Annotated in this window: 108 protein-coding genes, 1 tRNA gene, 4 pseudogenes and 1 riboswitch (1 of these 114 running past the window's edge); of the genes and pseudogenes, 30 read left to right on the top strand and 83 right to left on the bottom strand. The window is 34.8% G+C overall.

The features are described 5' to 3' along the window. The 4 genes from dltA to dltD all read left to right on the top strand — a co-directional run. Window positions 1–1,058 carry the 3' portion of a D-alanine--poly(phosphoribitol) ligase subunit DltA gene (dltA, locus tag ACIQ7L_RS04330; RefSeq protein WP_400566942.1) on the top strand. 457 nt of this gene lie to the left of the window's left edge, so the window shows 1,058 of its 1,515 coding nt (coding positions 458–1,515); the start codon falls outside the window, past its left edge; its stop codon occupies window positions 1,056–1,058. Next, window positions 1,055–2,221, top strand: coding sequence for a D-alanyl-lipoteichoic acid biosynthesis protein DltB (gene dltB / locus ACIQ7L_RS04335; RefSeq protein ID WP_400566945.1), 1,167 nt, complete (start codon window positions 1,055–1,057; stop codon window positions 2,219–2,221). The genes dltA and dltB overlap by 4 nt, the downstream gene beginning before the upstream one ends. A 66-nt stretch (window positions 2,222–2,287) precedes the next feature. Further along, window positions 2,288–2,527, top strand: coding sequence for a D-alanine--poly(phosphoribitol) ligase subunit DltC (gene dltC, locus ACIQ7L_RS04340; protein ID WP_016113973.1), 240 nt, complete (start codon window positions 2,288–2,290; stop codon window positions 2,525–2,527). Next, the gene (gene dltD / locus ACIQ7L_RS04345; RefSeq protein WP_400566948.1) at window positions 2,524–3,699 is read left to right on the top strand and encodes a D-alanyl-lipoteichoic acid biosynthesis protein DltD; all 1,176 of its coding nucleotides are present in this window, start codon (window positions 2,524–2,526) and stop codon (window positions 3,697–3,699) included. Before dltC ends, dltD begins: the two co-directional genes overlap by 4 nt. Window positions 3,700–3,720: 21 nt before the next feature. Here dltD and ACIQ7L_RS04350 read toward each other — a convergent pair whose 3' ends face one another. Next, entirely contained in the window at window positions 3,721–4,812 is a 1,092-nt protein-coding gene (locus ACIQ7L_RS04350; RefSeq protein WP_400566951.1) for an NAD(P)H-dependent flavin oxidoreductase, read from the bottom strand. Between the two features lie 116 nt (window positions 4,813–4,928). On the opposite strand from ACIQ7L_RS04350, the gene ACIQ7L_RS04355 reads away from it, so the two are divergent. Next, window positions 4,929–5,846 (top strand): S66 peptidase family protein, encoded by a 918-nt coding sequence (locus tag ACIQ7L_RS04355; RefSeq protein WP_400566954.1) that lies wholly within the window; start codon window positions 4,929–4,931, stop codon window positions 5,844–5,846. Between the two features lie 70 nt (window positions 5,847–5,916). On the opposite strand, the gene ACIQ7L_RS04360 is transcribed toward ACIQ7L_RS04355, so the two are convergent. From ACIQ7L_RS04360 to ACIQ7L_RS04370, 3 genes are all read right to left on the bottom strand, one after another. Next, window positions 5,917–6,315 carry an SseB family protein gene (locus ACIQ7L_RS04360; protein WP_097895396.1) on the bottom strand — a complete coding sequence of 133 codons (399 nt, stop codon included), beginning with the start codon at window positions 6,313–6,315 and terminating at the stop codon, window positions 5,917–5,919. A gap of 120 nt (window positions 6,316–6,435) precedes the next feature. Beyond that, window positions 6,436–7,005 (bottom strand): cysteine hydrolase family protein, encoded by a 570-nt coding sequence (locus ACIQ7L_RS04365; protein ID WP_400566956.1) that lies wholly within the window; start codon window positions 7,003–7,005, stop codon window positions 6,436–6,438. Window positions 7,006–7,018: 13 nt separating this feature from the next. Beyond that, complete coding sequence (locus ACIQ7L_RS04370; RefSeq protein WP_400566959.1) at window positions 7,019–7,492, bottom strand: carboxymuconolactone decarboxylase family protein; 474 nt, start codon at window positions 7,490–7,492, stop codon at window positions 7,019–7,021. 63 nt (window positions 7,493–7,555) lie between these two features. Here ACIQ7L_RS04370 and ACIQ7L_RS04375 point away from each other — a divergent pair, with 63 nt between their 5' ends. After that, window positions 7,556–8,008, top strand: a complete 453-nt coding sequence (locus ACIQ7L_RS04375) for an Lrp/AsnC family transcriptional regulator (RefSeq protein ID WP_097895390.1) — start codon at window positions 7,556–7,558, stop codon at window positions 8,006–8,008. Window positions 8,009–8,110: 102 nt separating this feature from the next. Continuing rightward, window positions 8,111–8,293, top strand: coding sequence for a DUF3913 family protein (locus ACIQ7L_RS04380; protein ID WP_097895389.1), 183 nt, complete (start codon window positions 8,111–8,113; stop codon window positions 8,291–8,293). A 60-nt stretch (window positions 8,294–8,353) separates the two neighbouring features. On the opposite strand, the gene ACIQ7L_RS04385 is transcribed toward ACIQ7L_RS04380, so the two are convergent. Next, entirely contained in the window at window positions 8,354–9,364 is a 1,011-nt protein-coding gene (locus tag ACIQ7L_RS04385; RefSeq protein ID WP_400567145.1) for a CPBP family glutamic-type intramembrane protease, read from the bottom strand. Window positions 9,365–9,838: 474 nt separating this feature from the next. Here ACIQ7L_RS04385 and ACIQ7L_RS04390 point away from each other — a divergent pair. Next, window positions 9,839–10,057: pseudogene (locus tag ACIQ7L_RS04390) on the top strand (alanine:cation symporter family protein); the annotation flags it as partial. A 154-nt stretch (window positions 10,058–10,211) separates the two neighbouring features. Here ACIQ7L_RS04390 and ACIQ7L_RS04395 read toward each other — a convergent pair. The 20 genes and pseudogenes from ACIQ7L_RS04395 to ACIQ7L_RS04490 form a co-directional block, all read right to left on the bottom strand. Beyond that, on the bottom strand, window positions 10,212–10,988 hold the full coding sequence (locus tag ACIQ7L_RS04395; RefSeq protein ID WP_400566964.1) for an ABC transporter permease: 777 nt from the start codon (window positions 10,986–10,988) through the stop codon (window positions 10,212–10,214). Beyond that, window positions 10,988–11,890, bottom strand: a complete 903-nt coding sequence (locus tag ACIQ7L_RS04400; RefSeq protein ID WP_400566965.1) for an ABC transporter ATP-binding protein — start codon at window positions 11,888–11,890, stop codon at window positions 10,988–10,990. Before ACIQ7L_RS04400 ends, ACIQ7L_RS04395 begins: the two co-directional genes overlap by 1 nt. A gap of 14 nt (window positions 11,891–11,904) precedes the next feature. Further along, on the bottom strand, window positions 11,905–12,696 hold the full coding sequence (locus tag ACIQ7L_RS04405; RefSeq protein ID WP_400566967.1) for an ABC transporter permease: 792 nt from the start codon (window positions 12,694–12,696) through the stop codon (window positions 11,905–11,907). After that, window positions 12,693–13,391 carry an ABC transporter ATP-binding protein gene (locus ACIQ7L_RS04410; protein WP_400566968.1) on the bottom strand — a complete coding sequence of 233 codons (699 nt, stop codon included), beginning with the start codon at window positions 13,389–13,391 and terminating at the stop codon, window positions 12,693–12,695. The genes ACIQ7L_RS04405 and ACIQ7L_RS04410 overlap by 4 nt, the downstream gene beginning before the upstream one ends. Beyond that, a complete protein-coding gene (locus tag ACIQ7L_RS04415; RefSeq protein ID WP_400566971.1) occupies window positions 13,391–13,768 on the bottom strand; it encodes a GntR family transcriptional regulator in 378 nt (125 codons plus the stop codon). The genes ACIQ7L_RS04410 and ACIQ7L_RS04415 overlap by 1 nt, the downstream gene beginning before the upstream one ends. A 178-nt stretch (window positions 13,769–13,946) precedes the next feature. Then, window positions 13,947–15,164 carry an acyl-CoA dehydrogenase family protein gene (locus ACIQ7L_RS04420; protein ID WP_400566973.1) on the bottom strand — a complete coding sequence of 406 codons (1,218 nt, stop codon included), beginning with the start codon at window positions 15,162–15,164 and terminating at the stop codon, window positions 13,947–13,949. Window positions 15,165–15,177: 13 nt separating this feature from the next. Further along, a complete protein-coding gene (locus ACIQ7L_RS04425) occupies window positions 15,178–16,365 on the bottom strand; it encodes a CaiB/BaiF CoA transferase family protein (protein WP_400566975.1) in 1,188 nt (395 codons plus the stop codon). Between the two features lie 100 nt (window positions 16,366–16,465). After that, window positions 16,466–17,848 carry a putrescine aminotransferase gene (locus tag ACIQ7L_RS04430; protein ID WP_097895375.1) on the bottom strand — a complete coding sequence of 461 codons (1,383 nt, stop codon included), beginning with the start codon at window positions 17,846–17,848 and terminating at the stop codon, window positions 16,466–16,468. Continuing rightward, window positions 17,849–19,342: an aldehyde dehydrogenase family protein gene (locus tag ACIQ7L_RS04435; RefSeq protein WP_400566976.1), complete on the bottom strand. Its 1,494-nt coding sequence runs from the start codon at window positions 19,340–19,342 to the stop codon at window positions 17,849–17,851. It abuts the gene before it with no gap. Window positions 19,343–19,555: 213 nt separating this feature from the next. Then, window positions 19,556–21,685: a sigma 54-interacting transcriptional regulator gene (locus ACIQ7L_RS04440; RefSeq protein ID WP_400566979.1), complete on the bottom strand. Its 2,130-nt coding sequence runs from the start codon at window positions 21,683–21,685 to the stop codon at window positions 19,556–19,558. Between the two features lie 143 nt (window positions 21,686–21,828). Further along, window positions 21,829–22,077 (bottom strand): biotin/lipoyl attachment domain-containing protein, encoded by a 249-nt coding sequence (locus ACIQ7L_RS04445; protein ID WP_400566981.1) that lies wholly within the window; start codon window positions 22,075–22,077, stop codon window positions 21,829–21,831. Window positions 22,078–22,360: 283 nt separating this feature from the next. Further along, a pseudogene (locus tag ACIQ7L_RS04450) lies at window positions 22,361–22,447 on the bottom strand (SAV0927 family protein); the annotation flags it as partial. 24 nt (window positions 22,448–22,471) lie between these two features. Beyond that, the gene (locus ACIQ7L_RS04455) at window positions 22,472–23,767 is read right to left on the bottom strand and encodes a Glu/Leu/Phe/Val family dehydrogenase (RefSeq protein WP_335359455.1); all 1,296 of its coding nucleotides are present in this window, start codon (window positions 23,765–23,767) and stop codon (window positions 22,472–22,474) included. 219 nt (window positions 23,768–23,986) lie between these two features. Continuing rightward, window positions 23,987–25,336, bottom strand: a complete 1,350-nt coding sequence (locus ACIQ7L_RS04460) for an APC family permease (RefSeq protein ID WP_400566984.1) — start codon at window positions 25,334–25,336, stop codon at window positions 23,987–23,989. A 592-nt stretch (window positions 25,337–25,928) separates the two neighbouring features. After that, window positions 25,929–26,897: a class 1b ribonucleoside-diphosphate reductase subunit beta gene (gene nrdF / locus ACIQ7L_RS04465; protein ID WP_400566986.1), complete on the bottom strand. Its 969-nt coding sequence runs from the start codon at window positions 26,895–26,897 to the stop codon at window positions 25,929–25,931. 179 nt (window positions 26,898–27,076) lie between these two features. Further along, window positions 27,077–28,468, bottom strand: a pseudogene (locus ACIQ7L_RS04470) (ribonucleoside-diphosphate reductase subunit alpha); the annotation flags it as partial. A gap of 317 nt (window positions 28,469–28,785) precedes the next feature. After that, window positions 28,786–29,484 (bottom strand): annotated as a pseudogene (locus ACIQ7L_RS04475) (ribonucleotide reductase N-terminal alpha domain-containing protein); the annotation flags it as partial. Then, window positions 29,471–29,830 (bottom strand): class Ib ribonucleoside-diphosphate reductase assembly flavoprotein NrdI, encoded by a 360-nt coding sequence (gene nrdI / locus ACIQ7L_RS04480; RefSeq protein WP_097895356.1) that lies wholly within the window; start codon window positions 29,828–29,830, stop codon window positions 29,471–29,473. The pseudogene ACIQ7L_RS04475 and the gene nrdI, both read right to left, overlap by 14 nt. Window positions 29,831–30,386: 556 nt before the next feature. Beyond that, window positions 30,387–30,704 (bottom strand): hypothetical protein, encoded by a 318-nt coding sequence (locus ACIQ7L_RS04485; protein ID WP_400566989.1) that lies wholly within the window; start codon window positions 30,702–30,704, stop codon window positions 30,387–30,389. Between the two features lie 24 nt (window positions 30,705–30,728). After that, entirely contained in the window at window positions 30,729–30,923 is a 195-nt protein-coding gene (locus ACIQ7L_RS04490; protein WP_400566991.1) for an abortive phage infection protein, read from the bottom strand. 217 nt (window positions 30,924–31,140) lie between these two features. On the opposite strand from ACIQ7L_RS04490, the gene ACIQ7L_RS04495 reads away from it, so the two are divergent. Beyond that, window positions 31,141–31,719: a GNAT family N-acetyltransferase gene (locus ACIQ7L_RS04495; RefSeq protein WP_097895348.1), complete on the top strand. Its 579-nt coding sequence runs from the start codon at window positions 31,141–31,143 to the stop codon at window positions 31,717–31,719. Window positions 31,720–31,755: 36 nt separating this feature from the next. Here the strand turns inward: ACIQ7L_RS04495 and ACIQ7L_RS04500 are convergent, their stop codons facing one another. Together ACIQ7L_RS04500 and ACIQ7L_RS04505 are read right to left on the bottom strand one after the other, a co-directional pair. Then, on the bottom strand, window positions 31,756–32,358 hold the full coding sequence (locus ACIQ7L_RS04500; RefSeq protein WP_400566993.1) for a histidine phosphatase family protein: 603 nt from the start codon (window positions 32,356–32,358) through the stop codon (window positions 31,756–31,758). 94 nt (window positions 32,359–32,452) lie between these two features. Continuing rightward, on the bottom strand, window positions 32,453–32,608 hold the full coding sequence (locus tag ACIQ7L_RS04505; RefSeq protein ID WP_400567150.1) for a hypothetical protein: 156 nt from the start codon (window positions 32,606–32,608) through the stop codon (window positions 32,453–32,455). Between the two features lie 386 nt (window positions 32,609–32,994). Here ACIQ7L_RS04505 and ACIQ7L_RS04510 point away from each other — a divergent pair, with 386 nt between their 5' ends. After that, entirely contained in the window at window positions 32,995–33,180 is a 186-nt protein-coding gene (locus tag ACIQ7L_RS04510) for a YkvS family protein (RefSeq protein WP_400566996.1), read from the top strand. 47 nt (window positions 33,181–33,227) lie between these two features. On the opposite strand, the gene queF is transcribed toward ACIQ7L_RS04510, so the two are convergent. From queF to queC, 4 genes are read right to left on the bottom strand one after another with little or no spacing between them, the layout of a single operon-like run. Then, complete coding sequence (gene queF / locus ACIQ7L_RS04515) at window positions 33,228–33,725, bottom strand: preQ(1) synthase (RefSeq protein ID WP_097895342.1); 498 nt, start codon at window positions 33,723–33,725, stop codon at window positions 33,228–33,230. A 38-nt stretch (window positions 33,726–33,763) separates the two neighbouring features. Further along, window positions 33,764–34,480 (bottom strand): 7-carboxy-7-deazaguanine synthase QueE, encoded by a 717-nt coding sequence (queE, locus tag ACIQ7L_RS04520; RefSeq protein WP_400566998.1) that lies wholly within the window; start codon window positions 34,478–34,480, stop codon window positions 33,764–33,766. Continuing rightward, window positions 34,473–34,967: a 6-carboxytetrahydropterin synthase QueD gene (gene queD, locus ACIQ7L_RS04525; protein WP_400567001.1), complete on the bottom strand. Its 495-nt coding sequence runs from the start codon at window positions 34,965–34,967 to the stop codon at window positions 34,473–34,475. Before queD ends, queE begins: the two co-directional genes overlap by 8 nt. Beyond that, window positions 34,967–35,629: a 7-cyano-7-deazaguanine synthase QueC gene (gene queC, locus ACIQ7L_RS04530; RefSeq protein WP_400567004.1), complete on the bottom strand. Its 663-nt coding sequence runs from the start codon at window positions 35,627–35,629 to the stop codon at window positions 34,967–34,969. The genes queD and queC overlap by 1 nt, the downstream gene beginning before the upstream one ends. 93 nt (window positions 35,630–35,722) lie before the next feature. Beyond that, window positions 35,723–35,766: riboswitch (PreQ1 riboswitch) on the bottom strand. A 420-nt stretch (window positions 35,767–36,186) separates the two neighbouring features. Here queC and ACIQ7L_RS04535 point away from each other — a divergent pair. After that, window positions 36,187–37,395 (top strand): ATP-binding protein, encoded by a 1,209-nt coding sequence (locus tag ACIQ7L_RS04535; protein WP_400567147.1) that lies wholly within the window; start codon window positions 36,187–36,189, stop codon window positions 37,393–37,395. 11 nt (window positions 37,396–37,406) lie between these two features. Here ACIQ7L_RS04535 and ACIQ7L_RS04540 read toward each other — a convergent pair whose 3' ends face one another. The 4 genes from ACIQ7L_RS04540 to ACIQ7L_RS04555 form a co-directional block, all read right to left on the bottom strand. Beyond that, window positions 37,407–37,523 carry a DUF6254 family protein gene (locus ACIQ7L_RS04540; RefSeq protein ID WP_097899437.1) on the bottom strand — a complete coding sequence of 39 codons (117 nt, stop codon included), beginning with the start codon at window positions 37,521–37,523 and terminating at the stop codon, window positions 37,407–37,409. Window positions 37,524–37,948: 425 nt separating this feature from the next. Then, window positions 37,949–38,482 (bottom strand): DinB family protein, encoded by a 534-nt coding sequence (locus ACIQ7L_RS04545; RefSeq protein ID WP_400567007.1) that lies wholly within the window; start codon window positions 38,480–38,482, stop codon window positions 37,949–37,951. A gap of 140 nt (window positions 38,483–38,622) precedes the next feature. After that, window positions 38,623–40,317, bottom strand: a complete 1,695-nt coding sequence (locus ACIQ7L_RS04550) for a M3 family oligoendopeptidase (RefSeq protein WP_400567009.1) — start codon at window positions 40,315–40,317, stop codon at window positions 38,623–38,625. Window positions 40,318–40,767: 450 nt separating this feature from the next. After that, window positions 40,768–41,214, bottom strand: coding sequence for a MarR family winged helix-turn-helix transcriptional regulator (locus ACIQ7L_RS04555; RefSeq protein ID WP_400567012.1), 447 nt, complete (start codon window positions 41,212–41,214; stop codon window positions 40,768–40,770). Between the two features lie 240 nt (window positions 41,215–41,454). Here ACIQ7L_RS04555 and ACIQ7L_RS04560 point away from each other — a divergent pair, with 240 nt between their 5' ends. Next, window positions 41,455–42,945, top strand: coding sequence for a DUF3149 domain-containing protein (locus ACIQ7L_RS04560; RefSeq protein WP_400567013.1), 1,491 nt, complete (start codon window positions 41,455–41,457; stop codon window positions 42,943–42,945). A gap of 29 nt (window positions 42,946–42,974) precedes the next feature. On the opposite strand, the gene ACIQ7L_RS04565 is transcribed toward ACIQ7L_RS04560, so the two are convergent. Further along, entirely contained in the window at window positions 42,975–43,256 is a 282-nt protein-coding gene (locus ACIQ7L_RS04565) for a Spo0E family sporulation regulatory protein-aspartic acid phosphatase (protein WP_400567016.1), read from the bottom strand. 599 nt (window positions 43,257–43,855) lie between these two features. Here ACIQ7L_RS04565 and ACIQ7L_RS04570 point away from each other — a divergent pair. Next, complete coding sequence (locus tag ACIQ7L_RS04570; RefSeq protein ID WP_400567018.1) at window positions 43,856–44,629, top strand: divergent polysaccharide deacetylase family protein; 774 nt, start codon at window positions 43,856–43,858, stop codon at window positions 44,627–44,629. Window positions 44,630–44,658: 29 nt separating this feature from the next. Here ACIQ7L_RS04570 and cbpA read toward each other — a convergent pair whose 3' ends face one another. The 3 genes from cbpA to ACIQ7L_RS04585 form a co-directional block, all read right to left on the bottom strand. Next, window positions 44,659–45,282: a cyclic di-AMP binding protein CbpA gene (cbpA, locus tag ACIQ7L_RS04575; RefSeq protein ID WP_097896118.1), complete on the bottom strand. Its 624-nt coding sequence runs from the start codon at window positions 45,280–45,282 to the stop codon at window positions 44,659–44,661. A 119-nt stretch (window positions 45,283–45,401) separates the two neighbouring features. Then, window positions 45,402–46,031 carry a class II aldolase/adducin family protein gene (locus ACIQ7L_RS04580; protein WP_400567020.1) on the bottom strand — a complete coding sequence of 210 codons (630 nt, stop codon included), beginning with the start codon at window positions 46,029–46,031 and terminating at the stop codon, window positions 45,402–45,404. 806 nt (window positions 46,032–46,837) lie between these two features. Beyond that, a complete protein-coding gene (locus ACIQ7L_RS04585; RefSeq protein WP_170958205.1) occupies window positions 46,838–46,990 on the bottom strand; it encodes a hypothetical protein in 153 nt (50 codons plus the stop codon). 173 nt (window positions 46,991–47,163) lie between these two features. Between ACIQ7L_RS04585 and ACIQ7L_RS04590 the strand changes: the two genes are divergently transcribed. Continuing rightward, window positions 47,164–47,499: a DUF3905 domain-containing protein gene (locus ACIQ7L_RS04590; protein ID WP_400567149.1), complete on the top strand. Its 336-nt coding sequence runs from the start codon at window positions 47,164–47,166 to the stop codon at window positions 47,497–47,499. A gap of 37 nt (window positions 47,500–47,536) precedes the next feature. Here the strand turns inward: ACIQ7L_RS04590 and ACIQ7L_RS04595 are convergent, their stop codons facing one another. From ACIQ7L_RS04595 to phaR, 5 genes are all read right to left on the bottom strand, one after another. Then, window positions 47,537–48,886 carry a TrkH family potassium uptake protein gene (locus tag ACIQ7L_RS04595; protein ID WP_400567023.1) on the bottom strand — a complete coding sequence of 450 codons (1,350 nt, stop codon included), beginning with the start codon at window positions 48,884–48,886 and terminating at the stop codon, window positions 47,537–47,539. Between the two features lie 24 nt (window positions 48,887–48,910). After that, window positions 48,911–50,104 carry an NAD(P)/FAD-dependent oxidoreductase gene (locus ACIQ7L_RS04600; RefSeq protein ID WP_400567025.1) on the bottom strand — a complete coding sequence of 398 codons (1,194 nt, stop codon included), beginning with the start codon at window positions 50,102–50,104 and terminating at the stop codon, window positions 48,911–48,913. A 138-nt stretch (window positions 50,105–50,242) separates the two neighbouring features. Continuing rightward, window positions 50,243–51,328, bottom strand: coding sequence for a class III poly(R)-hydroxyalkanoic acid synthase subunit PhaC (gene phaC / locus ACIQ7L_RS04605; RefSeq protein ID WP_400567028.1), 1,086 nt, complete (start codon window positions 51,326–51,328; stop codon window positions 50,243–50,245). A gap of 83 nt (window positions 51,329–51,411) precedes the next feature. After that, window positions 51,412–52,155 carry an acetoacetyl-CoA reductase gene (locus ACIQ7L_RS04610; RefSeq protein WP_400567029.1) on the bottom strand — a complete coding sequence of 248 codons (744 nt, stop codon included), beginning with the start codon at window positions 52,153–52,155 and terminating at the stop codon, window positions 51,412–51,414. Window positions 52,156–52,693: 538 nt separating this feature from the next. Next, entirely contained in the window at window positions 52,694–53,176 is a 483-nt protein-coding gene (phaR, locus tag ACIQ7L_RS04615) for a polyhydroxyalkanoic acid synthase subunit PhaR (protein ID WP_400567032.1), read from the bottom strand. A gap of 198 nt (window positions 53,177–53,374) precedes the next feature. On the opposite strand from phaR, the gene phaQ reads away from it, so the two are divergent. The 7 genes from phaQ (at window position 53,375) to ACIQ7L_RS04650 (ending at window position 58,925) form a co-directional block, all read left to right on the top strand. Beyond that, complete coding sequence (gene phaQ, locus ACIQ7L_RS04620) at window positions 53,375–53,827, top strand: poly-beta-hydroxybutyrate-responsive repressor (protein ID WP_400567034.1); 453 nt, start codon at window positions 53,375–53,377, stop codon at window positions 53,825–53,827. A 42-nt stretch (window positions 53,828–53,869) separates the two neighbouring features. Beyond that, complete coding sequence (phaP, locus tag ACIQ7L_RS04625; RefSeq protein WP_400567036.1) at window positions 53,870–54,394, top strand: polyhydroxyalkanoic acid inclusion protein PhaP; 525 nt, start codon at window positions 53,870–53,872, stop codon at window positions 54,392–54,394. Between the two features lie 101 nt (window positions 54,395–54,495). Continuing rightward, window positions 54,496–54,939 carry a MaoC family dehydratase gene (locus tag ACIQ7L_RS04630; protein ID WP_400567038.1) on the top strand — a complete coding sequence of 148 codons (444 nt, stop codon included), beginning with the start codon at window positions 54,496–54,498 and terminating at the stop codon, window positions 54,937–54,939. A gap of 158 nt (window positions 54,940–55,097) precedes the next feature. Next, window positions 55,098–55,283: an alpha/beta-type small acid-soluble spore protein gene (locus tag ACIQ7L_RS04635; protein ID WP_400567040.1), complete on the top strand. Its 186-nt coding sequence runs from the start codon at window positions 55,098–55,100 to the stop codon at window positions 55,281–55,283. 116 nt (window positions 55,284–55,399) lie between these two features. Then, the gene (locus ACIQ7L_RS04640; protein WP_400567042.1) at window positions 55,400–56,719 is read left to right on the top strand and encodes a TrkH family potassium uptake protein; all 1,320 of its coding nucleotides are present in this window, start codon (window positions 55,400–55,402) and stop codon (window positions 56,717–56,719) included. Window positions 56,720–57,010: 291 nt separating this feature from the next. After that, window positions 57,011–57,808 (top strand): TerC family protein, encoded by a 798-nt coding sequence (locus ACIQ7L_RS04645; RefSeq protein WP_400567043.1) that lies wholly within the window; start codon window positions 57,011–57,013, stop codon window positions 57,806–57,808. Between the two features lie 265 nt (window positions 57,809–58,073). Beyond that, complete coding sequence (locus ACIQ7L_RS04650; RefSeq protein WP_400567044.1) at window positions 58,074–58,925, top strand: formate/nitrite transporter family protein; 852 nt, start codon at window positions 58,074–58,076, stop codon at window positions 58,923–58,925. Window positions 58,926–58,960: 35 nt separating this feature from the next. Here the strand turns inward: ACIQ7L_RS04650 and ACIQ7L_RS04655 are convergent, their stop codons facing one another. The 9 genes from ACIQ7L_RS04655 to ACIQ7L_RS04695 all read right to left on the bottom strand — a co-directional run bounded on the left by ACIQ7L_RS04655 (window position 58,961) and on the right by ACIQ7L_RS04695 (window position 67,312). Then, window positions 58,961–59,272, bottom strand: coding sequence for a cyclic-phosphate processing receiver domain-containing protein (locus tag ACIQ7L_RS04655; protein WP_400567046.1), 312 nt, complete (start codon window positions 59,270–59,272; stop codon window positions 58,961–58,963). A 14-nt stretch (window positions 59,273–59,286) separates the two neighbouring features. Next, entirely contained in the window at window positions 59,287–60,009 is a 723-nt protein-coding gene (locus ACIQ7L_RS04660) for a prepilin peptidase (RefSeq protein WP_400567048.1), read from the bottom strand. A gap of 113 nt (window positions 60,010–60,122) precedes the next feature. Beyond that, the gene (locus ACIQ7L_RS04665; protein WP_400567049.1) at window positions 60,123–60,833 is read right to left on the bottom strand and encodes a LutC/YkgG family protein; all 711 of its coding nucleotides are present in this window, start codon (window positions 60,831–60,833) and stop codon (window positions 60,123–60,125) included. Then, a complete protein-coding gene (locus tag ACIQ7L_RS04670; RefSeq protein WP_400567051.1) occupies window positions 60,833–62,254 on the bottom strand; it encodes a LutB/LldF family L-lactate oxidation iron-sulfur protein in 1,422 nt (473 codons plus the stop codon). The genes ACIQ7L_RS04665 and ACIQ7L_RS04670 overlap by 1 nt, the downstream gene beginning before the upstream one ends. Window positions 62,255–62,270: 16 nt before the next feature. Further along, a complete protein-coding gene (locus ACIQ7L_RS04675; protein ID WP_400567053.1) occupies window positions 62,271–62,990 on the bottom strand; it encodes a (Fe-S)-binding protein in 720 nt (239 codons plus the stop codon). Between the two features lie 170 nt (window positions 62,991–63,160). Further along, window positions 63,161–63,850 (bottom strand): FadR/GntR family transcriptional regulator, encoded by a 690-nt coding sequence (locus ACIQ7L_RS04680; RefSeq protein ID WP_255257286.1) that lies wholly within the window; start codon window positions 63,848–63,850, stop codon window positions 63,161–63,163. A 438-nt stretch (window positions 63,851–64,288) separates the two neighbouring features. Then, window positions 64,289–65,671: a sensor histidine kinase gene (locus ACIQ7L_RS04685; protein WP_400567055.1), complete on the bottom strand. Its 1,383-nt coding sequence runs from the start codon at window positions 65,669–65,671 to the stop codon at window positions 64,289–64,291. Window position 65,672: 1 nt separating this feature from the next. Beyond that, window positions 65,673–66,344, bottom strand: a complete 672-nt coding sequence (locus tag ACIQ7L_RS04690; protein WP_400567058.1) for a response regulator transcription factor — start codon at window positions 66,342–66,344, stop codon at window positions 65,673–65,675. Further along, on the bottom strand, window positions 66,341–67,312 hold the full coding sequence (locus ACIQ7L_RS04695) for a YncE family protein (RefSeq protein WP_400567060.1): 972 nt from the start codon (window positions 67,310–67,312) through the stop codon (window positions 66,341–66,343). Before ACIQ7L_RS04695 ends, ACIQ7L_RS04690 begins: the two co-directional genes overlap by 4 nt. 136 nt (window positions 67,313–67,448) lie before the next feature. On the opposite strand from ACIQ7L_RS04695, the gene ACIQ7L_RS04700 reads away from it, so the two are divergent. The 4 genes from ACIQ7L_RS04700 to ACIQ7L_RS04715 all read left to right on the top strand — a co-directional run bounded on the left by ACIQ7L_RS04700 (window position 67,449) and on the right by ACIQ7L_RS04715 (window position 72,965). Further along, window positions 67,449–68,564: a CdaR family transcriptional regulator gene (locus ACIQ7L_RS04700; RefSeq protein WP_400567061.1), complete on the top strand. Its 1,116-nt coding sequence runs from the start codon at window positions 67,449–67,451 to the stop codon at window positions 68,562–68,564. A gap of 400 nt (window positions 68,565–68,964) precedes the next feature. Further along, window positions 68,965–70,377 (top strand): glycolate oxidase subunit GlcD, encoded by a 1,413-nt coding sequence (gene glcD / locus ACIQ7L_RS04705; protein ID WP_400567064.1) that lies wholly within the window; start codon window positions 68,965–68,967, stop codon window positions 70,375–70,377. After that, the gene (locus ACIQ7L_RS04710) at window positions 70,374–71,702 is read left to right on the top strand and encodes a (Fe-S)-binding protein (RefSeq protein ID WP_400567066.1); all 1,329 of its coding nucleotides are present in this window, start codon (window positions 70,374–70,376) and stop codon (window positions 71,700–71,702) included. The genes glcD and ACIQ7L_RS04710 overlap by 4 nt, the downstream gene beginning before the upstream one ends. 456 nt (window positions 71,703–72,158) lie before the next feature. Next, window positions 72,159–72,965 (top strand): CAP domain-containing protein, encoded by an 807-nt coding sequence (locus ACIQ7L_RS04715; RefSeq protein ID WP_400567067.1) that lies wholly within the window; start codon window positions 72,159–72,161, stop codon window positions 72,963–72,965. A 34-nt stretch (window positions 72,966–72,999) separates the two neighbouring features. Here the strand turns inward: ACIQ7L_RS04715 and ACIQ7L_RS04720 are convergent, their stop codons facing one another. The 11 genes from ACIQ7L_RS04720 to ACIQ7L_RS04770 form a co-directional block, all read right to left on the bottom strand. Further along, window positions 73,000–73,605 carry a DUF1648 domain-containing protein gene (locus ACIQ7L_RS04720; protein ID WP_400567069.1) on the bottom strand — a complete coding sequence of 202 codons (606 nt, stop codon included), beginning with the start codon at window positions 73,603–73,605 and terminating at the stop codon, window positions 73,000–73,002. Between the two features lie 91 nt (window positions 73,606–73,696). After that, a complete protein-coding gene (locus ACIQ7L_RS04725; protein WP_400567071.1) occupies window positions 73,697–74,620 on the bottom strand; it encodes an RluA family pseudouridine synthase in 924 nt (307 codons plus the stop codon). Between the two features lie 98 nt (window positions 74,621–74,718). Beyond that, window positions 74,719–75,141, bottom strand: a complete 423-nt coding sequence (locus tag ACIQ7L_RS04730) for a histidinol dehydrogenase (RefSeq protein ID WP_400567073.1) — start codon at window positions 75,139–75,141, stop codon at window positions 74,719–74,721. Window positions 75,142–75,244: 103 nt separating this feature from the next. Next, a complete protein-coding gene (locus ACIQ7L_RS04735; protein WP_400567075.1) occupies window positions 75,245–77,440 on the bottom strand; it encodes an MMPL family transporter in 2,196 nt (731 codons plus the stop codon). A 196-nt stretch (window positions 77,441–77,636) separates the two neighbouring features. Beyond that, a complete protein-coding gene (locus tag ACIQ7L_RS04740; protein ID WP_400567077.1) occupies window positions 77,637–78,284 on the bottom strand; it encodes a phosphatase PAP2 family protein in 648 nt (215 codons plus the stop codon). Window positions 78,285–78,344: 60 nt separating this feature from the next. Continuing rightward, window positions 78,345–79,394: a polyamine ABC transporter substrate-binding protein gene (locus ACIQ7L_RS04745; protein WP_400567079.1), complete on the bottom strand. Its 1,050-nt coding sequence runs from the start codon at window positions 79,392–79,394 to the stop codon at window positions 78,345–78,347. Between the two features lie 40 nt (window positions 79,395–79,434). Next, on the bottom strand, window positions 79,435–80,235 hold the full coding sequence (locus ACIQ7L_RS04750; RefSeq protein WP_400567081.1) for an ABC transporter permease: 801 nt from the start codon (window positions 80,233–80,235) through the stop codon (window positions 79,435–79,437). Between the two features lie 6 nt (window positions 80,236–80,241). After that, window positions 80,242–81,087 (bottom strand): spermidine/putrescine ABC transporter permease PotB, encoded by an 846-nt coding sequence (gene potB, locus ACIQ7L_RS04755; protein WP_400567083.1) that lies wholly within the window; start codon window positions 81,085–81,087, stop codon window positions 80,242–80,244. Beyond that, window positions 81,084–82,067 carry a spermidine/putrescine ABC transporter ATP-binding protein PotA gene (potA, locus tag ACIQ7L_RS04760; RefSeq protein WP_400567084.1) on the bottom strand — a complete coding sequence of 328 codons (984 nt, stop codon included), beginning with the start codon at window positions 82,065–82,067 and terminating at the stop codon, window positions 81,084–81,086. The genes potB and potA overlap by 4 nt, the downstream gene beginning before the upstream one ends. Window positions 82,068–82,304: 237 nt before the next feature. Continuing rightward, on the bottom strand, window positions 82,305–83,672 hold the full coding sequence (locus tag ACIQ7L_RS04765; protein ID WP_400567085.1) for an aldehyde dehydrogenase: 1,368 nt from the start codon (window positions 83,670–83,672) through the stop codon (window positions 82,305–82,307). 367 nt (window positions 83,673–84,039) lie between these two features. Further along, window positions 84,040–86,427 carry an immune inhibitor A domain-containing protein gene (locus ACIQ7L_RS04770; protein ID WP_400567087.1) on the bottom strand — a complete coding sequence of 796 codons (2,388 nt, stop codon included), beginning with the start codon at window positions 86,425–86,427 and terminating at the stop codon, window positions 84,040–84,042. 350 nt (window positions 86,428–86,777) lie between these two features. Here ACIQ7L_RS04770 and ACIQ7L_RS04775 point away from each other — a divergent pair, with 350 nt between their 5' ends. Beyond that, complete coding sequence (locus ACIQ7L_RS04775) at window positions 86,778–86,909, top strand: anti-repressor SinI family protein (protein WP_400567089.1); 132 nt, start codon at window positions 86,778–86,780, stop codon at window positions 86,907–86,909. An 83-nt stretch (window positions 86,910–86,992) separates the two neighbouring features. Then, entirely contained in the window at window positions 86,993–87,316 is a 324-nt protein-coding gene (locus tag ACIQ7L_RS04780; RefSeq protein WP_400567091.1) for a helix-turn-helix domain-containing protein, read from the top strand. Between the two features lie 67 nt (window positions 87,317–87,383). On the opposite strand, the gene calY is transcribed toward ACIQ7L_RS04780, so the two are convergent. The 5 genes from calY to ACIQ7L_RS04805 all read right to left on the bottom strand — a co-directional run bounded on the left by calY (window position 87,384) and on the right by ACIQ7L_RS04805 (window position 92,132). Further along, complete coding sequence (gene calY, locus ACIQ7L_RS04785) at window positions 87,384–87,977, bottom strand: biofilm matrix protein CalY (protein WP_400567093.1); 594 nt, start codon at window positions 87,975–87,977, stop codon at window positions 87,384–87,386. A gap of 552 nt (window positions 87,978–88,529) precedes the next feature. After that, the gene (locus tag ACIQ7L_RS04790) at window positions 88,530–89,219 is read right to left on the bottom strand and encodes a DUF4047 domain-containing protein (RefSeq protein ID WP_400567095.1); all 690 of its coding nucleotides are present in this window, start codon (window positions 89,217–89,219) and stop codon (window positions 88,530–88,532) included. A gap of 204 nt (window positions 89,220–89,423) precedes the next feature. Next, the gene (sipW, locus tag ACIQ7L_RS04795; protein WP_400567097.1) at window positions 89,424–89,999 is read right to left on the bottom strand and encodes a signal peptidase I SipW; all 576 of its coding nucleotides are present in this window, start codon (window positions 89,997–89,999) and stop codon (window positions 89,424–89,426) included. Window positions 90,000–90,324: 325 nt separating this feature from the next. Further along, window positions 90,325–91,599: a D-alanyl-D-alanine carboxypeptidase family protein gene (locus ACIQ7L_RS04800; protein ID WP_400567098.1), complete on the bottom strand. Its 1,275-nt coding sequence runs from the start codon at window positions 91,597–91,599 to the stop codon at window positions 90,325–90,327. A 305-nt stretch (window positions 91,600–91,904) separates the two neighbouring features. Further along, complete coding sequence (locus ACIQ7L_RS04805; RefSeq protein ID WP_097896033.1) at window positions 91,905–92,132, bottom strand: hypothetical protein; 228 nt, start codon at window positions 92,130–92,132, stop codon at window positions 91,905–91,907. Between the two features lie 194 nt (window positions 92,133–92,326). Between ACIQ7L_RS04805 and ACIQ7L_RS04810 the strand changes: the two genes are divergently transcribed. Continuing rightward, window positions 92,327–92,399, top strand: a tRNA-Val gene (locus ACIQ7L_RS04810). Between the two features lie 98 nt (window positions 92,400–92,497). Here ACIQ7L_RS04810 and ACIQ7L_RS04815 read toward each other — a convergent pair. The 12 genes from ACIQ7L_RS04815 to ACIQ7L_RS04870 form a co-directional block, all read right to left on the bottom strand. Continuing rightward, window positions 92,498–93,601, bottom strand: a complete 1,104-nt coding sequence (locus ACIQ7L_RS04815; RefSeq protein WP_400567100.1) for a tyrosine-type recombinase/integrase — start codon at window positions 93,599–93,601, stop codon at window positions 92,498–92,500. Between the two features lie 625 nt (window positions 93,602–94,226). After that, on the bottom strand, window positions 94,227–94,856 hold the full coding sequence (locus ACIQ7L_RS04820; protein WP_400567102.1) for a hypothetical protein: 630 nt from the start codon (window positions 94,854–94,856) through the stop codon (window positions 94,227–94,229). Beyond that, complete coding sequence (locus ACIQ7L_RS04825; protein WP_400567104.1) at window positions 94,856–95,560, bottom strand: hypothetical protein; 705 nt, start codon at window positions 95,558–95,560, stop codon at window positions 94,856–94,858. The genes ACIQ7L_RS04820 and ACIQ7L_RS04825 overlap by 1 nt, the downstream gene beginning before the upstream one ends. 513 nt (window positions 95,561–96,073) lie before the next feature. After that, window positions 96,074–96,283 carry a hypothetical protein gene (locus tag ACIQ7L_RS04830; protein ID WP_400567106.1) on the bottom strand — a complete coding sequence of 70 codons (210 nt, stop codon included), beginning with the start codon at window positions 96,281–96,283 and terminating at the stop codon, window positions 96,074–96,076. A gap of 524 nt (window positions 96,284–96,807) precedes the next feature. Continuing rightward, complete coding sequence (locus ACIQ7L_RS04835; protein WP_400567108.1) at window positions 96,808–97,143, bottom strand: hypothetical protein; 336 nt, start codon at window positions 97,141–97,143, stop codon at window positions 96,808–96,810. Window positions 97,144–97,156: 13 nt separating this feature from the next. After that, window positions 97,157–97,798, bottom strand: coding sequence for a hypothetical protein (locus tag ACIQ7L_RS04840; protein WP_400567110.1), 642 nt, complete (start codon window positions 97,796–97,798; stop codon window positions 97,157–97,159). 289 nt (window positions 97,799–98,087) lie between these two features. Further along, on the bottom strand, window positions 98,088–98,831 hold the full coding sequence (locus ACIQ7L_RS04845; protein ID WP_400567112.1) for a phospholipase D-like domain-containing protein: 744 nt from the start codon (window positions 98,829–98,831) through the stop codon (window positions 98,088–98,090). 113 nt (window positions 98,832–98,944) lie between these two features. Continuing rightward, window positions 98,945–100,078 carry a hypothetical protein gene (locus ACIQ7L_RS04850; RefSeq protein ID WP_400567114.1) on the bottom strand — a complete coding sequence of 378 codons (1,134 nt, stop codon included), beginning with the start codon at window positions 100,076–100,078 and terminating at the stop codon, window positions 98,945–98,947. Between the two features lie 612 nt (window positions 100,079–100,690). Next, window positions 100,691–101,820, bottom strand: a protein-coding gene (locus ACIQ7L_RS04855) for an IS3 family transposase (protein WP_400567116.1) whose coding sequence is annotated in 2 segments (ribosomal slippage) — window positions 100,691–101,565 and window positions 101,565–101,820 — 1,131 coding nt in all. Because the reading frame shifts where the segments join, the coding sequence is not laid out codon by codon here. A gap of 560 nt (window positions 101,821–102,380) precedes the next feature. Beyond that, the gene (locus ACIQ7L_RS04860; RefSeq protein WP_400567118.1) at window positions 102,381–103,454 is read right to left on the bottom strand and encodes a hypothetical protein; all 1,074 of its coding nucleotides are present in this window, start codon (window positions 103,452–103,454) and stop codon (window positions 102,381–102,383) included. Next, the gene (locus ACIQ7L_RS04865; protein ID WP_400567120.1) at window positions 103,447–104,073 is read right to left on the bottom strand and encodes a hypothetical protein; all 627 of its coding nucleotides are present in this window, start codon (window positions 104,071–104,073) and stop codon (window positions 103,447–103,449) included. The genes ACIQ7L_RS04860 and ACIQ7L_RS04865 overlap by 8 nt, the downstream gene beginning before the upstream one ends. 33 nt (window positions 104,074–104,106) lie before the next feature. Continuing rightward, window positions 104,107–105,177, bottom strand: a complete 1,071-nt coding sequence (locus tag ACIQ7L_RS04870) for a hypothetical protein (RefSeq protein ID WP_400567122.1) — start codon at window positions 105,175–105,177, stop codon at window positions 104,107–104,109. Window positions 105,178–106,892: 1,715 nt separating this feature from the next. Between ACIQ7L_RS04870 and ACIQ7L_RS04875 the strand changes: the two genes are divergently transcribed. Both ACIQ7L_RS04875 and ACIQ7L_RS04880 read left to right on the top strand, forming a co-directional pair. Beyond that, the gene (locus ACIQ7L_RS04875) at window positions 106,893–107,453 is read left to right on the top strand and encodes an HAAS signaling domain-containing protein (RefSeq protein WP_400567124.1); all 561 of its coding nucleotides are present in this window, start codon (window positions 106,893–106,895) and stop codon (window positions 107,451–107,453) included. 1 nt (window position 107,454) lies between these two features. Continuing rightward, window positions 107,455–108,051, top strand: coding sequence for an NDxxF motif lipoprotein (locus tag ACIQ7L_RS04880; protein ID WP_400567125.1), 597 nt, complete (start codon window positions 107,455–107,457; stop codon window positions 108,049–108,051). A 325-nt stretch (window positions 108,052–108,376) separates the two neighbouring features. On the opposite strand, the gene ACIQ7L_RS04885 is transcribed toward ACIQ7L_RS04880, so the two are convergent. After that, window positions 108,377–108,652 carry a DUF1292 domain-containing protein gene (locus ACIQ7L_RS04885; protein WP_400567127.1) on the bottom strand — a complete coding sequence of 92 codons (276 nt, stop codon included), beginning with the start codon at window positions 108,650–108,652 and terminating at the stop codon, window positions 108,377–108,379. 236 nt (window positions 108,653–108,888) lie between these two features. Beyond that, the gene (locus ACIQ7L_RS04890; RefSeq protein ID WP_400567129.1) at window positions 108,889–109,530 is read right to left on the bottom strand and encodes an SPASM domain-containing protein; all 642 of its coding nucleotides are present in this window, start codon (window positions 109,528–109,530) and stop codon (window positions 108,889–108,891) included. Window positions 109,531–109,724: the final 194 nt, after the last annotated feature.

Genomic DNA, 109,724 nt, shown 5'->3' on the forward strand with positions numbered 1-109,724 from the left:
CAGGGAGCACAGGGAATCCGAAAGGTGTACAAATTACGTACAATTGTCTTGCCAGCTTTACAAAATGGGCGGTTGAAGACTTCAACTTACAAACTGGACAAGTGTTCTTAAACCAAGCACCTTTTTCATTCGATTTATCTGTGATGGATGTTTACCCATCGTTAGTAACAGGTGGTACACTTTGGGCAATTGATAAAGATATGATTGCGCGTCCAAAAGACTTGTTTGCTTCTTTAGAACAATCAGACATACAAGTATGGACATCCACACCATCATTTGCAGAAATGTGTTTAATGGAGCCATCTTTCTCTGAAAGTATGCTACCAAATATGAAAACATTCTTATTCTGCGGCGAAGTATTATCAAATGACGTAGCAAGAAAATTAATTGAACGCTTCCCGAAGGCAACAATTATGAATACGTACGGTCCAACAGAAGCAACTGTAGCTGTAACAGGCATTCATGTTACACAAGAAGTCGTTGAGACATATCAATCACTTCCAGTTGGTTACTGTAAATCTGATTGCCGCCTTCTTATTATGAAAGAAGATGGTACAATCGCACTAGATGGTGAAAAAGGTGAGATTGTAATTGTTGGTCCAAGCGTAAGTGTTGGATATTTAGGAAGTCCTGAATTAACAGAAAAAGCATTCACAGTTATTGATGGCGAACGTGCCTATAAAACAGGTGATGCTGGATATGTAGAAAATGGTCTTCTTTTCTATAATGGTCGTCTTGATTTCCAAATTAAATTACATGGTTATCGAATGGAATTGGAAGAAATCGAACATCACCTTCGCGGTTGCTCTTATGTAGAAGGAGCTGTCGTAATTCCAATTAAAAAAGGTGAGAAATACGATTACTTATTAGCGGTTATTGTTCCAGGAGAGCATTCGTTTGAAAAAGAATTCAAATTAACATCTGCAATCAAAAAAGAACTCAATGAGCGATTACCAAATTACATGATTCCAAGAAAATTCATGTATCAATCTTCTATTCCAATGACACCAAATGGAAAGGTAGATCGCAAAAAATTATTGAGTGAGGTTATAGCATGACCGCATATGGATCATTTTATTTTTTCGCCATAGTGGGCATTTTATTAATACCTACTATCATAGCTGGATTAAAGGGTAAAATGTTGCGTAAATATAATGCTGTCCTAACACTAATCATGCTTGCACTTATCTTCTCTGATAAACCAAAGCAAGCAATGATGCTAGCAGCATTTATCATTTGGCAATATATCCTTATTAAAGGCTATTTATTATTACGAAAACAAAATAATAATACGGTTATGTTTTACATGGCTGTTATCTTGTCGATTTTACCGCTTATTTTGGCAAAAATCGCACCATTTGTACATGATTTGAGATTTATTGTTTTTGCCGGTATCTCTTACGTAACATTTAGGGCCGTACAAATGGTATTTGAAGTTCGTGATGGCTTAATTAAAGAACTCTCATTCTTTAATTTCTGGGAGTTCGTTCTGTTCTTCCCTGCTATCTCAACTGGACCTATCGATCGTTATCGCAGGTTCCAAAAAGATATTCAAAAGCCACCGAGTGCTGAAGAATATCAAAACCTACTATATACAGGTATGAACCGTATTTTCCAAGGTTTTCTATACAAATTTATTATTGCTTATTTACTTCAACAACACGTTACGGATGCTGCTTTTGCAAATGCAGATACCATTACATCTAACATTATTTACATGTACGGCTATAGTCTATATCTATTCTTTGACTTTGCAGGTTATAGCTCATTCGTAATCGGTGTAAGTTATATGATGGGCATTAAAACACCAGAAAACTTTAATAAACCGTTCATCAGTCGTAACATTAAAGATTTCTGGAACCGCTGGCACATGAGCTTATCATTTTGGTTCCGTGACTTTATTTACATGCGCTTTGTCTTTTTCGCAACAAAGAAAAAGTTACTTAAAAATCGCTATACGATTTCCTATATCGGCGCCTTTTTAAACTTTTTCATTATGGGAATTTGGCACATTGCAGGTAATCATATTTATCAGTATATTATTTATGGTCTATATCATGCTGCTCTGTTTATTTTGTTTGATATTTTCGAGCGAAAAAACAAAAAGCATAAGTTTTGGCCAAATAATAAATTCATGCATGTCCTTGCAATTGTAATCACGTTCCATTTCGTATGTTTCGGTTTCCTAATTTTCTCTGGTCACCTAAACAGATATTTTTAAGGAATAACTTCTTATAACTTAAGAAGTTACACATAATACATTTCGGATATAAAGGAGATTTTAAAAATGGCAGAATTCAAAGATCAAGTATTAGATATTTTAGAAGAAGTATGTGAAAACGATATTGTAAAAGAAAATCCAGATGTACAATTATTTGAAGAAGGTATCCTTGATTCTTTCGGTACAGTATCTTTATTAGTAGAATTCCAAGAACGTTTAGATATCGAAGTATCTATCTCTGATTTTGACCGCGATGAGTGGGCAACACCAAATATGATTATTAAGAAGTTGGAAGATATCCGATGAAAAAAGCAACTTTTGGTCCGATGCTCTTAGCATTGGCCCTTTTTGCTGTATTCTTACTTATCCCAACACGCTTCCTACTTCCACTTGTAAGTGATAAGAAAGTAGAAGAAGCCGCAACTTCTCTAAAGGAAGAAAAAATTCAAAGTATGATTTTACAGCAAAAAATGTTAGAAGACCCGAAATACCTTCCGATGTATGGGTCATCGGAATTTGCAAGAATGGATGCTTTCCATCCATCCAATTACTTTAAAGTAAACCCTGAAGGGTTTACACCATTTCTTCTTGGTCGTGGTGGAACACAAGATCTTATTCACGTCTTAAACTTTGCAACCACAATGGATCAATTAAAAGATAAAAAAATAGTCTTTGTCCTTTCACCACAATGGTTTGTACCACAAGGAATTGATGAAACGCACTTTGCACCTAACTTTTCTAAACAACAAGGCTATCATTTCATTTTCAATAATGATCTAAAGCCTAAAATGAAAAAGCAAATTGCAGAGCGTTTATTGAACTTTGAGATTGTAAAAAAAGAAACATTATTAAAAATATCTTTAGAAGGTATCGTTTATGATGATACAAAGCATAAAGTAAAAGCAATGGCTGCAAAACCTTTCGCTTATCTTTATCGTAATATTTTAGATCGTAAAGATTTATTTACAATACTGTTTAATATTAAACCGCATACAGAAACACTTGATCCCTCATTGAAGAAAATGAACTGGGAAGAAGCACGTAAGCACGCTGATCAAGTTGGTGAATCAGAGTCAGGATCAAATCAATATGGTATCGAGGATGGTTACTTCAATAGCAAAATTAAAAAGAAATTGAAGCAACGTGAAGGTTACTTAAAAAATGATGCTTATGATCAATCTCCAGAATATGAAGATTTACAAATTGTAATTGATTTATTAAAACAATCTGGTGCTAAACCACTCTTCATTTCTGTTCCTGTAAAAGGCCCATGGTATGATTACGCAGGATTCCCAAAAGAACGACGCGAATTATACTATAAGAAAGTTCATGAGCAAATTCAGCAAGCTGGCTATCCAATTGCTGACTTCTCAAATCATGAATATGATAAATACTTCTTAAAAGATCATATGCACTTAGGTTGGAAAGGCTGGGTTTATATCGACGAGGCCATCCAACAGTTTTATAAAGCAAACTAACAAAAAGACCGCTTGAATTATTCAAGTGGTCTTTTTGTATGCATCTTGTAACTGTTCTACCGTTACCTTTACTTCTATCATCACACGTTCAACAATTTGCTGAGCTGATTCTTTTTTTGCTAATGAAGAAGCTTGTCCAGCCCAAAGTGACATATACTCTCCTTTATTTTGTCTTGCTGCTTCTTGACGTATTTTCGAGGTTAATACATTTTGAACGGGATACATAGGTAAACCACCTTCTTTCCCCTCGTGCTGCTCTATAAATACATTCCGAATACCTCGTGCGTATTTTCCAGAAAATGCTCTCGTTACAGTTGTACTTGTATCTGTACTTTGTAATATTGCCTCTTTATGTACATCGTGTGTCATACTCTCTTCGCTTGCTAAAAAGGCTGATCCCATTTGCACGCCTTCCCCGCCTAATGCAAACGCAGCAACAACCCCTTGACCGTTCATAATCCCGCCCGCTGCTACAATAGGAACTTGCGGAACTGCCGCTACTAATTGAGGAATTAAAGCAAACGTACCAATCATAGAATCTTGTTCTTTACCAATAAATGTCCCACGGTGTCCTCCAGCTTCACTACCTTGTCCAACAATTACATCTACCTTTAATTCAGCAAGCACCTTTGCTTCTGCTACATTAGTAGCTGTTCCAATAACCTTTATCCCCTCTCTCCTCAAAGATGCAATTTCTTCTTGCTCTAACGTATGAAACGCAAAGCTGACAATTGGTACTTTTTCTTCCTGTAGCACTTGCAGTTGCTCTTTATAATTTTTCGGAAGTTGCAGTGATTGATTACACTCATCTATACCTAATTCTTTTCGTATCGGCGCTAATAAATTTCTTGCGACTTGTACTTTTTCTTTCTCAATTTGTATTTCCTTCGTGAGTAACAGATTGACTGCAAACGGCTTATCTGTTAACTCTCTTATCTCATAAATAGATTGACGAATTTGTTCAGGACTCATATAGCCAGCCCCAAGTGTTCCTAATCCCCCGCTATTACTTACAGCGGCAACAAGTTCTGGTGTTGTAATCGCACCTGCCATGCCAGCTTGAATAATTGGATATTTTATTTGTAGTGCATCAGTTACTCGGCTTGTAAACATCCTTTTCCCTCCTAGTCTCCTTAATATCTTCTTTTTTCTACAAGCTTTTCCCTTCTTTTACAAAAGGGTTGAACTTCTTATGAAACGAATATATTGGAAGAGAAGGAGGAGATTCTATGATTCAGCCAAATGCTCTAAAAGAAGGAGACACTGTGATGATTATCGCTCCAGCAGGTCCACCAATCATTGAACACGTTCTTACAGGAACAAAAATATTAGAAGAGATGGGACTATCCGTAATCATCGGAAGAAGTGTTTATGAAACATGTGGATATTTAGCTGGTACTGATGCCATTCGCCTTCATGATATACATGAATCATTTGCAAACCCTGAAGTAAAAGCTGTTTTTTGTGCACGAGGTGGATATGGCAGTGGTCGTCTTCTTCCGCATATTCAGTATGAGCTTATTCAAGCCAATCCAAAAATTTTTTGGGGATATAGTGACATTACAGCTTTACATATCGCATTTACACAGTGTGTAGGACTTATTACTTTTCATGGACCAATGATTGAAGAAATAGGAAAAGGAATTCCCTCTCTTTCTTTATCTTCCTTCAATCAACTATTTCATCCTTATTCAACTATTTTATCAGGAGCAGAATGTATTACCTCTTCAACTAACTGCATTGTTTCCGGGCCATTAATTGGCGGAAATTTAACTGTTTTGACAAGTACACTTGGATCGCCATATGAAATAGATACAGCAAATAAAATTTTATTGCTCGAGGATATTGGAGAAGAACCGTACCGCATTGATCGCATGTTCAATCAATTACGTTTATCCGGAAAATTTAATGCATGCACAGGCGTTATTTTTACAAGCTGTCACGACTGCACTGCTACAAAACCATCTCTATCATTACAAGACATATTATATGACTATCTCACCCCATACAACATTCCGGTATTATTTGGTCTTCCCATTGGACATATACAGCCCAATATCGGAATCCCATTTGGAGTTACTGTCATAATGAATACAAACAGAAATACTGTTTCTATTCCTTCTGGTGTAAGGTGCATAGCAAGATAAATACAAAAAGGAAAAGCATAAATCGCTTTTCCTTTTTACTACTTTTAGATAGCCATACATACAACCATTTTTATTGATAATAATTAAAGATTTGTCCAGATGCGATATCAGCAATTTCTTCCGGAATAAATGTCTTACTAAGTTCCGTACCAACATTCAACACAGCAGTTGCCTCTTGGTCAAGACTTTCAAATAATTCTTTTCCACGTATTGTAATAAGGGGTGTTCCTTCTGGCAACACTTCTTTTACAAATTCCAATTGTGTAAAGAACGGAACAATCCATCTACCTTCTCCTTGGAAATAACGCAAACGAAGAGTTCCTTCTGCTGCAGAATCATCAGCCTCTACAGACCCAGCAACATAAAACTGAGTTGTTAGCAACAATTCATAAAATTCCTTTTGTTTTTGTTTGTCATCCTCTGCTAAAACAAGTACTTTTTCTATTTTCTTTACTGGAATTTGTTCCATATGCTGCCACCCCTATTTTCAAAATAATTATACTTAGATTATACGAAATATTCTTTTTCTTTTCTACATAATTATTCATTTATTTTATTGGAATAGCAAATTAATATCAATTATTCCAAATTATCGATGACTCAGCTTTACCTTCTCTAATATTTCAGGTGTTGTAACAATAGTAGCAAACTCTTCATGTAAATTCACTAGCGTCATCTTATGAATTTCTTCTGCACAATGTTGTACACCGTCCGGTCCTTTTCGATTAAATGTCGCTGTGGCATCGCTCACTAAATACGTTAAAAAGCCTAAATTTCCAGCCATTCGAGTTGTTGTCTCCACACAATGATTCGTCGTTAATCCCACAATAATAACAGCGTTACAGTTCTTCTCTTTCAACTGCTGTTCTAAATCTGTTCCAATGAATGCGCTGTTAACACTTTTTTGAATAATTATCTCATCTTGTAATGGCTGTACTTCTTCTTTGAAATGTACTGTTTCTGCATTCGGATGAAACATTGATTCAATATTATCTTTGTTCACATGCTGTATATGAAAAATTGGTAGCCCTCTTCCCCTCCACTCTTCTAATAAACTCTTCATATTTTCTTCCGCAAAAGGATTATTTCGCACTCCCCAATACGGTAGATCAAATGCTTTTTGTACATCAATCATGATAAGTGCTGTTTGATTCAACATCATGTACCTCCTACTATGCTGGCTGTAATTGAAATAAAAATCCAAGTTGTTGTGAGGCAGTAATAAAACAAATATATGCACAGAGTTCCACGATCTCCGCCTCACTCCAATACCCTTTTAATACATCAAACATCCGATCATCTATTGCAGATCGGTTATGTACAAATAAGTGTGCAAATGTTACAGCAGTACTAATTTCTTCTGCCTTCTGCACATCATCTGGTTTTCCCTTTGCCATACAATACGGACATTCATTTCCAAATGCAAGTGTTCTTCGTACTTGTTCCTTTAACTCTTCAGAAAGAGTTCCCGTTTCATACAATGTATTTTCTAACGAACTCCATGATTGTAGTATATTGGGACAATGCCCTAGTAATTTTTGAAACTTTGTTTCCCCGATATTTGATAATGAAATTCTCTCCATCATTTCTCCTCCTATTCCTTTCTCATTTATTGTAAAATAAATAAAGTACTCTTTACATTTCATATGAATCTTAATTTATATGTTTTCTTTTCAAAAAATATCATTTTCCTGGAGGTATATTTACAAATGCAATTAGATCGTGTAGATCGTAAAATTTTAAATGAATTATATAATGACAGTCGCCTCTCTATGCGCGAGTTATCAAAACGAGTAAATTTATCTGCGCCTTCTACTGCAGAGCGCGTTCGTAAATTAGAAAGTGAAGGTGTTATTCAGAAGTATACAATTGATATTGATTACAAAAAGGCAGGTCTTGTTTTAGACTGCATTTTGGAGATCACCTTAAAGAACGGCGATACAACACGTATGCAGCAATTCATTCAATCCTATCCATCTGCAAGTTTTTGTTATCGTGTAACAGGAAGCTTATGTTATATCGTTAAAATTTCTGTTCCTTCATTAGTCGAACTTGAAGAATTTATTAATGATGTTTCTTCCTATGCAACAACTGTTTCCCATATTGTTTTATCGGAAGTATCCCTTACTCCTGATATTGAGCATATTTTCCCAGAAGAATAAAAATTAATTTTTATTCGAAATAACCGTAAAAACCCCTTACAAAAAGAATAAAAATGTTTTATTATGTATTAAAATACAAAAGTTCGAGAAAGGGGTATTACATTGAAAATCTGGTTTTACGAAAAAACGGCTCAAGAAGATGATTTACTTGGTATTTGGGACAATGTCCCCACCATCCCTCGAATCGGGGAAAAGGTGGAAATTTTAAAGGCTGTTCGTACTGTTACAGATATTAAATATGTAAAAAACGGAAACAACTTTCATGTAGAAATCGTTATTCATTAAAAGAACAGCTCTCCTTATTACTACCGGAGAGCTGTTCTTTTATTTCTTATGGACTTACTATCATTTTGCCTTTTTTATAATAATTTGATCAGTTTCTATCGAAACTGTTACATAATCATTTTCTTCTAATTTCAACTGATTCACAGCCTCATCTGGTAATTCTACAGCCATAAGTCGATCAGTTAAAATGACTTGACTATATGTTTCATTTTTCGGTAATGATATTGCTACCTTATCTTCATTCATAAAACGAAGGGGTGGTACTCCCACTTCTTTTACAGTGCTCCAATTTTTTCGAATAAAAGGTACCAACCATAGTAAACTAATAAGAATCACAACAAGCCCAATCCATAAACTGCTTTGCGTTTGTAATTGAGCAATTGAAATTGCATCTTCTGTTCCTTCTCCACCCATTAGTTGAATGCTAGTTGCAATACAATTATTTAAAGCATGCACAGCAATATTCGTCCATATATTTTTCGTTTTTATATAAAGGAGACACATCACAACACCGAATAGAAAAGCACCAACAACATCAAAATGCCCTAAACCAAAAATGAGAGATGACACAATTACAGCTCGTTTTATTCCCCACTTAAACGCCATGCGCTGTAAGAAAAAGCCACGAAATATGACTTCTTCCATAATCGGTGCCAAAATACATGCTGAAATGAAACTGAATATCTTTGTATTCATACTGCTCATATCAATTACACTATTATCACTCAACACACCCAATAAGAAATCAGGAAAAAGATGTGCTAATATGTAAAATTGAATATGAGATACACCGAACGAAAAAACCATTCCCATTGCCGTTGCGATTACAATCAGCTTCCAATTTAATTTTGATGGCTTATCAAAGAAACTAGTAAATATAATATTGTTTTTTCGTGTTTTTACATATAACCATAGTAGTGGAAATACAAAAAATACCGAAATTTGTAATACTACATCCATGACACTGTTTGAAGCCCCTGCAAAGACTAGGGGTATCACCGTTACAAACATACCTAAAATCATCCATGCAAAAAAACTGCGAAGTCGTATATGTGAAAATGCGTACTGAATAAAAAACACCCCCATGATGATATATTTACATAAATACAAGTTGAAAAACCGACATAAAACCCTCTTTCTTTTTAGGTGGACGAGAGCATCTGGCCATGCATAGAAGCGGTCAGGGCCTTTTCCTGCCACATGCACGGGTCAAAACAAAGGGAAAAGGTGAGTGCATGTCATGTTTTATTCTGCATAGCAGCGACTTATATATTGAAAAATTAAAATAGATTTATATACATTGTAATATGAATACCCTCAAATTTCTTCCTATTTTTCTCAGTTCACGTTTTAAATAAGATATCTATTAAAATATGTACTAACAAATCTATTTTGAGAAATTTCCTCTTTGTAAGATTTTCTATTATAATATCAAACGTCGCTTTTTATACTTAATGTTGCAAAACACATTATCACGATAAGAATAAATAGGATTATACACATGGATTTCTTTAAAAATGTCATTACTCCGATTCATAAGCTTATTACAACAACGAAGCTGGTATGGGTAGTACACCAAATGCAGCTGTGACTGCTAACGTAACACACCCTGTTAAACAAGGTTTCATTCAAACACTTGGTGTCTTTACAGATACATTATTAATATGCAGTTGTACTGCTTTTATTATCCTTTTATCAGACGTTCATACTGGAACAGATTTAAATGGTATTCAGTTAACACAAGAAGCATTAAAAGCACATATTAGTTAAAAAAGATCCCCGATTGCCGGGGATCTTTTTTATTTCATATATACATGTAAAGTCATATTACTAAAAATACAGATTAATTTGATTCAATAAAACCTTTCTTTTTATGCTCATTTAGTTCTTTACATATATCACTGAATATATAATGATTTTATAATACATCACGCTTTTGGAATAATGCACTCGATGCAACGAGCAACACTACAACATACACAATTACAAGTAATAGCGATGTTGTAAAATTAAATTCTGCAAATGGTGGTTCTGCCCCGCCGCTAATTAATTTGTTACTATCATACACATTTAAATTCAAATGAGCGAATACAGCAAATTTCGCAGCACCTTTCGCAAACATCATAAGTAACATATTAATTGTATCTTCTACGAAAAAGACAAACAGGGTAATAATTAATGGTAATACAGACTTCCTAAAGATATTTGCTAAGAACATGGACAATGTTATATAAAATAGAACTGGTACCATCTTATACACTAAAATCTTCATTAACATAACAACTGTTAATTCTTCTTTTCCTCCACCAAAACTAACTAGTCCTATTATCATGGAAATGATTAAGGCAACAATTGATATAAGTATTACAGTCAATATAACTGTTACATATTTTGAAAATAAGACAGTAACTCGTTTTCTAGGGCGAATCAGTAATTGTTTAATTGTTCCCTTTTGAAATTCTTCAGTAATTGTACGAGCTGCAAGAGTAATACCAAAAATTGTAGTAAATACCATAATCAAATTAAGCATTGTTTTTGAAAATGATACAAATCCTGAAAATTGCACCTCAGCTGGTGCCCATTTTTTAATAATGATCGCCATTGCAATTTCTAATACAACTAATATTCCTATTAAAATATACATACCTTTTTTTGCATGTAACTTTAAAAACTCATTTTGCATTAATTTTAACATTACGCTTTCACTCCCCCAGTAATCGCTAAGAACTCATCTTCTAGCGTCCTATTTTGCACTGTAACGCCATATACGAGAATATCCATATGCACAAGTTGTTTTACAATCTGCGGAATTTTTTCTTTCATTACGGAGGCAACAACAACATTTTCTTGCACTTTACCTTTAATCACTTCATTTGCACGCTGAATTTGATCTACCTCAAAAGTTACGACAACCGTTTCATCATTCTTCGCTTGTTCATGTAAGTTATATGCTTGTACAAATTGACCATTCTTAATGATAACAACACGGTCACACATCAGTTCAATCTCGCTTAATAAATGGCTGGATACAATGACAGCTATATTTTCTTCTTTCGCTAATCGTTGTAAATAATCACGAATTTGACGAATACCAGCTGGATCTAATCCGTTAGTCGGCTCATCTAAAATAAGAATTTTCGGGTTGTGAAGAAGTGCTTGCGCAATCCCAAGACGTTGCTTCATTCCAAGTGAATATGTCTTCACTTTTTTGTGAATGGCATGATCTAGTTCAACAAGTTTTACAATTTCAGCAATACGTTCTTTGCTAATGGGTGTAACTGCCATATTCGCAAAATGCTTTAAATTTTGCATACCTGTCATATAATCATATAATTCCGGATTTTCGACAATCGCCCCAATTTGTTCTAACGCCTTTTCACGTTCTGTACGAATACTATGACCACAAATCGTAATATCCCCTTCTGTTAGGGAAATAAGACCTGTCATCATTCGAATTGTTGTTGTTTTCCCACTCCCATTTGGTCCAAGAAACCCATATACCTCTCCTTCTTCAACTTCAAATGAAAGATCGCGGATAATTTCAGTGCTGCCAATCTTTTTATGGACGTTTTCTAATTTTACTACTACGTTTCCCAATGGTTATTCCTCCTTTAAACTTCTAGTTTTTTGTCGATGATATAGGATGTTATGGATACTAATACAAAAGTTAACAAACATTCATAACATAAACTAAACACATTCAGTCCGTCATACGGATAAAAAGATGTATCAAAATAGCCTCGCTCATTTGTTACCCCTGCATATTTAATAAAAATGATAGAATTCCCCATTTTTTCTACAATGTCTAGTGAAAATCCATATATTCCAGCGGAAACAAGGAAAGCGAATACAAATAATATTTTTCCTATCCCAGGTTTTACACGAAATGCTTTAATAATTACGCTTATAAAAATTAACATAACCAACAGATTAACTAAATCTACAAGCCATAGAAACATAGAAAAGAAATGATGTATCATTCCGTAACTATACAAATTTTTAATAAGTTGCTGAATAAGACCAACTTTTTGAACCTCACTAATGTAAAAAGAAAAAAAGTATAGAAATATAATACTTGTTACAAATATCAAGCTAAACATGAGTATAAAAAAGATTACATTTGCATATAAATACCTTTTAGCTGAAATAGCTGTATACCTAATTATGGAATTCACTGTAATTTTCCGGAAAGAAGACATAGTTAACAGGAATAAAGAAAACGTAGTTATCGCAATTAATAATGTGAATAAAATGAGTGTCGTTTCCTGTTTATCCAAAAGTGTCCTCTTAGAAGAGCCAGTCATGTAAAAAAAGAGAATAAGCGAAACTGTAATAAATCCTGTATAGAGTACCCATATTTTCTTTTTATTACAATTATATAAGTAATGAAGGAGTTGTCTCATTGTCCAAAAACCTCCTTGAACAACTCATGTATTGCTTTCCCTCTTTGAAAACGAATGTCTTCTACATTTTCATGTAGAACCATTTCTCCATCCTTTAAAAAGATCACTTCATCAAACAAGTTTTCAATCTCACCAATTAAATGAGTAGAAATTAAAATCGTACTGTCTTCACGATAAAATTGAAGAATCAAATCTAGTACATGCTCTCGTGAAACTGGGTCAATTCCACCAAGCGGCTCATCTAATACATAGAGTTTTACTTGTCGTGAAAAGGTTAAAATAAGCTGTAGTTTTTCTACCATTCCCTTTGATAAAGAATCAATTTTTTCTTCTAACGGAATTTTAAACTTTGTTAGGGTATCAACCGCTTTTTGTATATCAAAATCTTGATAAAAATCACGATAGAAAAACAAAGCATCTTTTACAGTCATCCATTCGTCAAACATAGGACGGTCAGACATAAACGAAACAATTTTTCTCGTTTCTAACCCCGTCTTCTTACCTGCAATAAAAATCTCTCCTTCAGAAGGGTGCTGCAACCCTGCAATCATTTTTAATAATGTCGTTTTCCCACTACCGTTATCTCCGACAAGGCCAATAATCTTTCCTTCTGTAATCTCTAAGTTCAGCTCACGAATCACTGCCTTTAATCCATACTTCTTCCATAAGTTCTCTATTTTCAATAACTCTTTCATCAACTCTCCTCCCTTTTCTCTTCCAATGAAGAGCGAAGAATCGAGAGAATTTCCTCTTCTGAAAACCCTAAATTGTCCATTCCATTTATAAAAGAATGAAGCAACTCTTTTGCCATATCTTTGCGCAGCTCCATAATTTTCTCTCCTTCGCTCGTTACATACCTTCCCATTCCTCTACGTGTCACGACAATCCCATCTCGCTCTAGCTCTTGAAATGTACGCTGAATCGTATTTGGATTTACTTGTAACTCACTTGCTAATTCACGTACAGAGGGAATTTTGTCACCAGGTAATAAATGACCTATTACAATTTCTTTTTTTATGTATTCCATCACCTGAATATAGATCGGTGTGTTAGGAGAAAACTCAATCTTCATTTCTTCCCTCCTTTTTCGTCTTAGTGTACTAGTTAAATAGTACACTAAGACGAAATGAGTGTAAATACTTTTTTCATTTAAAATATAATAAAAAGACAGTGCATATTCGCACTGCCTTTCCTCTTATTTTATCCCGCTATTCGCGGGCAGTAGGTCGTCCACTGAGGGAAGTTTCACTTTATTTCGTTACCAGTTCTGCCTCATTTTCTTCAAAAGGCCACTTCGGTAACATGTTACGAAGCTCTTTATCAGAACGATATCCAAGTGCGTATTCCGCTTGCATAATCGTATGAATTTCACGTGTTCCTTCGTAAATAACTGGAGCCTTTGCATTTCGTAAATATCGTTCTACTGGGAATTCATTCGAATATCCATAGGCACCGTGCACCTGTACTGCATCATTTGCCGCTTCAAATGCAGCATCACAAGCAATCCATTTTGCTAAAGATGTTTCCTGTGTGTTACGTTTCCCTTCATTTTTTAACCATCCTGCTTTATAGACCAATAAACGTGATATTTCAAGATTCGCAGACATCTTCGCAATCATTTGCTGCACAAGCTGATGTTTTCCAATTTCTTTTCCAAATGTTTTACGCTCTTCACAATACTTTACACTCGCTTCTAAACTTGCTTGAATGAGCCCACACGCTCCTGCCGCTACCGTAAAACGGCCATTGTCTAATGATGCCATTGCAATTTTAAATCCTTCTCCCTCTTCTCCAAGAAGATTTTCCACCGGCACTTTCACATCATCTAGAAATACTTCTCCTGTATTGCCAGCTCTAATACCAAGCTTTCCTTTTATCGCTTTTGTTGATACCCCAGGAAATGTTCGTTCTACGATAAAACAAGAAATACCGCGGTGCTTTAATTCTGGGTTTGTTTTTGCAAATATTAAGAAGTGGTCTGCAACATCACATAAAGAAATCCATGTTTTGGATCCATTTAATACGTAGTGATCGCCTTGTTTTACAGCTGTTGTTTGCATAGCAACAACATCTGATCCTGCATTTGGTTCAGTTAAACCGAATGCCCCAATTTTTTCACCTTTCGCTTGTGGAACAAGGTACTTTTGTTTTTGTTCTTCTGTTCCCCATTGAAGAAGTGTCATGCTATTTAATCCCGTATGTACAGATACAGCTGTACGGAAAGCTGTGTCACCACGTTCTAATTCTTCACAAACAATAGCAAGCGTATTATAATCCATACCAACACCGCCATATTGCTCTGGAATACAAACGCCCATAAACTGTAACTCAGCTAAACGCTTCAAGACCTTTTCTTCAAAATGCCCTTTTTCATCCCATTCTTTAATATATGGAATAATTTCATTATCTACAAACGATCTCACTACTTTTCTGACACTTTGTTGTTCTTCTGTTAAATTAAAATTCATTTTTACTTCCTCCTTATATCCATTGGTTTTTTTTCATTTCCGTAATGCTTTCCTGCGAATATCCTAGTTTTTTCAAAATCTGTTCTGTATGCTCCCCGTGGAGTGGCGGATGTTTCTGCATCCGCACTGGTGTCTTTGCAAGTTTTAATGGTGAACCTACAAGTGTAAGATTTTCAATGGTTGGATGTTCCATATGAATTGTCATATCTCTCGAAACTGCCTGCTCTGTTTCTAGCGCTTCCTTCACATTGAGAATTGGTCCATTTGGAATCCCTGCTTCATCCAAAAGTTGTTTCCAGTCCTCTTTCTTTTTCTTTTTCATTTCTTTTGCAATCATGTCTACAAGTTCTTCCCTATGCAAAAGACGATTTGCATTTGTTTTATAGCGATCTAAACGAGATAAATCTTGTCTACCAAGTAACAAACAAAACTTATGAAACTGTTCATCATTTCCAACTGCAACAACAAGATCTCCATCCTCCGCCTGAAATACTTGATACGGAACAATATTCGGATGCTGGTTTCCAAGTCTCTTTGGCAATTCTCCTGTACACAAATAATTGCTTGCTACATTTACTAATGCCGCTAATTGTGAATCAAATAAAGAAATATCAATTTCTTGCCCTTCTCCTGTTCTATTTCGGTGCTGCAAGGCGGCTAAAATCCCGATACACGTAAAAAGGCCTGTGAGCACATCTGCAATCGCAACTCCCACTTTTGAAGGCTCTTCATCCTTTCCTCCTGTTATACTCATAAGCCCACTCATCGCTTGAATCATATAATCATAACCAGGAAGATGTGAAGCAGGGCCCTTTTGACCAAAGCCACTAATAGAAGCTAAAATAATGTCTTCCTTCACCTCTTGTAACACTTCATAACCAAGTCCCATTCTCTCAAGTGTTCCAGGCTTAAAATTTTGTACAACGATATCAGCATGAGAAACAAGTTTTTTTAAAACATCCTTTCCCATTTCTGACTTTAAATTTAATGTAAGCGACTCTTTATTACGATTTGCACAAAGAAAATAAGCGCTTTCTCCCCCTACGAAAGGTGGTCCCCATCCTCTTGTATCATCGCCATTTCCCGTATTCTCAATTTTTATTACTTCGGCTCCTAAATCACCAAGAATCATCGTACAAAAAGGACCGGCAAGAACCCGAGATAAATCAATAATTTTGATTCCGTGTAATGCTCCCTCCAACCCCTTCTCCTCCTATAGTAAAAACCAGTAAAACCAATTAGAGCGAACATAAACATGGTAGTTTTACTGGCTTGTTTTTACACGTTATTGTATGGAATGATTATTGTACTTTTACTTGTGCTAACACTGATTTAAAAGTATTGATTACCGTATCTACTTCTTCATAACTAATTGTAAGAGACGGTTCAATACGAATTGTTTTTGAATTAATCAACGTTCCTGCAACAAGGATGCCTTGATCAAACATTGCTTTCGATACTTCATAACCAATTTCATCTTTATGGAATTCAATACCAATCATTAAACCTTGGCCACGAATTTCAAATACTTTGTCTTCATGTCCTTCTGCTGCTTTTTTCAATCCGTTTAAGAAATACTCCCCAACTTCTGCAGCTCGTTCTGGTAATTTGTCTTCCAATAATACTTGGATTGTTGCAATTGCAGCAGCACATGCAAGTGGATTTCCACCAAACGTTGTTGTATGCATGAATGGGTTCTCAAACCAACTTTGGAATACTTTTTCTTTGGCAACAATTGCACCTGCTGGCATTACGCCTCCGCCAAATGCCTTCGCAAGACAAATAATATCTGGTACTACATCATATAATTCTGCAGCAAACATTTTCCCTGTACGTCCCATTCCCGTTTGTACTTCATCAAAAATAAGTAGTGATCCAAATTCATCACAAAGTTCTCTTACTTGTTTTAAATAATTTTCTGGTGGTAAAATAATACCGCCTTCCCCTTGAATTGGTTCTAAAATAACAGCTGCAACATCTTCCCCTACTAATGCACATGTTTCAAATGTTTTTCTCATCATCTCAATATCGCCAAATGGAACGTGACGGAAACCTGGAATTAATGGTAAGAATGGTTTGCGGAACATTCCTTTTGCTGTTCCAGATAAAGAGCCAAGACTCTTACCGTGGAAGGCACGTGTTGTTGAAATGAAAGTTGTTCGTTCACTATACATTTTTGCTAGTTTTAATGCCGCCTCTACACTTTCTGTCCCACTATTTGTAAAGAAAGCATATTTCAAATCACCAGGTGTAATATCTGCTAAAATCTTTGCAAGAATCGCACGAAGTGGATCTAGTAAATCCTGACTATGCAATGCTTGACGCTTTAATTGATCCGTTACAGCTTTTACCACTTTCGGATTACGGTGTCCAACATTATAAATCCCGAATCCACCTAAACAATCAATATATTTTTTACCATTGATATCCATAAAGCAGGATCCTTCATCAGACCATTCTACTGCTGCAAATTGCCCATCTTTTGTTACTGTTTTTCTATATGCAAGAAAACCAGGATTGACATGCTCTCTAAATCCATCCACTGTTTCTTTTTGGATCCAGTTAGCCTCTTCTTCAGAGACCTTTTCTTTTTCAATTAATTGCAGTACTTTCGTAATATACTCAGTTACATTTGAATTATTTACATCCTGCTCATTGAATTTACTTTTTACATTTGTCCCCATCTATTTCACTCCTATAGTCTTTTTATTTGCAAACCAACCAATTGGTTCTACTTCTAGATTTATATTAATCTGCTTAATTTCTTGGAATTCTTCTAAACCAAACGTTCCTAAACTACGACCGATACCACTTTGCTTATATCCACCCCAAGGCGCCTCGTTGTACGTTGGATGATAACTATTAATCCACGTAATCCCTGCGCGAAGCTTGCGGATTACGCGCATCGCTTTTGCACCATCAACTGTAAATACTCCTCCAGCTAAACCGTAATCTGTACCGTTTGCTAGCTCAATTGCTTCCTGTTCATCCTTAAACTTTTGGATAACTACAACAGGACCAAAAATTTCTTCCTGCACAATACGCATATCAGGTTTTACATTGACAAAGACTGTTGGTTCAATAAAGAAACCATCACCTTTTCCATCCGCCAGTATACGATTTCCTCCACAAGCAACTTCTGCTCCTTCGTCTTTCCCAATCTCAATATAGCGTAATACTTTTTCCATATGCTCTTGACTTACAAGTGGTCCCATCTCTGATTCTGGGTTATCACCAGGTCCAACATTAATTTGCTTTGCACGTTCTACGAAACTAGTAACAAATTTATCATAAACGCTTTCTTCAACAAGGATTCTTGATCCTGCCGAACACACTTGACCAGTACCTGCATAAATACCGAACAGTGCATAGTCAACAGCTGTTTCAAAATCCGCATCTGCAAAAATAATATTAGGTGATTTTCCGCCTAATTCTAACGAAATCTTTTTCATGTTATCTGCTGCTGTTCTCATAATGTGTTTTCCTGTTTTTGTTCCTCCCGTAAAGGAGATCATATCTACTTTATCACTTGCTGCAATCTCATTTCCTACTGTTGGGCCAGCACCCATCACCATATTCGCAACACCTTTTGGCAGCTCTACTTTCTCAAAGATTTCAAATAACTTTGTTGCAGTGATTGGTGTAACCTCAGACGGTTTAAATACAATCGTATTTCCGGCCGCTAAAGCAGGTGCAATTTTCCATACACTCATTAATAATGGATAATTCCAAGGAACGATTAATCCACAAACACCAACTGGTTCTCTGACTACCATAGCTTGCATTGGATCAGCTACATGATATGTTTGTCCATCTGGTTTTGTAATAAGTCCAGCATAATAACGGAAGCAAGCTGCCGCATCTCCAATGTCACCTTCTGCCTCGCGATGTGTTTTTCCATTATCCATTGTTTCAAGACGTGTAAGTTCTTCCTTACTTTTATCAATTTCATCTGCTATTTTAAATAAATAAGATGCTCTTTCAGCAGCGGATGTTTCTGACCAAATTCCGCTATCAAAAGTTGCTCTTGCTACTTCTATCGCTTCTTTTGCATCCAGGGTCGTTCCTTCAGGCGCATATGCGATAACCTTGCCATTCGCAGGGTTAATAATAGGTCGTTTCTCTTGATTACTAGACTCTCTCCATTCACCATTTAGATACATTTTTAAATCTAGCATTGTATATAATCCCCCTTTGTCGATCGTTCATATATTATATAAGCAATAATTGTGCCAATATTTGAAATACGAAAGAATCATACAAAAACTGACTATTTCTTCAAATAAAACATACGAACTTATGCATTTTTGCATAGGTTATTACATTTTGCATAATTACAGCAAAAATAACAAAGAGAAAGGAGTAGTCCATGTAGACTTCCCCTTTCTCTTTTAGAAATATGAAATTGCATCAACTGGTATTTCCTTTTCATTCATGATTTTTTGATATTTACGACTAACCGAAGATTGACTAATTCCAAGGGCTTTTGCGGCCTTCGTCGTTGTTTTATACTGCTTCATCGCAAGTAAGATTAATTGCTCTTCTACAGAATGTAATGCTTCTTGTAATGGTAAGACCCTTGTAATAACTGGCTTTGATTTTTTAAAATCATAACCAGGAGTTAAAAATTTGCTAACAAATTCGGCTTCAATAACTGGCTCATCTGCTGATACTACTAAACGTTCAATCATATTTTGTAATTCTCGTACATTTCCCGGCCATGAATAAAATTCTAGTAAATTTAGTGCATCAGGAGTTAAGTGGTAGTTTTTATTATATTTTTCATTTAACTGTTGTAAGAAATGAAATGCGAGTACTGGAACATCTTCCATTCGTTCCCTTAACGGGGGAACATGCAGTGGAATTACATTTAAGCGATAAAATAAATCCTCACGGAACGTACCAGCTTCCACCATTTTCTCGAGACTTTTATTTGTGGCTGCAATAATTTGAACGTTTATTTTCGTAGGTACCGTGCTTCCGATTGGAATGACTTCTTGCTCTTGCAACACCCGAAGTAATTTCACCTGTAAATGTAAAGGCATTTCTCCAATCTCATCCAAAAATAAAATTCCTTGATCCGCTCGCTTAAAATATCCTTCTTTTCCATTTTTATCAGCGCCGGTAAAAGCGCCTTTCGTATATCCGAACAGTTCACTTTCCAATAATGTTTCTGGAATTGCACCGCAATTTAATTTTAAAAACGGCTTTGAAGATCGATTTCCCAGTTGATGAATGGCTTGGGCAATCACTTCTTTTCCAACACCCGACTCTCCAGAAATAAGAACATTAGAAGAAAAATCAGCTATTTTTTTTGCTTGATTAATAATTTGTTCCATTTTCGGACTACAATAAATCAGTTTCTTAAGAAAACGATCTTTATTTTTAAAGTTGTCCAATTCCTTCTTATATTGTTCAGATATCTTTTTCATCTCATGCAATTCCGTCTTTAATCTCGTCGCCTCTGTAATATCCCTTGATGCAATAATAATGCGATGCAGTTCTCCCATTTCATTAAACACAGGGTTTCCAACCGCTAATATTTTTCGACCACTTTTTGTTTCTTGTACAATCGATACCTTTTTCTTTTGTTCTAGTACCAAACGAGTAACAGATGGACTGAATAAACCTTTTCGCTCTAAATCTAAAAGATTTTTTCCTAACAGATCCTTTAAATCTCCTCCCCAAAAATCATTGATAATCGTTTCACTATAACGAATTAATTCCCCTTTATGATTGACTACTAATATTTCATCATAAATACTAGATAAGATTGCATGCAAATCTTTATTTAAATCCTTTATATATTCAATTTCCATGGCCATATCCTCAACCATTGGTAAATCTTGTACAATAATAACTATTCCTTCAATACTTTGATCGAAGCTAGGAATCGGACTGTAATCAACTAATACTCCCATCTCATTTGTTATTTGTAACTGATTTAAAATCGTTTTTCCCGTTGCATATACATTGTTAATATGTTCCCCATTAAAAATTTGCTCTGCCGGTACATTCAGTACTTTTTCAGAAGTAGATTTAATCATCTTTAAACCAGATTCATTACAATTTACAATTTTCTTTTCCCGGTCTACCACAAAAATTCCCATTGGAATAGACATTAAAATGATTTTTAGTATATCCACACTTTTATTTTCTTGCTTAAATAATTCTGCAAAAACATCCTCTCTTCTTATGTACCCTTTTAACTCTCCTATTTCATTTTTCACAATGGCAATAGGCGCCCCAATAATTTGAAAGAGAGCCGTTAAGGAAATATTTTTGCTAAGGTGACAGATTGTATCTAGTGAAACAGCATTTGAAAGTAACGCCCCGGCAGTTACCCCCTCATTTCTTGATAGCAGATCTTCCACATGGACATATGCAAATAATTGATCTTCCTTTTTTAAAAACAGAAAAGGTTCTTTTATATTTTTAACATCTATATTCCATTCCTTTTCAAGTTGATCAATAGGTAGAGAAACAATCGGTCTAATTTTTTTATGAGCAATGGAAAACATTCCGCTAACCCTCCTTTGAACTCCTTAACTTTTATTGTATCATTAAAAACAGATTTTTTTAATTAATCTGACAATAAAACTTTTTTCCTTTATTTAATAAAAAAAGGAAGATGAATGCTTCCATCTTCCTTTTTGTTCTCTAATTAATCACTACCACCAATTAAAAGATCTTCTTGAATATAAGCTAATACCATCCCTGGAATTACCTTATCTCCTGCTTCTACTTCTAAAGATTGTACTTCTCCACTATATCCCGTTTTGATTACTTCCAACTGACCATTCATATTTTTAATCGCAAACAGTGGTTCCCATTCGTAAATTCGGGAGTCCTTATCAATAGACACTTTTTCAACTGTTCCATAGCATGGGCTCGTAACGATCTCATAATACAAAATGAATCATTCCCTTCTTTTATTCTATTAATATTGTTCTGCCAACATTTGTGACTGAAGAATCATATGGAAAAAACTTTAAAAATTTTCTATATATACAGCAATTAAAAAAACCATATAGAACCCCTCTTTTTAGGTGGAAGAGAGGATCTGGCCATGCATAGAAACGGTCAGGGCCTTTCTCTGCCACATGCGAAGAAAAAACAGAAAGAGTAAACGAGTGTAGGTTACTTTTTATTCTGCATAGCAGGGATTTAGATGTCGAAAAATGAAAATGGATTTATATATCATATCGATGACAATTCGACACGATGCAATAATAACCGATTGGTTGTCTTTCAATTTCTTCTAATAAAATATCAAGCTCCATTTTATTCCTCCCTTTGTTAAAAGGTTAAAAATGCAACCAACCTCTTAGGCGCGATGCCTCTACAATTTTACGAACGCCCTCTATATAAGCAGCAATTTTCATATTTACTCCAAAATGTTTTGAAGTATTGAATACATCAGAAAAGCTAGATGTGATTTTCTCCTTTAAGCATTGGTCGACATATTGCTCCGTCCAATAATACCCTTGGTTATTTTGACACCATTCAAAATAAGAGACAATAACTCCTCCAGAGTTTGCTAGAATATCTGGAACAACCAAAATGTCTTTCTCTTCTAACATTGTGATCGCTTCTTTTGTTGTCGGACCATTTGCTGCCTCAATTACAATCTTACATCCAAGCCTTTTTGCATTATGTTTCGTAATCACTCCTCCAATTGCTGCTGGAATGAGTACATCACATTCTTTTTCTAACAACTCTTGATTAGAGATTGTTTTACTAAAGAGGTTCGATACTACTCCAAACGAATCTCGATTTTCTAGCAAATAAGGAACATCTAAACCATCTGGGTTGTAAATGCCGCCTAAAGCATCAGATACTCCTACCACTTTCACACCAATATCATATAAATATTTTGCTAAATGGCTTCCAACGTTTCCAAATCCTTGAATGATCACTCGCATATTTTGTAATGGAATATGTTTCAGCTCACTCACTAACTGAAGTGTATATAATACTCCTTTAGAAGTAGCTGTTTCCCGCCCTTGTGATCCTCCGAGCATCAATGGTTTTCCAGTTATAAAGCCTGGGGAATCAAATTCTCTAATATGATCATATTCATCTAGCATCCAAGCCATAATTTGAGCATTTGTATACATATCAGGAGCTGGAATATCTTTAGTAGGCCCAACAATTTGGCTCACTGCTCTTACATAACCGCGACTAAGTAACTCTAGTTCTCTAAAACTCATCTCCTGTGGATTACAAATAATCCCACCCTTTGCCCCTCCATATGGAAGTCCCGTTACTCCACATTTCAAGCTCATCCAACCAGCAAGCGCTTTTACCTCCTCAGCTGTAACATCTGGATGAAACCGAATGCCACCTTTTGTTGGCCCTGCTGCATCGTTATGCTGGGCACGGTACCCTTGAAATACTTTTGTTGTTCCATCATCCATTCGAACAGGAATACTTACTTCTAAAAAGCGCATCGGCCTTTTAAGAAATTCGAATACTTCCTCTGGATAACGTAAGACTTGGAGTGCCTCTTTTAATATAGACTGAAATTCCTCTAAAGGATTTTCAACCTCAATTTTTCCCTGTACAGATTGAGTTGTATTTTTTTCTGATTGAATTGCCACGATAACACCTCATTTATATATTTTTACTAGTTTTATAAAGCAATAATCGTGCCAAATAAAAATATAATGTTTATGCTCCTTTTTCAGCCTTCTCTCTGATACTGATTTACAAATGTTCTCCTGTTCCTTATGAATTGCTGAATGACTTATGCAATATTGCATGATTTTAAAATCTCCAAAATAAAAAACACCGGAAAAATTCCGATGTCTTTTGTTATTTTACATTTCCTGTACTTCTTCAAAATGCATTTGCGGCGGAGCTGACCGAAACATGTTCGTAATATATAACAGGTAACCAATTCCAACAGCAGCCCAGCTAAGCCCAAGAATAAGTGAATTCATATTGAGGTTAAACCATAACACAGTTACTGTACCTGCTCCTAAAATAGGTAGAACTAAGAAATTTAAAAAATCTTTTACTGTTTTATATCTTTTTTGCTTTACAACATAGTAAGCAATTACAGATAAATTAACAAATGTAAATGCAATAAGCGCTCCGAAGTTAATAAGTGATGCTGCTGTTTCTAAATCGATAAACATAGCGGAAAGTGAAATAATTCCCACAAAAATAATGTTATATACCGGAGTTCGCAAGCGAGGATGAATGTATCCGAATATTTTCTGCGGGATTACATTATCTCGCCCCATTACGTATAATAATCGCGATACACTTGTATGAGAAGCTAAACCTGATGCCATTGTTCCCATAAATGTCCCTACTAAAAAGAAAGTTTGAAATAATTTTCCGCCAACGTATAGTGCAATTTCTGGTGCCGCTGATTCTTGATCTTTAAATATGGATGCATCTGGGAAAAAAGATTGTGTGAAGTAAGTAGTAACAATAAATAAAATTCCGCCAATTAAAGCGGTGAGAAAAATAGCCCGAGGAATTGTCTTCTTCGCGTTTGGTGTTTCTTCCGAAAATGTAGTTACCGCATCAAAACCTAAAAATGAAAAACAAAGAATTGTGGCCCCTGCAACTAATGATGATATGTGTATATCTGATTGAAAAAACGGCTGAATGGAAAAGACTTCTCCAGTTCCTTCTCCTGCTATCAATCCTTTTATAACAAGGACTACAAACACAACCATTACTAATATTTGAAACGCTACTAAGAATGTATTGAAATTAGCAGTAACATTTACACTAATAATATTTATCAGTGTAATCAATAGGACAAATCCAACGACCCATAGCCAAGAAGGAACACTTGGAAAAAGTGCGGACATATAAATTCTCGTTAATAGCGCGTTCACCATTGGTAAAAACAAATAATCCAATAACGCTGACCAGCCAACAAGAAATCCAAGCCTTGCACTAATTGTCTTCTGTGTATACGTATAAGCAGATCCCGCAGTAGGAAAAACCTTTACCATTTTGCCGTAGCTTGCAGCTGTAAATAACATTCCTGCTAATGCAATAAGATAAGCTCCTGGAACATGCCCGTCCGTTTTTTCAGAAACGATTCCAAATGTATCAAACCCCACCATCGGCGTCATATACCCGACACCTAGCATGACAATTGACCAAAGTCCCAATGAACGTTTTAAACCAACTTCTTTTCCCACCTATCATTCCTCCTACTTTCTCTATCTAATTTCCATGTAAAGTTTGATAATTAAACAGAAAACGCTTTCAATGAACCGTGTATTTTATATATCTCATTCCAAAACCCCCCTTTTATTTTTTAAATATTCATGCAATTTTTGAGCCAAAATTTTCTTGTTCAAAAAATTGAGAGGATAAGCCAATTTGCACGCTTCAAAGATAGAACAGGTAAGATTATTTTCTTTACATTTTTTGTTGGTTTTTTATTCATTTTGACATAATGTATTCAATTTCTCATACCACTACATACACACGAAGTGAAACTTTAATCAGTCGAAAAACAACAAATTCATCACAAAATAATAACATTATGCAAACTATATAAATCCATTTTCATTTTTCGACATTTAAACCCCTGCTATGCAGAATAAAAAGTAACCTCCACTCGTTTGCTCTTTCTGTTTTTACTTTGCATGTGGCAGAAAAAGGTCCTGACCACTTCTATGCATGGCCAGATGCTCTCTCCCACCTAAAAGAGGGGGGTATGTCGTTTTTATATACATAACAAAAAAGCTACCTTCATATGAAGGCAGCTTTTTTCAATCCTATCTATTAAAAATCAAATACGAAATCATCATCTGATAGTTTTTCAACATTTGTTGCTTTTACATAACCATTTCCTTTTACAGAGAAGAAATCATGGTTTTTCGTATCTGTACGTAAACCGTTTAATACGATTGGGTTAATTTCTTCCTCTTCAAATTGTGGTTCTAATCCTAAGTTCATAAGCCCTTTATTCGCATTGTAACGAACAAAACGATTTACTTCTTCAACAAGTCCAATAGATGTATAAATTTCTTCTGTATATACAGTTTCAATTTCATACAGTTCCATTAATAACTCTTGTGTTTCTTTTTGCACCTCTTGTTGCTCTTCTGCAGAAAGTTCCGCGAAAGCTTGTTGTGCTAAAAGGCCGACGAATACGCCGTGAATTGACTCGTCACGAATTATTAAGTTAATAATTTCGCCACTTGCAGTCAACTTTCCCTGTCCTGCTAAATATAGTGGATAGAAGAATCCACTATAGAACAAGTAACTTTCTAAGAAAACGCTAGCTACCATAGCCATATATAATTCTTTTTTCGCTACTTGTGGCTTTAGTAGTTTGCGATAATACCCTGTAATAATTCCTGCTTTTTTCTCAAGTAACGGATGACTATCTACCCATTCAAAGATCTCATCAATTTCCTCTTCTGTTGCGAGTGTCGTAAAGATATGACTATAACTCTTTGCATGTACTTCTTCCATCGCTCCCATGAAAGCTAGTACACTTTTCGCCTGCAAATTCTCAAGATGAACAAGTACAAGTGGCATCCCTTCGCCGCCTTGTTTTGTATCTAGAAGTGTCAAACCACCTAATACACGCTTATACGCAATTTGCTCTTCTTTTGATAATTGCACCCAAGTATTTTTGTCAGAAGATACTGCGATTTCTTCTTCTGTCCAAAACTGAGCGATGTTTTGCTTCCAAAACATTAAACTAAAATCGTCTTCTTTTTTGTTCCAGTTTACCGCGCGCATTGAATCGCCCCTTCTCTATCAATAAGCTCTTCTAACATGCGGTAAAGCTTTCAATTTGTAATGAAAACTTAACCGCATGTTAGACATCTTAAATTTTATAACTAAGCATGAGCAGGGTCAGAAAACCCTGCTCATGATGTCTCACTCTTAATTTTGTATATTAGTCACTTATAGTTTCATCAAACCGTACAAGCTACACATTCTTCCACGCTTAACTTACGTGTTCTTGTATAATACAGGCTCTTCAATCCTTTTTTATGCGCATAAATGTAATAACGTGCTAGTTCACGCGTAGAAATATCACTATTTACATAAAGAATTGTACTAATTCCCTGGTCAATATGCTCTTGAATTTCTGCGATTAAATCAATTAGTTTAAACTGATTCATATCGTAAGAAGATTTATAATACCAGAACGTATCTTTTGATAAATACGGCATTGGGTAATATGTTGTCGCATTTGCGTACGTTCTTGATTCGATTTGACTTACAATTGGCATTACGCTTGAAGTTGCATTTTGCACGTAACTAATTGATTGTGTCGGAGCGATGGCCAATCTATATGAGTTGTATAAACCGTGCTTCTGCACCTCTTCTTTTAGACTTGTCCAATCTTCTTTTGTTGGAATATAGATTCCTTCAAATAGCTGTTGTACTTTCTCTGTTACAGGACTGTAATCTGTTGTTTCATACTTTTCAAAGTATGTGCCCTTTGCATAATCCGACTTATCGAAGTCTTTAAATGTTTCGCCCTTTTCTTTCGCAATTCCCATACTCTTTTCAATGGAGTAGTAGTTTAACATCATAAAGAATGTACGAACAAATTCTTTCGCTTCTGCACTTTCATAAGCGATTTTATTTTTCGCTAAATATCCGTGTAAGTTCATGGCACCAAGTCCAACTGAATGAAGCTCATCATTTGCTTTTTTCACAGTCGGCGCGTTTGGAATGATAGTCATATCAGAAACAGCTGTTAAAGCTTCCATTCCTGCATGGACTGCTTCACGAATTTCTTTATTCTCCATTACGTTTACAATGTTTAATGATCCTAAGTTACAGTTAATATCACGACGGATAATATCATCTGTACCGTAGTCGTTAATTTCGGATGTTTCCTGCAGTTGAAAAATTTCTGTACAGAGGTTCGACATCTTCACGGTTCCAATATCCTTTAATGGATGTTGCTTGTTCGCATTTGATTTAAACATTAAGTATGGATAACCAGACTCAAGCTGAATCATTGCAATTTTAATAAGCATGTCACGCGCACTAATATCAAGTGCCTTCTTCTTGACATTCGGATTGCTCATCAGTTCATCATACATTTCATCAATGTCTATATCATCTAAATGTTTTCCGTACTCTTTATATACTGTATAAGGTGCGAAAACATGGAATGGTTCATTTTTCTCAGCAAGCTCAAAGAACTTACTTGGAACGATAATTCCGATCGATAGAGACTGAATACGGCTCTTCTCGTCGGCATTTATTTTTTTTGTATCGAGGAATTCAATAATATCCCAGTGGAAAATATTTAAATATACCGCACCGGCACCTTTTCTTTGCATATTGTTACTCCATACCCTTAAAACGTATGGGGGATAGTCATTTCTGCTACCCTCTCTATATCGCTATAGAGTTCAGACCATATCTTCTTCTCAACTTATACAACCTTGGTTTGAGAAGCCAGGTTCGAGCTATATAGTCACCTACATAGCTACTTGGTCGTTGAACCTTCTCCTTATCTAATAGACTTAGGAGCTCGGCTGCTGATTTCCTGCAATCTTGGATTTTTAGGGGGCGCTACGTCATTTCTCCATAGTATCCTACCTCGATATACTCAGGCGTTCCAGCAATTGACCCGGTTTTATAGTTGAGCCATAAGTTAACCCAACTGATTCGCATATGAAAACGAATCTTCAAGCAGCTTCATAACTGGCACAACACCGCTTGCTGCATTTTCAATACCTTTAATTTGTTCACCGCGTGCGCGTAGCTTAGAAAGGTTTAAAGCAACTCCGCCACCAATTTTTGATAACTGCATCGCCGTATTAATATTAAATCCAATCGAATTTAAACTATCATCCATCTCTAACAAGAAACAAGACACCATTTCTCCTCTTCTGCTTCTTCCCGCATTCAAAAAGGTTGGTGTCGCTGGTTGGTAGTTTTGTTTTACGATCATGCTTGCAAACTGTTTTGCTTTCTTAACATCACCGCGCCCTAAGTATAATGACACAATTGATACACGATCTTCATAGCTTTCTAAGTATTGTTTTTGATCATTTGTTTTTAACGCATAATCCTTATAAAACTTAGATGCTGCCATATAAGATTGGAACTTGAAGTTTTCACCGTATGCAATGTTATATACTTCCTCCACTTCCTCCAACTTATACTCATCCAGAACGTTGTAATAGTAATCATGCTCATTCATATACTTGATTCGCTCTGCCACGCTATTAAAATGAACGGTATTCGCTCTCGCTTCTTCCATAAAGACTTCTAATGCTTCTTTATCCTTATGAAGCTGATAGAAACCGTCTTGCATTTGCGTGATTTCATTATTCAGTTCAATGTGTCGCAATCTCCCGCACCCTTTCTTTAAAATATTCTACATCTTTATTTGTTCCAGATAGCTCGAATTTTGATACAATAGGTACTTCGTATCTGGTTGAGATTTTATCTGCACTTGCTCCGAACATATCTCCCCAGTTGCGATTGCCGCTTGCAGATACGCCTTTTAAATTTGCATTATTGCGCTCTAAAAATTCTAAAACACGTTCCGGCACATTTCCAAAACCTGTTGTATACGTAATAAGAACAAAATCTTCGTCCATTACTAGATCTTCGTTAATTTGAACGGCCGGCATATTTAATTTGTGAATGAAACGCTTCACGTTTCCTGTCATAGAATCATATGCAATTAACATCTCCGACCCTCCCTTTCCTACTTTAATATCTCGATGCCGATTCATGTTTTCCCTATATATTGTATTACGTTTCAAAATAAGACACAAGATATATGTATAAAATCTTTCTTTTTTTAAATTTTACTTTTCGACATAACAAGTCGTTTTTTTTAATACAAAGACTATGAAACAACATTCTAAAACTCATGTCAATAAAGTGCTTTTCAAAAAAGTTGTCAACGAATTTAACCATTTTTATAAAAATGTTAACAATGATTTTTGTAAAAAAACGGTAAATGCTGGAGAAATATATTTCTCCAGCAACATAAAAAAAGAACAGACTGTTAGCTGTAATCTGTTCGAAACCGGTTACACATCATTTACATCACACAAGTAAGGAATTCTCTCTTGTGGATTAAAGTTTCACTTCATTCTATTAAATCAAATACATATATTTTTTGTTTTTGTTACAAAAATAAAATATCATTACAATGAAAAGGACAATTATTATGGCACACCAATTTATTTATTAGTGTGATGAGAATTTTACAAAGGCTGTACACAAAATTTGCGTCACTCATTCACAATGCTCAACACGTAAAACATCCTTTAAAAATAAATGATGAAAATTCTCTTCGTGATCTTGGACAGTAAATACTGGCGCTTCTTCATCAAAATATACAACCGTTCCCTCTACATTTTGATACGTATGTTGAACCTTTACAGTTACTCGAATTTTTTTTCCTTGTTCGTATGCTACTTTTGTTTTTTCAACCACTTCTCTTACATACTTTTGCTTCTCAGGAAACAGAACCATTCCTACAAACCTTCTTCCAGTTCCGTCTTTCCACATATAATCCCAGTGCGGCAAAATACCCTGTTTAAATTCTCCCATAAATCTCCTCTCCTTTATCTTCTATTACGAACGTGGCACTTCTGTATATGTATAAATAATCTGTCCACCGCGTTGTGCATTTCCACTAAAATGTTTAAAATCTTCTCGATTCACTATAACCTCACGAAACGTATAAAATACATCTTTTGTTACAACATACTCTTTTATCTCACCATTTTTCAATTGATCTAAAATTGTATTTGCTAATTGTGTATCCATGTATTTCACCTCTCTGCAATATTCTATCTCATCTTCTACAGGCCGACAATGGTAAATTTATTACATTTTCTGTAAGAACCATATACTAACATAGTGGTTCTTCTATACCATGTCTCATCGATAACCAAGTCCACCTTATACACCTTACCGAAATTTTGAATAACTGGTTGAAATTTTATTTTATGTTACAATAAGAATGACAACTAGGAGGGATAATATGATTCGGAAAGCAAAAAAGACAGATGCGAAGGCAATATCTCCTTTATTGTATAACGCTCTGCATGAAATTGCTGAAAAGATCACAGGTGGGAAGACAGAAACAGAAGTATTGACAGGACTTGAAACTTGGTTTTTAAAAAAAGGAAATCGACTTAGCTATGAGAACTGTTTCGTTGAAGAACAAGATGGTAAAGCAGTTGGAATTATCGTGGCCTACCACGGGAGTCATGCCGAACAACTCGATACTCCAATTGTAAAACACTTACGAAAAAGCCAACAAGATTCAACCATTACACTAGAGAAAGAAGCAGAACTCGATGAATATTACATTGACACATTATCTGTTTCGAGCTCATATGGCGGACGTGGCATTGGCTCAAAATTAATTAAAACCGCTGAAAATGATGCCTTTGAAAAAGGCTACGAGAAAATTGCCTTACTTGTAAATTTAGAAAACACGCGAGCTTTCTCTTTATATAAAAAACTTGGTTATCAAGAAGATAAAACGGTTATGCTTGTTGGAGAGCCATACGCTCATTTAGTAAAACCACTATATAAAAAAGCCTTTGTTTCTTAAAAAAAGCACACGATTCTTTATTTGAATCGTGTGCTTCTATGTTAAATTGGTGTTTAAGGCAGTTCCATTCATTGCTTCATGAAATGTGTATTCTGTACATCCCCATGGCTTTCTATGGAAAATAGGCGGTCCAGACCAACCCCTTGCACGCAGTTCAGCACCAATCATTGTATTAAAATAGCTATGACCTACAAGTGTAATACGTCCATGTACAAGAGCATAACCAATCAGTGTATCAGCTGCTTGTTTTGCTCTTTCTAGCGCTTTTCGGTAAGACTCCACATCTTTAGAATATCCAACTATCCATAATGTACGTCCGATAACTGTCCATACTTCTGGTTTACATTTCACCCACTTAGGAGCAAAAAATCCAGAGGGTACTTCTGCTTCTCGAAAAAGAGCACTCTGTATAAAAGATAAAGAGTCCGTTAATTCTGCCGCTGACTGCACAGCACGTTTTTGATCACTCGTTACAATCAACTTTGCTGATTCAATGGCCTCAACTGTCTCAAGTGGTATTTTTGTCTCTTTGATCATATGATCTAAATCATATCGATCCATCCATTCATGAAACGAAGTAACTGTCATTGGCTTTGTAACACTATTCAAGCGACCGTGACGAATAAAAGAAATTCGCATTTTCTTCACTCTCCATTCACAGCTCATCAACTATATTATTATGCACTGTTTCTTGTCGTCATCATACCATGGAGAAAAAGAAAGTCATACTCCTTTACATATCTGCACCGCTCTCATGATTTATGGAAGCATGTACACCATCTAATCCGTCAAAATACATACTTGTATCTTCGTTACGAATTAATTTTAATTGCTTATATGAGAATAGGAATAAAAGAATTGCTATAAAACTTCCAACAATTTCAAACATCATGTTACCGCCCCTAATTTCTCCCGCATCAACAGGTCATAATACCCTATCCTCAAATTTTAGCAACAAGCAAAACAAGTTGATGGGAAATAAAATGCCCGTAAATACCTGATTTAGTCCAACTTATGATTACAGATGCTGTATCCCCTGACAATCACAGTATTATTTTATTATACTCCTATATAGTAATATAAACACTGCTTTATCCACTTTTTTCCTCTATAATTAGAAAATACTTTTATACATTTCTTATAAAAAGTGAATATTTTTTCGTTTTTTTCTTTGAAAACATTTACAAATTAGGAAATATAGTTCAAAATAAAGGGAAATAAAAAAAGACCAAATTTGTTATTTTTTGGCAAAAACTATAACAAGGAGAGTTGCTTATGGAAATCGCAGAAACTGGAGATATTATCAAATTTAAAGGTGGAATGCAAGGCCGTGTTCAAAAAGTAAATAAAAACTCCGTTATTGTCGATATAACAATTATGGAAAATTACAGAGAATTAGATATGGAACCTCTTACAGTTGTAAATCACAAAAATTATACAGTTATCAATCAACATACATAATATATAGAAAAAAAGGATCCGTATACGATATACAGATCCTTTTTTCATTAACGATTATCAACTGTCTCAGGGTATAGATCATGATTCATCATGCGATATTCTGCCATCTTCTCGTATTTTGTACCAGGGCGACCATAATTACAATACGGATCAATCGAGATACCACCACGTGGTGTGAATTTCCCCCACACTTCAATATAACGTGGATCCATTAATTTAATTAAATCATTCATAATAACATTCATACAATCCTCGTGAAAATCGCCATGATTACGGAAACTAAATAAATATAATTTTAAAGATTTACTCTCTACCATTTTTTGTTCTGGAATATAGCTAATATAAATCGTCGCAAAATCTGGTTGTCCCGTTTTTGGACATAAACTTGTAAATTCAGGACAATTAAATTTTACAAAATAATCACGGTTTGGATGATTATTATCAAATGTCTCTAAAATTTCTGGACTATATTCAAATAAATATTTTGTATTTTGATTTCCAAGTAACGTTACATCCTTTAAATCTTCATCTAATCTTCCTGCCATTGTGTATACATCCCTTCAATTCGATTGATAAGAATTCCTTATACGCCTCGCTTATTTCCCCATACTAATGCATGGAGCTGAGGTAATACTTTCGCATCATTCATCTCTTTACAATGAACAGCTTTTTCAATAAGCCATTCATATTTCTGTAGTAGTTTTCCAACAAGCATTGTATCGTCCACTGTTTTTGTATCATCATTTCCAACTTGTAAGAAAAATGGTACATGCGAATAGCGTTCATGTACTTTTATTGCATATTCAAAGTCATGATCATCAAACACGACTACTTTCAAACTAAAATCTTTCCCTGCTAATCTTTCAATTACAGAATCTAACATGATAAAATCGGTTTTCATCTGTGAACTTGGTGGCTTTGGTGAGATGGTTACTTCATCGATATGGAGTAACCATTCTTGCCATTTACTTCCTTGTGTCTCAATAGCTGTACGAATCTGCTTTTCTTTTAATACATCCAGCAAACTCTCTATATTTTTCAGTAACACTGGATTTCCACCTGAAATTGTTACATGTGAAAAGCTTTCTCCACCAAGTTCAACAAGTTCACTCCAAATTTCGTCTGGAGTCATTTGTCTAATTTGCTCTTTTGCTGATCCATCCCATGTAAAAGCAGAATCACACCAAGCACAACTATAATCACATCCTGCTGTACGAATGAACATTGTCTTTTGACCCACAACCATTCCTTCTCCTTGAATTGTCGGGCCAAAAATTTCTAAAACAGGAATTTTACTCACCGAGCATCCACTCCCGTCTTACTTCCGCATAACTTGTTGGTGTTTCAAATAAGCGAACAAATTCAACACGTGCTCCCTTATATTCATCTGCACGATTCTCTTTTGTAAGTGCAGATGCCATCTTTTCATATATCCAAACGACCACATTTTCAGCAGTTGTATTCATCGCTGGTAATGTTTCATTTAAGTAACGATGATCTAAATAAATTTCAATTTCTTTTTTCCAAATTTCTTTTATATCTCCAAAGTCGATTGCAAGTCCAATCTCATTTACATATCCACTAATACCAAAAACAACTTTGTATGTGTGACCATGTAAATTTTTACATTTCCCTTCATAACAGTGCAAATGATGCGCTGCATCAAATGTAAATTCCTTGCTAACCATCACTCGTTTATTATGATATTTTAATTGCTCACGCTGAATATCCTTGTCCATTTTTTGTAAATTTTCTACAATGCGAAATCCAAAAAAGTTTTGTTCCATTATACATTCGCCCCTTCGCGTTCTTGTAGATACGTATCTAATCCTGCTTTACGAAGTTTACATGCTGGACATTCACCGCAGCCATCACCAATTATTCCGTTATAGCATGTTAATGTTTTTTCTCTAACAAACTCGAATGCACCAAGTTCATCTGACAATTTCCATGTCTCTGCTTTGTCAATCCACATAAGTGGTGTATGAATAACAAACGGGTAATCCATCGATAAGTTTAAAGTAACGTTTAACGATTTCACAAACACATCACGGCAATCAGGATAACCGCTAAAATCTGTTTCACATACGCCAGTTACAATATGACGTGCTCCAACTTGTTTAGCTAATACAGCCGCAAATGATAAGAATAGTAAATTTCGTCCATCTACAAATGTGGATGGTAATTCCCCTTCCTCATGTGTGATTTCCATATCCGTTCTAGTCAACGCGTTCGGAGCAAGCTGATTTAATAAACTCATATCTAGTACTGTATGTTTGATTCCTAGTTCTTTTGCAATATCTGCTGCGCAATCAATTTCTAACTTATGACGTTGATTATAATTAAACGTTACAGCTTCTACTTCTGCAAACTGTTGTATAGCCCAGAATAAACATGTTGTACTATCTTGACCACCACTAAAAACAACAACCGCTTTTTCTTTTTTCATTTCACTCATTCTCCTTCTCTACTACGAATAAGAAGAAAGAACGTTCTTGAACTGTCACAATAAAAAAACAAAACAATACCTAAGGATATTGTTGTTTCCATAGTTTTTTATAGAGGGAGTTCACGAACCTCTCCCATGTCATACATGGAATTTCTTCTTTCATTGCCAACACATATTGTAACATACTGTATATATCCAGAAAAACATCTGATTTTTCTGTCTTTCATTCAAGGTTAATATTCATTTTTTTGAATTTTAATAGTATGATTATATTGGCATTCAATATAAATCCATTTTCATTTTTCGACATCTAAATCCCTGCGATGCAGAATAAAAAGTAAGCTCCACTCGTTTGCTCGTTCTGTTTTTACTTCGCATGTGGCAGAAAAAGGCCCTGACCGCTTCTATGCATGGCCAGATGCTCTCTCCCACCTAAAAAGAGGGGGTTTATGTCGGTTTTTTAATTGATGTATATATACAAAAATAGAAAGGCGGGCATGCATCTGAAACACTTTATTATTTACCTCTTTTTAAACATATTATCGATCCTCGTTATGATGCTAATGTATCACTTGTTTTGGAATCAAAAAGGGAAACATTCGCCTAAACTGAATTCAACTATATTTATATTATTTTGCAGCGTTGCCACAATTCTTTGTATTTCTTTTGCTGCAAAAACAACTAACGGATTTCAATTTGATATGCGTCATATCGTATTAGTTATCAGTACTTTAACCGGAGGCCCTGTTGCTGGTGGGGCCATTTTAATTGTATTAAACATATACCGTTTCTTAATAGGAGGAATAGGAGTCTTTCCATCCGCCGTCGGTTCTATTCTTTTATATGTCGTCCTACTTTCCACATATAAATTTTTCAACAAAGGATCGAATCATATAAAAATTATACTTGCCATTTTATATAGTCTTACATATGGATTCGTTTGGGTTCCTGCTTTTCTTCTCAAAGTACCTAATTCTGAATACTATCTTCCTTATATTGTTGCGTATGAACTATGTGCAATAATTGGTACAATTCTTATTCTGTATTTATTGAACATACTTCAATTGCAAATTCGTTTACAGGAAGAACTTATTAACGCTGAGAAGTTTCATCTTATCGGGGAAATGGCTGCCTCCATTTCCCATGAAATTCGCAATCCTTTAACTTCAACAAAAGGTTTTTTACAACTTCTACAATCTGACGACTGCTCTGAAAAAGATCGAAAGTTATATACAGAAATAGCTATCCATGGGATTGAACAAGCAAATCATGTTCTTACAGATTATTTAACATTTGCAAAACCAAGTATTGAGAAAGAACAAGTGTTACAACTAGAAGATGAATTACTTCATGCACTATCTCTTATTACGCCACTAGCTAATTTAGCAAATGTTCGTATACATTACATAAAACAAAGTAGCCCGTTTCTTATTTCTGGCGAAAAACAAAAATTCAACCAATGCTTGTTAAATATTCTTAAAAATTGTATTGAAGCTATGCCTAAAGGTGGTGACCTGATTCTCACATTAGTGCCTGATCATAAACATATACGATTGTATATAAAAGACAATGGAATCGGTATGGATCCAGAACAAATGAAACGCCTTGGCTCTCCTTTCTATTCTACGAAAGAGAAAGGAACCGGACTTGGGATGATGGTCGTATTCAGCGTCGTCAAAGCAATGGATGGAAAAATTGATATTACAAGTGAAAAAGGCATTGGTACAACCTTCCTATTAACTTTTCCACTCATACAAAAAACGTGATGAAATGATCATCACGTTTTTTCAGTTTCATCCACAAGTTCAGCAAAAGTCTTTACTTTTCCATGTGGTTTTTGATTTTCTTTTCGCGCTTTCCAAGCACGTTCTTCTTCTTTTTTCTTCTTTGACATACTCTCAGCTCCTTCTTATCCTTCCTCATGTATTATTCCAAAATAAGAAGAAAAAATATGCATTACTCCAATATATAAAGTGAAACTTTAATCAGTGGGGGTTTTCTTCATCCCCCACTGATTATTAGTTGAACGAATCGGGCTTTTACGGGCAGTTGATTCCCCACCTAACTTCTTTGCTTTTGCTGAATTTTGAGGCGGGGATCTTACTGCCCGTTAATGCGGGATAAAACGTTCATTTTCTAATTACTCTTCCTCCCACTAATTATTAGTCCTCACTAGCCGAGCTTTTACAAATGCTCATCTTCATCCTTAGCTTTTTTATTTCCGCTGAAATTAGAGGTGAATGCAAATAGCAAGATAAAATAAAAGAAGTGAACCAACTAGCTATTGGCTCACTTCTTTTATTCCAAATGATACGCACTCTATCTTTGTAAAATAGCATATTTCGCTTCTTTCAATTGCGTAAGATGTCTCTGTTCGTGTAAATCAAGAAATTGAACCCATTGATATAAATTAAGTTCATGAAAAACAGGATGCTTTAATGAATTTTCAAGTAATTCTTTTTCATCTATAACACCATGGAGCGTATGCAATAATTCTTGTCGTGAATGATCAAGTAACTGAATCACTTGCTGTTTTTTCATTAGTGTTTCCGTTGGTTGCATTTGTTGAGGAGCTTCTCGTTTGTGTGTCCGATCAAGAGTAAGCTGGAGGTCTTTGAATGGAGCTTCTTTTCTTTCCTTTTTTTGCAAAGCATATACAAGAGCTGATGTAACAGATTGTTCAATGAGATGTAAATGATGCAAAATTTGAATAATACTCCATTTATCACGCCGAGGCTTCACATTCACTTCTGTATCATTTAGCATCTCAATTTCTGATAGCAGTGTACTTCTTGTAGATTGTAATGATTGCAGCAAAGTTTTTAAACTAACATCCATATTAGATTGAAGCATAATTCTCCCTCCTCTTTTTGGTGAAAAGAGGTGCTTCTTATTTAGAAACACCTCTTTTAGATAAATCTGAATTTTCTTTTATTATCTCATTATTTGATACATGTGTCGATGATAAACCTTAAAAAAACAGTATATGTTTTTTACAATTTTGTGTCATCTACCGCACGTAACCATGCTTGAATCTCCGTAATTACTCCTTGTACACAACCCTCTGTAAATGGAGATGTCAAATTCGCAATTTCTACTAATTGTAGGAAGGATTGACTTCCTCCCTGTTTACAAAGGTTCACATAATCTTCCCATGCTTCCTGTCTATTGTCCCGTGCACGTTTCCAAAATTGTAATGCACAGATTTGAGCTAATGTGTAATCAATATAATAGAAAGGCGAGTTATAAATATGACCTTGACGTTGCCAGAATCCACCACGTTCTAAATAATCATTATCCTCATAGTCTCGATGTGGTAAATACTTTCTCTCTATATTACGCCATGCTGCTTTACGCTCTGCTGGCGATGCCTCTGGATTTTCATATACATAATGCTGGAATTCATCAACAGATACGCCATATGGTAAGAATAACAATGCTGAACTTAAATGAGAGAAATAGTATTTATCTGTATCTTCTTCAAAAAATAATTTCATCCATGGCCATGTGAAAAACTCCATGCTCATAGAGTGAATTTCACACGCTTCATACGTTGGCCAATTATACTCTGGAATTTCGTACTTGCGACTTTCGTATACTTGAAAAGCATGACCAGCTTCATGTGTTAACACATCAATATCACCAGACGTTCCGTTAAAGTTTGAAAAAATGAACGGCGCTTTATAATTTTCAATATATGTACAATAACCGCCGCCAGCTTTTCCCTTTTTCGCAACTAAATCTAATAAATCATTATCTAACATAAAGTTGAAGAATTCATCTGTTTCTTTTGATAATTCTTTATACATCGTCTTTCCATGATTGATAATCCAATCAGCATCTCCCTTTGGAGTTGGATTACCTGTTGCAAATTCAAAGTTTTCATCATAGTAAGCTAGTTTTTCTACACCGATGCGCGCTTTTTGTCTATTTCTTAATTCCGTTGCAACGGGAACAATGTAATCTAATACTTGTTTACGATAATTTGCAACCATTTCCGCATTATAATCTGTGCGATACATTCTTGCATATCCAAGTTCAACAAAGTTTTTAAAACCAAGCGTTTTCGCAATCTTCGTTCTCAATTTAACAAGCTCGTCATAAATACGATCTAGCTCTTCTTCATTTTCTGCCAAGAAGCCATAGTATGCTTCGCTCGCTTCTTTACGTGTATTCCTTTCTGTCCCTTGCATGAAAGGAATAAGCTGTGATAATGTTCTTTCTTCTCCTTCAAACGGAATCTTTGCAGCTGCTAATAGCTGTGTGTATTGTGAAGATAATTTATTTTCCATTTGTAAATCTTTCACAATTTCTTCTGAATATGTTTTTAATTCACATTCTGCTAACGCGAACAATTGATTTCCATAATAAGCTTCTAATTCAGCACGAAACGGAGAGCTTAGCAATGCTTTATAATATTTTATTACGTATCCTTGTGCAACTGGATAAGCTTCATCAAAGAAATCTTGTTCTTCTTTATAAAAAGCATCTGTCGTATCAACAGAATGTCGAATAGAACAAAGCGTTCCCATCGTCCCAAAATCATTGCGAATCTTATTAATAAAACCAATCGCTTGCTTTTGTTCTTCTACTGCTTTCGCATTTTCAAATTGTTCTAAAGCTGTAGTAATTTTTTCTTGTAATTCTTCTGTATTCGGGCGTTTATATTCATAATCTTTAAATGACATAAATGTGTCTCCTCTCAAATTATATGCATCCTTAACTATAATTCCATTTTCATTTCCGATTCTCCTTTTATTCTTCAACAAAATTCGTCAGAAATTTTAATATTTTCTCTATATGTAATTTCAGAAATATAAAGTGACACTTTAATCAATGTTTTTTATCCTCCACTGATGATTACCTTCACCAATCGGACTTTTACAGATCGTTTATCTCCCACCTAACTTCTTTAGAAAAGCGGAAGCGGCTCGCTCAGAACCGCAGGACGCCCACGCCAATGGCAGAGAGACGCCTTTTGCCTCGTCCGAGGGGGGCAAAATGACCGGAGATTCTAGCTGCTAGAGCTGGACAATACTTTCGCCGCATTTTGAAGTGAGAGTATGACTGCCCGTTCATGCGGGATAAACAAAAAAAGCCTTAGATTATTTTCTGTCGAAAGCTTTTTTGAATACCTCTCATTTTTCATATTTTCCAATTTTTTTAAGCAAGGTTAACAATTCATTTTTCTCTTTTTTTGTTAGCATCTCAAAGGCGTGATGTATAACCTTTTCATGATTTGGAAAAATAGAATCGATGAGAGCTTCTCCTGCCTCAGTTAACTGTGCATATATAACACGTCGATCATTCGGACATGGAATTCGTTTCACAAGTCCCTTTTTTTCTAACTTGTCTACAACATATGTAATACTGCCGCTAGCAATTAAAATGCGCTCTCCAATTTGTTGAAGCGGTTGACTCCCTTTATGATATAACAATTCTAATACAGCAAACTCAGTTGGATTTAGTCCGTTACTTCGTATAGATTTATTTGTAGTATCCATAACGGAACGGTGTACACGTGATAATGCAATAAATACTTTTAAAGATTGAGAAATATCTTCTCGCTCATCATTCGATATCATACAATTTCAATCCTTCACTTAAATTCTTAAAAATTAAAGACATTCTACAAAACAAAATAATTCATTACTCGTCATTACAGTCTCCGAGTGATTGTTCACTCATCATTCTGTTCTCTCTACTTTCTTTCCACATTTTTTATGCATATAATAATACTTGCTGGCAATCATGCTTTGAATAAAAACATGACAATTTTAACATAGTTTATATATAATGATAACAAAAAAGAAGGAGTAGCAACTTTGAACGGAAATTTACGAAGCATAGCTTTTTATATACTGCTTGTTATATTACCAACGCTAGGGATTGGTGCGACTTTGTACTCTTATCACTCCTATCAAATGCAACAGGAAAATAAACAAGCTGCTCATACTGCTTTATTTTTATATAGGGACTACCTAGATCATCATATCGGTGAAGCCATGTCCGCCTTAGAAATGCTCGCTATGGTCGTCAGTACCGAAAACATGGATGGCATCAAGCAAATTGTTCATGATACAGATGAAAAAGACGAGCGTTTTTCTGGACTGTATTACACAAATAAAGATGGGCTCATAACAATCGCATCAGAAGGGCTAACAACACCTATTGACGTCTCAGATCGAGCTTATATACAAGAAGCATTTAAATCTAAAAAAACAACTGTATCATCTGTTATTACAGATCGTGTTCTTGGACATCAAGCTATTATGATTGCTACACCAATCTTTACAAAACAAAAGCAAATTTCCGGTTTATTATTAGCCAGTTTGCGTTTTGATTATATATCGTCTGCTTTAAATGCTATTAAACCACAATATCATTTCGAAGTAACCGACCAGTACGGTGTAGTCTTTCTAACGGATGATAACAATGAACCAAGCGGGCAGCATACTAACATGGTTTCTACTCCACTCCAAAAACTAAATTGGGAAGTTTCTGTTTCTCCATTACCTATTCATCAGCAGACTTTATATCAAATGGTCATAGTAGAATGTCTCGTTACTTTATTTTTAATGACAATTTTATTTTTGCGTGTTCAGTATATTCTACTGAAACGTCAAACTAAATTGGAAAGGCAACAAAATGAACTGCAAAAAATTGAATTGGTTGGGACTTTTGCAGCTAGTACTGCTCACGAAATCCGTAATCCCCTTACTGGAATTAAGGGCCTCGTTGCTCTATTAAAAGAAAAATACACCCATGAACAAGATCAGTTCTATTTTTCAATAATTGAGCAAGAAATAGAACGTATCAACGAAATTGTTAGCGAATTTCTTATCCTTGGTAAACCGACAGCAATTACTGAAAAAACATATGATATAAGAGATATTCTCAAAGAAGTTGCAGTAATTATTCAATCCGAAGCAAATCTATATAACATTACGTTTACTTTGAACTTACCAGATTACCCAGTTCATATCCGCTGCTCAAAAGATCATATGAAACAAGTGATTTTAAATATTACAAAAAATGCAATTGAAGCTATGTCATCTGGTGATACATTGGCAATTATAGTAACCAGTAATAAAGAGCACGCGCAATTACAAATTATTGACACTGGAAAAGGTATTCCAAAGCATATTCAAAAACACCTCTTTCATCCGTTCTTTACTAGTAAAGATACCGGGACAGGCCTCGGACTTGTCATATGCAAACGAATCATAGAAATGTATGGTGGACATATTTTGATTGATAGCAAAGAAAATAAAGGAACCACCGTTCAGATAGAACTTCCATTAGATTCAGTATAATTATCCTTCTCTCAGGAGGGTAATTATACTTATTTCATAAAACCAGTCACAAATATTTTCCAAAAAGAACTTGATTTCCCTCCATATCCTATTTGGAAAATGGGTATCTTCCAATATAATGACCATCTTGATGTTTGTTTTTCTTTATAGCGCTGATACTGTAAAATGAGCTTGTCCAATTCTTGGCTCACTTGAATGGTTTCAGTATTATCTAATCCATTCGTTAAACCTAAATGAATCATTTCTTCACGCTTCATACGAATATCACGCGAAAGCTTTTCCATTGTGTACTTCCGTTTTGCTGTAAGCATCCATATCCCCCTCATTGTTCTTCCATACTCTTCACTCCATACATTCAGACTACAAATGTATATCGCGTTTGCATTTGAATACTCAGAAATTTTAACAATTTCTCCCTGTAATTTACAAATCTTTATCTCACTTTGAGAATTATTACAAATTATTCTATCTTTGTAAATACATTCGCAATAATAGACATTTTTTTTATGTTATTTTTTTACAAACTATAGATAAACCCTGCTTTTCTATTTTTCAATTTATTTTTCTTCGACATTTTTTGTTTAATTTAACTAAAAACGCAAATCATAATGATGATTTCATTTTTAGTTAAACGATCTATATAAATCCATTTTAATTTTTCGACATCTAAATCCCTGCTATGCAGAATAAAAAGTAACCTACACTCATTTGCTCGTTCTGTTTTTACTTCGCATGTGGCAGAAAAGGGCCATGACCGCTTCTATGCATGGCCAGATGCTCTCTCCCACCTAAAAAGAGGGGGTTTATGTCGTTTTTTAAATTGATGTATATATAGTTCGTTCTCCCTTGGTTCAATTGGAAAAGATACAACTATATCATTCATCTTGTGAATCAGAAAGGAACATATTATATGCGTAAACCGATCATTACATTCCTACTATTTATTTTAGTCCCTATTCTCATTTTCCCTGTTCAAGCAAGCGCTCATACAAATAAAGTTGCCATTATAATTGATGACTTCGGAAACAATATGAAGGGAACTGAAAAAATGTTATCCCTTCCTATACCACTTACAATTGCTGTTATGCCGTTCCTGCCATCTACTAAACAAGACGCAATAGCTGCACACAAAAAAGGCCATGAAGTTATCATTCACATGCCTATGGAACCAATTAAGGGAAAAAAGGAATGGCTCGGTCCGAGGGCAATTACAACTGATTTAAGTGATGATGAAATTAAAAATCGAATTGAACAGGCCATTCAGGAAGTACCGCATGCAATTGGTATGAACAATCACATGGGATCGAAAGTAACAGCCGACGAAAGAATTATGCGAATCATACTGTCTGTATGTAAAAAGCATGGTCTATTTTATTTAGATAGTAAAACAAATCCAAAAAGCGTAGTACCAAAAATCGGAAAAGAATTAGGTGTTCCTATTGTAGAAAACCAATTATTCTTTGATGACGTCTATACATCATCCCACATTACAAAACAGGCACAGTTACTTCTACAAAAAATTAAAGAAAAGCCCGTTGTAGTAGCTATTGGTCATGTTGGTCCTCCTGGAGAAATTACTTCTCGCGTCATTGAATCGTCTATCCCGAGAGTACGTGAATATGCAGACTTTATTTTTCTATCTGATCTTGCCCTGTCACCACCTCCCGTCTCTAAACAAAAATAGAGAGCAGCCACATAGCTGCTCTCTATTTTCTAAATATAGTCTACATGACTCACCCGAAATCCTTTTCTCTCTATTTTTGCAGTTAATTGCTTTAATGCTTTTTCATTTAGGTCATCTGTTATATTTACAATAACACGACGAATATATTGATCACCATTATCTAATGTCAATAACCCACCAATATGATACGATTTTAAAAGTGTACCAAGTTCTTTAATCGTTCCCTTACAATCTTGTGTTGCAATGGTTAATATATATCCTCCTGTTCGCATGCCAAATGAATCTTCAATAACATCAAATATGTTAGAATGCGTTAAAATACCAACAAACTCATTGTATTCATTCAAAACAGCTAGAAACGGAAGACATCTAATTACATAAAAAGCTCGAAAAAAAGAATCTTTTTCAAAAATAAATGCAGATTGATCTTCCCATATATCTTTCACACGTATATCTTCCAACCCACCATTACATTTCTGTTCTAAAATATCCACTTTATAAATAATCCCTTTAAATTGCTTTTCATCTTCTGCTAATACAGGAATTGCTCGATATCCCTTTTCATTCATGAGCTTTAACGCCTGTTCCCCCGAATCATCACTTTTACAAAAAATCACCTGTTGTTTCGGCAGAAAATGATATTTAACTCGCAAAATACGTTCCTCCCCACATGACGACATGTAATCTATATATAATAAGGAGACCCATATTTTATGAGTGAAATTATTATTAAAACGCTTTCATTTAGTGATTCATAAATAGTGCATATTTTTTACATAACCGAACTCTTTGCTCCTTTAATCATCAATAATTTCACATGATAATTCATTAAATACTCTAGACCTTCTAACCATTTTTTCGTCTCTTCCGGTGTTTTCCCCCAGACAATCATTCCATGATTATAAACAAGCACTGCGCCCCCACCTTCAGTAAAATTTGGAACGTTACTCTCTAATAAATCGGCAAACTTCTGTTCATTTTCTACAATTGGGATTGTAATCCCTTCTATGCCTTCTTTTCCAAAAACACGCCCTACACTACTCTTTTCAAACGTAACTTCTCCTTCTTCTCTATATAACTCTAACAGTAAGTGACTATCTACTGTCTGAACTTGTAAAATACAGTCTGCACTACTTTTTTTGTAAATATCTGCATGCATAAACGATTCAATAGCCGGCTTTTCATCATTTGCAAATACAGGCTCGCACATGCTATTTACTACAATAAAATCTTCTTCAGCAAATAGCCCTTTGTCCCTTCCCTCTATATTTACTAAAAACGTTAATGGTTCTTTCGATGTACACATAGATAAACTAACTTTTGTACCATAAAACCAATCACGAAGTGCCAATTCCATTTTTATATCTCTTAATTCTTTCCACTTCTTTAGAAAAAATAACATTTCGTCACCCCCGTAATAATATCGATATAATAAACGAATCATTTCTATGTAAAAGAATTTATTTTTTGATTATTCTAAAAATTTAATTGAATTATCACATGAGAATGTCTTTTTGTCAATATGATTTCTCCATCTCCTAAAAACAGGATAATATGACATAAAGTGAAACTTTAATCAGTGGGTTTTATAGGCTTTTTATCTTCTACCTAACTTCTTTTCTTTTACCGAATTTTGAGGTGGGAGTATTCCAGCCCGCAAATAGCGGTATAAAGTAACGCTTTAATTAGTAAGCCCCCCCTTCACCGCCTACTAATTATGAACCCTCACCAATCGAACTTTATGTACAGTTTCTCTCCCACATAGTTTCTTTTACTTACACAAAAATATGAAATAACTGGATAAACAAAAAAGCCTTTTTTATAAGGCTTTTTTGTTCATCATTTGAAGTATCTCACTTTTTTCTTGTTCATTAATAACTCGAAGTTTTTGTAGTATGCTCGCGTACAATATGAGTTTATTATATATACGTTCCGACACTTCCTCCCCCTCTTTCCTCAGGTCAACTTTTTTTCTATTGGTAAATTATATGAACAAGTTAGGAAAATGTGTCCATTTTTTGTATAAATACAAATCTTTTTCTATTCGTTTTGTATTCCTATACATATAATAAAGGAAAACTCTAAAGTATAATTCTCATATTTAACTCATCGTCCAGCAAATGGTTTTTTTACAATCTCTTCTAATTATTTCGCTTTTTCCAATTCAATACTTGAGACTCCCAAAAATGAGACGTTTGTAAAAACGCCTCATTTTTTCTTACCTTTTTTCGAATTACGATTTGCATATTTCGCTGGGTTTTCATTTTCATACTCTAGTGCAAATTCTGCATCTGGTAGACTTTCCTTTGGAGTTTTATTATGATTGATTGCCGCGCGCTGTTTTACTTTTCGCTTTACCATCTTATTCACCTTCCCTAACTGTAATAACATCTGACTTTCTATCATAGTTTAAGAAAACATTCAAAAATTATTGCTGGGAAGTGTTAACAAGTACAGAACAAAGTACATATGGGAATACTACATATGAACCAATCATTTACATTTCTCATTATACGGAAGAAGGAACGATTACATTGAAGAAACAACAAAAGATTCATTCACCTATTTTAGATGAAACTCTGCCACATCAAATGAATTTCCCGTCCTTTAAAGGAACAGGAAAACAAATGCAGCAGCCTTTTATTAATCCATATAATGTTGTAATTGGGGACAGTAAATATAATTCCCCAAACAGTCCGCTTAACAATTGGAGTGATGATATTGATCCTGCCATTATGGCCGGAAAAGAATGGATTCATCCAACAAATGATATCGGATGGATTGCAGAAGAAAATCAAGAATTGCTAAAAAATAAAACAGAACAAGCAGAAGACACATTTATGCATCCCCAATTTGGAATTAACGATTAAAAAGCCATTCTGCCTTCACAGGTAGAATGGCTTCATGTTATCCAATAATAATTCTCTCTTTCGGATATTTATAGCGAGGAGGTTGTTCTCTTCCACCACTAGCTAAAATAAATGTTAAAATCCCGACACGCCCAATAAACATAAGAACGATTAATATTAGTTTACCAGGAGTTGTTAAATCTGGGGTGATACCGGTTGATAATCCAGTCGTTCCAAAAGCTGAGCACACTTCAACAACTAAATTCATAAGCGGTACATTTTCTGTAATAGATAAAATCAATAACGCAGAAGCACATAATAAAAACCCCATTGTCATAACAACGGATGCTTTTAAAATATCCTCTTCATGCAATTGCCGTTTAAAGACACGAACTGTTCTTCCACCTTTTGCAAATGAATATAAAGAAAGAATATTAACAGCAAATGTTGTTGTACGTATCCCTCCTCCAACTGAACTTGGCGAAGCACCGATAAACATTAAAATGCTCATAAATAGAAGCGTCGGTTGGGACAAGTCTTGTATATCCATTGTGGCCAACCCACCACTTCTCGTTGTCACAGATTGAAACAATGCATAAAATAACGTTTCATGCCATGATTTTCCATCTAAAAATTGATTTCGCTCTAATAAAAAAATTACAATTGTGCCAACAATAATAAGCGAGAAAAATGTCGTTGCTGTCAATTTTGTAAATAACGAAAATCGAAATAGTTGATGTTTTTTCTTACTTACATACTGTTTTACTTCCATTAATACCGGGAATCCAATTGCTCCTAAAATAATGAGTAGCATATGAATGATTTGTACAATATAGTCTTTTTGGTACGGAATAAGCGATTGACCTGTTAAATCAAAGCCACCGTTTGTTGTCGCACTAACAGAAGCAAAAAAACCATGAAAATAAGCTTCTTTCCACGTTGGAAAATAATGCAAAAACCTTGTTCCTAACAGCAGCGCCCCAACGATTTCTATTGAAATAATTACGATTAAAATAGACCGCATCAAATCAACAAGCCCAGATAAATTTCCTTGGTTATGGTCGGCCATAATTAATCGTCTTCCCTGCAAACCAATTTTTTTACCCGTTATCATCCAAACAAATGTACCAAGTGCCATAATTCCTAAACCACCAAATTGTAAAACAAGCGCTAAAACAATAATCCCCGCTGTACTAAACGTATCAGGAATAGACACAACCGAAAGTCCTGTAACACTTACAGCACTAACAGATGTAAATAAAGCATCTATAAATGTCCACTTTACACCCGGTTTAATAACAAATGGTAAACTTAATAAGATTACCGAAACAATTACTGCTATAAAGTAAAATAAAACGATAAGCTGCACCGGGCGTAATTTTTGTAATAACCTCTTTATCTCTCTCATCCCATCACTTCGCTACCTTTTTTTCTATCGATTAAATAAAGAAAAGTCACTGATTTCTTTATTTGTGAATAATTTCTGAAATAGCTTTGCAAATACCATTCCGTACACAGTTCCATTTCCCCCATACGGTAATGCATAATATAAATTAGGTATCTTTTCATCTTCTTTTAAAATAGGAAGTCCATCATGACTTCCACCAAACGCAGCAGCCCAATAATAGTCAGCTCTTACATTTTTCATATTGGGAAACATTTCTTGTATAATTTTAGTAAGTAAATTTCGTTTATACAATAACTTCGTATCACCAATCTTCTGAAGCTTCATCGTTTCATCCAGTCCACCTACAATAATGCGATTCTTATATGTACGAAAATACAAATAAGGCCGGGCCGTTTCCCAAATTAAAGATTGGTCGTACCATCCATCAAAATGCTCTTGCTCATTTGTCACAATTGCATAGGAAGTCCCTATTGTTGTGTTTCTTTCTTTTTTTCCAAAGAGCGCTTCGTATCCTGTAGCCATAATAACTGATTTCGCTACAATTTTCTTACCTGTTTTTGTGTAACAAATTAAATCTTTTTGCGCAGACTTAATGTGCATAGCCTCTGTATTTTCAAAAATAGTGGCCCCAAGTTGCTTCGCTTTATGTATGAGACCATGAGCTAACATATATGGATTCACTTCTGCATCCCCGTGGGTGCATAGTGCCGCTGGCTTTGTAAATGAATATCGATTTCTAATATCTGCTTCCGTCAAATACTCAACAGGAAATCCGTAATCGCGTAATGTGCAATATTCTTCCTGCAAAAATGAAATATCTTCACTTTGACTTGCATAATATAAACTTTTTCTTGGAATAAAATCAGGATCAATATCTAGCATTGGAACAATACGTTCTAGTGTCTGCAGCGCCTCATAACAAAGCTGATAAGCACGTACACCTTTTTCTTCACCAAATGTATGGATTAGTGAAGTCAATGATTTATCATGAACGAATTGTAGTAACCCTGTATTAGCAGCTGTGCTTCCATTTGCAATTTTCCCTTTACCAATTAGCGTAACACTCATCCCTATCTTCGTTAACAAATACGCAATATGAGCGCCAGCTTCTCCGCTTCCAATAATAAGCACATCACATATCATATCATTTTCTAATAGTGGATAACAAGGCATACAAGCTCCTTGATTCCAAAACAAATTCCCAAATGTTAGTTTCATAACTATACTCCTAAGATGAAATTTCCTCCTTTTATTTTTCGTTATTTCTCAAAAAAAAATCCAGCTAGCACTCGTTAGCTGGATTTTTTATTTCACTTATCACAATAACAAAATTACCTTGTCCTATCGTGTTTCATCTTAATTAGAACGTTCTTCAAGCCAATCCCCAACTGTTGGATATGTTTGTTTTACAGCAGTTCCACCGTATACAACTGACATATGTCCCGTTGGCAAGCACACATATTGTTTATCTGTACTAGAAATATGCTCAAGTAATGCTTCTACTTGACATGGCAAGGCAATATGATCACGTTTTGCTGAAATATTTAATACATTTGCCTTAATATTTTCGAGTTTAACTTTTTGCCCTCGAATTATAAGTTCACCTTTGACTAGTTTATTATTTTGATAAAAGTCGCGAATCCATTGTCGATATGATTCGCCTGGGAACGGGATACCATCTCCGACCCATTTTTGAATGAGTTTCCAGCTTTCTACAAAGCGCTCATTTTCTGAGCGATCAAGTAAAGCAACATACGGACCAACAAAATTTGTAATCGGTTTTAGCATTTTATTTCCAAAATCAATCATTTCCGGTGGTATATTCCCAAACGTATCAACTGCTTTGTCTAAGTTAAAATACTTTTCATCTAATAATGGACCATATAATCCTGTTTCAGAAAAATCAAACGGGCTTGTCATAAAAATCAAATTACGAATTGGCATATGCGGGTGAAGTGCTGCATAAATGGATGTTAGTGTTCCTCCCATGCAGTAACCAAGTAAAGAAATCTCGTCCGATTTTGCAGTTCTCATTACCTTTTTAACTGCTTTTGCAATATAATCGAACACGAAATCATCAAATTTTAAATGACTATCTTCTAAACCAAATGTTCCCCAATCAAGCATATACACATCAAAACCACGATCTACTAAGTATTCCACCAAACTATTTCCTGGTGTTAAGTCCATAATATATGGCTTATTGATTAACGCATAAATCAATAAAATTGGAACTCCGTGTGTTTTTCCTTGTTTTGGAATGTAACGATAAAGCTTCGTTTTATTTTTCGTCCAAATAACCTCTTTTGGCGTTAAACCAACTTGTGGTTCTGGTTCACGTAGTAGAACTTGACTCGCTCTTTTAAAACGACGATATGCTTTTCGATATTCTTCTGGGTATAATTCCAATTGTTTTTCCCATTCTGTTACGAATGTAGTCATTTTTCTATCTCCTTTTTGATTGATTTCCTTCTTCAAGAAAGAAGTGCACTCCTGCTATGGATATGCACTTTCTTCTTACTTCATTACATATATAATCCGCCGTTAATATTTAGTTGCTGCCCTGTGATATACGCTCCATCACGGCACAGGTATACAACACCTTTTGCAATTTCATCTGCTTGTCCGAAACGTTTCTTTGGAATCTTAGAAACGATTTTTTGACGAACATCTTCTGGTACTTCTGCTACCATTTCTGTATCAATAAATCCTGGGCAAATTGCATTTACTGTTACATTCGTTTTCGCAAGCTCTAACGCTAATGATTTTGTAAACCCTAGCATACCTGCTTTTGCTGCTGAGTAGTTTGTTTGACCGAACCCGCCAGCTTGCCCAATAATAGAGGAAATGCTAATGATTCTTCCTTCTTCAGATTCTGTTATGTAAGGAAGTGCTGCACTCGTTGTATTAAACACACTACTTAAATTCACATCGATTACGCGGTCCCAATCTTCTCGATTTAACTTTTTGAATGTACGATCTCTTGTAATACCAGCATTATTGACAAGAATATCAACCTTACCAAAATGATTCACAGCTTCATCCACAAGGCGTTTTGCATCCTCTAGCTTCGACACATCTGCTTGAACTGCATATACATCATGCCCTTTTGTTCCTAACTCGTTTACTAGATTTTCAGCTGCTTCTTTACTGCTATTGTAGTTAATAACAACTTTTGCGCCTTCTTTTGCTAACGCTTCTGTAATCGCTTTTCCAATCCCTTTTGCTCCGCCTGTTACGATCGCTACTTTACCATTTAATTGAACCATTTCTTTTCCCCCTTATTACATTTGTGAACGATAATGAATGAATCAATTTGGCACCCGTATAACGAAGTCCCATATATAATATGTTTTCGCCGTTTATGCTGTCTTAAAAAGAGGTTCTCCCTCCCCTTTTTGAAACATTTAACGTATTTTCGAAAGAAGTCCCCATCTTCAAGCGCGTGACGGGCAAGAGCCCAACGGTAAGGTGGGGATGAATTTTGGTTAGGCATAGCCTAAAATAACTCTTGGCAAATACACGCATGTTTTGCCCATCCATATCAGGATGTAGTTTCCCTTCGCCAATGTTTGTAGGTGTTGGCAACTTCTCATGTAAGAAGGCATGTGGTTGACCGTTCCTTCCCAATCAGAACTGTTACAGAGCCACCATAGAGCCAAGAACTAGGGAATCATTCTTGGGTATGCAACCTACGAACGGAGTCCACGAAAGACTAAGGCTAGACAACCAGGACTTTTTACAAGCCCCCACTTCAAAACGTGTTAGCGTTTAAGTGATGGGTAGTTGACACAAAGCGCTTCTTTATCACTTTCTATTTTCCGGTTTCACCGGTGCTTTTGCTTCTTCTTTTGCAGGCTCTTGCAATTTTGCTAATACTTCATTTTGCTTTTCAAGCAGTTCTAAAATCTTGTCCATTTTATTTTCTAATGTTCTCATATCTTGTTTCACTTTAATTACATCGCGTTTTAGCGTAGGAGGTTGTTCTAAAGAATCTGCTTTCTCTTCCAAAAATTCTTCGATGTTGTCAACTTTATTTTCTAAGTTAATAACAAGCGTAGCTACTCTTGCAATATCTTCTTGAGTTGGCATGTTCACTTTTTCTAAATAGCCCTTTGTTGCATCATTTAACATCTTCTGATAAAACAAGTTCAAATCTAGAACGCTTCCCATCCAAGCAGAATACTCTTCTGTTTTGATTGTTTCATTGAGCGCTTTTCCCCAAAATGTTTCGGTCTGTTCATACACTTCTTTCCATGTTTGTAGTGGATCAAACTTTTGATCAATCACTTCTCCTACACTCCTTTATTCGTATTTGAAACAATTCAACCTATTCACTATTTTCCAATATTCTGAAAAAAAGTTCAAGTCTGTATTTTATTTTTTTCTATATTCTAACAAATGTATTGACTTTAAAAACAGATAAGTGTAAATTGCACTTATAAGCAAAAAATTCCATCTAACTGATTCATGAGGTGATGCACAATCATGCTACATAATGAACCAGAACACCAAGAAAGTTTGGAAAAAAGCCAAGCGAAACAACCAAACTCCATGCCAAAAAACTTCTTAGTTCCCTTCTTACTTCTCTGTCTAAAAGACTGGAGTCTTCACGGTTACAAACTAATTCAAATGCTAATGGACATCGGCTTTTCTTCTGTTGACCAAGGCAATGTTTATCGTACCTTGCGCAAATTAGAAAAAGAAAACCTTATTTCTTCTACTTGGGATACAAGTGAAGGAGGGCCAGCAAAACGAATTTATTCTTTAACAGAATATGGAGAGCAGTATTTAGCAACATGCGCGACCTCTTTTGAACATTATCAAAATATGCTGCGGACATTTTTTACGTTATACACCAACGCTTTCTTTCCATTTTCTACTTCTCCAGAAAAGGATGAAAAAAACTCTTCATCTTCACCTGGTGGTACAGCAGAATAATCTGCGTTCACAATATGTAAAAAAACATTTGGAGGTCAAACCATGGAAACTAAACCATACGAACTTGTCGATGCATTTTGGAAAAATTGGTCACATTCTCTTTCCCTTTTCTCTTCAGCAGGGAAACAATTAGAGCAACTTACTTTAGAAACATTAAAACAACAACAAGATGCTTTGCATAAATTAACAGCAGGAGTTGACGAACTTGAAAAAGAACTACAACAATTCACTGCTCAATTGAACAGCCAATATACAGAATACGTAAAACAATTTACAGGTAACTCCTTAAACGATCAAATTAATGAATGGCAAGAAAAATGGGATGAACTTTCCAATCATATCCATCAGCTTACCGTGTCTCCTACAAAAACATCTTTGTCTATCATTACTCAAACAAGTGGTCAATTTGAAGAAACAACAAAACAATTTATCGAACAACAACAACTTCAACGTGACGAGGTGCAAAAACAACTAGAGGGTTTTTTGGAAGAGTTCAAATCCACACAACTGGAACTCGTAAAAAAGTTCGAGGAAAATTCAAAAAATCTATTCACTTCCATCAAGTAAGAAAAATGTGGAAGCTTACTCCCGGGCAAACGAAACTGTTTCTTCCTCCCATTACATCAAGATGGCTTACATTTTTCAACATGGAAAAAAAGGAGGAAAACATGAATCCATTTCAAGAAGCACAATCTGTTAAGGAGCTTCATTATGATGAGATTCAAGTTGGTGATCAAGCATCACTAACAAAAACGATTACGAATGAAGATATCATCAATTTTGCAAAACTAACTGGAGATGTAAATCCTATTCATATTCTAGATTCTTTTGCAAAAACAACAATATTTAAAGAACGTATTGCACATGGTATGCTTGTTTCAAGCTTTATTTCCACCATTCTTGGAACAAAATTACCTGGAAAAAACACAATTTATTTATCGCAAAATGTTTCATTTCGTGCACCTGTAAAAATCGGCGATACATTGCGTGTAGTCGTAGAGGTTATCAAAAAACGTGATGATAAAAAAATTATTACGTTGCAAACAAATATATATAATCAATTAAATAACATAGTGGTTGAAGGAACAGCAACTATACTAAAAAAAGAGTAGCAAATTAGCTACTCTTTTTTAATATCCAAGAAGTTCTAATCCCTCCGATTACTTCCGTGTATGAGCAGACCTATAACACACACAATAACAGTACCAGTTTATACAGCAAATGATTCAAAACAAAATAAACTGGATTTTAAATAAGGATGTGTCTAACAATGGCAAGAACAAATAAATTACTCGTTCCTGGTGTCGAGCAAGCACTTGAACAATTTAAATATGAAATCGCACAAGAATTTGGTGTAAATTTAGGATCTAATACAGCATCTCGTTCTAATGGATCTGTTGGTGGCGAAGTAACAAAACGTCTTGTTTCTTTAGCTCAACAACAATTACGTGGATAATCTTATAAACAATGGCTTCTGGGGGCAGATACAGTCTGTCCCCTTTCCTTTTCAACATACATTGCAATCCTTTTTCACATACTACAAAAAGCAAACCGAAAGGAGAGGTGTACGATATGAAACGGATTAACATCGGAATGAGTCCACCACGTGTACTCACTCTATCTTTTATTACGCTATCTATTATCGGAACATGCCTATTAAAACTTCCCATTGCTACTACAACTTCTATTTCTTGGCTAGATGCCCTATTTACAACCGTTTCTGCATTTACAGTTACGGGACTCGGTGTTGTTGATACTGGAAAAGTATTCACCTTGTTTGGCCAACTTGTCATTTTAACACTCATACAAGTTGGCGGTCTTGGCATTATGAGCTTTGCTATATTGATCGCGATTATGCTCGGGAGAAAAATCGGTCTCCAAAATCGGATTTTACTACAACAAGCATTAAACCAAACGAACATCGGAGGCGTTATCCGCCTTGCAAAATCATTATTTCTATTTTCTTTTACTGTTGAATGTTTCGCTACCCTTCTTCTTGCTTTTGAATGGATTCCAAAATACGGTGTTTCTCATGGACTATATTATAGTTTTTTTCATGCCATTTCGGCATTTAACAACGCAGGTTTTTCTCTTTGGACTGATAATTTAATGTCCCACTCACATAGCATTCTCGTCAATATAGTCATTTCTTCTCTCATCATTTTAGGAGGAATAGGTTTCACAGTCATAGTAGATATAAAACGAAAAAAAAATTTTAAAAACCTTACCTTACACTCTAAGCTTATGCTCTCTTCTACCCTTATTGTAAATATAGGTGCTACGATTTTAATTTTGATATTTGAATTTGATAATCCTGTTTCTATGAAAGGCTTTACGCCATTTGAAGAAGGAATGGCTGCTTATTTTCAAGCTATTTCTACACGTACAGCTGGTTTTAATACTGTTGACATAGCGCAATTATCAAAACCTTCTCTTTTATTAATGATGCTCCTCATGTTCATTGGGGCTGGCAGTGCTTCGACAGGTGGAGGTATTAAATTAACAACTTTTTTAATTATGTTATTAGGCGTAGTAAAATTTTTGCGAGAGCAAGATGATATTGTTATTTTCAAAAAATCCATTAAAGATGCCCTTATCGTCAAGGCATTGACAATTGCAGTCATTTCAATCTTATTTATCTTCTTTTCTATTTTAATTTTAAGTATTACAGAACAAGTTCCTCTATTAATGAGTGCATTTGAAGTATTTTCAGCATTTGGAACTGTTGGCCTAAGCATGGGGCTTACTCCGCATTTAACAATAATCGGAAAAATAATCATTGTATTTATGATGTTTTTTGGGAAAATGGGTCCGTTAACGTTAGCATTTTCTTTTGCTCGTAAAAAACAAAGAAAAATAAAATATCCAAATGAAGATATTTTAACGGGTTGACAACCAATTTTATTATCTATATAATGAAAATACAATAACATATCTCCAAAGGGGAGTAGCGTCCAAGAATGTATTCTTGGAAACAAAGTCGTCATTACGTAGAACATAGTTCTTCCGGCTTTGTTGGCATTTTTATTACATATGTCTAGCAAGACCTTTGCCTATCAACGGCAGAGGTCTTTTTTGCATTCTTTTCCAATTTCTTCCACCGCTGATAGGCAGGAGTATGAGAAAACGAAACAGTGCGAAAACTTATTTGCCTGTTTCAGCACAAATGAGAGGAGAATGTACATGGATGTAGCATTACTACTACAGTATGGTTGGGTATTACTTATTTTAATTGCACTAGAGGGGATTCTAGCAGCAGATAACGCGCTTGTCCTTGCAATCATGGTGAAACATTTACCAGAAGAAAAACGAAAAAAAGCATTATTTTATGGATTAGCAGGAGCTTTTGTTTTCCGATTTGGATCATTGTTTATGATTTCTTTCTTAGTCGACGTATGGCAAGTGCAAGCAATCGGTGCAGTTTACCTCATGTTTATCGCTGGTAACCATTTATTTAAAACATACGTCAAAAAGAATGCACATGAAGAAACAGAAGAAAAAGAAACAAAGAAAAAACAAGAAAATTTTTGGTGGACTGTATTCAAAGTGGAAGTTGCTGATATCGCCTTCGCAGTGGACTCTATTTTGGCGGCTGTCGCATTAGCGATGACTTTACCTAAAACAGGTTTAGGTACAATTGGTAGCCTCGATACAGGGCAATTCCTTGTTATTTTTGTTGGTGGTCTAATTGGTTTAATCATTATGCGATTTGCTGCATCTGCTTTCGTACAATTATTAAAACGCAAGCCAGGTTTAGAAACAGCCGCTTTCTTAATCGTTGGTTGGGTTGGTGTAAAACTAGCGGTTTATACATTAGCACACCCAGCCCTAGGCATAATTCCACACGGATTCCCAGAATCTGCTCCATGGAAAATCACATTCTGGCTTGTATTAATCGGAATTGCAATGGGTGGTTGGTTCTTATCTAAAGATACAGAAAGTCAAAAAGCACAAAAGAATTTGGATGAAAAAGCGCTGTAACAACAGCGCTTTTTTCTGTACCTTACAATAAACTTACTGTTCAAAAACAAAAAACTTAAAATTTCACACGCTTTTATGAAATCCTCTTCTCTGAATTTGGAAATACATGACATTATATCACTAATTGTTAGCGCTTTCATAGTTAAGGTATGTCCTTTTTGTGAAATATTGCACAAACTTATTGAAACTAAGAACAAATACGTGTACCTTATTCATATAAAAAGGATTTACAGACACTGTACTGTACTAAAGGAGCGTATGATTTATGCTAGAACAAGGAGTAGCTTACGTTGTACAACTTGCGCAAAAGAAAAAACAAATGCTGGATACAAATCCGATGCAATATTTCATTCGCGCTGCACTAGCTGGCATCTATATTGGTTTTGTTATTGTACTATGCTTTAAATTAGGTAATTTTTTTAACGTAGCGAATTCACCAGGAACATACTTAGCTGAATCCATGTTTTTTGGAATTGCCCTCATATTAATTATATATGGTGGTGCTGAGTTATTCACAGGAAATACAATGTATTTTACAGTCGCGACTCTAAGAAAAGAAACAACAATTGTCGATACACTTCGCAATTGGATTGCTTGTTATGCAGGCAACTTAGCAGGTGCACTATTTTTTGCATTGCTATTCTATGCAGCTGGTATTTTTGGAGCAATTGATCATAAACATTTGCTAAATACAGTCGTCGCAGGAAAAATGGCGACACCTACAATACAATTATTTTTCAAAGCTATTTTATGTAACTGGCTCGTGTGTCTCGCCTGTTTCCTTCCTTCTCAAGTAAAAGGCGATACAGCAAAAATACTTGTTATAATGCTTCTTGTTTTTACTTTCTTCTTATCTGGTTATGAACATAGCATTGCAAACTTATCATTATTTGCAATATCTTTATTGTCACCACATCCTGATACAGTTACTTTTGCTGGCGCTATTCATAATTTAATTCCAGTTACAATCGGTAACATTATTGGCGGTTCTGTATTTGTGGGTATGGTGTATCACTATTTAACACAAAAAAGTCCGGAGTCTAAAGCGGCGGAAGATCAATTAGAAACTGTTCCACAAGAAGAAATCATTCCTTTACAGGCGCATATAAAACAATAACAAAAAATTCCAAGGAACACCTTGGGATTTTTTTGTTAACTGCCGGTACACTTCACAACAATATTAGATTGAATCTCACCTTTCTCTTTGCCCTTCTTTATTCTATTTAGCATATGATGCATACCAATTACATCATTTGTGTGCAAATGAACTTCTTTTACATATAAACCTTCCGTACAAAAAACTTCTAGAAATTCCAAACCATTTTTCTGACGCCATCCCATATTAAAATCAAGTGATAAAATATCTACATCATTGTTTCGTACAAAATCCAAAGCCGTTTCTACAGTTGTCGCCAAGGTATATCCGAACGGACTAGTTCTTTGGTCATCCATATATACATTCATTCTCTATTTCTCCTTTATTCCCAATATACCATCATCAAATAGCATATTGTTCCGAGTGCAATAAAAGGTCCAAAGGGTAGTGGTTCCCTTGCATTCATACGCTTTAGTAACATACATATTCCAAAAAAGCAAAGACTTAAGCAAGAAGCTAAACAAAGCGTCATCAAAATCCCTTTCGTTCCTATTATAAATCCAAGTAACGAAAGCAGTTTTACATCTCCTCCTCCAAGCCCATTTGGATATATGAGCCGAACAAGATATAACACAAGCAATATAATTCCCCCGCCAACTAAACCATCCGTCCAAGAAACTAGTGGAATAAAAATACGTTCTACAATAAATAAACAAGCAAAACAGAATAAAATGACATTTGGAATTATCATATACAAAAGATCTGTCACTGTAATAATAATGAGCAACGAAACTAACGTCCATACAACTATTAGCTCTTTATCCATACCAATGACACATGCTGAAATTAAAAATAGACTTCCCGTTATCAACTCAAACAATATATAAGTACAGGGTATTTTCATTTTGCAATACGTACAACACCCCTTTTGTATGCAAAATGAAATAATGGGAATAAGTTCTCTTGGCTTTAGTGTATGCTGACAATAATGGCAAGAAGAACGAGGCGTAATAATAGATTCTCCTTTTGGAATTCTTATAGCTACAACCATATAAAAAGAACCGAGCACCGCTCCTATTAAAAATGCATATACATAAAGTAACATATCATCGTCCCCTTTCTCTAAAAATATAGCAAAAAAGAGGATACTACTTCTAATCACTGTTATCTTTATTCTACTAAAAAAGCAGACCATTTTCTGGTCTGCTTTTCCTCATTTTATACTACAAGATAAAATGCTTTTAATGGTCCATGTACACCGACAACAAGATTCATTTCAATATCAGCTGAGTTACTTGGACCTGTTATAAAGTTAATACAAGATGCAACTTCTTCCCCATTCTCTACACGTGAATTCATCTCCTGAACCGCTTGTGTAATACGAGGTACAATTGTTTCACGAGGAATAATAGCAACATACACAGTAGGTAGGAAGTGTAAAGAACGCCCTTGGCCTTTATGACTCTGTACAACAATCGTACCGGATTCTGCTAACGTATAATCACTAAATGCAATCCCAACATTCGCTTTTTCAGCTAAGCGAACATTTTCTTCTTTTTTTTCCGGATTCCAAATGTTCACTTCAACATTTTGACTTGGAAGTTCTTCCGTAAATAACGCTGTCAAACCGTACGCTTCAAAACGCTTGTCTTCCGATAACAGAATAGGTCCGCCGCCATTTTCAGCAATTACTTTTTGAATCGCTGCACTTAAATCATTCTTTGTCGTTTCAATGACAGTCGTATGAATGTTTGTACATTGCTTTTTAAACACTTCTAGCAATTCTTCTTCTGAATAATCTTTTAACGTTTCTACATTTATATTATTTTTCCATACCGGGCGCTTTACACCTTCTGTTCTCTGCTCACGTCCAAGCTCTTTCGCAATATTTTCTAGAAAGGAATCACGGTTTTGAATTGTACCTGTCATCAGTTATTCCCGCCTTTCTTATGATCTTTATACCAATCACGGAATCTTTCTTTACTTGGGGCTGGGAACTCACGAATATCCGTCCAATTTTTCAGTGGTCCTACACCTTTCGTTACACGATTACCAGATGTAAATGGACTCATTGCAGTCGGAGCCATTTTAGAACCCATTTTATATAAAGCTGCTGAAGAAGCACCCATACTAAACATCTTCATTGCTAGTTTTTCTGCCAGTGGTGCACGTCCTTCTTTCTCAACAATGACCTGACGATGTTTTAGTAACAAGTCATGCAATGGAATTTTTACTGGACATGCTTCTGTACATGCTCCGCACAGACTAGATGCATATGGAAGTTCTTTATAATCATCATAACCACCTAAAAGTGGTGTTAACACAGCTCCAATTGGTCCTGGGTAAATTGATCCGTAAGAATGTCCACCAACATGACGATATACAGGACACACATTAATACATGCTGCACAGCGAATACATTGTAAGACTTGACGGAATTCTGAACCTAAAATTTCAGAACGTCCATTATCTACAACAACTAAATGGAATTCCTCCGGTCCATCTACCTCTTCTTCTTGAATCGGGCCAGCTACTGTTACATAACTCGTTAGTTTTTGACCTACTGCACTACGGCATAGTAAACCAACTAAAACATCAAGTTCTTCCATCGTTGGAACCATACGTTCCATACCCATTACCGCAATTTGTGTTTTTGGAATAGACATAACGAGATCTGCGTTCCCCTCATTTGTTACTAAACAAAGAGAACCAGTATTTGCAACTGCAAAGTTACAGCCTGTTACCCCAATTTCAGCATCCATAAATTTTTTGCGAAGGTGCTTACGAACAAACTTCGTCATTTCATATGGATCATCAGAGTTTTCATATCCTAATTTTTCTTTAAATACATCACGAATTTGCGTTTTATTTTTATGAAGTGCTGGTGCAACAATGTGAGATGGTGGATCATTATCCACTTGTAAAATATATTCTCCTAAGTCACTCTCAACAACTTCGCAACCGATTTCTTCAAGCGCATGATTCATACTAATTTCTTCGGTTACCATCGATTTCGATTTCACAACTTTTTTCGCTTGTTTCTTTTTCGCTACTTCTTGAATATATTGTGCGGCTTCTTCTTTTGTTTTCGCAAAGAAAACATGCCCGCCTCTTTTTGATACATTTTCACTCAGTTGCATCAAATAATAATCTAGATTTTCCAGCGTATGCTGACGAATTTGTTCACCAAGTTCACGCCACTCTTCCCAGTTTCCTAATTCATCTGCTGCTTTTAATCGATTTGTATATAAACGCGTTTGTGCAGAAGATACTGCTCCGCGCATAAACGAATCTTGAATTCCATCGCCAACACGATCATTAAATTTTTTCTCACTGATTTTCATAGACATAGCTTATGTTCCCCCTTTATGAGCGGCTATTCAGTACCTCAGCAATATGCATTACTTTTACTTTTTTACCTAAACGTTCAATACGTCCGCCAATGTTTAACAAACACCCACAGTCAGCACCGATTAAATAATCTGCGCCGGTTTCCATCACACTATCAACTTTCTCATCAACCATTTGCTCAGAAATTGGTGTCATCTTAACTGAAAACGTTCCCCCAAAACCACAACAATTTTGTACATTTGGTAGTTCTTTTACAGTTAATCCTTTTACATTTGATAGTAAAATCCCTGGTGCTTCTGTTACTCCAAGCATGCGTGTCATATGACAAGATTTATGAACAGTTGCTGTTCCTTCTAAGCTAGCTCCAACATCTGTAACTTTTAACACATCTACAATAAATTGTGTTAATTCATATGTTTTATCTGCTACTTTTTGTGCACGTGCTGCCCATTTTGGATCATCTTTAAAAACGTGTGGATACTCGTGAAACATTGTCGCACAAGAACCAGATGGCGTAACGATGCATTCTGCATTTTCAAAAGTTTCAATCATGTGTTTCATCGCTTCTTTTGCTGCTTCTACATGGCCGCTATTATAAGCTGGTTGACCACAACAAACCTGCGCTTCTGGAAATTCGATTTCACAACCTAAACGCTCCAACACTTCGACTGTTGCTTTACCGACGTTTGTTTCAAACATATCGACTATACAAGTAACAAACAAAGTAACTTTCATAATTATAATTCCCCCTCATTACAACTTCGTCAATATTCATATGGTCATCAGATGACTAGGAAAAGAAGAAGCAAGGCATCCAATTCCGCCTGATTCTTCCCTTTTCTAAAGAAAACGCTTCCTCAATCTTTCTCTATTTTATCAGAAAACTGAATTTTCGAAAGACTAAATCACGAATTTATATCTCTTCTACCTGTGACAATATGTTCTACATTTGTTAAATGATTTAGCATCGCTTGCTGTGCAGACTCTATATCTTGCTTCAATACCGCATCATAAATAGCTTGATGCTCTTCTAAAAGTCGCTCTGCTGTCGTTTGTTCACCATATAAAATAATGCGTCTTGACTCACCAATTGTTTCAGCAATCATCTCTGAAACATGATTCATAAGTTCAAGTAAGATGTTATTATGTGAAGATTCTGCAATCCCCATATGAAAATGAAAATCTGCTTTTTCACCAGCTTTTTCATCTCCCATGCCTTTTGCCATTTCATCTAACCAACGCTTCATATTTTGTAAATTACCTTCCGTACGCTTCGCTGCAGCTGCTCGAACTGCCCCCACTTCAAGCACTTTTCGCACTTCCAATAAATTTAAAATATCTTCCTTCTTTATTAACAATGTATGATTTAACGATTTTGTCAATGCTGAAGAATCAAAGCTCTTCACATATGTCCCTTCCCCTTGTTTCATTTCAATTAAGCCCATTGCTCGCAAAGCACTCAGCGCTTCACGAACTGCAGATCTGCCAACTTGAAACTGCTCAGCTAATTGATGAACAGGAAGAAGTTTGTCACCAGGTTTTAATGTACCATTTTTTATCATTGTTAAAATGGCTTCAGATACCTCTTCGTAAATTTTTTTCGGTTTAATAGATTTGTATTCCAGTTAAATCACCCCAGTATCATCCAAACAACAGTTAAAACGATTTATAAAAACATAGCATCCATACCTATTTTAGAACGAATTGGTAAGAAGTACAAATGTTTTGTTCATAAAACCGTCAAATTTTTGTTATATGGTGGGGATTAATGGATATTATCTCCATTAACAATTGATTTATAGCTTCTCTCCCTACATCCTCCTTGCTTATATATGATTGCCCTTATAAGAAAAAGCATATTCTAGACTAGAACATGCTTTCTTCTTCATTTATCCCGCTATTCGCGGGCAGTAATACCCTCACCTCAAGATTCAGAGAAAAACGAGGAAGATAGGTGGGGGATAAACTGCCCGTAAAAGCCCGATTAGTGAGAGCTTTCCATCAGTGAAGGATGCCCTGCACTAACTAACGTTTCACTCTATCTGTAATTGTATGATAACTGTTGTACCCTTTCCTTTTTCACTTTCAATTCGCCATTCTCCATCATGAATATGCACAATTTGTTTTACAATCGCAAGCCCTAGACCTGTTCCTCCATGCTGACGACTTCTTGCTTTATCTACTCGGTAGAACCTTTCACCAAGCTGTTCAAAATGTTCCGGATCAATTCCAATTCCCGTATCCTGTATTCTCAATTCACAATAAGTATCTTTTGTCTCTAGTTTTATTACAATATGCCCATTTTGATTTGTATAACGTATCGCATTATCTAACAAGTTATGAAGTACTTGCTGCATTCGATCCTCATCAATCATTACAATAATATCTGGATCAAGATCCATTGAAATATGCAGTTGTTTTTCTGTACATTTCAATTCATACGTTTCCAATACGTCTTCAATAAGCTGAGCAAACACAATCGGTTGTTTTTTTAACGGAAAATGATCTCCTTCTAGCTGTGCTAAATCTAATAAATCATGTACAAGCCGCTGCATACGCCCCGCTTCTTTATGAATGAGCTGCGTAAATTTCGATTGTTGTTGTCCCTTTGCCACACCATCTAAGATTGCTTCGCTATACCCCTTAATATAACTAAGCGGTGTCCGAAGCTCATGCGAAACATTCGCTAAAAATTCCTTGCGCTTTGCATCTTCGGCCTCCAATGAAGTTGCCATTTTATTAAATGCTTTTCCTAAACGACCAATTTCATCCTCAGATGAAATTGTAATACGCTCAGAAAAATCTCCCGTTGCCATATGATTTGCCACTCGTTCCATTTGTGAGAGCGGCTTTGTAATTGCAATAATAATTTTTCGGCCAATCCATATTGTAAGTATCATCATACAAAGAGCCAATGGTGCTAAAATAAGTCCCATATCAAATATTAAATCTTTAATACTCTTTAGCGGAATATAAGAGTATACAATCCCAACTAACTTCTTTTCTTCTAAAACAGGGATGACCACGCCCATAATCTTGCGCTGAAAGTGTTCTTCATATCCTACCTTTGTAACTGTCTTCCCATCTAATAATGCCTGCCTATCATTTTCACTAATGAGAGAATGATAATGTACATCAAAAGGTAAACATGCACTTAAATCACGTGGATTACTCACAAAAAGTATATCTGCACTCGCAATACGATCAAACGCCTTCACTTTCTCCTCGAATGCTGAGACACCTTCTTGTTTGTCATATTGTGATACGAGTCTTTTTCCTTCCATTACTAATGAATCTTCAATATTTTGAACATATAACTTTTCATATGAATATAAAGACACAAAATAAAGAAAAGAAACTGTTACACATACTGCACATACTACTGTAAGCCAAAGCTTTTGTATCATCGTAAACATATTACACCTCAAATTTATAGCCTACACCCCAAACGGTTTGAATGTAGTTTCCACTTTCTCCAAGCTTTAAGCGCATCGTTTTCACATGTGTATCTACCGTTCTTGTACTTCCTGCGTAATCATATCCCCATACTTTTTCAAGCAATTGCTCCCGGCTAAACACTTGTCCATGATGCTGGCAAAGAAAATATAGTAAATCAAACTCTTTTACCGTAAGAGAAATCGTCTCACCGTTTGCCTCAATCCGTCTGCTTTTTTCATTAATTAGAATGGGACCAAACTGAAGCTCCTCTTGTTGTTCTTGCTTTGTATATCGCCTTAATACAGCTTCCATACGAGCAATGAGTTCCCCTGGACTAAACGGCTTCACAATATAATCGTCTGCTCCCATTCGTAAGCCATTCACGCGGTTCCATTCTTCACCTTTTGCAGTTAAAAAAATAATGGGGACATCTGATGTTTTCCTAATTTCTTTACAAACTGAAATCCCGTCCATCTCCGGCATCATAATATCCAAAACGACAAAATCATAATGATTTGTCTCTAACTTCTGAAGAGCTTCCTTTCCATTTTCAGCTTCTCCCCATTCATACCCAAAGTTATCTAAATACATGCCGACAAGCTGCCTCATATCACTTTCGTCATCCACAAGTAACACTTTATGTTTATTCATTTCCCTCTCCCTTCTCGCTGCACAAGTTGGAATGGTCCCTTTCCAACTGCAATCGTTTGTTTTACTTTCATATCCTGTATATCAATGACATACACTTCATTACTATCATAGCTGGCTACATAACCTTCTTTTCCGCTTTTCAAAAAAGCAAATGGGTTAGATCCGACTTCTATCGCCCCTACTTCCTGATAAGTATGAGCATCAAACTTTCTGAGCATATTTGATCCGTGACTTAAGGCGTACACAAATTTTTCATCACCTGCAATACTAACTGGCATAAATGGTGCATGTAAAGAACGTATCATCTCTCCATTACTTAAAGAATATACTAATACTTTCTCATTCACTTGTTTTCCATCACCATGTCCACCAATCCATATTTCCTTACCATCAGCGCTGACCATTGCTCCTGTTGATGCTGGTGGCACCATAAAAGATTGTATAACTTGCTTTTTCTCTAAATCAATTGTAGATAGCTGTGTATCATAAAAATTTAATACATATAATCGTTTCTCATGCTGCACCATTGTTAACGGACCTTTTCCTACCGAAACACTTCCTATCTCTTTCCCGTTTATCGTAAAGAATCGTACTTTTTGTTCATTCTGATCGGCGACAAATAATTGTTTTCCATCATTTGATACGACGACATTTGCAATTCCTTTTCCTGTCTTCCATTTTTTCATTTGTTTTCCTTCTGTTAACGAGTATATATATACATATTCTAACTGCTTACCATATACAAGCATGTCTTCCCCATTCGGAAGCATCGCAATTCCTGTAATTGGTTCTTTTAATTCCCATGTTGTTAATGTCTTTTTCGACTTTTTATCAATAAAACTAACGCTACCTTCTTTAATATTTGTCGTTATGAGTATACTTTTATTTTTAGCAATCGGTGTATATGAATCCCCCTGACACCCTGCTAACAGAAACAAAAAACATAGAAGAAAAACGTACTTCTTCAAAAGATTCCCTCCATCTTTAGATGATTTCGTTATAATTGTAAAATAGCAAATATTTGTGAGGAAAGTGTGAAATCTTCCTATCTTAATGAAACTACATATATAATGTACAACAAACAGAAATAGAGGTGTGCAAATTATGCTTTTTCCTGATTTAGCAAATAAAATTGTACGTGAAGTTCGAAGGCTAATTACAGAGAACATCATTATTATTGATATACAAGGGACAATTATTGCAAGTACAGACACTGAACGAATTGGACAATTTCATGAAGGTGCTCTTCGTTGTGCAAAGCAAAAGAAAACAGTCATTATTACAAAGGAAGATGAACAGCATTTACAAGGGGTAAAAGCTGGAATGAATCTTCCGCTTCTGTTCCATGATGAAGTAATCGGTGTGATCGGTATAACGGGAGAACCCGAAAATATTTCACAGTATGGAGAAATATTAAGAAAAATGACCGAATTATTAATTCATGAAAATTATTTTCTAGAACAACTAGAACTTGAGCAACGTTCATATGAAGCATTTGTTTTTGATTGGCTTCAAAGTAATGATTGGTCCCCTAGTTTTCTAGATCGTGCAAAAACACTGGGCATCGATTTATATAAGAAGAAACAACTTATTTTATTTTCCTTTGATCAAGATGATACGATGCTGCAGCGTAAAATTTGGCAACATATTCGGAACCTGCTAACGAAGGAGGAACTATTTGTACGCTGGGGAAATGACCGTTTTATTCTATTTACGACAATGGAGTCAAAAAAGAAGTCCTTTCAATTTTTAAAACGATTAAAGCAAGATTGTGAAGCTTTATTCCCTATTACACTATATATCGGGATTGGACAAACTGTTATGCCAAGCGAAATGCATATATCCTATGAACAAGCATTGCGTGCTCTTTCAGTTGCTTTTGAAACAAAAGGTATTATATTTAATGAAGATTTACGTTTAGAAATGTGTTTACAAGATATTACTGCTGAAACCCGTACAGAATTTCTGAAACGCACGATTTATAACTTATTATCTGCAACTGAACTCATGCAAACGCTACGCTTATTTATTGATCATAATCAATCATATAAACAAACAGCAGAAAGATTGCACATTCATATTAATACATTGCTTTACAGACTCAACAAAATCGAAGAATATACAGGACTTAACCCAAAACACTTTAAAGATTTAATCGTTTTATATTTCGCCCTCCTCTTATTGGATAATCATACAAAAAAAGATGGAAAAATCAATTAATCTTCAGTCATTCATCCATAGAAAGAAGTCCCCTACTTTTTTATGATTATAATGAAAACACTGTTACAACGCTTTTATCCTTATGTTCTTTCATCGGTATATGCTTTACCTCAACTATATAAGTACAATTTGAAAAACCAACATAAAACCTTTCTTTTTAAGTGGGAGAGCATCCAGCCATGCATAGAAGCGGTCAGATCCCTTTCCTGCCCCATGCCAAGTTAAAACAAAGAGAAAAAACGAGTTATTCTTCGGAGTAGCGACTTATATGTTGAAAAATCAAAATGGATTTATATATTCACGGACAATAAAAGCAACTTGAGATGAAGGTTCGTTTTATATCACAAGGTCAAACTCTTATGAATAGGATAACAAGTTAACAGTTTGAGGGGGATTTCTAATGTTAGAACAGCGTATTATCGATTCATTCGTATCCATTGTTGGTCAAGATAATGTAGATACATCCAACATGGGGCGTTTAACGTATAGTTATGATGCAACACCAAACTTCCAAGCGATGCCTGATGCGGTCATTGCACCACGTAATACAAATGAAGTAGCTGAAGTCTTAAAAGTATGTAACGCCCATAAAGTTCCTGTATACGTTCGTGGTTCTGGTACCAACCTATGTGCAGGAACATGTCCACTTGAAGGCGGAATCGTTCTTATCTTCCGCCATATGAATCATATTTTAGAAATAGATGAAGAAAATTTAACAATTACTGTGCAAGCTGGCGTAATTACACTTGATATTATTAAAGCCGCAGAAGAAAAAGGGCTATTTTACCCACCAGATCCAAGTTCCATGAAAATTTCTACAATCGGTGGTAATATCAATGAAAATTCCGGTGGCTTACGCGGTTTAAAATACGGTGTAACTCGAGACTATGTTATGGGGCTTGAGATTGTCTTGCCAAATGGCGATATTATTCGTACTGGCGGTAAATTAGCGAAGGATGTAGCTGGATATGATTTAACTCGTTTATTTATTGGTTCGGAAGGTACGCTTGGCGTTGTCACAGAGGCAATTTTAAAACTTGTTCCAATGCCTGAAACGAAGAAAACCATGCTCGCATTATATCAAGATATCAATGAAGCCGCTCGTTCCGTTTCTGCGATTATTGCCAATAAAATCATTCCAGCAACGCTTGAATTTTTAGATCAACCAACAATTGAAGTAGTAGAGGAATTCGCGCAAATTGGTTTACCTACCGATGTTAAAGCCATTCTTTTAATTGAACAAGATGGTTCACCTGAAGTTGTAAACCGTGACATTGAGAAAATGGCTGATGTTTGTCGCTCCATGCATGCTGTTGATGTTCGCATCGCTAAAGACGAAACCGAAGCAGATGCACTTCGTACAGCACGCCGTAGTGCACTCTCTGCATTAGCAAGACTGAAACCTACAACAATATTAGAAGACGCAACCGTCCCACGTTCTCAAATTGCTCCAATGGTTGAGGCGATTAATGCTATTGCAAAGAAATATGATATTTCCATTTGTACATTTGGTCATGCTGGTGACGGAAACTTACATCCAACTTGTATGACAGATGCTCGTAATAAAGAAGAAATGCACCGTGCTGAACAAGCCTTTGCAGAGATTTTCCAAAAAGCAATTGAACTTGGTGGTACAATTACAGGCGAACATGGCGTTGGTGCCATGAAGGCTCCTTATTTAGAATTGAAATTAGGTAAAGAGGGCATCGCTGCTATGCAAGGAATTAAGCAAGCTTTCGACCCACATAACATTATGAATCCTGGAAAAATGTTTGCCAAAGATTCTCGTAAAAGAGTGGTGGTTGAACGATGACAACATTACATACAGAACAGATTCAAAAAGAATTTAAAGAGCGTCTTAATGAAGACGAATTATTAAACTGTATGCGATGTGGTTTTTGCTTACCAACTTGTCCTACCTATATTCAATCTGGATATAAAGAGTCACATTCCCCGCGCGGTCGCATCGCCTTAATGAAGGGCGTCGTAGATGGTTTAATTGAACCTGATGAAGATGTTGAAAATACATTAAATGTTTGTCTTGGCTGCCGCGCTTGTGAACCTGTTTGTCCATCCGGGGTAAACTACGGGCATTTATTAGAAGAAGCGCGTGATATTATTAATCAAAATAAAAAATTTTCTATGCCAGTCAAAGCTGTTCGTAAGGTTGTATTTGAAGGACTATTTCCTCATCAAAATCGCATGCGAACATTAACAGGACTAATTGGATTTTATCAGCGCTCTGGTTTACAAACATTCACGCATAAAACAGGTATAATGAAGTTATTCCCAGAAACACTTGCAACAATGGACCTTGTCTTACCAAAAGTACCAAAAATGAAAGACATGAAGAAACGCCCAGAATTTTTACCAGCTGAAACAACCAAGAAAAAACAAGTTGCTTTCTTTACGGGGTGTTTGATGGATACAATATTTTTAGAAACAAATAACGCCACAATGGAACTCCTTCAGCTTGCTGGCTGTGATATTGTCATCCCGAAAGAACAAAGCTGCTGCGGAGCTCTGCATGGTCATGCTGGTGAAAAAGGCGGGGCAAAAGAACTTGCCAAACGAAATATCCAAGCCTTTGAGGATTTAAAAATTGATTATATTATTACAAATGCTGGTGGTTGCGGAGCATATCTCGTAGATTATGATCACTTATTAAAAGATGATCCCGAATGGGCTGAGCGTGCAAAACAGTTTGTTGCAAAAATAAAAGATATTACAGCTATTTTAGTAGAATTAGACTTTCATAAACGAACTGATTTACGTCTTCCAACGCAAATTATTACGTATCAAGATTCTTGTCATTTGCGTAATGTAATGCGGACATCTTCTCAGCCACGCATGCTACTGCAAGCAATTCAAGGTGTGACATATCGTGAAATGAAAGAAGCAGATCGTTGCTGTGGCTCTGCTGGTATTTATAATATTGTTCATTCAGAATTATCTATGGAATTCTTGGATTATAAAATGGAACGTGTGCATGAAACAGATGCCACAACAATTGTTACTGCCAATCCAGGTTGCTTACTACAAATGAAACTTGGCATTGAGCGTGAACATCTTTCTCATAAAATGAGAGGCATTCATATTGTAGATCTATTATTAGAAGCAATTGAATATCGCTCTTAATATATGTAACAATGCGAAAACGGCTATCTCTTTCTTCTATGCAAAGAGATAGCCGCTTTTTATTCGCTACAAGATTAAAAATATGTTACTATCTCGTAAAAAAGAACAACAAAAACATTACAGCTTTGTAAAAAAACAACCATTATATTCCTCAAGAAAATATAGAAACCCTTGATATAATAGGTTCCTCAATTTCTACAAAAGGTAATTATAACCAAAAATCCTCCTTTATAAGCAAAATGAAAAATGCTGAAAATTCCTCTTATAATCTACTGTTCTCCCATTTTACCTCCTATTTCAATATAGGATAAAATAGGAAATTTTATATTCTATGAATTTTTTTCCATCTTTTTTTCGGCCTTTTGTATGCTACGATGAATTTGTCAGCCGGACAGGCTATCAAAAATTAGTCTGTTTGAAAGCAGTTCAAAACTTTTATATAGGGGGACACACATCATGAAAAAACGTGGTCTATTATCTGTCGCAGCAGTAGCGGCACTTACACTAGGAGTATCATCTCTTGATGCACAAGCTGCAACAGTTCAGCCATCTGCAGTTAAAGTTCAAAATATTCAGCAATCTAAAGTTGTTATGAAGCATATGAATCAACAAGAATTGCAAGCATACTTACAATCTATGGGAATTCAATCTCTATCACAATGGAAGCAAGTACAATTCCAATCAAATTGCTCTATTCCTAACGAATCAACTGCACCTACAAATGTAGTTACACCACCTACTACACCGGAAACTACGAAACCTGTAGAACAAAAACCGGCTGAAACAGCTAAACCAGAAGCACAAAAACCAGCTGAAAACAATAAAACACAAAACGACACACAAAAGCCAGCTGAAAATAAACCAGCTGAAGACAAAAAAGGTTCTTTAAGTGAATTTGAACAACGCGTTGTTGAATTAACAAATGCTGAGCGTACAAAACAAGGCTTACCAGCATTACAAGTTGATACTGAACTAAGCAAAGTAGCACGCACTAAATCTGAAGATATGCAAAAAAATCACTACTTCGATCACAACAGCCCAACATATGGTTCTCCATTTGATATGATGAAGCAGTTTGGTATTTCTTATAAAGCTGCAGGTGAAAACATTGCCCAAGGTCAACGTACACCAGAAGAAGTTGTACAAGCTTGGATGAATAGTGAAGGACACCGTGCAAACATTTTAAATAAAAACTTCACTCACATCGGTGTTGGCTATGTAGAAAATGGAAACTACTGGACACAACAATTTATTACGAAGTAAATAGAAAAGGAGTCTTCTTAACGGAAGGCTCCTTTTATGTTTCATAGTTTTCTAGTATATAGGCGTACAAAATACAAAACATAAAAGAAATGGATCCACAACAAATGACACTAACCAATAAGTAAAATCCCCATTCAAGCTTCAAAAACAACGAAATCAATATGATACATGCCATACTTTGAAAAATACGTTGACTAAGCAAACGTATTTTCTGTAACTTTATCGGTTCTTCCTCTTTTTTATCACTCTTTTTAAATCCTTTACTAATCATAAACAGGAATACACTAATTCCTATTATAAGACCTATTTGAAATGGGATAACGGTTCCTAGACTAATAAAAAGAACGAGCATATGAATAAACAACAAAAATAAAGTCACATTCTTTTTAAATCTCATTACAACAAAATGATCATCCCTGTTAAACTTATATACATATTGTGAAATCATATACATCAAGCCATGGAAAAAAATAATGAGACAAGGAATAAATACTGCAACAACTTGCTTCCTTGCAAATTCATTTGGCTCACCGTGCTGGTTCCAGTGTACCGCTATATGATTCGGCAAGTACGGGTAGAGAAATAAAGTAAATAGAAGGCAAGCAAAAAATATCCCCATTATATATTTATATCTTACCAAGTAATTTTCACCTCTCTTTTCTATTTACGGCTTCGATTCTTACAAAAAAATTTCCTGCAAAAAATATTTTTCTCAACCAAAAAGCCAAACCTTACTTGTTTGACTTTTGGAAAGACTGCATAATTTTGTTTATATGTGCAGGGAACGGAACTTCTACTGTAATCTCTTCTTTTGTAATCGGATGTAAAAAAGCAATTCGCAAAGCATGTAATGCTTGATGAGACATATATATTACTTGACCGCCATATAATTCATCACCAATTAACGGATGCCCGCTATAACTCATATGAACGCGAATTTGATGGGTCCTTCCTGTCTCTAATTGTAATGTTACAAGCGTCACATCTTGGTTCTTAAAATATTTTTCTACCTTATAATGCGTTACAGCATGATCACCTTTTAAAGAAACTCGGCGCCTTGTTGCATGATGTCGATCTCTTCCAATCGCTGCATCAATTGTTCCTTGTCTCTTTTTCACTTTTCCTTCAACCAGTGCCATATATGTTCTTTTGATTTTGCGTTCCATCAATAATTGATCCATAATAGCTCCAGCTAATCTATGTTTCGCAAATACGACACCGCCCGTCGTATCTTTGTCTAACCGATGGATATGACGAACTTTCGTTTCTAAACCTTGCATTTGGAAATGAAAAGCGACCAGATTCGCAAGGGTTCCTGTCCCTTTTTTTTCAGAAGGATGTGTATCCATTTGCGCTGGCTTATTTACGATTAACACGTGATCATCTTCAAATATCACGTCTAAATCACCAAATTCCGGCTCGACACCATATTCTTCTTGAATAAACATATGAACTTGCAACTTCTCCCCTTCTTCTAAACGTTCATTCCATCGCTTCTGCTCACCATTCACAACAACTCCTTTTTCCATGCGAAGTTGATGCAACAATTTTTTAGGCACACCCCACTCTTCTTTTAGTAAGGACTCAATACTCATACCATTCCATTTAGTAGGAACCGTAATTTCGCACCATTCTCCCTTTTTCTTCGTTTCCATACCTTATCACCTTATTTCTATTGATTCTCCTATTGTAACGGAAAATACATTATGATGCACCGTCTAAACAAAAGACAGCCTATATAATAGACTGTCCGCTAGGCGCGTAGCCTCCTCATCTCTTGCAATACTTCTTCTGCTTTCTGTTCATACGATAAATCCTTAAAGAAATCTGCTAACCGTTTATAGTCGTTATATGCATCTAATAAATCATCCATTGTGTCTATCTTAACAGTTTTTGATTTTGATTTTGATTTCACTTTAACTGGATATCGATAGCCAGACACCTCATGAATTTTATAATACTCTTCATCTACTTGAATCACTTTCACAAGTTCTTCTTCTTCCGCATCAATTGTATACCCATCAAATTCTCTCAATAACTCATAAATAATATGAGTCCATTCATCTTTTGGATAAAACCCTTTTTCTAACCTATAGCCGACAATGCGATACATGTGCCCATCATTTTCTGCAAACTGTACAGTATCATTTAACTTAAATTTAAAATAACGAAACATTGTCTTCACCCGCTTTTATATGTATTGTTCTTATCACATACTATTTGCAATATGAGGGGCATGCTATTCATAAAAAAACACCCATCTATAAGATGAGTGTTCTTCAGTCTAATGATTTTTCTTTTTTCTTTCGAAATGGTAGCCACCAATTCCAATCTCCAAACATTTTCATTAAACTTGGTACAAGCATAAGTCGAATGATTGTTGCGTCAAGAAAAATAGCAAGTGCTACACCAAGTCCCATTTGTTTTACTGGTAAAATGTCAGTGAATGCAAATGCACCAGTAACAACAATCATAATTAAAGCAGCTGATGTAATAATACGACTTGTTGATACAAGCCCTTCTAGTGTTGCCGTATCGTTGTCTTTCGTTTCTTCATATAATTCATGGATACGCGAAATAAGGAACACTTCGTAATCCATACTTAAGCCAAATACGAGACCAAAAATAAAGATTGGTAGCACGAATAAAACTGAACTTTCTTCCAATCCAAAATGCCCGCCTTCAAATAACCAAATAACAATACCAATTGTCGCACTTAAACTAAGTATATTCATAACAATCGCCTTAATCGGAATGAGTATAGATCGAAAAGCGAATAATAAAATAAAGAAAGTGGAGCCGAATATGACAGACATACCAATCACAACTTTATCTTTTATTTCATCCTCTAACTCTTGCTGGAATGTTGTCATACCACCTAGATAATAGGTAATGCCATCTTCTTTATAGTTCTCTTTAAAATCACGGACCCATTGCTTCGCGGTTTCAGTCCGCGGCTTCGTATCCAAGAAAATTTGAAGAGTTGTCTTATTTCCTTTTGTATATGCTTCAAATACAGGCGCTATTTGTGCTCCTTGAGGTGATTGTAATAATGCAGCAACCTGTTCAGCTGTCATTCCATTTAGTTCATCATACAAACTCTTTACTTTGTATACATGCTTATCTTTTTTCAGCTTCTGAATCACATCTTCTATCTTTTGTAAACTTTCTTTTTCAGTTACTTTCTGCTTCGTTTCTAATACTACGGTCACATCAGCATGCGTTTTCACAATTTTATTAAATGCCTCTTCATATCTTTCATACGCGATTCGTGTATCGCTTTTCTCTGGCAATGCTTCTACACCAGGAAATTGAAGATTAGCCGTACGAAGGGGTAACAAACAAATGAGAATAAACATTGTAACAAAGATAATCATCATGATAGGGTGCTTCATGACAAACTGAGCAAACTTCCTCCATATACTTGATGTTTGAGGAGGCATTTGATTTCTTTTCAATAACCGTTTCCCAATTAAGGATAGCAATGCCGGAAGAAGTGTAAGCGAAAATAAAATACTCATTACAACAACAATCATTCCGCTGATTGCAACAGATTGAATATAATCTATTTCAAAGAAAAACAAACCAGATAAACCAACAAATACACATAACCCTGAAAAGATAATGGCACGTCCCGCTGTTTGATATGTCACAGCTATCGCTTCCTTAACTGTCCTGTGCGCCACTTCCTCGCGAAAACGATTCACAAATAACAGCGCAAAATCAATTGATAATGCAAGTCCAATCATCGGTGCAACATTTAAAACAAAAATAGATAACTCTTTATCTACACCGATAAAATATAAAATTCCCATCGTACTAATGACACTAAGTGCCCCATTTAAAATCGGTAAGATGGATGCAAGCAAACTCCCAAATGAAAAAAGTAATACAAGAAATGCAATTGGTAATCCAATCATTTCTGCTACTTTCAAATCATTCTGTGTTCGTTCATTAATTTCCTGATTAATTTTTGGATATCCTGTTGGTGTTACTGTCAAAATATCGTTACTTTCCTTCTTGATTTCTTCAGCAAACCGTAATGTCTTTTCACTTCGTTCTTTATTTGTTTTCCCGGAAAATAAGATTGTCGCATAACCAATATCATCTTGTAACATTTCTTTATTTTCTAACGGATGATGAAAAGAGTCATATGATTCTTCTACTTGAATTTTATTAATAACTTCTTCTATTCGTTTCTGAAAAGTCTCTGTCGAAATTCCTTTCTGCTTTTGAAACACAAGTAAGAGTGTATCTTGAGACTGCTTAAAGTCTTTATCCAAAATTGCTTTTGTCGTTAGATAGTCTCCTTTTGTTTGAAAACCATCACCACCTAATACACCAGGAAGTTTCGGCGCAAAACTACCAAGCACAATAGCTAATACAACTAATACTGCTATCACTGTATAGCGAAATTGATAAAGAAAAGCTCCTACTTTCCCCCACTTGTCCACTTTATGTACATTTGTCTTCACACATTTTCACCTACTTTATGTAATTTGTGAATCCACTTATATTTTAGCACATCTATATTATATAAAGCTTCACGAGCAGCTTATCTACTGCCTAATTTCTTTACTTTTTCTAAGCTTTGAGGTGAAGGTAACAATTTATATCATCTACAAAAAAGCATCTAAAAAAACCGTTCATTCCGGTCTTTTCAGACGCTTCTTATCCCTCTTGATTCATTGCAAATCTCTCTGAAAATAAACGATGAAAATAAATTGCAAGAATTAACAAAATGCCACCTAAGCAATAACCCGCTAAAACATCAGTTGGATAATGAACAGATAGAATAACCCTGCTTAATCCAATCCCTATAATAAACAGTGCCATAATAATCGTAATCATATACTTTCCAGCTTTATTTTTTAAATTTGCGGCAATGATATAAGCAAGGAATCCATATGTAATCATTGATAACATTGCATGTCCACTTGGAAAGCTATACCCAAGTGCATCAAGCGCCTCATTCAAATTCGGGCGATTTCTTTTCACGATTTCTTTGATTCCTTTATTCACAATATGCGTTGTTAATATAGCAAGTGGGTAAATAAACATCGCTACATAATAACGTTTCTTCCAGAAGACAAGCAAACTCAGGATAAGTATACTAGTAATACCAATCGCAGATCCCATTTTTGTAAAATATGAGAAAAATAAAAGAGAGCTCTCCGTTTGTAATCCTCTTACAAGCTCTTGTACATATTTATCAACCCTTATTACACCACCGGCTTGTACTCTCCACGCAATGATGCCGAATACAACAAATAATAAAGTCATACAAACCAGCTCATATCGATGTAATTTCTGCTTCAATCCTTTTCCCCCTATGTATAAAAAAATGCGATTTCTATTCAGAAACCGCATTTTTATTACTTATTTTCCTTTTGTTTTTAACTCTGTCCAGTAACGGTCGTATTCTTTTAATTTATCGTCTACATCAACAAGCCATTCTGTACGATTTAATTCATCTTGCGATAAGAAAATCATATGATTATCACGGTAAGCTTTACTGTGAAGATCCCAAGCTTTTTCATTTGGGTTACTATATCCAATGGATTCATAGTTTTTCACACTTACCTTTTCATCCATTAAATAGTTCATAAATTTCTCTGCAAGCTCTTTATGTTTCGCACCCTTTGGAATCGCTAATGTATCAGCCCAAATTGTACCACCTTCTTTTGGAACAACATATCCTATATCTTTATTCTCTTTTGCAATGTACGCTGCATCTCCAGACCATACTGTTCCAATCCATGCATCCTCTGTAATAAATTTTTGTTTAATATTATCTGTATCAAATGCAAGTAAGTTTGGAAGTAACTTCTCTAAATCCGTAGCTGCTGTCTTTAACTGTGCATCATCTTTCGTACTATTTGAGAATCCATTCTTCTTAAGGCCCATGCCTAATACTTCACGAGAATCGTTTAATAAAGTAACATGCCCTTTATATTTATCATTCCATAAGTCATTCCAGCTTGTTGGAACTTCTTTTACATACTTTTTATTGTAAGCAATTCCTGTTACACCCCAAGTATATACAAGAGAATATTTATTCTCCGGATCAAATGGAGGTGTTTTAAAATTAGATACAAGATTCTTTACGTTTGGAATGTTTTTCGTGTCTAACGGTTCTAATAAGTTCATTTTAGCCATCGTTTGAACCATGTAATCAGACGGTTGAATTAAATCATATTTAGCTCCGCCAGCTTGTAATTTTGCAAGCATTTCTTCGTTACTTGCATATTTATCATAGTTAACCTTCACGTTATATTTCTTTTCAAAATCCTTTATTACGCCCTCATCAAAGTTATCAGCCCAGCTATAAATATTTAGCTCTTCTTTCTTTTCTCCACAGCCCGCAAGTACGCCTGCAACAAGGCCAAAGCCAATTGCTGCACCAGCTATCGTTTTCACTAATTTCATTAGTTCATTACCTCCTCGTTCTTTGTAGTTTTTCCTCCTCTTATAGAGGAAGAGGTCCTCCGGAGTTTTCTTCACCATCTGCCCCTTTATTGCGGAATACTTCCGATAGAATCATCAATCCAACAATAACAACAATTAATATTGTAGAAAGTGCATTAATTTCAGGTGTTACCCCACGTTTCACCATACTGTAAATATATAATGGCAATGTCGTTGATCCTGGTCCAGACACGAAGAAACTAATCACAAAGTCATCGATTGATAATGTGAATGTTAATAATGCTGCTGAAATAACTCCAGGTGCGATTCCCGGAAGCGTGACGTAACGAAACGTTTGCCATGGGGTTGCTCCTAAATCACTCGCCGCTTCTTCTAAATCACGTCCCATACCAGAAAGACGCGCTGCTAAAATAACAACAACAAATGAAATACTAAATGTAATATGTGCAATAATAATTGTGACTTTTCCAAGCTCTATCCCAATTTGACTAAATAAAATGAGTAACGATAATCCCATTAAAATATCAGGGATTAGAATTGGTAAATACACAAGACCATTAATTGCCCCTTCAAAACGATATTTATAACGATGCAATGCAACAGCACAAATCACACCAAGAACTGTCGTCACAACTGTCGTTACAATCGCAATTGTAATGCTATTTATAAATGCATCAATCACATCTTGCTTTTGAAATAAATCTGTATACCAATGGAGTGTAAATCCTTCCCACTCTGCGTTAATACGAGAATCGTTAAAAGAATATACCATTAGAACCATCATTGGAAAATACAAGAACAATAAAATTAACCAAGAATAAGAAACTAAAAACTTCTTCATCTTTGCCTATTCCCCTCCGTTTCCATATTTATATACTTTCGTCGCACGATAATATAAGTAAATTAACAGAACAGAGAACAGAACAACAATCATTGATAATGCGGACCCAAATGGCCAGTCACGCGCACCCAAGAATTGGTTTTGAATAACGTTTCCGATCAATGCTACTTTCGATCCACCCATAACATCTGATACAACAAACATTCCAATAGATGAAACGAATACTAGAATCGAACCAGTAGCAACCCCTGACATTGTCATTGGCAATGTTACATTCCAAAATGCCTTCATTGGTGTTGCTCCTAAGTCATATGCTGCTTCTAACTTACGTTTATCAAGCTGCTCAATTGCTGCATACACTGGTAAAATCATAAATGGCAGTAAAGAATATACCATTCCTAATATTACAGATGGTGTATTATATAATAAATTTAATGGTTCAGTAATAATGCCAAACTTTAGCAGTAATGTATTTACAAGACCTTGTGAACGTAAAATGACAATCCATGCATATGAGCGCACAAGAAAGTTAATCCAAAACGGAATTGTTGCTAACAATAAAAGAATAGAACGATATTTACGATCAACAATTGTAATTGTATATGCAAATGGATAACCAATAAGTAAACAAATCACTGTTGTAATAACTGCAATTTTCACTGTTTCCCATAATGTATTCATATACAACGGATCAAACACGCGCGATATATTATCTAATGTAAAGTGCATTTCCACTGTCCCGTATTCTCCGCGCTGTAAGAACGCAAATGCTAATACGAATACAAGCGGAATTAAAAAGAAGATTAAGAGCCATGCAACCGTAGGTAATGCAAGTAGTTTCCCTTTTTTCAATTTAAGGTCACCTCATCTTCTTGCTCCCAGCCTACGTATACATTATCTCCGATACTCCACTGCACTGCTTTTTCAGCAGTTTGATATGCCATTAATAGTTCAGATGTTTTTTCATCACGCACATAAAGTTTTTCCATATTTCCAACAAACTCAATATCTTCAATATGCCCAAGGTGGTATTCTTTTAGAATTGGTTGCTCAACCGAACGCACTTTTACATTTTCAGGGCGAACTGCTACATAGTTTTCCCCATTTTTTATAATATTATTTTCACCAATGAAAGTCGCAACAAACAATGTTTTTGGCTCTTTATAAATTTCCTTTGGTGTTCCAATTTGCTCAATATGGCCTTGATTCATAACAACAATACGATCACTCATACTCATTGCTTCTTCTTGATCGTGCGTTACATAGATAAACGTAATTCCTAAATTACGCTGTAAATTTTTCAACTCGCGCTGTAAATCTTTTCTTAACTTAAAGTCAAGCGCTCCAAGTGGTTCATCCAGTAATAGCACACGTGGATTATTGACAATTGCTCGTGCAATTGCAACACGCTGCTGTTGTCCACCAGAAAGCTTTGATGGTTTACGATTGCGGAATTCAAGTAGCTGCGTTAAACGCATTGCTTCTTCAGCACGCTCTTTTTGTTCTGCCGCCGATACTTTTTGCATCTTCATACCAAAACAAATATTTTTCTCAACATTCATATGTGGAAATAACGCATAGTGCTGGAACACTAGGTTCATATGACGCTTATAAGGTGGTAAATCATTGATTCTTTCTTCATCAAGTAAAAGGTTACCCTTTGTAGGAGTTTCGAAACCTGCAATCATACGAAGTAACGTTGTTTTCCCACAACCACTTGGTCCAAGAATCGTTAAAAATTCTCCTTCTTTAATATCTAAAGAAAGAGGTGGAATAATCACTTGATCTCCAAAATGTTTTTCTATTGCTTCAACTTTAATAATCTTTTTCATTTTCCCGTCCTATCTGCCTCAAATTTTTAACTTTTATATTCATGAATAAATATTAATTTTCTATAGATTATTTTTTGTTTCGATCCAAACAAAAATGATTGTTTAACAGTGTTCTGTCCTATTCTCTATGTAGTATGTTTGATTCATTTTCGCACGATACATATCTCGAACAGAAAAACCCCTTCAGGTGAGAAGGGGTTTTTATCATACGGCTACGCCTACTGATAAACACCATCATCATTTTAACAACTTTCGTATAAATTTTAAAGCACTTTTTGTAGAAGAGTAACGAATTTTCATATCCAATACCGTGGATTGAGACAAAATACTCTTATAATGGGAAAATGTGCGAAAACTTTGTTCACCGTGATAGCTCCCTAATCCGCTACTTCCAACGCCGCCAAAAGGTAAATATGGTGTCGCAAGATGATACACGACATCATTGATACACCCTCCGCCATATGAAATATTACTTGTAACTTGTTTTTGAATCTCTTTATTGTCTGAAAAGACATATAGAGCGAGCGGTTTCGGATTTTGCTGAATGACTGCAATAACATCCTCTATTTTTTCATACTCCATAATTGGCAAAATCGGACCAAATATTTCATCTTCCATAATAGAATGCTGCCATGTAATATTTGTTAAAATGGTCGGTTCAATGTGCAATGTTTCTTCATTATAATTTCCACCAATTTCCACACTACCATCTTGTAAGAACGAACATAATCTTTCAAAATGACGCTTGCTAACAATTCGCACATAATTTTCGTTTTGTAGCGGGTTTTCCCCATATTGATGCGCAATTTCATTTCGTAACGCTTCAATAAGCTGTTCCTTTATAGACGAATGAACGTATATATAATCCGGCGCCACACATGTTTGCCCTGCATTCAAAAACTTCCCCCAAACAATACGCCTTGCTGCTACATCTAACTTTGTATCTTTATGTACAACACAAGGACTTTTCCCGCCAAGTTCTAACGTAAGTGGAGTCAATTTTTTTGCTGCGGCTTCCATAACAATCTTTCCAACTCCAACACTACCCGTAAAGAAAATATAATCAAACGGCTCGTTTAACAGCACCGTACTCTCTTCCACACCGCCTTCAACAACCGCAACAAGTTCTACCGGAAATAACTCTCGTAACATGTTGGCAAGAAGTTTCGAAACATTAGGTGTTAATTCAGACGGCTTTAAAACAACTGTATTTCCAGCGGCGATTGCTCCTACGAGCGGCGCAATCGCCAATTGGAATGGATAATTCCAAGGAGCTAAAATAAGCGTAACACCATAAGGCTCTGGAACGATTTTCCCTTTCGAACCAAAATGTGTAAGAGCCGTTCGGACACGCTGCGGTTTACTCCATGAAGAAAGATGTTTGATTTGAAAGGAAATCTCCTTTAATACATACCCAATTTCTGTTGTAAATGATTCATGATTCGATTTATTTAAATCTAATTTTAGCGCTTGAAAAATATCAGTCTCAAAGCGTCTAATTCCTTCATATAGTTTCTGTAAATGTTGCTTCCTTACCTCTATATCTCTTGTGTGACCTTGATAAAAATATGCTTTTTGTTCGTTTACAATAGAAGTAATGTTCATCCATTCACCCGCTTTCTATATTTATATAAATCCATTTTAATTTTTCGACCTCTACATCCCTGCTATGCAGAATAAAAAGTAACCTACACTCGTTTGCTCTTTCTGTTTTTACTTCGCATGTGGCAGAAAAACGCCCTGACCGCTTCTATGCATGAATAAATGCTCTCTCCCACCTAAAAAGAGCGGTTTTATGTCGGCTTTTTAATTGATGTATATATATCCTACTACTTCATTTTATATAAATTTTCTATGATAAAAAGATTCCTATACTTAAAGCTTCATTATATATGAGTTTTCACTCCATGTGTACTTCATTTGCTCATCAAAAAAGCTGTTGAAAGAAAATCTTTCAACAGCCTCTTCAATATTAACGATATAAACGAATAGCACCTGCAGAATTATCATCCGCTTGACCTACTACTTCAAATTTCAGACCAAGCTTCGGTACGATACGCCCTGCATCTGGAATTTGCTTATTAATATATGCTTTAGAATCATCAAACTTCGTTACCCCTGGTAATCCGTCGTATACAAACGTACCACGAGTTGGAGATACAACTTTCCAAGCTGGGGTTTGATCAAACGAGAACGCTGCATCAGCAATTTGATAACGTGTACTATTTTTAAATGTTGGTTTCCCATTCAAAGTACCTGCAATCGCTTCTGGGTGAGAATCAACTACACCAAGGAATCCGTTCCCTGGATGGATTCCAACCCAGTTATCTGTATAACTTGAATCTGCATACCATACAACCATACCTGTGTTATAGACTGGGCCGCGAGCAAATTTTAATGCTTCATCCGCACCAGCGTAGTTTCTCCACTCTAAATAGTAGTTATGCTTTTTCTTTTCCATTCCATCAGATACAACGAAACCATCTAATTTGAATTGTGGTGTACCTTCTGCATCATCGGAGAATACAACATTACCATCTACTGTTAGCGTTGCATTATCAAGAGCAAAACCATTTAATGCTAAGCCGCCATCCGTAATATATTCAAATATAAGTTTCACTTTCTTACCTTTGAACTGACTTAAATCATAGGACTTATCAATCCATTTTCCATTTGTTGTATCAGCATTTTTATTATTTGCTTTCTCACCAAGCTTATCAATTAACGTTTTTGTACCATCTTCTGTAACAGCATGTACTTCAAGGAAATCATACCCTGCTTCAATTTCATAAAGTGATTTAAAATCGAATTTTGCATTCGTTGCATTTGTTAAATCAAATACAGGCGTTTCTAGCGTTGTATGAAGATTATCACCTTTTGTACTGTAATAGTACTTCTTGCCGAATGCAGGCTCAATTCCCTTTACCTCCTTATCTGGTAAATTTACACGAATCATACCTGGTCGTTCTGATTTCGTAACACTTTGATCTAAATATGTCGCGTAACCGATTCCTCTGTTTAATTTATCATAATCTACTTCCACAATATTCGCCCAGTTTCCACCAATTATTTTTTGGAAAAACTCTTTGTTTTGTGGAGAAAAGCTTGTTGGTGCTGTTCCAGCAATTTTACCAGCCCAGCTACCACCACTCATAATAGACCAAGCCTCAATTGGCTCACCTGAACCAGTATACTGTGTATCATATTCATCTGGAAGACCTAAGTCATGACCATATTCATGAGCGAATACACCAACTGCTCCATCTTCAGGCTCAATTGTGTAGTCAAATGCTGCCATCTTCCCGCCCCAATACGGCACTTTTGCTTTTGTACCATCGATTTGGAAAGGTTTTGGTCCAATTGTCCAGCGGTGTGACCAAATTGCGTCGTCTCCTAATTTACCGCCACCAGCTTCTTGTCCAACGCCAGCGTGAATAACCATTAAATGGTCGATTAAGCCATCCGGTTGATTTTGATTTCCATCTCCATTCACATCATATTGATCGAATTGATCAAATTCCGATAAATCGATCCCACTATCCACTGCTGCTTTTAATGCATCTTTAATTAAATCACGAGGTCCTAATGGCCCTTTATTATCATGACCGCTTCCAGCATCTGCGCCATAATCAGCCGCCTTGCCTGGAACTGTTAACCATTTTGTAACCGTTCCATCTACTGTATAACTACCGCCAGACTGTTCTTCATAATATTTCTTAAATGTTTCAATTTTACTTCCATCATCTAATGTAAATGGTTCATTACCAAATAACATTTTTTGATAATGTTCCTGATTAAAATCATTGGAATACATATAACCAGGCTCTTTATCGATATTGTTATGTTTAAAATCAGCATATTCTACAAGTAAAACAAGTACTTTATCCTTACGAACTGGACCATTGTATTCTTTTTGTTTCGCAGGAGTAGTGGGCACTTTACCATTTAAAGCACCTTTAGTTGGAGCTGTTCCTGCACCATTACCATTTGCCTGCTGCTCTAACTTTTGTTTCGTGTCTGCTTTTGCATCGTTTACCTTCTTCAGAAAATCAGACGCTTCTTTTGTCACTTGATCCCCTGTTCGTTCTTCTTTTCCAGGCTTGTCACCTTTCTTCTTCTCTACATACTTTTCAACAGCTTTCTTTGTTTCTTCATTGGAAGCTGTTGATTGAATTACCCCACGCTTCTTAAGTGCTTCTGCTAAACGTTCTTCTGGAATTAAGTGATCATCAATTGGACTTGTAGCTGTTGTTTTTGCAGGTGTTTCTGCATGAACAGGCGCACTCCCAAACCCAAATGAGCAGCCAAGAACAGCTGCTACAGCAAGTGTTGATAACACTTTAAATGGTTTCTTTTTCATCCCCATCGTTCCTCCCCTAATAAAATATGTATTGCACTTCGGAGTTTATTAAACATTTAATAAACCCCGGATATTCAATTGTTTTGTGTAATATTTTTGTGAAAATTGCATTTTTTGTATAAGAATATACCTTGATTTATCAATGTTTTCTGAAAATATTGATAAAAATTACAAAACCTTTTATAATTTTTATGAAAGAACTCAACGGGGACTTTATCTTTGTTTTTATGTGTAAAATATTAGGTTTATTTACATATTTTTAAAATTAATTGTCGAATTTTTCACAGAAATGTTAAATTATCGATTATTTTGCAACACCGATTACAACCGATAATTAGGGAGGAATACACTTGTACAAAGATAAGACGGACTCACTAGATCAAGAATGGATTGATTTAATACTTGAGGCTCTTGATGCTGGAATTACGATTCAAGACATTAAGCACTTTTTCCAACATATGAAGCAGCCTACTCAAAGTTAACAGCATTGTTCTTTTTAACGAAGTTTGTGTTATAATAGTAAACATCATAAGCCGACTACATACTTACAGAAAGGTGCGCAAATATGATTGGAGAACGTATAAAACGCCTTCGTTTACAAAGAGGAATTTCTTTAACAGAACTTGCTGAAAAAGCTGGTGTTGCAAAGTCTTACATTAGTTCTATTGAGCGTAATTTACAAAAAAACCCTTCCATTCAATTTCTTGAAAAAATCGCAACAGTTCTGCAAATACCTATTGACACACTCCTTCATGACGAAGCAACATCGAAAAGCCAATTAGATTCAGAATGGACACATCTCGTCAGAGAAGCAATGAACTCTGGTGTCTCAAAAGAACAATTCCGTGAATTTCTTGAGTTTACAAAATGGAAAAAAACTCAGAAATAGTACATATCAAAAAGGGGACACCCCTTTTTCTTTATAAAAAAGAGAGAGATTCTCGCTTTTTTGTGTTTTATTTCTCTTCGCCATCTGTTTGGCTTGCATTGAATGTCCATTCTAAGTTTAATTTATCGCCTTGGAATTTATTTTGATCTTTACCATTGTCTTCGAATACAAATTGTACCCATAAATAGTCTTCTGTTCCAGCTTGTAGACCACCTTTTTCAGCCCACTCTGGAGCAAAGATATCTTTTGCTAAAAGATCTGGATCCTTTTTCTGTAACTCTGCTAATGTTGTTTCATATACAGGCTCACTTTGTTTATCCCAGTTCCAAATAAATTTTACTTTAATATGCTCACCGAAATCTTCTCCAGCATTATCGCCTTTTGCATCTATAACTGAATACTTCGTCGCTAATTTAACATCTTTAATCGCTAATGTTCCGGTATTCTTTAATAAGAACTCTTTCTTAGCAGAATCCCCTGGTTTAAGGTCTTTCACATCTACAATTGTTTTAGGATCCAAAGTAAGATCTAATGTACCTGCTGCAAACGTATTGTTCGATACTTCTTTGTCACTAAAGTAGGCGAATGTTCCTCCGCCAATTAAAGATAATCCTAATGCTGCTGATGCAACTCCCATACCTAATTTTTTCTTTACACTCACCTTAAACTCCCCCTAGCTATTTTTTATTATCTCTTTAAACCATTAAGAGATATATGAATAAGGCGCCTTGCATTTCCCCAGCCATTACACATACAATCTCCCTAATTTCTTTCTGTTCTTTAAAAAGCTACCTTTAGTTCATTATAAAGAACAAAACAATTCAAATACAACTATAAAAAGCCATTATTTTTTTGTCTCAATATTATACTGAATATTCTGAAATTAATTATATATACTTTTCTAGTAAACATTTATTTTCTAATTCTGTACAACTGATTTTTTATTCTATACAAATCCATTTTCATTTTTCAACATATAAGTCGATGCTATGCAAAATAAAGCATGACCTGCACTCGCTTTCTCCCTTTGTTTTCACCCTTGCATGTGGCAGGAAAAAGCCCTGACCGCTTCTATGCATGGCCAGATACTCTCATCCCCCGTAAAAAGAAAGGGGTCTTCTTTATGTCGGTTTTTCAACTTGTATTTATATGATATACTTGCCGTTATATTCACCTTCAAAAACTACTCCACCTTTTTTGACTGTTCTTTTCATTATTGCATGACGGAGGAATCCGTTTCTTGTACACGTTTCCCCTCTTCTACGTCACGAGATTGATTAGATTCTTCTACAGGTTCTTTACCATTTGTAGGTACCTCCTGTTGCTTCTCTATTTCTTTGGCTTGTTCATTTAATTTGCGTTCTTTTTCATCATTTATTTGTTTTTGAAGCGCTTGAATCTGTTCATCGATTTTTTGTATACTTGCAGATTTATCTACATTCTCACAAATTGTATGGATAAAGTTAACATCAGCTTGTATGGATTGAAGTTGTTGATTTGATTCCCCATTGTTCTTTTTTTCATCTTCAGTTAATTGGTTATAGTAGCTTTCCATTTCTCCGTATATGTTTTGCAACGCCTCACGCTCAGAAGCGATCTTTTCACGTTGCTGTTTCCATAAAACAAGTCTTTTTTCAAGTACTTCTAGCGATTGAGCTTCTAACTCCTTTTTCATTACTTCATATTCTTGCAAAATAGCCTGTTCGTGTTGCTTTGCCTCTTCCTTTAATAGATATGTTGTTTTTGGAAACACAGGTGCTGCTGAAATAACACCTTGAACTTTTTGTTCTGCCACAAAAGCAGCTTCTGTATGAGTGACGACTTGAGAACCCATATAAAAAGCGATTGAACACATACATGGCAATATGAGTACTGTTTTTATTCCCTTTAAAGTTTTTGACATTCTATCATCTCCTATTACATACATGTGATGTTCTTTTAAAAGAACGTTTATATTCATTATAATGAAATTATATTTAAATGAAAACAAAAACAGCATTTTCCTCCAGCGCATCCTGTTTGACATCCTAACAAAAAAAGCTATCAATTTGATAGCTCTTCTCTCCTTTATTTGCACTCATAATAACCTACTCATTATGGCTTTACTTCATACAGATTGTCCTACATCTGCTGATTTATTTTTCTTATCACCATCTATACTACGAATTGCACTAAAAATAGTAATCGCTGAATAACCAAGTAAGAATAGACCTGGGATAATTAAAAGTAAAGCCGCTCCTGCTTTAGAGTTTGCATAATTTAATAAATAACCTACATAAGGAACTGTGATATCTTGATATTTCCCTATTACATTCTCTGCTAAAACCGGTTTCAAATCTGGTCCATTGTTATTGTCACCTTTTGTTTCATACATGACTTTCCCATTCACATTTTTCACATTAGTAATGCGGTGAGTCACAATTTTCGTCTCATTTTCTTTAAATGTAATGACATCCCCTTTTTGATATTTAGAGCCATCTTTCGTTGGTTCAATCGCAATAACGGATCCTGTTAAAAATGTCGGTTCCATTGAACCAGATAGTACCGTTTTAAACTGATATCCCATTATAGTTGGATCCCCACCACTTGCTTTAGACGAAATCACAATAAATGCTAAGAAAACCATTAACGCAAATAAAACAAATGAAATGAAGTTACTAATAATCTTCCAAACTAGTTTCATCGATATCTCCTCCTATATATAGCAATTAAAAAACTGACATAAAACCCCTCTTTTTAGGTGGGAGAGAGCATCTGACCATGTATAGAAGCGGTCAGTTCCTTTTTCTTCCACATGCGAAGTAAAAACAGAAAGAGCAAACGAGTGTAGGTTACTTTGTATTCTGCACAGCAGAGATGTAGATGTCGAAAAATTAAAATGCATTTATATATTTATGATATATATGCATGTAAAATAGAATACTTCACAACGTTCTCAAAAAAGAACTTAAAATAATATTATAATGAACAATTTAAAAGCGCAATAAAAAATAGGCAATCATCGTTGCCTATTTTTCTTCTGAAACCGCATTCTTTTTAGCTTTTCTTATCATATATATACCAAACAATATAAGAACAATGATTCCGGCTCCAATTCCCGCTATCATTTTAAAGGAGTATGTTGGTCCGGTTACCTTTATAGTCTCTTTCGGCATTGCGAACGTAACATCTTCTTTTGAAAGAACATTAATACTTGCAATTGTTTGATTATTTTTTGTAACATCAACTGTTCCGACTACTTCACCGCGATGAATCCCCTTGTGATACAATGCTTCTTTATCAACAGGAGCTGCTCGAAAAACTGTTTTCACATTCTTTCCTTCATCCTTCTTTAACATAAGCTCTGCACTTCGTTCCAGTTCGCAATCTATATCTTTGTCTAAACATGTCGTTCTTTCATGCCAATTATTCTTATCTAATACCGTTTGTTTCGCAAATTGTGAAAAAGAATAATCAGTCATCTGCCGCATATCTTCATAAATTTCCGGCTTTTGTGAGGCCATTACTACATTTATAATTCGATTGCCGTCTTTCTCATTTAATAATACAAGCGTATTGCGTGCTTCATTTGTAAAACCTGTTTTTCCACCAATACAATATGGATTTTCAAAATAAGTCGCTTTATTAAAAATAGAAACTGTTTGTCTAGATGTTGTAACCGTCGTTCGCTTTGTATTCATTGCTTGCAAAATTTCAGGGTATTGTTGAACCCCTCTCGTAATCATTGCCATATCATATGCCGTTGTATAATGATTCGGATCATGTAAACCATTTGGAGTTACAAAGTGACTATCTGTTGCCCCTAACTGCCTTGCTTTCTCATTCATCATCTTTGCAAAGTTTTCTATATTTCCTCCAATGTGCTCACCAATCGCATATGCGACATCATTCGCACTTAGTACCATTAAAATCATTAGCGCTGTATCACGATTCACCGTCTCCCCAACTTGAAATTCAAGCTGATAATTACTCTTTTCCTGATCTAACGCCAATTGCGAAAACGAAAATTGCTCGTCAGGCTTCGCATGTTCCATTAACAAAATTGCCGTCAAAACTTTTGTTATACTAGCTGGAAATGCATGCTGATGTGCATTTTTGTCGTACAATACATCCCCTGTTTTTGCATCAATCGAAACCGCGAACTGTCCAAACACATTTGGCCCTGGTCCAGGTGTTGGTGTTGGCGCCGTTTCAGTACCAGTTTCGGCATACAACGTCATAGGTGTTAAAAGAAACAAACAAACCGCCAACATAAAAACCATAATTTTCTTACAATTAACCATATGATTCTCCCTTTTCAATTTTCTTTTACAACATATATATGAATTCGAACACCCTAACATTTGATTGGGACTTAAATGGAAAAACAATCACCATTCTTCACTATATCACACTTTTACAATAAAGTGAAACCTCCATCAGTGGTACTTTCTTCCTCCCCACTGATGAAATGCCTCACGAATCGAACTTTTACGGGCAGTCGATCTCCATCTAACTTCGTTTCTTTCGTTAAATTTTGAGGCGGAGTCTTACTGCCCGCAAATAGCGGGATAAAAGAAATCATCATACGCATAAAAATAAGAAGGACTCACTCTTTCTTATCCTTCTCATCACGCAATAAATCTATTAAATGATTCCCAGCTTCCTCTTCTGTAATCTCATCTGTCATCCCCATAAATGACCACCCTTTAGAATCTATCCATTCAATTAACTCCTCCAAAAACTCGTCATGTGACACATCTACATCAAGAATCGCACCACGAATTGAAATCGTTCTATTTCTAGGTACACGCATTTTGAAAGATTTTCTTACCATTATATATGTACTCCTTTTACTCACGAATATTTGATAAAACTATTTTCTAGTTCTGTTATACCTTATTTCCATAGGATTGTAAAAAGGATCTGCTATTAAATAACAAAAACTAAAAGTTCTGAAATTTTATACTTTTCTATTGATTTCATCTTTCTACTCCTTTACAATTAAACATACATTCTTTTACATATCATGATCCCGTAGCTCAGCAGGGAGAGCGCCACCTTGACAGGGTGGAGGTCGTGAGTTCGAGCCTCTCCGGGGTCATACTTTTAGAAACCGTGTCAAATTAACGTTTGATGCGGTTTTTATTTGTTTAAGCAACTCTCTAAAAGAGCCAGTGGTCACAGAATTGGTCACATTCCCTACAAAATCTCTTCTATTTTGTTAACCGCATCTTCTTTCATCGTTGGCAGTACATGCGAATAAGTGTCTAATGTGATTTTGATGTTGCTGTGTCCTAACCGCTCAGAAATCACCTTCACGTTCACACCTTTAGCCAATAGCAAAGTCGCATGTGTATGACGTAAATCATGGAATCGAATCTTCGGAACAGCCGTTTTCTTAATCAAAGCGTTTAAACTTCGTCTAACATTAGCAGGATTAATCGGTGTTCCAGAAGGAGTACACATCACCAAGTCATTGTCCTCACCTTGACTTAGCTTCTCTGTCAATACAACTGCTCTATGCTTCTTTAGCTTTGCTACTGTTGATGCAGGTAATAGTATCTTCCTTAAACTTGATTTAGTCTTTCCTCCAACCAAGAATGTCTTCCCGTCATGACTTAACGTTTGGCTAATGGTTAAATGCCCCTTTTCTAAATCAACATCTTTCCACCGCAAACCTAACAACTCACCTTGTCGCATTCCAGTCACAAGAGCCATATGAAAGACAATAGAATACCTGCTATCCTGCGCAGCCTTTAAGAACAACTGTACCTCATGTTCATTCCACACAGTTAACTCTTCCTTATCAGCTTTAGGCAATTTTGTTTTAGCTGCAACATTTTTATTTATTAACTCTAAATCAATTGCATGTTCAAGAGAGTTCCGAATGATTTTGATTATCTTCTCAATTGTCCCTCGTTTTAAGCCTTCGTCTCGTAGTGAGTTAACGTAGTTCTGCATATGCAATGATGTTAACTTAGCTAGTTTGATATTGCCTAGAGAAGGGATAATACGACTATTTAAGTATCCTTTCAGTACCTTCGCTGTTTGGATACCCACACTGTGCTTCTTGGTATTGAACCAGCTTTCCAGATATTCACCATATAGAAGTTTGCTAGGTTCTATATATGTTCCAGTATGAACTTCTGAAAGCAGCTTTGTTAAAGCATTTTCTGCTTCTTTTTTGGTAGCAAATCCTCTTTTCTTCTTTTGCTTTCTCTTACCTGTTAGAGGGTCGACACCAATATCTACAATATAAAAATACTTTCCTGTTTTCTTATCTTTTCTGACGCTTCCTTTCATCGTTAAGAGCCTCCTTGGAGTCCTTAACTGTGCTGTATATGGTAATTTTATTATAGCGTATTACCTTGGAGGTATTGATTAGAATTTTACCTTATACTAATGTAAAAGCTGCTGAACCTTATTTACACATATTCTTTCACAAATAAAAGTATCGAGAAACTTTAGCACTTTACATAAGCTATGCTAAATATCAGCTGGTAACCACCCTTATATCTTAAAATATATATTAGTAATACTACACTTATCATAAATCTTAGTTTTCGAAACTATTATTAAAAATATTCCATCAGCCCGTGAATGAAGTTTTCCTACGTTAACAAAGATACTATTAAATAAAAAAATCCTATCTCGTATAAAAGAGATAGGATTTTTTTAAAGAGTCATATACTTATAAACCGCAGCCAATGTAGGACACCTTAAGCTCTAACAGCTCAAGGTGTTAGAATTAAAAATTAAACCACAAGAAATAACCGCATCGCACTAATAAAAGTATGTAAATCTATCCTTAAATTCTTCTATTACATAATTACAATTAATATTATTCAATCATTCATTGGTTTTAGTTTTAGCTTTAAACAAAAGAAATTTAATGGCGCTTTTTAATTTTTCCACAATGTTATTTAATTTACCATCCTACACTTGATATCGGAATACTCTCATTCATAGCTTGTCCTGTTACGGAACAAGTTATAGATACATCAATTTTTTTACTTGATGCTTTAAATGTTTCCTCTTCACCGACTTTCAAGTGAATAGAACGAATTGCAATAAACTCACTATCCTTTCCTATAGGGATTTCAAAGCTACAGGTATTATTAGTATTTTCTATCTGTTTTATTAAATGATTCCGATAATAAAACTTCATGCGCAATTGTGAGGGGAATTGAATTTGCACTAATGCTACGGGTTTTTCAAGTAAAGTATCTGGTGTCAATGCAGACTGAATCACAAAAAATATATCGGCATTAGAAACATAGCTTCCCTCTTCATTCTCTTCCAATTCTACCTTTGATTCAAACACATTAAAATTAATAACGTCCATTTTCCCTAGAACCATACTTGAATGGTTTAGCATTTTATTATTAAGATTAATTAAATATAATAACTGTAGAAAAATAATGACAATCAAAGTAAATATTAGCCAATAAAAAATTTTATCATTATTATAAGAAATAATTAACCCGATAACAGAAGCTATGCCTGCTAAAAATGTAAAGAACGGACTATTTGAAATTGATTGATAAAACGACTTCATTAATAGTCCCCCCTTAATGATTGTGATTCAATCATTATTCTCCCCAACATTTGAATGAACTCATCTACTTGTCGTCTATGAGGCGTATTATAGAGCGCAACTCTTCCTGTATAATGCAGCTTTGCTCTTATACCAACAGCAGGTGCTTCAATTTGTAATTCTGTTATATATCCATCAGTTAATGAGTAATTACTCCTGTCTAAATAACCTGAGATTGAAAATTCCTGCTCAGTACTTGCTGATTTCATTGTTGTTTGTAAACTATAAATTTGATTACTAGAATTTAATAGTAAGTTAAAAAATCTATCTTTAAATATTACACGTGAAAGTTTACATTTAGGGAAATAGTCATTAAGTAAATTAATTACTTTATTAGCTGTAGTTCCCTTTATAAATACAATCCAAATTGGCAAATCCCTATAGATCCAAACAGAAATTTGTGCAACCTTATTTATATAGTTCTTTTCATAGTAAATTTCCCCACTGTGCTCATCTAAAACTTCAGAAACTATCTCTCTTTTTGTTTCCCATAAAAACTCATAATCTAAAAAATCGTTCCCCTTATCTTCTGAATGGCTTTTAACAATTACTTTTTCACCTTCGAAATCCAGCGGTTCTTTTGGTACACAAAATTCATTTGACCATCCTGTATATGATAAGTTCTCCAATACCAGAAATGACCTAAACTCTCTCTCGTCCTTCATCCTAACCCTCCATTTTTAAAAACATGTTTATACTTCTATAATACTCATTTTAACAGTTTTTGTGTATACAATTATTACTACTACAAGTGGTCAAGTAACCTCTTAAGCTATGTCCTGTCAATTCTTACATATGTAAACTTCTTTTCAAAAACATGTGAACATCTTAAATGACAGGATTAACAATTTATCACAACTTTTAAAAAAGAATACCGTTGCATCACCTATCCCTTATACTTGAATATCAATCATATACTTACTATCACTTATTAAGTCCTTTATTATTCAATACACACTTACATTCTCAAATCGAATTTTTTAGCAAAACTTCCAATTTCTGTTTCTAAGATGTTTATTTTTTCTATCTACGAACGATATTTTCTAATTCGAACGTGCTATTTTACATATGATATCTTTTAAAATCTATTTTTCGTCTACATATAACACTTTCTTTAATAATAAAACAGGCATATATCTCCTATGCCTGTTTAGATATTTTTATAACCATTATTGAATTTAATCTACAGTAGGTGAAACTAAAATTTGCAAACCTCTTTCTTTTCCATAATCCCACATTTTCACCCAAGGATATGTCCCTTCTGGTAAAATAAGTAATCTTCCTTCCAATGGCTTAATTGGGGTTTCGTCTCCTTTACAACCATGAATAAATGTCGCAGGATGAATATATACTGTTCTTCCAGTGTCATTATAATATTTAAATTTCATTTAAATCCACCCTTTCTTCTTTACCTATTATTATCAGTATAAAAATTATAACACGGCAGAAGATGCTAATTGCGCATACGATTTCCAATTACTTATTTTCCTGTTTTCTTATCTTTATTGACGCTTCCTTTCATTATTAAGAGCACCCTTAGAATCCTTAACTGCCCTGCATATTGTTTACATGCATTCTCTAATGAATTGAAGGCAAATAATCATAATTACATTATTTTAATTAATTTATAAATAATTATAGAAACTATCCCCGAACTATGCATATGGAACTTTACTGATTATGATACTTACGTAGTGTATCGCCAACAAAATATATCTAATCACACGTATCCAAATATAAAGGAAATTTGTTTCATATCATAAATGTGGTATCACTTTCTCTCTTCAGAAAATTCTTGAACAAGCAGATATGGCTATAGTCCCCCATATTATCGGACAATTAATGCTAGCGTGAATGAACAATGTAATATGTTCCCATCCATGATGGATACTGTTTTATATGGAGAGATAAATTAATAAGGCTCAATATCATGGTACTTTTCAAATAGCCTTGCTAAAATCTCAGAAGACGGCTTTACATACCGAACATTTATGCGTCTCCTCTTTAAATCTTGAAGCCAATTGTATGTTATACCGTGTGAGTCGGATAGTTCTTTCACCAAGTCCATTAGTGTCATATTCAATATTCTAGGTTCAATCAGTTTATCAATTATGTACTTGATACTTCCTTCTTTAATTTCAATCTCGTTTAACTTTCCACAATCAAATTTGATTAGAATTTCAGCTAGGTTATCTGGCTTGAGCGGAATTATATTTTGATACTTTCCTTTTTTTATCCCTGATACCACTGTGGTAGATTCATTAAAAAAAATCTGCTATTTCACGTTGGTTTGCCTTAATGACATTCTGCTCCATTAATTTCAATACATACTTTATATTCCCGTACTTTACATCCTTATCAGATAAATTTTCTGCATCATATTCTTTAAGGATGTATTCTATATTATCAGGACACTTAACTAACACCTTATTGTATTTGTTTTCCACATCAGATTCATCTAGATTAAATAATTGGTTAACCAACACATGATAAGATTCTGTTTCTAATGCGACTGTTTCTTGAGACATTTTTATAACTCCAGCCCTAATTAGCCTAATCAAATACTTAATATTTGATATTGTCTCTACATCAACTCCTACGCTACTTCCATTCAATTTATTAGTTAAGAGTATCCCTTTTTCTTTATAGCCCTCTATTATTCCTCTCTCATATTCGAGGGCTTCTTCCTCTTTAAGTTCATCCCTAATAATACGATAACCAAATCCCACAGCTTTCTTAAAGCTCTCACATTTCATATTTCGAATACCTGTAGATAACCTATTTCCCGTTCCCTTACCTACATAATACATATCACCGTTCCTCAAACTGAAAGTTTCATCATTAAACTCTACAGTTCCATCTTGCAAAGCATAATATTCATAGACATAATAATTATTTTGCATGTAGAACCAACCTCTTTAACTTCAAATTTTATCATTAAAAATTATTTAAATCTTACTACACCAAAAAAAGGAACAACAACTTCACCTTTTAACATAAATTTACTCACTATTATGAAGGAATCTGTTAGCAGAATAAGACTAGCTCTGTAGAAGGGACTTCTTATTTAACACCCAGATAGATAAGATCGTTCAAGCATTCAGTAATCTAACGTTCTAATAATGAACAGGTCTCCAAGTAAGCATAGAAAAAACTTGAGTATGGTCATGTACTCAAGTTTTAATTTTCATTTTAAGAGTTTTCACCATATAATCTAATAAATTCATCTGCAAATTTTCTTACAAAATCTCGGTCAAGTGCGGTAGCTAAAGTTTCATCATTTCCTCTAGCATTTTTACTCCAATTATACGAGCCATGCATTGCAAACTCTAAGTCGATTATACAAAATTTATCGTGAAGTCTATTTGAAAAATAGTTCCCCTTCATTGGAACTTTCACAACTTCAAAGTTACTTTCTAATTTTCCTATTAAATATCTATTTGACTCTTCATTTGAGGTTATGATTCTAATATTTACCCCTGCTCTTTTTCTTAATATTAACTCATCAAATATCTCATTATCAGTAAACCAAGCCACAGCAACCCATATAGTATATTTCGCATTTCGAATACCTTGGATTATTATCTCTTTTATTTCATCAAAGACAACATCGTGTTCAATATTTTCTTCATTCTCAAGCTCTACAGGCTTTGGCTTAATATGCAATCCTGCAAAATCGTGTTCAGGTGTTTCTATATATACTTCCGATGCTAACTTTTCTAGTTGACTCTTTAATCCTCTCGCTACTTTTAACATAGGAACTGGCACTCTTAAATCTATATACTCCCAACATTGCCATGTTTTACGTGTGAAACTACTTGTTTTATCATATATAATTATGGAATTTCTCAAAATACCAAGTAATTCATCTTTGTTATCATACTCATCATATTTTACTGTTTCTATCATTGTTTTTAAAAATTGTTGCTCGTTCATTTTATCCTCCTTAAAGCTAATCATCTCTTATTACCTCTATAAATTTCATATAGAATTTAATTCATAGTTTTTCTCCTACCTTAGTCTTTCTCCTTTATAATAAAATTCAATAACTATAATTTAGAAAGACGGTTCATTATCATTTCCCAATCAGATAACGACTCAATTTCTTCAATTTTAAGATAATTTAAAATTTCATATCTTAATGGTCTAAGGTATAAATCAATTATTCCATTTGTTGTATTGATTAAGTAATCTGATTCTTGATTAACTTTATTATTTAAATATCCGACAAAATTACTTTCTTCATTTTTTGATTCAATGTCATAATGAATCATATTTCTCATCGTACTACATTCTTCTTTCATTTCTTGTTCATATTTTCTTAAAAGACTTTCTATCTCTCCATCCCTTTCATTATTCCATTCATAGAATAATTCTTTTGAATGTTGTTTTATATTTAGTAAATTATCCATAATTTCATCAGTTTTTAAAGTTGTTAATCTCACTAACATATATAAATCTACAAATGAAACTTGAGTTAGCTTTGCTATATATCTATCCTTAAGCCAAATTACGTCACTTATTTCCTGTAAACTCAAGATTAACCTAAGAATAAATGTATCAGCTAAATCACTCCCTGAAAGAAACAAATCCTTATGATGTATATCTTTACATCCATACGTTTCTTCATTATAAATCCCTTCAATATTATCAATATTTTCAGTCACCTGTATCACAAGTTTTTTTTCTATTGCATTCGCTAGAATGCTGCTTAATTCTCCTATATATTTTGCAAATAAAAAATTGCTCTCTGCAACATGCACAGATTTTTCTCTCATAGGGAATGGTAAAATGTCTGTTTCCAATAAAATGTATGCTGCATAGAGAGTACTTCCAACAACTTCACCACTACTATTTAAGTAAAATCCTATATTGTTAACATCATCTCCATAAGCTTCAATATGATAGTCTAAAATTTTTCGATACATCTTTTGATTTTGACCTCTTTTTTTCCCATAAAGATGAACATGATTTCTAATTTTCCTTACTCGTTCATCGACATCTATAGAATCTTCAAAAAAAGCATCAATAACTTCATCTATTATTAGGCACATATCTCTTAATAGAGAATATACATGTGTACTCTTAAATTCTTTGTTCTTTTGTACATTTAAGATAAGCCTTTGAATAGCTCTCAAATCAATATATGCAGTGGTAATAGCATTTGAATTGATAATCTCCACCAACCTTTCTAATAGAACCTTATACATATTATTTTACATAATAATTATAATAAAAGGAAAGATATAACATCGCAAATATTCCGAAACAGCAAAATGGATTCTATATTATCCTTATGCTAGTACTCACATTACATTTAGTCTCTATAAATTATTTACTACTACTATCCTTTTAATAGCTCTACATCTATGAATTAAAAATATAAGTCTAATATTTCTTAGCTCTATACTCCCTTAGATTTTAAAATTTGCTCGGCGTTAGAAGATATATACACATCGGTAACTTCTTTATATCCATATAACTTCTGAAATTGTTCTTTAACTCTTATTTCAGATACATGACTAAATTCAATATCTTCCACAAGAAGCGGTACAATTCTATTTAGACGTTGTTTCTCTTTGGAATCATCCTATTCTAAAACTGCATTTATTCGCTCCTCTTTACTTGGTTGTTTTTCTGCTTATACACTTTTTTGTTTTATTTCAGAACTACAACCTGTGATTAGTAAACTAAACAGTCCCATTATTATCAAACTTTTCTTCATTGAATCTCCACCTCTAACCCTCATATTTATCCGATATAATATATACTAATATTGGTATGTCAACACGAAACTAGACAATTTTTTTAAGGTGTTCCTGTCTGTACTGAACAGGGCTCAAATAGCCTAGCGTTCCATGGATTCTAACATTATTAAACCAGTTTACGTAGTCGTTCAATTCTAAGGTCAATTCTTCTAAATTTGCGAAATGACGACCGCGAACGAACTCTGTTTTAAAGATTTCGTAGGTTGCTTCCGCTACAGCATTATCGTATGGACAACCTTTTGTACTTAATGAACGCTTGATTTTGAAGGTCTCTAACGTGTCATGAATCAGCTTGTTTTTAAACTCATTTCCTCGATCTGTATGAAATAAGGTAATCCGATTTAAGTTTATTTTCACCGTTGCGAAAGCTTGCGAAACAAGCTCGGCATCTTTCTTTTGACCCACGCTATGTCCTATGATTTCTCGATTAAAGAGATCAACTAATAAACATACGTAATTCCACTTTTGGTTCACACGGACGTATGTTAAATCACTTACGACTACAGCCAACTCTTCTTTCTGATTGAACTGACGATTGAGTTCGTTTGAAATGTTTTCTTCATTACAGTTAGCTTTCTTCGGCTTAAATTGTGCAATCGTATAGTTAGATACTAAACCTTGATTCTTCATAGTCCGTCCAATACGACGGCGCGAGACCACATACCCTAACTTTTTTAGTTCTACTTTTATCTTTCGTGTTCCATAGTTCTGACTGCTCTCTCGGAAGATTTCTTTCACGAGTGGCGATAATTCATCTCCTGTATCTTGTGCTTGTTTTACCTCATAATAATAGGTTGCTCTTGCTAATTGTAGGACATTGCACATTGCTGATATCGAGTATTTATGTAGGTTATTCTTCACTATTTTTACTTTCGTCCTAGTATCAGCGCCGCTTGCTTTAAAATATCATTTTCCATAAGAAGCTGTTTGTTTTGTTTTCTCAACGCTTCCAATTCTAGTTGTTCAGCCGTCTTATTATCTTTCTCTTTAAATGAGCCAGACGTATGATTTTGATTGATCCACCGATCCAATGATGATGGTGTTAGTTCGTATTCCTTAATGATGTCTTTCTTTGGTTTACCATTTTGATACAGTTGAACCATTTGGTGTTTAAATTCCGCTGTAAAGGTTCTTCTTTCTCTTTTATTTTTCGTCATAGTAGATTCTCCTCAAATATATTAGTTGTAGTCTACTTGACCTTAATTTTTTTGTCTAGTTCAGTGTAGCCTATCCAGTATTCAAACTTATGTTACTGTTTTATTTTAGCATTTACCAATGCTTACCTATCCTAATCCTTTTTTATGATAGCATTTATATAAAATTTAACACTTGTGACACTTATTAATTATAGTATTTTCAATACCGTTAACTATAAAATACAAAAAGCACTTATCGCCTGTAATAGACAATCTAGTGCTTTAAGTTAGTAGTTTTATAAGTTTCTTTAAGTTTTTAAGCAGGAATATCTTATGTGATAGTATGACAGCTCCTATATATTAACAAGTGTAACGTTTAAACAAACGAGCTTTTACGAGCTTTTACGATCTCTTAAGTTTATTTCCGTTGCTATGTATTTGTACTCGTTACCCACAAAATGTCAAAATGACAAATTCTCGTACTTGTGTATACAGGGATTCTTATATATTCTTCTTTTCAAAACGATATTATTAAAATTCTAGTAATTTTTATGCACTAAACTATTTCCATACTCTAAATACTACTTTGAGTAGTTAATAAATTCAACATTTTGACCTTCTATGTCTCTAAAGTCATTATCGTTTGTAATTAAACCTAAATCTAATTTATCTGTAACTTTATATACAATATCCTCGTCACTTTTTTGCAATTTCATTTTTAACAATGCAATTACCTTGTTATCATTGTCATAAAATTTTAGGACACCTGTTGATTTTTCACCCAGGCTAATCTCATCTAAATTTATTGTGTTAGTTACAATATAGGAATAACTTTCACCAATATAATTAATATTCTTCAAAGCTCCAAAAATCCTAAGCGAAACATCGTTATTGCAATTATAAATTTTCGCCACAAACCTCATATTAGTTAGCTTAATTGGAAAACGAATATTTAATTCGTGCATTTCTGCTTGTGGATTTTTTAATAGAGTTATAGTAGGAGATATTTTAAATAGTAGTTCTTGTAAATCTCCTTTTCTACCCTTTATCTCTTGAATATCAGATAATTCCTTTTCAGTCATTAAATATCCTTGATCTAACGGATCTTTATTAAACCTAATTAAATTTAATAGAATTGTAATAGCTATTAATACAAAAGATAATAATCCCCAAATTACCAAGACCACTATATTTATTATCTGTTTGTAACTCATTTTATACGATATATCAAAATCAAAATTTGTATAAAAACAAATTATAATTCCCCATGCAAAGATAGATACACTTGAAACGATAACTAACAGCCAGTAGATAAAATTAAGTAAAAAATCCTTTGAAGTATATAACTTGTATTCACTAAAATATAATATAATTTCTTCAAGGCTCAGAGCATATGGCCTTAGGATTTGTTGTTTAATTTTCGATGCAGTTAATAACTTATTTTCATATGAAAATGCAACAAATAACGTTATAAATCCTAATAATGACATTATCCCCCCAAAAATCCAACTAACTAAATCGGAAGTATTTGTAATAATATCAGGCAAATCCTTACCGGTTAAAAAATATGGTTGAAGATTTTCAAAGAAAAATAATATACCCAAAATAACAATGAAAGGAATTATTACTAAAAAGCTTGACCACCACTTAAACAATATCCGTCACAATCCTTTCACATGCTTGATATATAGAGTACGATTCATCCGTATCAAAAAAAGATATTACTGAATACAAATCTAAAGAGAAATATATTTGTTTCTCTTTAAATAAAATAACTAAACTTATCACTGGATAGGAATTTATATAATCCGATAGCTCATTTTGTTTAATCTCGTCTAGTGATATATTTATATATGCATCATCATCAAAACCAGATTTTTGCTTAGCGATATCAAAGCTAGCTAGATTCAAGCCGTTATAACCAGTGGATTGTAGAAAAAACTCTTTATATTTGTCGAATAGATTTACTTTTTTTAAGTTAATCGGGAAAATTTCCAACAGTTTTGAGATAGTGTATGCAATTTGACTTTCTGAGCTACCAAAAATACAAATTGTTTTATAATTTTCAAATACGAAAAAAAATATGCTTTTCCGCTCAGAAGTGATAATTTTATCCCTTACTTTTATGGGGTCTAACCATGTTAAGTTCACTTTTAGTACATTATCTCGATAAAACTCACAATTAAAAGAACAAAATTTTTCTTGTCCCTCAACTTCTCCCCAATTGGGCGTTCCACTATATTTATAAAAAATACAGTCCCTATGAAGTATCATATACTCACCTACCTAGTAGAGGATAAATTACTTCTAGCTTCTAGACGCAATGAAGGATTCATATATAGGCTCGAGTATTCTTCTCGTCGCTGAAATATCTTTAATTCCTTCCTTACACATCAGGATATATTCTTCCTGCATAATTTGCATTAATTCTTGTTTGAGCGATTCTGCTTTATTATTAAGTATTGCAATTTTCAACTTATCCTTTTCTTTTCCTCTCAAACTAAATGTAATATTCACTTTCGACCCTTTATAAATTGAAGTTGTTTTAAAGGAAATAATATCATTTCCTAAAGTAATATATTTACAAGCCTCATCTGATTTAATTATATCGTCACCATTTACTGCAACACTTTTAACTCCTCCACTTCGAGAAGCATTGTTCATTCCAAACTTCACATCATTAAACTTAGAACTTATTTGCCTAGAAGATAATCGATTATAAATGTAATCGAAAATAAGCATTGTTTTCTCAGTTGCACTATCATTTCCTGAATTAGTAACATTGAAGATGTTAATAGTATATGGATTTAAAGGAATATTCAACCTAGAAACCAAGAATTTTTCTATAATCTCTTCAATATTATCGTCACCAACTTCAATTGAAATTTTATTTGCATCAGTTTCAAAAATTACCTTATTTTCATAAACAGCTGTTAATGATCCTAAATCTTGAACACCTGTTTTCCAATAGGAAGCATACTCCTTTACTTTTAAGAGTAAAGTAACTTTATTATCTTCAATATTTATTTCTGTTAAAGTAACTTCATACATAGGAGTAAGAATGTAAGATTTGATGAATTCTTGTTTTAACTGTTCAAGTGTCTTATCCTTAAGCTTCCCTAAACTCTTGAAGGAATATGTATATGCTGCTAACCCCTTTTTTCTCTTCATCACATTCATTTCAGCTAAATCTTTAATATCCTGATCACTAAGAACATTTTCAAGGGCCATGAATGCACCCTCTAAATCCCTTTTGTTTTTATCTTTTTTGTCATGAACCCATCCATCTTTTTTCTCTTTTATATATTGAATCACTTGTGTTCTACTGAATTTATAAAATGCTCTACTAACTACATTGCCTCTATCAATATTATCCACGCGCATACACTCCCGAATAATTAAATATAATAATATAGATAAGAATAACATTTTTTACATACAAATGCATATTTTTCTATTTATAAAAGTTAATATTATCAGTCTACTCTTTTATCATCGAATTAATATAAAAAATATATAATATCATTAATTTCCCAATGGACTAATGTACCGTCATAAATTCTATATTAAAACAAAAAGCACTTGTAGGTTACGATAAATAATCAAGTACTTTTTGTTATTAGGTATTTTTAAATTTAGAAGTATAATGCTTAAATTAATGAGATTATTCGCTTTCCCGCTCCTTATCCTGACACCATTTGTTTATATTTAATAAATATCACTTTTCCTAATAGTAAATTCTATTCTATTATTTACCATCACTTGTGATACGGTTCACCGTATCATAAACTAATAATACCGTAGTTATATCTAATCTCCTTTTGATTAAACACCTAACTCTTACATTTAAACTAACTAATCTTACTCCAATAAATTGTCGGCTTATTTAGCTTCACAATTAATAGTATCCAGCGGGTATAGTCACAACATCTTGGTACAAACCTTTCTTTAAACTCACAGAAAACTAGTTAAAAGCTGGTCAACATTCTGGTCAAGAAATTTCATTTTTCTACGTTACAGGATTTGCATGAAAAACTATAGAATACCTTATAAACCCTTGATACAACTAGCTTTCCATTCGATATTCTCGAAACGTAAAATATATGTTTCTTATCTTGGCAGGGTGAAGGCCGCTGGTTCGAAGCCAGCCGGGATCATATGAGAAACCCCTTACACTGCAAGGGGTTTTCTTTATGTAGCAACTGAATGCTTATTGTTAAAACTAAATTTAAATTTAATGTATATCATGCTATATTTTTAATTCCGATCATGTAAAATTCTAACAAATCGGTACTCATTTGGATTATTTCGTCTACTTTTGCCATATAACCACCATATTTTTAGTTATTTTGATTCCTAACCTATTTAACTATAAATTATCATACTATACATAATTTTGATTATTCCTATATTTTACTATATATTCATTTTATTCCTTTTCGGAAATGAATATAGTACTCATCAATTCCTGGTATCGATAATATCATAGTACCTTGCAAAGAACACTAGTTAATGGTATATTTGTAAATAATTGAGTATACCATTAACTGGAATATTTCTATTAGAGGTGGTGAGCAATCCCGTAAATATACCATTTTAAAAAGGTGTGCTAAAACTAGTAGCTTTAGCAATACTAACTGAGAGTGATCAATATGGTTATTCATGGCTAAACGTATTTCTAACAAGATAGAAATATCTAAAGGTTCTCTCTATCCTCTACTAAGAAGATTATATAAATCCATTTTAATTTTTCGACACCTAAATCCCTGCTATGCAGAATAAAAAGTAACCTACACTCGTTTGCTCTTTCTGTGTTTACTTCGCATGTGGCAGAAAAAGGCCCTGACCGCTTCTATGCATGGCCAGATGCTCTCTCCCACCTAAAAAGAGGGGTCTTATGTCGGTTTTTTAATTGATGTATATATAGTTATATGATGGTTGTCTCTTAACTCATTTTCAATAATCTTCCAAATGACCTACAAGAAAATATTATTCTATAACCGAAAAAGGAGAAGAAAGGTTGCACTGTTTACTATATGAACGGATAGAATTCTCAGATGTGATTAATCATTTCATAAAGGAAAGTGATTTTAATGAACAAAAATGAATTTTTAAAACAACTTAGCTCTTCTCTAGAAAATATACCGAATTCAGAAAAAAAAGATATTATCTCAGAATATGAAACTCATTTTATCAGTGGTAAACAGGATGGGAAATCTGAAGAAGAAATTTCTAAAAATCTAGGAAACCCTAAAACTATCGCTAAAGAACTTCATGTTACATATGCTATAAGCAACGCTGATAATAAACGAAGCCTCAAAAATATTATAATAGCAATACTTTCTGTTATGAGCTTAAGTTTTGTGAACTTTATATTTATCATTATTGCCTTCTTCTTGTTACTCTTGTTATTACCAATTCTCCTAACGCTCATAATTGCCACTCCATTACTATTAATTTCACCTATCTTATTAATAGTAGTAGGATTTATCAAAGGATTTCATCAAATCCATTTTTCAGATGTTTATAGTGTATGTGTAGCTTCTCTCGTTGGTTTAGCAATCGCTGTAATATCTTACCAGGCACTAAAACATTTATACTCACTTTTAGTAAAGTATTTAAAATGGAATTTAGCCATTTTAAAAGGAGATTAAAATGAAAAAATATACTTTATACCTATTCATGTCGCTCACTATTGTATTTATATCTGCTTGCTCACACGATACACAATCTAATGAAGCAAACGATGTACAATCTATTAAAGATGTTACTATTAAAATTCCAGAAAATATATTCAACTCTCAAAAAAAGAATGAAAATATTAATGAAAATGAAATGAAACAAAGTATAAAAAATTATTTAGACTATAGTGGGGAGTTATCTGAAAACATCGTTCCGCTTTCTTCAACAATTTCTGATGAGAATGTTACTGAATCCGATCGAGAAAAATTACAAAAACTAATAGATTTAGCGAAACAAAATGATGCGAATTTCCATGATTTTATTAGTAATAATAATATACCTGATGATTATCAAAAACCTTCAAAGGAAATCTATGAATATGTTTCATCTACTACGGCACTTTTATTAGAACTAGAACAGAAAATAGATAAACTCACGGAAAATGGTAATTTGCTAGAGGTAGATTTTTCTTTTTCAAAGCATTTCACTAAAGTTAATGGAAGGAAGCAAAAAGAAATCGAAAAGTTTTTGAACGAAAAAAATATTAAAACTACATATTTCAATCAATAATGATATATCCCCTTCAAAATAGTCACTAAAAAAGGGCTACTTTGAAGGGGATTTTTTGTGGAAGGACTATAAAAGGTGGAGGTCGCTAGTTCAAACCTAGTCTGGATCATAAAATAGCATTGGACGCTATTTTTATACGATGATTTACCCGTTGATTTAGCCAACATGGTTGCTGATTCAAACTATGCAAAAGAATTCAATGAGATATTTAATAAACATCAATATTACTTCCCCTTTATTTACAATCAATCATTAGAAATGTTTTCCAACCATATATACAAAAAGAGAGGGCATATATTTATCCCCCTCTTCTGTCTAATCAATATTAATCTTGCTCATCCATCATTTTCTCAAACGCAGCAGACACTTTTTCAAACTCCTTGTTACTCTCAATGTATGACAATTCATCATCGTCTTCTACTCTTAAAAAGAAGATGTCAATGTCTTCATCTGTTTCCTTTTGAAGGTCTTCTACAAAGCCAACAGCAATGTATTCTGTTCCTTCGGCATTTATCGTTCCCAGCACTTCAACTTCCTGCTCCTGATCATTCTCATCGCTAATGGTAAAAATTTCGCCTACTTCAATTCCCGCCATATTCATACGTCTCCTTTCATACTCTAAAAAATAGAGCGTTTAAATCGTATACCTACTAACATATTCTCCCATAAAAAATCAAATTAATCCTCAAAAAACAACAAATTCTTTCTGCCTCAGCGTAAATACCCAACCAAAGGATATCATTCGTGAATATGAACTAATACATTTCGCATTAGATAATTGGATTAACTAAAGTAATTAAAGTTCCAGCGGTTTCAAAAAATTAGAGATATCCTATTTTAGATTTTCGAAAAACCTCCTTGATCCATAATTATTTCTTTTATATAGGAAGCAGGCAAGCCATCTTGTAGCAGCTGTTTCATCATTTTCATGTAAGGGTTAATGTGCTTAAAATATTTCTTATAGGATGCACATAGATAATTTAATCCTGGCTCATTTTGATTTGAAACTAGAAATCTATTTTTAGGACATTCGCCATGACAAGCGGATCGAACCTCGCAATTTCTACATACTGAGGGCAGTGTATCTCGCTTCTTCTTACCAAAGGCAAGCTGTGATGGGAAATTTATCATATTTACTAATCCATCTGTAATATTTCCTACTCGATATTCAGGATAAACGTAATGATCACAAGAAAACAGCTCACCATTGTGTTCCATAGCGACCGCTCTACCACACTCTTCCGAAAAAATACAGACTGGTGACGGGATTCCGATCCAAGAAGCTAGTGCCCATTCAAAATTCATAACATAAATCGATCCTACATCATGCAAAACCCATTCATTAAATATTTGAATTAAGAACTCTCCATACATTTCTGGTTCTACCGTCCAAGGAGTTACTGTTTGTTGCGTTTCTTCCTTACATAGAGAAGGAGGAGTTGCATGACGCAGAGACAGCTCTGCCGCTCCTTGATTCACCTTTCTTTCCACAATAGGGATAAATCGTGACTTTTAAATATATCCTTGTTAAACCTTATTTATGGTACGGCTCACCGTGATTAATCTAAGTGAGGTTCAGTGAACCACCCGCCACTTAACGTCCTAACGGACTGTTTGAAGTGGGGGCTTCTCGGTTAGTCGTTACTTTTGATAGCTAACGAATTAGTCCTAAG

The organism is Bacillus sp. NPDC094106 (assembly GCF_044764345.1).
Taxonomy (GTDB): domain Bacteria; phylum Bacillota; class Bacilli; order Bacillales; family Bacillaceae_G; genus Bacillus_A.

What these genes read in the sequence shown, in the direction of transcription:
- ACIQ7L_RS04805 (WP_097896033.1), bottom strand. Translation starts at nt 92,132, where the DNA reads ATGGTAAGAAAATCTTTCAAAATGCGTGTACCTAGAAATAGAACGATT.
- ACIQ7L_RS04415 (WP_400566971.1), bottom strand. Translation starts at nt 13,768, where the DNA reads ATGAAGATTGAGTTTTCTCCTAACACACCGATCTATATTCAGGTGATG.
- dltD (WP_400566948.1), top strand. Translation starts at nt 2,524, where the DNA reads ATGAAAAAAGCAACTTTTGGTCCGATGCTCTTAGCATTGGCCCTTTTT.
- ACIQ7L_RS04570 (WP_400567018.1), top strand. Translation starts at nt 43,856, where the DNA reads ATGCGTAAACCGATCATTACATTCCTACTATTTATTTTAGTCCCTATT.
- ACIQ7L_RS04595 (WP_400567023.1), bottom strand. Translation starts at nt 48,886, where the DNA reads ATGAGAGAGATAAAGAGGTTATTACAAAAATTACGCCCGGTGCAGCTT.
- ACIQ7L_RS04815 (WP_400567100.1), bottom strand. Translation starts at nt 93,601, where the DNA reads ATGAAAGGAAGCGTCAGAAAAGATAAGAAAACAGGAAAGTATTTTTAT.
- ACIQ7L_RS04745 (WP_400567079.1), bottom strand. Translation starts at nt 79,394, where the DNA reads ATGAAATTAGTGAAAACGATAGCTGGTGCAGCAATTGGCTTTGGCCTT.
- ACIQ7L_RS04750 (WP_400567081.1), bottom strand. Translation starts at nt 80,235, where the DNA reads ATGAAGAAGTTTTTAGTTTCTTATTCTTGGTTAATTTTATTGTTCTTG.
- queD (WP_400567001.1), bottom strand. Translation starts at nt 34,967, where the DNA reads ATGGAACAAAACTTTTTTGGATTTCGCATTGTAGAAAATTTACAAAAA.
- ACIQ7L_RS04655 (WP_400567046.1), bottom strand. Translation starts at nt 59,272, where the DNA reads ATGAATGTATATATGGATGACCAAAGAACTAGTCCGTTCGGATATACC.
- ACIQ7L_RS04580 (WP_400567020.1), bottom strand. Translation starts at nt 46,031, where the DNA reads ATGTTATTTTTTCTAAAGAAGTGGAAAGAATTAAGAGATATAAAAATG.
- nrdF (WP_400566986.1), bottom strand. Translation starts at nt 26,897, where the DNA reads ATGCGCGCGGTAAACTGGAACAAAAAAGAAGACGATTTTAGTTTAATG.
- ACIQ7L_RS04725 (WP_400567071.1), bottom strand. Translation starts at nt 74,620, where the DNA reads ATGGAAACGAAGAAAAAGGGAGAATGGTGCGAAATTACGGTTCCTACT.
- ACIQ7L_RS04370 (WP_400566959.1), bottom strand. Translation starts at nt 7,492, where the DNA reads ATGAAATGTAAAGAGTACTTTATTTATTTTACAATAAATGAGAAAGGA.
- ACIQ7L_RS04825 (WP_400567104.1), bottom strand. Translation starts at nt 95,560, where the DNA reads ATGAAGGACGAGAGAGAGTTTAGGTCATTTCTGGTATTGGAGAACTTA.
- ACIQ7L_RS04865 (WP_400567120.1), bottom strand. Translation starts at nt 104,073, where the DNA reads ATGATACTTCATAGGGACTGTATTTTTTATAAATATAGTGGAACGCCC.
- ACIQ7L_RS04360 (WP_097895396.1), bottom strand. Translation starts at nt 6,315, where the DNA reads ATGGAACAAATTCCAGTAAAGAAAATAGAAAAAGTACTTGTTTTAGCA.
- ACIQ7L_RS04395 (WP_400566964.1), bottom strand. Translation starts at nt 10,988, where the DNA reads ATGTTAAAATTAATGCAAAATGAGTTTTTAAAGTTACATGCAAAAAAA.
- ACIQ7L_RS04790 (WP_400567095.1), bottom strand. Translation starts at nt 89,219, where the DNA reads ATGTCAAAAACTTTAAAGGGAATAAAAACAGTACTCATATTGCCATGT.
- ACIQ7L_RS04565 (WP_400567016.1), bottom strand. Translation starts at nt 43,256, where the DNA reads ATGCTTACAGCAAAACGGAAGTACACAATGGAAAAGCTTTCGCGTGAT.
- ACIQ7L_RS04555 (WP_400567012.1), bottom strand. Translation starts at nt 41,214, where the DNA reads ATGATATCGAATGATGAGCGAGAAGATATTTCTCAATCTTTAAAAGTA.
- ACIQ7L_RS04880 (WP_400567125.1), top strand. Translation starts at nt 107,455, where the DNA reads ATGAAAAAATATACTTTATACCTATTCATGTCGCTCACTATTGTATTT.
- ACIQ7L_RS04700 (WP_400567061.1), top strand. Translation starts at nt 67,449, where the DNA reads ATGCTTTTTCCTGATTTAGCAAATAAAATTGTACGTGAAGTTCGAAGG.
- ACIQ7L_RS04440 (WP_400566979.1), bottom strand. Translation starts at nt 21,685, where the DNA reads ATGTTTTCCATTGCTCATAAAAAAATTAGACCGATTGTTTCTCTACCT.
- ACIQ7L_RS04610 (WP_400567029.1), bottom strand. Translation starts at nt 52,155, where the DNA reads ATGGTTCAATTAAATGGTAAAGTAGCGATCGTAACAGGCGGAGCAAAA.
- glcD (WP_400567064.1), top strand. Translation starts at nt 68,965, where the DNA reads ATGTTAGAACAGCGTATTATCGATTCATTCGTATCCATTGTTGGTCAA.
- ACIQ7L_RS04690 (WP_400567058.1), bottom strand. Translation starts at nt 66,344, where the DNA reads ATGAATAAACATAAAGTGTTACTTGTGGATGACGAAAGTGATATGAGG.
- ACIQ7L_RS04585 (WP_170958205.1), bottom strand. Translation starts at nt 46,990, where the DNA reads ATGGTAAAGCGAAAAGTAAAACAGCGCGCGGCAATCAATCATAATAAA.
- ACIQ7L_RS04885 (WP_400567127.1), bottom strand. Translation starts at nt 108,652, where the DNA reads ATGAATATGGCGGGAATTGAAGTAGGCGAAATTTTTACCATTAGCGAT.
- ACIQ7L_RS04715 (WP_400567067.1), top strand. Translation starts at nt 72,159, where the DNA reads ATGAAAAAACGTGGTCTATTATCTGTCGCAGCAGTAGCGGCACTTACA.
- ACIQ7L_RS04840 (WP_400567110.1), bottom strand. Translation starts at nt 97,798, where the DNA reads ATGCAAAATAATTATTATGTCTATGAATATTATGCTTTGCAAGATGGA.
- ACIQ7L_RS04630 (WP_400567038.1), top strand. Translation starts at nt 54,496, where the DNA reads ATGAATCCATTTCAAGAAGCACAATCTGTTAAGGAGCTTCATTATGAT.
- ACIQ7L_RS04540 (WP_097899437.1), bottom strand. Translation starts at nt 37,523, where the DNA reads ATGTCAAAGAAGAAAAAAGAAGAAGAACGTGCTTGGAAAGCGCGAAAA.
- ACIQ7L_RS04420 (WP_400566973.1), bottom strand. Translation starts at nt 15,164, where the DNA reads ATGAATTTTAATTTAACAGAAGAACAACAAAGTGTCAGAAAAGTAGTG.
- ACIQ7L_RS04485 (WP_400566989.1), bottom strand. Translation starts at nt 30,704, where the DNA reads ATGGGAGAATTTAAACAGGGTATTTTGCCGCACTGGGATTATATGTGG.
- ACIQ7L_RS04635 (WP_400567040.1), top strand. Translation starts at nt 55,098, where the DNA reads ATGGCAAGAACAAATAAATTACTCGTTCCTGGTGTCGAGCAAGCACTT.
- dltC (WP_016113973.1), top strand. Translation starts at nt 2,288, where the DNA reads ATGGCAGAATTCAAAGATCAAGTATTAGATATTTTAGAAGAAGTATGT.
- ACIQ7L_RS04640 (WP_400567042.1), top strand. Translation starts at nt 55,400, where the DNA reads ATGAAACGGATTAACATCGGAATGAGTCCACCACGTGTACTCACTCTA.
- ACIQ7L_RS04730 (WP_400567073.1), bottom strand. Translation starts at nt 75,141, where the DNA reads ATGTTTCGTTATTTTAAATTTAAGTTAAATGATACTGTACAGTTTGCA.
- ACIQ7L_RS04505 (WP_400567150.1), bottom strand. Translation starts at nt 32,608, where the DNA reads ATGTTTGAAATTGTTGGAAGTTTTATAGCAATTCTTTTATTCCTATTC.
- ACIQ7L_RS04350 (WP_400566951.1), bottom strand. Translation starts at nt 4,812, where the DNA reads ATGTTTACAAGCCGAGTAACTGATGCACTACAAATAAAATATCCAATT.
- nrdI (WP_097895356.1), bottom strand. Translation starts at nt 29,830, where the DNA reads ATGTTAATTGCATATGATTCTATGACAGGAAACGTGAAGCGTTTCATT.
- ACIQ7L_RS04600 (WP_400567025.1), bottom strand. Translation starts at nt 50,104, where the DNA reads ATGAAACTAACATTTGGGAATTTGTTTTGGAATCAAGGAGCTTGTATG.
- ACIQ7L_RS04765 (WP_400567085.1), bottom strand. Translation starts at nt 83,672, where the DNA reads ATGAACATTACTTCTATTGTAAACGAACAAAAAGCATATTTTTATCAA.
- ACIQ7L_RS04675 (WP_400567053.1), bottom strand. Translation starts at nt 62,990, where the DNA reads ATGAAAGTTACTTTGTTTGTTACTTGTATAGTCGATATGTTTGAAACA.
- ACIQ7L_RS04510 (WP_400566996.1), top strand. Translation starts at nt 32,995, where the DNA reads ATGGAAATCGCAGAAACTGGAGATATTATCAAATTTAAAGGTGGAATG.
- phaQ (WP_400567034.1), top strand. Translation starts at nt 53,375, where the DNA reads ATGCTACATAATGAACCAGAACACCAAGAAAGTTTGGAAAAAAGCCAA.
- ACIQ7L_RS04685 (WP_400567055.1), bottom strand. Translation starts at nt 65,671, where the DNA reads ATGTTTACGATGATACAAAAGCTTTGGCTTACAGTAGTATGTGCAGTA.
- ACIQ7L_RS04545 (WP_400567007.1), bottom strand. Translation starts at nt 38,482, where the DNA reads ATGCTTCAATCTAATATGGATGTTAGTTTAAAAACTTTGCTGCAATCA.
- ACIQ7L_RS04495 (WP_097895348.1), top strand. Translation starts at nt 31,141, where the DNA reads ATGATTCGGAAAGCAAAAAAGACAGATGCGAAGGCAATATCTCCTTTA.
- ACIQ7L_RS04845 (WP_400567112.1), bottom strand. Translation starts at nt 98,831, where the DNA reads ATGAACGAGCAACAATTTTTAAAAACAATGATAGAAACAGTAAAATAT.
- ACIQ7L_RS04660 (WP_400567048.1), bottom strand. Translation starts at nt 60,009, where the DNA reads ATGTTACTTTATGTATATGCATTTTTAATAGGAGCGGTGCTCGGTTCT.
- ACIQ7L_RS04435 (WP_400566976.1), bottom strand. Translation starts at nt 19,342, where the DNA reads ATGCTAGATTTAAAAATGTATCTAAATGGTGAATGGAGAGAGTCTAGT.
- ACIQ7L_RS04770 (WP_400567087.1), bottom strand. Translation starts at nt 86,427, where the DNA reads ATGAAAAAGAAACCATTTAAAGTGTTATCAACACTTGCTGTAGCAGCT.
- dltB (WP_400566945.1), top strand. Translation starts at nt 1,055, where the DNA reads ATGACCGCATATGGATCATTTTATTTTTTCGCCATAGTGGGCATTTTA.
- ACIQ7L_RS04410 (WP_400566968.1), bottom strand. Translation starts at nt 13,391, where the DNA reads ATGAAAGAGTTATTGAAAATAGAGAACTTATGGAAGAAGTATGGATTA.
- ACIQ7L_RS04670 (WP_400567051.1), bottom strand. Translation starts at nt 62,254, where the DNA reads ATGTCTATGAAAATCAGTGAGAAAAAATTTAATGATCGTGTTGGCGAT.
- ACIQ7L_RS04500 (WP_400566993.1), bottom strand. Translation starts at nt 32,358, where the DNA reads ATGCGAATTTCTTTTATTCGTCACGGTCGCTTGAATAGTGTTACAAAG.
- phaP (WP_400567036.1), top strand. Translation starts at nt 53,870, where the DNA reads ATGGAAACTAAACCATACGAACTTGTCGATGCATTTTGGAAAAATTGG.
- sipW (WP_400567097.1), bottom strand. Translation starts at nt 89,999, where the DNA reads ATGAAACTAGTTTGGAAGATTATTAGTAACTTCATTTCATTTGTTTTA.
- ACIQ7L_RS04550 (WP_400567009.1), bottom strand. Translation starts at nt 40,317, where the DNA reads ATGTCATTTAAAGATTATGAATATAAACGCCCGAATACAGAAGAATTA.
- ACIQ7L_RS04375 (WP_097895390.1), top strand. Translation starts at nt 7,556, where the DNA reads ATGCAATTAGATCGTGTAGATCGTAAAATTTTAAATGAATTATATAAT.
- ACIQ7L_RS04405 (WP_400566967.1), bottom strand. Translation starts at nt 12,696, where the DNA reads ATGAGACAACTCCTTCATTACTTATATAATTGTAATAAAAAGAAAATA.
- phaC (WP_400567028.1), bottom strand. Translation starts at nt 51,328, where the DNA reads ATGACTACATTCGTAACAGAATGGGAAAAACAATTGGAATTATACCCA.
- ACIQ7L_RS04820 (WP_400567102.1), bottom strand. Translation starts at nt 94,856, where the DNA reads ATGAAGTCGTTTTATCAATCAATTTCAAATAGTCCGTTCTTTACATTT.
- ACIQ7L_RS04650 (WP_400567044.1), top strand. Translation starts at nt 58,074, where the DNA reads ATGCTAGAACAAGGAGTAGCTTACGTTGTACAACTTGCGCAAAAGAAA.
- ACIQ7L_RS04710 (WP_400567066.1), top strand. Translation starts at nt 70,374, where the DNA reads ATGACAACATTACATACAGAACAGATTCAAAAAGAATTTAAAGAGCGT.
- potA (WP_400567084.1), bottom strand. Translation starts at nt 82,067, where the DNA reads ATGAAAAAGATTATTAAAGTTGAAGCAATAGAAAAACATTTTGGAGAT.
- ACIQ7L_RS04355 (WP_400566954.1), top strand. Translation starts at nt 4,929, where the DNA reads ATGATTCAGCCAAATGCTCTAAAAGAAGGAGACACTGTGATGATTATC.
- ACIQ7L_RS04430 (WP_097895375.1), bottom strand. Translation starts at nt 17,848, where the DNA reads ATGGGGACAAATGTAAAAAGTAAATTCAATGAGCAGGATGTAAATAAT.
- ACIQ7L_RS04535 (WP_400567147.1), top strand. Translation starts at nt 36,187, where the DNA reads ATGCTAATGTATCACTTGTTTTGGAATCAAAAAGGGAAACATTCGCCT.
- ACIQ7L_RS04875 (WP_400567124.1), top strand. Translation starts at nt 106,893, where the DNA reads ATGAACAAAAATGAATTTTTAAAACAACTTAGCTCTTCTCTAGAAAAT.
- queC (WP_400567004.1), bottom strand. Translation starts at nt 35,629, where the DNA reads ATGAAAAAAGAAAAAGCGGTTGTTGTTTTTAGTGGTGGTCAAGATAGT.
- queF (WP_097895342.1), bottom strand. Translation starts at nt 33,725, where the DNA reads ATGGCAGGAAGATTAGATGAAGATTTAAAGGATGTAACGTTACTTGGA.
- ACIQ7L_RS04490 (WP_400566991.1), bottom strand. Translation starts at nt 30,923, where the DNA reads ATGGATACACAATTAGCAAATACAATTTTAGATCAATTGAAAAATGGT.
- ACIQ7L_RS04365 (WP_400566956.1), bottom strand. Translation starts at nt 7,005, where the DNA reads ATGTTGAATCAAACAGCACTTATCATGATTGATGTACAAAAAGCATTT.
- ACIQ7L_RS04665 (WP_400567049.1), bottom strand. Translation starts at nt 60,833, where the DNA reads ATGACAGGTACAATTCAAAACCGTGATTCCTTTCTAGAAAATATTGCG.
- ACIQ7L_RS04800 (WP_400567098.1), bottom strand. Translation starts at nt 91,599, where the DNA reads ATGGTTAATTGTAAGAAAATTATGGTTTTTATGTTGGCGGTTTGTTTG.
- ACIQ7L_RS04830 (WP_400567106.1), bottom strand. Translation starts at nt 96,283, where the DNA reads ATGAAATTTAAATATTATAATGACACTGGAAGAACAGTATATATTCAT.
- ACIQ7L_RS04780 (WP_400567091.1), top strand. Translation starts at nt 86,993, where the DNA reads ATGATTGGAGAACGTATAAAACGCCTTCGTTTACAAAGAGGAATTTCT.
- ACIQ7L_RS04645 (WP_400567043.1), top strand. Translation starts at nt 57,011, where the DNA reads ATGGATGTAGCATTACTACTACAGTATGGTTGGGTATTACTTATTTTA.